The organism is Kitasatospora sp. NPDC017646 (assembly GCF_044329365.1).
Classification (GTDB): Bacteria; Actinomycetota; Actinomycetes; order Streptomycetales; family Streptomycetaceae; genus Kitasatospora.
On record NZ_JBIRJC010000003.1, the window covers coordinates 283,948 to 381,754 of the forward strand.

Genomic DNA, 97,807 nt, shown 5'->3' on the forward strand with positions numbered 1-97,807 from the left:
CCAGGTCGTCCACCTCCCGCCCGGCCTCGGTCAGCCGTTCCTCGGTGCGCAGCGGGCGGATCTCGCTGACGGCGCCGACCAGCGTCGTCTTGCCGACCCCGAAGCCACCCGCCACCAGGATCTTGAGCGCGAGCACGGAATCGGCCGGATCCACCGGTTCGGAGGGCCAGCGGTCGGACGGGTTGTCAGAGTGCGCGGAGCCCATGGATGACCTCCTGGAGGATGCGCTCGTCGGGGAGCAGGGCGGGCGGGACGGGGCGGCTGACCCGGATGAGCCCGGCCGCCAGCAGGTCGCCGAGCAGCACCCGCACAACCCCCACCGGAAGGTCGAGGTCGGCGGCCAACTCGGCCACGGACAGCGGCGTGCCCCGGCACAGGCCGAGGATGCGCGCCTGCTCAGGGCCGACCGGCGGCTCGGGCGCGTCCGGGTCGAGCGCCGGGTCGGGCAGGTCGGACACCACCACGGCGATCAGGTCGAACTGCTGCTCACCGGCGCCGGTCCGGCCGCCGGTCACGGCGTACGGGCGGACCAGCGGCCCGGCCTCGTCGTCGTACCAGCGGGCCCGGTGAGCGGCGGCGAGCGGGTTCCGGGGTGGCTGACCGGGGTCGGCCCGCGGATGCTCCGGATGTCGCTGGTGGTACGGATGGAACGCGGGCTCCGACCGGTACGGGCGGTCCGGATGGGACACCGTCCTCACCCGCCGTGCACCGCGCGGGGCGGGGCACTCAGGTGCTCGCCGACCCGGCGGACCAGTCTGGCCATCTCGTAGGCGATCAGCCCCAGATCGGCCCGGGCGGTGGCGAACACGGCCAGGCATGTGCCCTCCCCGGCCGCCGCGACCAGCAGGTAGCCGCCCTCCAACTCGACCAGGGTCTGGCGGACTTCTCCCGCGCCGAAGTGCCGTCCGGCGCCCTTGGCGAGGCTGTGGAAGCCGGAGGCGACGGCAGCCAGGTGCTCGCCGTCCTCGCGTTCCAGACCGGTCGAGGTACCCATGGCCAGGCCGTCGGCGGAGAGCATCACGGCGAAGCGGACCTCGGGGGCTCGCTGGGCCAACTCGTCGAGGAGCCAGTTCAGTTCCCCCGTGCGGTGGGTGGTGCCGATCACGGCCGGTCTCCTTCGGGTCGGTAGTCGATTCGGTTGTCGGGTCGCTCTGAGAGCCGGTCGTCGGGTCGCTCATCGAGCCGCCGGTCGGGCCGCAGGCCGAGGGCCCACCCGTTCTGGAAGGCGGACATCGCCGCCCGCGCCGCCTCCGGACTGCGCGCCGCCGGCCCCGCGCCGACCCCGGCCGCCGCGGCACGTCGGCCGCGCGGGGCGGCGCCGACCGGGGCCTCCCGCAGCTGCGGAACGAGGCTCGCCTGACGCACCCGGCGCGGCAACTCATCGTTTCCGCACGCAGGTTGCCGTTCTGCCGATTGCCGTTGCGTCGATTGCCGTTGCGCTGGCGGCGGCACGGGCGCCGTGCGGTACGGCGGCGGCGAACCCGGCCGCGGACGGGAGGCGGCACCCGGGCCCCCGTCCGCAGCCGGTCCGGTCGTCCGGGCACCGGAGGCCCGGGCGGGGGTGCGGCGCGCCGGCCCGGGGTCGCCGCCCCGGACGCCGAAGGGCAGCAGCGCCCCGCCCTCCGGCGACGGCCCACCCGCCGCCGGAAGCTCGATCTCCGTCATCCCGTCGCCGGGGAAGGCCTGCGTCGGACCGGGCTGAGGCCACACCGCGGGACCCGGAGCTGAAGTCGGTGCCGGAGCTGGAGCCGGGACGGGCGCCGGAGCCGGGATCGGCGCCGTGGCCCCGGCCGGCCCGTCCGGCCCATATTCGGCGTCCGACTCCGGCGCGATCTCGAAGCCTTGCCCCTGCTCATCCCGTCCGTCGGCCAGCAGCCCGGTCGGCAGCAGCACCACGGCGGTGGTGCCGCCGTACGCTGAGGTCACCAGCGAGACCCGTACGTCGTGCCGCCGGGCGAGCCGGCTGACCACGAACAGGCCGAGCCGGTCACTGTCGAACAGGTCGGTCTGCTCGGCGGCGGCGATCCGTCGGTTGGCGGCGGCCAGCGCGGCCGGGCCCATCCCGAGGCCACGGTCCTCGATCTCCAACGCGTAGCCGTTGCCCACCTGTTCGCCGCGGATGTGGACCCGGGTGTGCGGTGGGGAGAAGCCGGTGGCGTTCTCGACCAGTTCGGCCACCAGGTGGGTCAGGTCGGCGACGGCGTGGCCGACGACGGCGGCACGCGGCAGCGGGTGCACCTCGACCCGGGCGTACTCCTCGACCTCCGAGACGGCCGCCCGCACCACGTCCATCAACGGCACGGGCCGCCGCCACGCCCGGCCGGGGGCGGCGCCGGAAAGGATGATCAGGCCCTCGGCGTGACGGCGCATGCGGGTGGTGAGATGGTCCAGCCGGAACAGGTCGGCCAGCTCGGACGGGTCCTCGGTGCGCCGCTCCATCGCGTCCAGGAGGGTGAGTTGGCGGTGCACCAGGACCTGGCTGCGGCGCGCGAGGTTGACGAACACCCCGGACACCCCGGACAGCACCTCGGCCCGTTCCACCGCCGCCGTGACGGCCGCCCGCTGCACGGTGCCGAGCGCCTGGTGCACCTGGCCGATCTCGTCGTCGCGCCCCACCGGGCGAGGCGCCTCGGTCTCGATGTCCACCTCCTCCCCGGCGCGCAACTTCCGTATCGTGGCAGGGAGTTTGCGTCCTGCCAGGTCAAGTGCCGAGTTACGCAGGCCGGTCAGCTCGGTGACCAGGCCTCGACCGATCTGCACCGAGATCACCAGCGAGGCGACCACCCCGAGCAGACCGAGCAGCACGGCCGTCCCGGCCGGAGTGAACAGGCCCAGCGCGTAGGGGTTCTGGCGTTCGGCGGCGAGTCGTCCGGCGCGGTCCTCGATGCCGCGCAGCCCGTCGGTGACGTTCCCGGCCACCGTCGCCCACCGGTCCGCCGGCACCGCGGCGACGGCTTCCCGGCCGTCAGCGACGGTGCGGACCTTCTCCTCGTAGCCGACCAGCTCGCGGTGGTCCGGGCCGGCGGTCAGGGCGAGCAGTGCGTCCCGGTCGGCGGAGCCCAGATCGGCGGCCGCGCCCTGCTCGAACGCGCGCCGGGCGAAGGCCACCCCGGAGAACTCGCGCAGCTGGTCGTCGCCGAGCCCGCCGGAGAGCTGGGCGGAGCGCAGCAACGCGTCCTCACGGGCGAGGAGTTCACGGGACCGGGCCAGGTCCAGCAGCACCCGGGTGTCAGCGCCGGCCCGGCCGTCCTGCAACGGCGCCACGGCACCGGACACGGCCAGCGCCCGGTCCACCGCCTCGCCGTACGCGGCGTACGCCTCGGGCCAGCCGACGCTCCGGACCAGCACCTTGGCGCGCAGCGCGGGCAGGGCGGCGAGGGAGTCACCGAGGGCGTCCAGCCGGGCGGCGGCGTCGGCACCCAGGCCCTGGGCGTCGGCACGGTTGTAGCCCTCGCCGGGGTGGTGCGGGTCGGGGAACAGTGGGGCGAGCGCCCGGTCGGTGGCGGCGGCGGCCTCGCGCAGGGCGCTCTCCCGGCTGGCGGCGGGCACGGTTCCCGGGACGAGACCCGGTCCGGCCAGGAGCTGGCCGGCGGCCGCGCGCTCGGCCTGCAGACCGGCGACCGTGTCCGCGACGGGGGTGAGCAGGGTGCGCTGGGCGTCGCGCAGGCGCAGCAGGTCCCAGACGCCCTGGGCACTGGTGACGGTGGCGAAGCCCCAGAGGGCGATGACGGAGACGACCGGCACCATCAGCAGGGCGATGATCCGGGCGCGGACGGTCCGGGGGCGCAGCCCGCGCAGCCAGGGACCGGGGCGCGGCGGACGGGCGGGCGGCCCGGCGTGGGCACCCCGGCGGGTGCCGGGGGCGGTACCGCGGTCTTCTCGCATGGGTGTGGGGCCTTTCGGGCAGGGACGTGGCGGAACGGGGCTCGGGCTGGGCTCGGCCCAGGTGCAGGACGGCGCGCGGCCCAGGCGCAGGACGGCTAGGGCTGGGCGCGGCTCAGGCCGCGCGGTCGTGGCCGTACGGGTCGTGTCTGTACGGGTCGACGCCGTACGGGTCGGCAGGCATGTCGTCCGCGGGGGCGGCGGCCGGGACGGGGAACTCCCCGACGCCCGGCTCCCCCGCCGCCAGGTCGCCGGCCCGTTCCTGCGCGGTCGGGGAGAGAGCGACGAAGGCGGAGGCGAGGAACAGGAAGGAGCCGAGACCGACGGCGAGCGGGAAGACGAACTCCATCGGGCTGACCCCTCCGAGACCGGTCCGGGCGGGGTCCAGCTGGACGTGGACGGCGGCCATGCCGATGTAGTGCATGCAGCTGACGGCGAGCCCCATGCCCAACGAGGCGACGGCGGCCGCGTACACGTTGCGGACGGTGACGGCGGCCCAGAGCGCGGCGGTGGCGGCGCCGACCGCGACCAGAACGGAGAGCGCGACCGTCCCGGCGTCGTAGCGCAGCCCGCCGTGCATCCGGACGGCGGCCATCCCGAGGTAGTGCATCGCGGCGACGCCGACGCCGGTGGTGACGCCGCCGCCCAGCAGGGAGAGGCCACGGTGCCGGCCGTAGCAGACCACGGTCAGGCCGAGGCCGGTGACCAGCACCGCGACCAGCAGGCTCAGTACGGTCAGCGGCACGTTGTAGCGCAGCTCCGTACCGTCGACGGCGAAGCCGAACATGGCGACGAAGTGCATGGTCCAGATCCCGGAGCCGATCGCGGCGGCGGCGGTGAGCAGCCAGTTCCGGCGGGTGGCGCCGGTGGCGGCCAGGCCGCGCAGGGTGCAGCGCAGACCGAGGGCGGCGCCGACGCAGGCCATCGCGTACGAGAGGACGGGGGTCAGCCAGCCGAAGCTGAAGTGGTTGAGGGTGCCCATGGGACCTCCGGTCGACCGGTCGGGCCCGGGGCGGTCAGCTGTGCGCCCGGGCACCCCCGGTCGGGCGGACTGCACGCGATCGGCATATGCCGATCGCATGTGCGCTTCCGACCTGGGGTGCGTGGGACGCTATCGAGCCGCCGGAATCGGTCAGGCGAAGATCTGAAAAGCTGCACACGCCACCGGGGCGATGTGTTCGAATGAACCGGTCGTGTACCCAGCGGGCCGACCGTCTGGAGGCGAACAACGAACAGATACCAGATAACAGATTTCGTCATCTGTTATCTGGTATCTGTTCGCTGAAAGTTGAACGCCCGGCACTCAACGCCGAACGCCCAACGCCGGAACCCTCCAGCCGCCGCCCGTCATCCCACCGCCGTCACCCGCACCCGCATCGCGCTCGCCGCCCGGAGGGTGATGCCCTGCGCGAGCGCCACCCGCCGGTCCACCACCTCCACATCGAAGTCCCGCAGCAGGACCCCGAGGGTCAGCACCGACTCCAGCATCGAGAAGTGCTGCCCGATGCACGCCCGCGGCCCGCCGCCGAACGGGAACCAGGCGTACCGGTGGCGCGCCTTCTCCTCCTCCGGCAGGAACCGGTCCGGATCGAAGCGCTCCGGCTCCACCCAGTGGTCCGGATGCCGCTGGGTGACGAGCGGCGCGACGACGACCTGCGCCCCCGCCGGGATGACATGCCCGTCGATGACCGTCTCCTCGACCGCCCGCCGCCCCACCAGCGCCGCCGCCGGGAAGAGCCGCATCGCCTCCTTGAGCACCCGGGTGAGGTAGGGCAGCCGTTCCAGGTCCGCTGCCGTCGGCGCCCGCCGGGCCAGGACGGTCCGCGCCTCCTCCTGGGCGAGCTTGCGATGCTCCGGGTGCTTGGCCAGCAGGTGCAGCGCGAAGGCCAGCGAGGTGGCCGTGGTCTCGTGCCCGGCGAGCAGGAACACCAGCACCTGGTCCCGGAGTTCGGCCGGATCCAGCCGCTCGCCGTCGTCGCCGCGTGCCCGTCCGAGCAGGGTCAGCAGGTCGTCCGCGTCCTCGTCGCCGCCCCCGCGCGCGGCGCGCTCGGCGATGATCCGGTCGCACACCTCGTACAGCGCCCGCTGCGCCGCCAGGCCGCGCCGGTTGCCCGGAGTCGGCCACGAGCGCGGGAGGCGGACCGGTGCGAACCCGCGCTCCTTGACGTACTCGCCGAGCGCCGGGAAGCTGCGGTTCACCACCTCCACCGCCTCCTCCACGTCGGCGCCGAAGAGGATCCGCGCGACCGCGCGCAGCGCGAACCGCGACATCTCCTCCGCCGCGTCCACCACGCCGTCCGGCACCGCTCGCCAGCGCTCCGCGAGCGCCTGCGCCTCCTGCGCGAGCGCGTCCGCGTAGCCGTCCACCCGGCGCCGGGTGAACAGCGGCTGGACGAGCCGGCGCTGCCGCTGGTAGACCTCGTCCTGGCTGGTCAGCAGCCCGTTGCCGACACTGGTCCGCAGTTCGTCGTAGAAGTTGCTCTCCTTGCGGAAGTTCGCCGCCTCGCTGCCCAGGACCTGGTGGACGCCCTCCGGCGAGAACACCCCGTAGAACTCGACGCGCAGCCCGGGCGGCCCGGCCAGGAAGCGCACCACGTCGCCGTGGTCGCGCCGGGCGGCGAGGTAGGTGCGCAGCGGGCGGCGGGTGAGGTCGAAGAGCGAACCGACCAGGGGGTTCCCGGCCGGTCCGGGTGGGGCGGCTGAGGTGGCCATCGGCACTCCTTCTGGACTTCCCCGGCGCTGGCTGCGCTTGGCGACCCTTCAACTTTACTGACGAGTATTCAGCCGAGGAAGCCGCTCACTCGTACTCGGTGCCGCCCTTGCGGGTCAGGTACGCGTCGCTGACCACCTTGGCGATCGCCCGCCCGCCCAGCAGTGGGCTCCAGCGCTCGACGACCGGCCGGATCACCACGCCCTCGCGCAGGTGAAGTTCGCGCCCGGAGTGGGTCTCCTTGCCCTGCGCGTACGCCAGCACCACGTCGGTGTCGAAGGGCCCGCGATACAGCTCGGGTACCAACGGCAGTTCGCCGCGGAGCAGTTCGGCGGCCGACAGCCAGTTCAGCTGTCCGTCGACCACGGCCGACACGTCGAACGCGGCGTACCCGGGGCGTTCGGTGCGCGCGGAGGCCCCGTACGTCAGGTCCTGCACGCCCTCGCCGAAGACCTCGCCGAAGATGCCGACCCGCTCGGCGCCCAGCCGTTCGGCCAACCGGGCCGCCACCGCCGGGAGGTCGTACGCCCGCACCGCCCGCCAGTACAGGTTGCGCTCGTCCTCGGCCAGGGCCAGGCCCTGGGCACCGATCCCCTTGGAGGAGACCTGCACCTCGCCGGTGGCGGCGGTGTAGGTGACCAGGCAGCAGCTGCCGTGCAGCTTCTCGGTCAGCACCACGGGCTCGCCGGGCTCGAAGACGTCCGGATGCCGCTTGAGGTTCTCGATGTCCACCCAGGGCAGCAGGTCCGGCGCGCTGACCACCTCACCGCTCATCGAGGTCGGAACCGGCGGCTGCCACTTGACGATCCCGAGCAGCTCTGCGAAGTCCTCGCCCCGCTCGGCGGCCCCGGCCAGGTCGGCGCCGGACACCGCGGCGGGCCGGCAGACGATGCCCTGCGACAGCTCTCCGCGCAGGCGTACCGCCTTCACCCGGTTCGCCGCGCCGCCCGCCAGCTTTCCGGTCAGGCCGATCTCGTCGATCAACTCGTCCGGCAGGATCGCCTGTTCGGGGATGTAGACGGCGTGGTCACCGGTCCGGTACACGCCCTTCGCGACCACCGCCCGGTAGAGGCCGACCTGAGCCAGCTCCAGGGCATCGGCGTTCGGGTGCTCCAGAATGACCAGTTTCTCGGCGGTGACTCGCAGCGTGGACATGGACGGACTCCTCCCCGTGGATCCGTGTGGATCGACCGTTGGGCCCGGGCGGCCGACGCTCGGCCGCACCTGCGGGCTGCGACCACTCTGTCGTCTCCTCCGGCCCGAATGCGACGGATTTTCCACCGGACCCGACCGCGCGCCCCTGCACGGCCCCCGGCGTCCGCACCGGAACCGTCCGTGCACGTTTGAGCCTTCGCACAGCGGCCCGGAGGCCCTCGCGCCGTCGCGCCTGTGCGAAGCGACAGGGGATTTATCACTCGCATCTGCGGCACTATGATCGCCGTAATGGCCGCACCTGCGGTCACACCTCCGCGCCCCTTCCGGCGCGAACCCTGGAGGGGAAGCACCGATGAGCACCCGCACCACCGCCACCCGCAGAGTCGCCGTGGCCGCCGCGGCGGCCCTCGCCCTCAGCCTCGGGGCCACCGCCTGCGGGAGCGACGGCGGCAAGGCCTCCGGCTCCGCCTCCTCCGCGGCGGGCGCCGCCGCCACGGCGAGCGGCGACGGCGGCACCGGCAACGCCCCGAAGGCCAAGGGCGCCGTCACCGTGTTCGCCGCCGCCTCGCTCAAGGAGACCTTCACCGAGCTCGGCAAGAAGTTCGAGGCCGCCAACCCCGGCACCAAGGTCACCTTCAACTTCGGCGGCAGCTCCGCACTCGCGACCAGCATCAACTCCGGTGCCCCGGCGGACGTGTTCGCCGCCGCCAGCCCGGCCACCATGAAGACCGTCACGGACGCGGGCGGCGCGAGCGGCGCGCCGAAGACCTTCGTCAAGAACACCCTCACCATCGCCGTGCCCAAGGGCGACCCCAAGCACATCGCCGGACTGAAGGACCTCACCGGCTCCGGCGTGAAGGTCGCGCTCTGCGCGAAGGAGGTGCCCTGCGGCGCCGCCGCCCTCACCGCGCTGAAGGCCGCGGGCCTCAACCTCACCCCGGTCACCCTGGAGCAGGACGTCAAGGGCGCGCTCACCAAGGTCGAGCTCGGCGAGGTCGACGCCGCGCTGGTGTACAAGACCGATGTGCAGGCCGATGCTGCGAAGATCGACGGCGTGGACTTCCCCGAGGCCGACAAGGCCGTGAACGACTACCCGATCGCCGCCCTCGCCAAGGCGCCGAACAAGGACGGCGCGGCCGCCTTCGTCGCCTACATCCAGTCGCCCGAGGCGAAGCAGGTGCTGACCGCGGCGGGCTTCCAGGCGCCGTGAAGGACCGCACCACCGCACGCGGCCGGGACGGCGGCGACGAACCCGGCCGGAGCCACACCACAAGGCCCGGCCGGGACAGCGTCGCCGGGCCCCGCCGGGACGACATCACCGCGGCGCCGGCCGGACCCGCGAGGGCCCTGCCGAGCCGCCGCGGCACGCACCTCCATTCGCGGTCGCAGCGCGTCCCGGTCACGCTGCTGCTCCCGGCACTGCTCGGCCTGGCGTTCCTGGCCCTCCCGCTGATCGGGCTCCTGGTCCGGGCGCCGTGGAGCGGCCTGTCCGAGCAGCTCACCAGCAGCGCCGTCTGGGACGCGCTGCGCCTTTCGCTGATCTGCGCGACGGCCGCCACGGCGGTCTCGCTGGTCCTCGGCGTCCCGCTCGCCTGGCTGCTCGCCCGGACCGAACTGCCCGGCCGTCGGCTGGTCCGGGCGCTGGTCACCCTGCCGCTGGTGCTGCCGCCGGTGGTGGGCGGCGTGGCGCTGCTGCTGGTGCTCGGGCGGCGCGGGATCGTCGGCTCCTGGCTGGACTCGGCCTTCGGCATCACCCTGCCCTTCACCACCACCGGGGTGGTGATCGCCGAGACCTTCGTGGCGATGCCCTTCCTGGTGATCAGCGTCGAGGGCGCGCTGCGGGCGGCCGACCCCCACTACGAGGAGGCCGCGGCGACCTTGGGTGCCTCCCGGCTGACCGCGTTCCGCCGGGTCACCCTGCCGATGATCGCCCCCGGGATCGCGGCCGGGGCCGTGCTGGCCTGGGCCCGGGCGCTCGGCGAGTTCGGCGCGACGATCACCTTCGCGGGCAACTTCCCGGGCCGCACCCAGACCATGCCGCTGGCCGTCTACCTGGCCATGGAGTCCGACCCGGAGGCCGCGATAGCACTGTCGCTGGTCCTGCTGGTGGTCTCCGTCGCCGTCCTCGTCGGCCTGCGCGACCGCTGGATGTCGACCCCGTGACCCAGGATGCCGAGCCGATGAGCCCCCCGCACCGTACGAGCACCGCGAACCCGGGCGACACGCCCCCCGAGGCCGCCACCGGCGCCGCCCTCGACGCCCGCCTCCGGGTCGACCGCGCCGCCTTCACCCTCGACCTCGCCCTCACCGCCGCCCCCGGCGAGGTGATCGCGCTGCTCGGCCCGAACGGCGCCGGCAAGTCCACCGCCCTGCGCGCCCTGGCCGGCCTGCTCCCGCTCACCGGCGGCCACCTGCGGCTGGACGACCACGTCCTGGAGGACCCGGCCCGGCGCCTGCACACCCCCGCCGAACAGCGCCCGGTGGGCGTGGTGTTCCAGGACTACCTGCTCTTCCCGCACCTCAGCGCGCTGGACAACGTCGCCTTCGGCCCGCGCTGCCAGGGCCGCTCCAAGCGCGAGGCCAGGGCCGAGGCGGCGGCCTGGCTGGAGCGGATGGGCCTGGCCGAGCACACCTCGGTGCGCCCCGGACGGCTCTCCGGCGGCCAGGCCCAACGGGTGGCGCTCGCCCGGGCCCTGGCCGTCCGCCCCCGGCTGCTCCTGCTGGACGAGCCGCTGGCCGCCCTGGACGCCCGCACCCGGCTCGACGTACGGGCTCAACTACGGCGCCACCTCGCAGAGTTCGAGGCCGTGGCGGTTCTGGTGACGCACGACCCGCTGGACGCGATGGTGCTGGCCGACCGGCTGGTGGTGATCGAGGACGGCCATGAGGTGCAGTCCGGCAGCCCGGCGGAGGTCGCCCGCCGGCCGCGCACCGACTACATCGCCCGCCTGGTCGGCCTCAACCTGTACCGGGGCCGGGCCGAGGGCACCCGGGTCACCCTCCCGGACGGGACGGTCCTGACCACCGCCGAGGAACTGTCCGGGCCGGCGTTCGTGGCCTTTCCGCCCTCCGCCGTCACGCTGTACCGGGAGCGCCCGCAGTCCAGCGCCCGCAACCTGTGGCAGGCCGAGGTCACCGGCCTGGACCTGCACGGGGACCGGGTGCGCGCCGAACTGTCCGGCACCCTGCCGATGGCCGCCGACCTCACCCCGGCCGCCGTCGCCGAACTGGGCCTCGCCCCGGGCGCGTCGGTCTGGGCCTCGGTCAAGGCCACCCAGACCCACGCCTACCCGGCCTGACGCGGCCTCCCCGGCCCCCCGGTCTCCCCGGACGGCCCGGCTGCCCGGCTGTCCGGCTGCCCGGCTGCCCGGCTGCCCGCCTACTCCGACGGCTCGACGAACCCCGACTCGTACGCCGCGATCACCGCCTGGGTGCGGTCCCGCGCGCCGAGCTTCGCCAGCACGCTGCTGACGTGCGTCTTCACCGTCTGCACGCCGAGCACCAGTTGCTCGGCGATCTCCCCGTTGCTGAGTCCGCGCGCCATCAGCCGCAGCACCTCGGCCTCCCGACCGGTCAGGGCCGCGCGGTCCAGGGCCGCACGGGCGGCGGGGTTGCCGTGCCCCGCGGCCAGGCGGCGGATCGCGGCCGGGAACAGCAGCGACTCGCCGGCCGCCGCCAGCCGTACGGCGTGGGCGATCTCGGCCGGGCGGGAGCGCTTGAGCAGGAAGCCGTCGGCGCCCGCGCGCAACGCCTGGTAGACGTAGTCGTCGTTCTCGAACGTGGTGACGACGAGGATCCGCGGCGGCCGCTCCCCCGGCGCACCCGGGCGCAGCAGTTCGCGCGTGGCGGCCAGACCGTCCAGGACGGGCATCCGGACGTCCATCAGCACCACGTGCGGGCGCAGCGCGCGGGCCAGGGACACCGCCTCCGCGCCGTCGGCCGCCTCGCCGACCACCCGCAGATCGCCCTGGGCCTCCAGTACGGCCCGCATCCCGGCCCGGACCAGTTCCTCGTCATCGGCGAGCAGGATGTCGGTCATCCCCGCGTCGCCCGCCGTCCGGCCGTCCTCTGCAAGATCATTCGTCACGAGCCCAAGCGTAGGGGCAGCCGGACGTCGAGCACCCACTCCCCGATCCCCTCGGCGGGTGACCCGGTGGTCGGACCGGCGGGGCCGGCCGGTCCGGCCGAGGCCGCGCCGCCGAGCAGCACGGCGCGCTCGCGAATGCCACGCAGCCCCTTGCCGCCCTTGCGCGAGCCACCGCCCCAGTCCGGGGCCGTCGCCAGGCGGTTGGCGCAGCGCAGCTCCAACTGCCCGTCCCGGACGGCGACCTGGACGTCCACCGGCTGGCCGGGCGCGTACTTGAGCGCGTTGGTGACGCCCTCCTGGACGATCCGGTAGGACTCGCGCGACAGCACCCCGGGCAGTGCCCCGGCCGACACCTCGATGCTCGCCTCGACCGGGCTGCCGGCCGCGCGGGCGGTGTCGAACAGCGCGGGCAGCTGGTCGATGCCGGGCTGTTCGGTGGCCGCCCCGTTCCGTGCGGCGCCGCCCGCGGGGGTCTCGCGCAGCAGGACCAGGGTGCGTTCGAGGTCCTCCATCGCCTGCCGCCCGGTCTCCTCGATCACCTCCAGGGCCTTCGCGGCGAAGGCCGGATCCCCGACCTCGCGCGCCGCTCCGGCCTGAAGGACCGTCACCGTCAGTGCGTGGCCGATGGAGTCGTGCAGCTCGCGGGCCAACCGGTTGCGTTCCAGCAGCCGTTCGGCCCGCAGCTCCGCCTCCGCGAGCCGCTCTGCGGGGGACGGCCCCAGCAGGCTTACGGCCATGGCGAGTTGGAGGCGTCCTGCCCAGACCACCAGCCAGCCATAGGCGAGCGCCAGCACCGGGGCGAGCGGGAGGTAGCGGAGGGCGCGCGGACCGGTCAGCAGGTCGAAGACCGGGGTGAGACCGAAGACCGTGGCGAAGCCGATCGCCGAACCGATCACCACCCGACCGATCAACCAGCCCGCCGTACGGCGCCGGTCGGTCCAGGTCTCGGAGGGCTCGACGCCGATGTCCTCCTCGCGGTCGGGCACCAGCAGCAGCCGCGCCTGGACTCCCTCGGCCCGGCGCGCCGCCGGGACGAGGGCGACCAGCACGAGCACGACGACGTCCAACGAGACGGCCGCCACCAGGATCGAGCTCAGGCTCCTCTGGTACGTCCCCGGGTAGATCATCAGGACGACGCCCGCGAAGATCCACCCGACCAGCAGGTGCAGCAGCCGGGCATAGGTGGCGCCGGCCACCAGCGGCGCGAGGAGCGCGGTCACTCGGTTCCGGATCCGGTACGCGGTCATTCTTGGCACCGCCCCATCCTGCCAGCTCAGCAGGCGGCCCCGGCTCCCCCGCCGGGTCGTCGCCGCCTCCCTCCCAGGTGGGAGACCGGTCCCCGCTGTGGCGGGATCCGCCCGCCCGGGCCGTTCCGGTCGAATGGAACCACCGCCCGGGGCACGGACGGTGACCAGCTACGAGGAGGGGAAGGCGACCGTGATCGAGATCCAGGGCCTGACCAAGGAGTACGACGGCCGCCGGGTCGTCGACGACCTGTCGTTCGAGGTCCGGCCCGGCGTGGTGACCGGCTTCCTGGGGCCGAACGGCGCCGGGAAGAGCACCACCATGCGGCTGGTCCTCGGCCTGGACCGCCCCACCGCCGGGCACGCCCTGGTCGCCGGCCGCCCGTACACCGAACTCGCCGAGCCGCTGAGGCAGGTGGGCGCACTGCTGGACGCCCAGGCCCTGCACGGAGGGCGGACGGCGCAGGGCCATCTGCGCTGGCTCGCGGCGAGCAACGGCCTGCCGGCACGACGGGTCGGCGAGGTGCTCGCCCAGGTCGGGCTGTCGGAGGCCGCCGGGCGGCGGATCCGGGGCTTCTCTCTCGGAATGCGCCAGCGCCTCGGGGTGGCCGCCGCACTGCTCGGCGACCCGCCGGTGCTGCTGTTGGACGAGCCGGTCAACGGCCTGGACCCGGAAGGCATCCGCTGGATCCGCACCCTGCTGCGCGAACTGGCCGCCGAGGGGAGGGCGGTGCTGGTCTCCTCCCACCTGATGACCGAAATGGCCCTCACCGCGGACCATTTGGTGGTGATCGGCCGCGGTCGGCTGCTCGCGGACGCCGCCACCTCCGAATTCATCGACCGCCACGGCCGCACCAGGGTACGGGTCCGGGCGGTGGACGCCGCCAGGTTGGCTGCGCTGTTCGGCGGACCCGGCCACGACCTCACCGCCGTCGAAGTCGACGGCGGCGCCTGGGAGGTGGCCGGCGCCGAACCCGAGCGGATCGCCGCGCTGGCCGCCGCCAACGGCGTGGTGCTGTACGAGATCGCGGTCCAACAGGACTCGCTGGCGGAGGCGTTCATGCGGATGACCGCGGACAGCGTCGAGTACCGCGCGGAGGCCGCCGCATGAGCACCCTGCCGTACACCGCCAACGCCTTCCGCGCCGAGCGGGTCAAGCTCACCACCCTCCGCTCGCTCTGGGTCCCGCCGCTGCTCTCCCTGCTGCTCACCGCCGGTGTCACCACGGCCGTCGGCGCGATACTCGGCGACAAGGACCACAACATCACCGACGACCCGGGCGTCGGCATCTTCTACGGCCTCAACTTCGGCCAGGCGGCCCTGGTCGCCTTCGGTGTCCTGCTGATCGGCCAGGAGTTCAACACCCGCATGATCGACGTCTCCCTCGCCGCCGTCCCGTGGCGCGGCCGACTGTACGGCGCCAAGCTGGCGTTGGGTGCCCTCATCGGCCTCGGCGTGGGCGCACTCGGCACGGCGGGCGCCTACGCCGGGTACGCGAGCAGCGTGCCCGCCGACTGGCACGGCCCCCCCTTCGCCCGCGCGGCCACGGCCGGCGTGCTGTACCCGGCGCTGCTGGTGGTGTTCAGCCTCGGGGTGACCGCGCTGTTCGGCAACCTCACCGCCGCCATGGGCCTGCTGACCCCGACCGTCTTCCTGCTCTCGCCGCTGCTCGGCGGTGTGCCCGGAGTGCGCCGGGTGGCCCAGTTCCTCCCCGACCGGGCCGGCCAGTACGCGCTGCACTACGCCGACGACCCGCAGCTGGTGTACGGGCACTGGACCGGGCTGGCGATCATGGCGTTCTGGACGGCGCTGGCCGCGTACGGCGGGCTGCGGGCGATGCGGGAGCGGTCCAAGTGACCCTGAGCGGAGGAGAGATGAGGAGGAGCCTCGGCAACGCGCTGCGCGCCGAACGGATCAAGTTCAGCACGCTGTGCTCACAGTGGGCGGCACCGCTGACCGCCGTGGCGCTGACCGTCGGTGTCACCGCGGCCGTGAGCGCCGCCGAGGGGGCGCCGGCGTCGGACTCCGGCAAGGACCCGGCCAACATGATCTACTACGGCCTGTTGTTCGGCCACGTCGCCGTGGCCTGCCTCGGGATCCTGCTGATCGGGCAGGAGTTCAACACCCGGATGATCGGCACCTCGCTCACCGCCGTCCCCCGACGCGGTCGGCTCTACGGGGCCAAGGTCGCACTCGGCGCCGGACTGGGCCTGCTGGTGGGACTGGCCTCGACGGCGGGCTGCTTCCTCACCGTGAATGCCACCGTCGGCCTGGACTTCTCCACTCCCGGCCTGACCCGCAGCTTCCTGGCCGGTGTGCTCTACCACCCGATGATGGTGCTGATCTGCCTCGGACTGACCGCGATGCTGGGCAACTTCAGCGCGGCGCTCGGTCTGCTCACCCCGATGGTGTTCCTGGGTACCACCTGGCTGGCCGCGATCCCCGGCGTGCGCGAGGCCGGCCAGTTCCTGCCCGACCGGGCCGGCCTCTACGCGATGCGCACCCAGACGGAGTCCGGGATCCACTACGGCCACTGGACGGGCCTGCTGATCATGGCGCTCTGGACGGCTACGGCGGTGTTGGGGGGCTTCCGGGCGATGCGGCGCTATCAGGCCTCGGGCGAGTAGCGGGCGAGCCGGGGGCGGGGCGGGGCGGGAAGTCAACGGACGCGGACAGATAACAGATTTCGTAATCTGTCATCTGTCTGCTGTCATCTGTTATCCGTCAGCTGTTCGCTGTTCCCTGTTCGCCGTCAGCAGCCCGGCCGTCACCGCAGCGCCGGGTGCTCCGCGATCACCGTGCAGCTGCCGGGTGCGATCTCCGTGAAGCCCGCGTCCTGGACCACCGGCAGCCCGCTGCGGACCAGCTCCTCCCACGCCTCCGGCGCAGCCGTGCGGACCGCGAGCGCGAAGTCCGACTCCGCCCACTCCTTGCGCTGCGCCGCGTCCAGCCGCCACCAGGCGAGCTGCGCCGCATGCCCGGTCTGGGCCATCGTCTTACCCGCGCTCATCTCCAGTTCCGGGTTGAGCCACAGCACCGGCACCCCCGGCCCGGGCGCGCCGACCTCGGCGGTCTCCTCCAGGTCCGTCCCGGAGACCTGAAGCTTGGCCAGGTCCTTCGGCCAGCCGTCCAGCGGGATCGGCGGGAACACCCGCACCTCCGCCTCCCGCCCCCGCACCGTGATGCCCGGCAGCTCCCCGGCCCGACGCCACTCCCCGCCGCGAGCCCGTCGGACCACCTTGCGGATCCGGGCGTCCTCCCAGGCCGCGACCCGCTCCGCCCACTCGCCGTCCACCTCGGTCACCCGGGGATCGGCGAGCAGCGTCAGCACCGCCCGCGCCGAGGTCTCCAGCCCGTCCGTCCGTCCGGGCGGCGCGACCCGCTCCAGGCGGACGACCAGCGGCAGCACGTACTGGGGCAGCGCGTCGCGGTCCGCGGGGTCGGGAACGCCATCGGGGGCGGAAGCGGCTGCCGGGGCATCGAACGGAGAAGTCACCCGTCCAGCATGCCAGCCCCGCCCCCACCGGCCCGGTCCACCCCCGGCCCACCGCCCGTTAACCCCGGGTCCGCTCCGCTCAGTCCGCTCTCCACACCGCCTGCCCCCCGCCGACGGCCGGGCTCAGCGCAGCCGCTGCCGCAGCTCGTCCACCGCCGACCGGATCCCCGCGCCGTACGCGTCCTCCGGCAGGGCATCCAGGCTGCGCACCGCCCGTTCGAGCTGCTCGCGCGCGAGGTCGGGCTCACCGAGCTTGAGGTGGTCGGAGGCCAGGTTGAGGTGCAGCGAGGGGTAGAACGCCCGCACCTGGAGGGCCGACTCGTACGTCGCGGCGCGCTCGGCGGTCAGCGAGTCGGCCGCCGCGAGGGCCCGCCGGTCCCATTCCAACTCGGCCCGGGGGTCGTCCTGCAAGTCGGCCAGATAGTGCGCCAGGACGCAGCGGTGGAAGACGTCCCGTTCCCCCAGCTCCTCCCACAGGGCCTCGAAACTGGCCCGCGCCTCGGCGGTCCGCCCGCGCTGCGCCGCCCGCACACCGTCCAGCCCGAGCTCGATCCGCCCGAGCGCCAGCTCCTCCGGACCCGGCTCCCCCGGCTCCCCCGGCTCCCCCGGCTCCGCCGACCTCCCCAGCTCTCCCCGGGGCATACCTCTCACACCAGACACATCGGACATGCCCGCAGCCTAGCCGCCCACCCGCCACCCCGCCCGGACAGCGAGCCGCCGCATGAGCCGACGCCCGCTCAGCGCCGGTACCCGCGCTGCGGATCCCGCTCCTCCGCGTCCTCGTACATCAGGAACCACCCCTCGGGATGCGTGGCCGCCAGCAACAGCTCCGTCCGCTGCTCCGCACCGAGTTCCGGGTCCCCGTCGTCCGGCCCGTACACGCCGAACAGCTCGTCGTGGCAGCCGTCCCAGTCGTAGTCGTACAGGTCGGCCGGCAGGTCGCCCATCATGTCGGCCACCGACTCCGGCTGGGAGCCGAGCAGTGTCCGGGCGTCCACCAGCGCCATCCGCAGCGCGATCTCCTCCGCCAGGCAGCGTGGCAGCGGCCACTCGCCGAGGGCGAGGTCGTCGGCCAGGTCGTCGAAGGCGCGGGCCATCGCACGCCGCCAGCCCCGGTGGAGCCGCCAGGTGCGCTGGGGCAGCCGGGCGAAGACCGTCCAGTCCACGTCCTCGCCGTCGACCACGGGTTCGTCCCCGTGTTCGTCGAGGTCGTCGTAGGCGGCGTCGGCCAGGCCGAGCAGCTGGGCGTGCAGCAGGCAGGCGGTGCGCGGGGTGAGCGTCCAGTCCGCGCCCGCGCCACCGTCCTCGTCCTCGCCGTCCAGCGGGAACAGTTCGGCGAAGTCCGGCGTGAAGTCCTCGGTGACGCTGATCTCCAGGGTGCCGCCGATCGCCTCGACCCCGGGGACCGCGGCGACCAGCCGGTCGGGGTGCAGCAGCGCTCCGAGCGCCGCATTGGCGTCCTCGGCGACCTCGCGCAGCAGTTCACGGCGCTGGCCCGCCGGGTCGATGCCCTCGAAGTCCAGTTCCTCGACGGCCCTGATCGCGGCCGCGCGCAGCGCCGGCCAGTCGGTGATCCGCAGGCCCAGCACCACGGTCGCCTCGATCTCCGGCGCGCCGGAGTACTCCGCCGCGCCCGGCCCCTGCGGATGATCGCTTCGCTCGCCCATGGGGCTACGGTACGGCTTTTCCGCCGCCCGATCACCGGTCCGGACCAGCTTGCGGAGACCTTCTCGGCCACCTCCCCGCCGTGCCTCTGTCACTCGGACGCACCACCCCGGCAGGATGAGCCCCATGGCTGACATCAACGAGCACGGCGGCGGGCAGGGCCCGAACGCCGACGTCCTGGTCGTGACTACCAACGACATCCCCGGTTTCCGGGTCGACCACGTGATCGGTGAGGTCTTCGGACTGACCGTCCGCAGCCGGCACATCGGCAGCCAGATCGGCGCCGGGCTGAAGTCCCTGATCGGCGGTGAACTGCGCGGTCTGACGAAGACCCTGGTCGAGAGCCGCAACGAGGCGATGCAGCGGCTGATCGAGCAGACCAGGGCGCGCGGCGGCAACGCCGTCCTGATGATGCGCTTCGACGTCACCGACGCTGCCGACGTCGGCACCGAGGTGTGCGCGTACGGCACCGCCGCGGTGATCTCCCCGATCGGCTGAGGCCTCCGCGCCTCCCGCCTCCCGCCTCCCGCCTCCCGCCCGTTTTTCCTCGCGCCGGAGCCCGGCCCGTCACGGGAACAGCCGTCCGTCCCGCCATGTTTCATGAGCGTGACTGTTTACGGTGCAACCAACGACGGACAACGCCGCGTGGACGTCCTGGTGGTCGGCGCCGGGCAAGCGGGCCTCTCCGCCGCCTACCACCTCCGCCGCCGCGGCTTCGCCCCCTACCGGGAGGGAGTCGACGGCGGCTTCGTCGTGCTCGACGCCGACGCCACCCCCGGCGGCGCGTGGGCGCACCGCTCACCGTCACTGCGGATGGCCACCGTCCACGGCTTCCACAACCTCCCGGACGCCGAGCTCCCGACGCCCGACCCCGAGGCCCGCGCGCGCGAGGTGGTGCCGGGGTACTTCACGGCGTACGAGGTCCGGCACGCGCTCCCGGTCGTACGCCCGGTCACAGTCCGCGCCGTACGCGCCGAGTCCGAGTGGCCCGATTCCCGGCTGCTGGTCGAGACCGACCACGGCACGTGGTCCGCCCGCGCGCTGATCAACGCCACCGGTACCTGGACCCGCCCGTTCCTCCCGCACTACCCGGGTCACTTCGCGGGCCGTCAGCTGCACTACGCCGAGTACCGCGGCCCCGAGGAGTTCACCGGGAAGCGCGTCCTGGTGGTGGGCGGCGGCGCCTCGGCGATCCAGGTGCTGTCGGAGGTGGCGGCGGTCGGCGAGACGCTCTGGGTCACCCGCTCGGAACCCGTCCACCACGAGGGCCCGTTCACCCCCGAATACGGTCGCGCGGTGGTCGCCAAGGTCGAGGAACGGGTCCGTCAGGGACTACCGGTGCGCAGCGTGGTGAGCGTGACCGGCCTCGGCCCCTCCGTCGCCTACCGCCGTGCCCAGGAGCTGGGTGCGCTGCACCGCCAGCCGATGTTCGACCGGCTCACCGAGCACGGGGTGGCCTGGGGCGACGAGGAGTCGGCGGTGGACGCGATCGTCTGGGCGACCGGCTTCCGCCCCGAGGTGGGCCACCTCGCCCCGCTCGGCCTGCGCTCCCCCGGCGGGGGCATCGCGCTCACCGGCACCCGCGCCACCGCCGACCCGCGCGTCCACCTGGTCGGCTACGGCCCGTCCGCCAGCACCATCGGTGCCAACCGGGCCGGCCGCGCCGCCGTCAACGACCTGGTCAAGCTGCTCGGGGACCCGGCGAAGGGAACTGCGGCGGGAACCGCGGCGGGAACGGCGAAGGCGACAGCGAAGGGGACCGCGAACGAGCCCGCCGAGGAGCACGCCCAGGTCCCCGCCGCCGTCTGAACCCCGGGGCTCAGCGGTCGTAGTCGACCGTGACCCGGTCGGTGAGCGGGCGGGCCTGGCAGGTGAGGACGTAGCCGGCCGCCAGTTCCTTCTCCTCCAGCGCGAAGTTGCGGCGCATCTCCACCTCGCCCTCGGTGACCTGGGCCCGGCAGGTGCCACAGACCCCGCCCTTGCAGGCGAACGGCAGATCGGGGCGGGAGCGCTGGGCGCCGTCCAGGATGGAGCGGTCGCGCGGGAGGGTCAGGGTGCTGCCGCGCCCGTCGAGGACGACGGTGACCTCGCTGCGCTCGCCGGGTGCGCCTTCGGAGTCGCCGTCCGCGCGGTCCCAGTCCTCGTCGCGCTCGACGAGCGGCTCGTCCTCGGCGTGGAACAGCTCCTGGTGCACCCGCTCGGCCGGCACCTCCAGTTCGGCGAGCAGGTCCTTCGCCCCGGCAACCATGCCGAACGGGCCGCACAGCCACCAGTGCCCGACCCCGCCGACGTCCACCAGGGCGGTCAGCAGGGCACGGACCCGTTCGGGGTCGAGCCGTCCGCTGAGCAGTTCGGCATCCCTGGTCTCCCGGGAGAGCACGTGCACCAGCTGGAACCGGCCGAGGTAGCGGTCCTTGAGGTCGGCCAGCTCGTCCGCGAACATCACGGTGTCGCTGCGCCGGTTGCCGTAGAGCAGGGTGACGGTGGAGCGGCGGTCGGCGGCCAGCACCGAGGCGGCGATCGACAGCATCGGGGTGATGCCGGATCCGGCCGCGAGCAGCACGTGGTCGGCGGGGACGCCGAGTTCGGGGGTGAACAGGCCGGACGGGGTCAGCACCTCGACCTCCTCGCCGGGCCGGGCCTCGCGCACCAGCCAGCGCGAGAACAGCCCGCCGGGCACCTCGCGGACGGCGATCCGCAGCGGCCCGCCGACGGGGGCGCAGATCGAGTACGAGCGGCGCTCGTCGACGCCGTCCACCACCTTGCGCAGGGTCAGGGTCTGCCCGGGCCGGAACGCGTACGCGGCCGCCAGGCCGTCCGGCACCGCGAAGGTCACCGCCACCGCGTCCTCGCACAGCCGCTCCACCCGGTCGATCCGCAACGAGTGGAAGGTCGGGCGGCGGGCCGGGCGGACGGCATCCGCGGACGACGCGGGACCGGTGGCCGCGGGATCGGTGGAAGCCGCGGAAGCGGCCGACGAGGCGGCGGAGGCGGGCGAGGCGGCAGCGGGCGAAGCGGCGGGCATTCTCAGATCTCCTTGACGCGTTCGAACGGCTCGCGGCAGGCGCGGCAGCGCCAGAGCGCCTTGCAGGCGGTGGAGCCGAAGCGGGACAGCTCCTCGGTGTCGGTGCCGCCGCAGTGCGGGCAGGGCACGGGGGCCACGGCTCCCGTGCGGGTGGGGCCGAGGGTGAGCGGGACCGGCCCGAGGGCCGACGCGACGGCCGAGGTCGGACGCGGCGGGGCGATGCCCGCCTCGGCGAGCTTGCGGCGGCCCTCGGCGGTGATCAGGTCGGTGGACCACGGCGGGTCCAGCCGTAGCCGCACCCGGACGTCCGGGTACCCGGCGGCACGCAGCCGGCGGTCGACGTCGGCGGCCATCTCGGCGACGGCCGGGCAGCCCGAGTAGGTCGGGGTCAGCCAGGCGGTGACCGTGCCGCTGCCGCCGTCCACCTCGACCTCGGCCAGTACGCCCAGGTCAGCCAGGGTGAGCATGGGCAGCTCGGGGTCCGGGACGGCCGCGGCGACCGACCAGGCCAGGTCTCGGACGGTGCCGACGGTGCCGACGGCCCCCGTGGTGCCGGTCACCACGTCGCCCCCGGGTGGGCCCGGGCCACCACCTGCAGTTCGGCGAGCAGCGGGCCGAGCGCCTCGGTGTGCACGCCGTCCCGGCCGGCCCGGCCCAGCACGGTGGCCAGCGGCGGGACGTCCGGCACGGTCAGCCCGGCCTCGGCGATCACGGCGGCCAGCTCGCGCAGCACCGGTTCGCGCAGCTGCGCCGGGTCGACGCCGGCCCGCAGCTCCACGGGGTGCGCGGTGAACAGTTCCTCCAGCAGCGGCCAGACCGCGTCCAGGCCGGCCTGCATCCGCTCCGCCGAGTACGACGTGCCGTCGCCGAGCCGCAGCGTCCAGGCGGTGGCGTACTCGCGGTGGTACGCCAGCTCCTTGACGCCCCGGGCGGCGACCGCCGCCAGCACCGGGTCGGGGTGCGCGGCCAGCGCCTCGTACAGCGCGCCGCGGGCGGTCGAGAACAGCAGCAGGCGGGCGACCGAGTACGCGAAGTCGCCGTTCGGTGTCTCCACCATGCGGACGTTGCGGAACTCGTGTTCCTCCCGCCAGTACGCCAGGTCGTCCTCGGTGCGGCCGGAACCGTCCGCCTGACCGGCCCGGGTGAGCAGCAGCCGGGCCTGGCCGAGCAGGTCGAGGCCGAGGTTGGCGAGCGCGACCTCCTCCTCCAGCTCGGGCGCCCGGGTGCACCACTCGATCAGCCGCTGGGCCAGCACGAGGGCGTCGTCGCCGAGCATCTGGCAGTAGGCGGCGAGGTCGTCGCCGGCCAGGCCGGCGGGCAGAGCGGTGTCCACGCCGAGCAGCGGGTCGGCGAAGCCCGTCCCGTACGCCCAGCGGCCCTCGCCCTCGGGGCCGGGGGTGGCTCCGGCGAGGCTCAGGTAGACGTGGTCGTCCTCGGTGGTGGACGTGGTGTGGTCGTGCACGGTGGCTCCCCCGTCAGATGTGCGGGACATCCTCGGGGATGTCGTAGAAGGTCGGGTGGCGGTAGACCTTGTCACCGCTGGGCTCGAAGAACGGGTCGCGCTCGTCCGGGGTGGAGGCGGTGATGGCGTCGGAGCGGACCACCCAGAGGCTGACGCCCTCGTTGCGGCGGGTGTACAGGTCACGGGCGGCGAGCAGGGCCATCCGGTCGTCGGAGGCGTGCAGCGAGCCGACGTGGACGTGGTTCAGGCCGCGCCGGGGGCGGACGAACACCTCGTACAGCGGCCAGCCGGCCTTGGACTCGGTCACGTTCAGTTCTCCTGTTCGGGGGTGTGCCGCCCGGCGGGCGCGGCTTGTTCGGCGGCGCGCTTGGCGGCGTAGGCGACGGCCGCCTCGCGCACCCAGGCGCCGTCCTCGTGGGCGGCCCGGCGGCGGTCCACCCGCTGGGCGTTGCACGGGCCCTGGCCGTGGATGACCCTGGTCAGCTCGGACCAGTCCGGCTCGCCGAAGTCCCAGCCGCCGCGCTCCTCGTTCCAGCGCAGCTCGGGGTCGGGGAGGGTGACGCCCAGGTGCTCGGCCTGCGGGACGGTCATGTCGACGAAGCGCTGGCGGAGCTCGTCGTTGGTGTGGCGCTTGATCCGCCAGGCCATCGAGCGGGCGGTGTTCGGCGAGTCGGCGTCCGAGGGGCCGAACATCATCAGCGACGGCCACCACCAGCGGTCGACCGCGTCCTGGACCATCCGGCGCTGGGCCTCGGTGCCGCGCATCAGGGTCATCAGGAGTTCGTAGCCCTGCCGCTGGTGGAAGGACTCCTCCTTGCAGATCCGCACCATCGCGCGGGCGTACGGGCCGTAGCTGCAGCGGCAGAGCGGGACCTGGTTGCAGATCGCGGCGCCGTCCACCAGCCAGCCGATCACGCCGACGTCGGCGAAGGTGAGGGTGGGGTAGTTGAAGATCGAGGAGTACTTCTGGCGGCCGCTGATCAGCTTCTCGGTGAGCTCCGCGCGGTCGACGCCGAGGGTCTCGGCGGCCGCGTAGAGGTAGAGGCCGTGGCCCGCCTCGTCCTGGGCCTTGGCCAGCAGGATGGCCTTGCGCCGCAGCGAGGGGGCCCGGGTGAGCCAGTTACCCTCGGGCTGCATGCCGATGATCTCGGAGTGGGCGTGCTGGGCGATCTGGCGGATCAGGGTGGCCCGGTAGGCATCGGGCATCCAGTCCCTGGGCTCGATCCGCTGCTCTGCGGCGATCACCGCGTCGAACCGGTCCTCCGGCGTCTGCGCCGGGACCGCCTCGGCCACCTCTGCTGTCACCACGGTCCCCTCTCGTGTTCCTGCTGGATCTGCCCGCGCTGGCGCCGGGGCACCAACCGACTGACCGTTCGGTCGGTACCATTCTGCGCGGCGGGGCGGAGGGATGGCAAGGGAGTGGGGAAAACGGATAACAGCTGACAGAAACTGAAATCTGTCAGCTGTTATCCGTTGGCTGTTATCTGTCTTCTGTTATCTGTCAGCCGTCAGCCGTCAGCCACCTTCCGTCAGCCTCCGACCCGCCGGCCGCCTCGGCTCATCCCTCCCCGCGGTCCCGAAGCCGGGGCAGTGGAACGGCCAGCAGTGCCGCCAGCAGGGCGATCCGCGGAGCGAGCTGGTCCAGCCGGATGTACTCGTGCCGGGCGTGCGCACCGGCACCCACCGCGCCGAAGCCGTCCAGCGTCGGCAGGCCGCGCGACCCGGGCAGGTTGGTGTCCCCGGCCCCGCCCGCCGGGGCGCCGTCCAGTTGCTGCCCGAGCACCGCGGCGAGCGAACGCACGTGCCGCAGCAGCGGATTGCCCGTCCGCTCGGGCCAGGCCGGTCGACTGGACAGCACCTCCGTACGCACCCGCGCACCCGGCCGCAGCGCGGTCAGTCGGGCGAGGTTGTCCAACGTGCGGCGCTGCGCCTCGACGGTGGAGAATCGCAGGCCGAGTTCGGCCTCGGCCCGCCCGGCGATCACGTTGGCCCGCGAACCACCGCTGATCCGACCGGCGTTGAGCTCTGTGCCGGGCTGTCCCGCGAGGCCGCGGACGAGCACCAGCTGGTCGACCAGCTCGTCCACCGCCGACACCCCGTCGTGGGCGTCGTTGCCCGCGTGAGCCTCCCGCCCGGTGACGGTGAGGCGCACCCGGGTGCTGCCGCGCCGCGCGGTCTTCAGCCGCCCGTCCGGATGCGGCGGCTCCAGCCCCAGGACCGCTGCCGCACCGCGCAGTTGGCGCTCGACCAGGCGGCGCCCGTCCGGACTGCCGACCTCCTCATCGGACACCACGACCAGCCGCACGGTGCGGTGCGGCCGCTGCCCCAAGTCCGCGAGCAGCGCCAACGCGCCCTCCAGGACGGCGAGTCCGCCCTTCATGTCGACCACTCCGGGCCCGGTGAGCCGCCCGTCCTGCTCGGCCACCGGCCAGTCCGCCAGGGTACCGACCGGCCAGACGGTGTCGTGGTGGCCGACGACCAGCAGGTGTGGCAGGGACTCGTCCCGGCCCTGCCACTCGATCACCAGGTGGTCACCGGCCGGCCCTGGTTCGCGGCGGGCGGTGGCCCCGGTGGCACGGAAACCGGCGGCCAACTCCTCGGCGAGAGCGTCGAGTCGGGGTGCGTCGCCGCTCGGCGACTCGATCCGGGCCAGGTCCGCGCAGCGCCGCCGGACGGCACCCGCGAGGGTACGGGCCCGCGCGCTCAGCGCCTGCGGCAGCCCGGGCAGCGCGGCGGTGGTACCGGAGGTGACGGCGCCCGCGGCAGCGGTGGTAACGGAGTTGGCAGGACCGGCAGCATGACTGGCAGCGGGGCCGGCCGTGGCAACCAGGGCTTCACCGTCGGCGGCGGCCGCAACCGCGACGGGTGCGCGGTCGGGTTCCGCGGCGGCACCCGGCGTGGCCGGCGACCCGACGATATGGGGACTCAACGCTCGCCTCCGCGGCCGCAGCCGGTATTCAGCGGCCGGACCGGCCGACCGATCCCGCCCGGGTACCAGGCCCGACCGGACCGCACCCGTCGGCCCGGAGGCCGGACGGCCCGTCGGAACGGCCCGTCTGGCCCAAGTGCGGTGGAACGGCTGGGCGGCGTGCTTGGCATTGCGTCCTCCTCGCTCGATCCGGTGCCCCGGTCCGCCCGGAGCCCCGTGCACGGCGGCTTCCTCGCGGCGGGCGCAGTGCCGGACCGCCGCAGGGAAGCCGAGATGTGAGCCTAGAAGAACCGTTCGGTTCCCTGCGAGGTGGCCCTGTTCCCAGCGTGCCGGTACGGGCCCCGGCCTCGGTCGCCCGTCGGAGGAAGCGGCGGGCGCTCGGCGCGCGGGCCAGGATCGGCGCGCGGGCGCGGTCGCCGGATCACGCCCATCTCCACCATGGACCCGCGGCCCGGGTTCGGCAGCGCAAACCGGCAAGGCACGGCATTTCCACGCCGGATGGGTGACAACGGCCTCAACGGGCAGTACCAACCGGAGGCACGCGACGGCTCAGGGAAGCCCGCGGCGCGGCCCGAACCGACCTCCGGGAAACATCCGCGTGAACGCCGTCCCACGCTGCGCCCCGCCCTGCCCTCGCGAGCGCCCGTCGTCAGGCGCCGTCCCCGACCAGCCCCGCATCGCGCGCGAGCAGCGCGGCCTGGACCCGGTTGGCCACCTCGAGCGCCGACGAGTTCGCGCAAGCACGTCGCTCTCGCGCGGGGTGAGCCCGGCGATCCGGCGCCGGGCGGCCACCGCCCGGGGCGCGCCGACCCGGTGGTACCGGTCGATCAGCCGCCGCGCGGCCGAGGGGTGCAGCATCCCCTGCCCGGAGGCGACCACGTGCACGGCCCGGGCGGTCTCGGCGGGCGGAGTGTCCTTGAGCAGGAAGCCGTCGGCCCCGGCGGCGAGCGCCTGGTACACGTACTCGTCCAGGTCGAAGGTGGTGAGCGCGATCACCCGCGGGCCGTCGGGGAGTTTGCGCAGGCGCCGGGTGGCTGCGATTCCGTCGAGCCCGGGCATCCGGATGTCCATCAGCACGACGTCGATCCGGCGGCCGCGGGCGAGCTCGACGGCCTGCAGACCGTCGGCGGCCTCGGCCACCACGGTCAGCGCCGGGTCCTGGGCGAGGAGGTCGACCAGCCCGAGGCGCACCAGCGCATCGTCGTCGACCACCATCGTGCGGATCATGCGGCGTCCTCCGGGTGCGGGGGCTCCGGGTGCGGGGGCAGTGGAGGCGGGGGCTCCGGGTGCGGGGACGGTTGAGGCGGGGGCTGCGGGCGGGCCGGCGCGGGCCGCCGGGCGGAGAGTCGGAAGCCACCGGCGCCGTCCGGGCCCGCGTCCAGGTGTCCTCCGAGCGCACCGACCCGTTCGCCGAGCCCCACCAGCCCGTATCCGCCGCCCGCGCCCGGCCCGTTGGGCGGGACCTCACCGGGGCCGTTGCGGACCTCGACGGTGGTCGCCGGCGTGCCGTAGCCGACCCGGACGGTGACGCGCGCGGTGTGCACGTGCTTGCGGGCGTTGGTCAGCGCCTCCTGCACGACCCGGTGGACGGCGAGCCGGTGGGTGGTGGGTACGGCCTCCGGGTCGCCGGTGAGGGCGAGTTCCACCTGCTGCCCGGCCTGGTTCGCCTCGCCGACCAGGTCGGTGAGGTCGCGCAGGGCGGGGCGCCGGAACGCGTGCCGGACGGGCGGCGACGGGTCCGGCGAGCACGTGACCGGCGGCCATGGAACCGGCGGCCATGGAACCGGCGGGAACGGGCGGTTCAGCCTCGACGACGGACCGCTCCGGCGGATCGGCCCGCAGGGCGCCCAGGACGTCGCGCAGGTCGTCGAGCGACCGCGCGGCGGTGGTGCGCAGCAGTTCGAGCCGATGGGTGAGCCGATCCTGGTCGGCAAGGACCGTACCTGCCCGGGCCTGGTCGCGCAGCACTCCGGCGTGCAGCACCAGCAGGCTCAGCCGGTGGGCCAGCACGTCGTGCATCTCCCGGGCGATCCGGGCACGTTCGGCGGACCACGCCTGCTCCGCCCGCAACTCTCGTTCCCGGCGCGGGGTCTCGACCTGCTCGGACAGCGCGCGGATCAGCATCCGGCGGCCGTTCAGCCACAGGCCGAAGGACAACACGGCCGTTTGAAGCAGGAGTTGGGAGCCGACGGTGCCCGCCCAGGGCCAAGGAATCGGCCCGGGCCGCGCTGACCAGCACGATGACCGCGCCTGCGGTCACCGCCGGACCGGTCCGACCCAGGGAGGCGAGGTGGGCGGCGCCGAACAGGCCGGGAAAGGCCCGGTTGAACAGACTGCTCGTGAGCACCGGCAGGACGGCCGAGGTGGCCGGGTAACGACGGGCGAACAGCAGCGAGAGCGCGGCGAGCCCGGCCACCACGGTCCGGTACGGGCGCAGCGGGCCATCGGCGTGCAGCCACTGGAAGGCACCCTCCTCGATGGTGAGCAGGAGGATGCCGAGCAGCAGCAGACTATCGAGCCAGGACCGACCGTCCGGGCCGTACCAGCCGAGCAGGCCTGTGCGCATCCAGCTTCTCCCGTCCGCTCCACCCTGCCCGCTGGCGCCAGTTCGCGTCCATGCGTGCCAGTTCGCGTCCGTGCCCGCCCCTTCACGTCCGTTCGCTCGATGCTACGGGCGGGCACCGGCCCGCTGCCCCCTCCTACCGGGTAGCCACACCCTCGACTTTCGTCGGGGGTCGGCGCTGCTCACCGGCCGATTCAGGCGCGCCGCGGCCTCCCTAGCGTCGATGACATGACAGCCGAACAGCTCCACTCCGCAGCCGACTCCCCTCCACGGCACCACAGTTCGCACGTTCCGCCGAACGGCGGGGACCGCCTGCTGTTCCTGGCCGAGGCGCTGCGCGCCTTCCACGACACCGGCGCCCTGGCGCCGAGCGGGCCCGATCTGGTGAACGCGCTGGTGGTACCGGCCACCAGTCGCCCGAACCGGCCGATCTCCGTGCTGGAGGTCGGCACCGGGACGGGCGTGGTGACCCGCCGGCTGGCCCGGGTGCTGCGCCCTGGCGACCGGCTGCACGTGGTCGAGGCGAACCCGCGGTTCACCGACCGGCTGCGCGAGGATCCGGTCCTCGCCGCACGCCACCCGGGAATCGGACTGCGACTGTCGGCGTGCCGGGTGGAGGAGTTGCCGGAGGCCGTCGAAGGCGTGGACCAGGACGGTGAGCGCGGCGGCGGGCGGTACGACGTGATCGTGACCGGGCTGCCGTTCACCAACTTCGAGCCGGCCCTGGTCCGGAACGTCCTTGACCTCCACCTGCGGCTGCCGACCCCCCGGGGGGCGAGCTGACCTACTTCGGCTACCTCGGCACCACGACGGCTCGCACGCTCACCTCGGGGCCCCGCCGGGGCGCCCGCCACCGGGCATTGGTGCGACTGCTGCACCACTTCGAGGCGGCGTACGGGCTGGACGAGCGCACGGTGTGGCGCAACCTGCCGCCCGCCCGCGCCCATCTGCTGCGCTCACCGGAGCCGTCCGCCTGACGGAAGCCACTCCCAGTCGCAGCAGCCGCCCCCGGTGGCAGCAACCACAACTGACCCGGAACGGCCCCGGCGAAGGAAGCCGCCCCGCCAAGGATCCGGTGCGAACAAATGACAAAAGACAGCGAACAGATTTTGAAATCTGTTCGCTGTCGTGCCATAGTGAGACCCGGGTCACACCGCCCCCGCCACCCCGGCGCCGCACCCGCCCCTGGAGCTCCCATGGCCTCGACCACCCGCCCCGTCCAGCGCCGCCTCGGCGCCTCCGGACCGGTTACCTCCGCCCTCGGCCTCGGCTGCATGGGCATGTCCGACCTCTACGGCCCTGCCGACGAGGCCGAGAGCATCGCCACCATCCACGCCGCGCTCGACGCCGGAGTCACCCTCCTCGACACCGGCGACTTCTACGGCATGGGCCACAACGAACTGCTGATCCACGAGGCCCTGCGCGGCCGCGACCGCGAGAACGTGCAGATCAGCGTGAAGTTCGGCGCCCAGCGCGGCCCGGACGGCCAGTGGCTCGGCTACGACACCAGCCCGGCCGCCACCAAGAGCGCGCTCACCTACACCCTTCGCCGGCTGCGCACCGACCACGTCGACGTCTACCGGCCGGCCCGCCTCGACCCGAAGGTCCCGATCGAGGAGACCGTCGGCGCCATCGCGGACCTGGTGAAGGCCGGTTACGTCCGCCACATCGGGCTGTCCGAGGTCGGTGCCGACACGCTGCGCCGCGCCGCCGCCGTCCACCCGATCAGCGACCTGCAGATCGAGTACTCGCTGCTCACCCGCTCGATCGAGGCGGCCATCCTGCCCACCGCCCGCGAACTCGGCATCGGCATCACCGCGTACGGCGTGCTCTCGCGCGGCCTGCTCAGCGGCCACTGGGACCCGGACCGCCCGCTCGCCGGCACCGACTTCCGCGGCGACAGCCCCCGCTTCCAGGGCGACAACCTGGCCCACAACCTCGCACTGGTCGAGGCGCTGCGCGCGGTCGCCGACGCGAAGGGGGCCAGCGTCGCCCAGGTCGCCATCGCCTGGGTGTCCTCGCGCGGCGAGGACATCGTCCCGCTGGTCGGCGCCCGCCGCCGGAACCGGCTGGCCGAGGCCCTCGGCTCGCTGGACGTCACCCTGACCCCGGCCGACCTCACCGCCATCGAGGCCGCCGTCCCCGCCGGCGCCGCAGCAGGCGACCGGTACGCTGCCGCGCAGATGGCGCGCCTGGACAGCGAACGCTGACCGAGCCCACGCTGACCAGCGGAAACCCTCCGCGCCACCCGACCGCACGACCCTAAGGACGGCCCCCGTGACCACGGACACCGCACTCACCGCCGAGCAGATCCTGATCGCGGCGGAGGAAGTCCTCCGGCGGTTCGGCCCGGCCAAGGCCACCGTCGTGGACGTCGCCCGGGAACTCGGCGTCAGCCACAGCAGCGTCTACCGCCACTTCCCCAGCAAGGCGGCCCTGCGCGAGGCGGTCACCCAGCGCTGGCTCGACCAGGCGCACTTCGAGCTGAAGGCCGTCATGAACAACGCCGGCAGCGCCACCGAGCGCCTCGAACGCTGGCTGACCACGCTGTTCGCGGCCAAGCGGAAGAAGGCGCTGGACGACCCGGAGCTGTTCGCCACCTACATGGTGCTCGTCGAGGAGAACAGCAGTACCGTCGACGCGCACATCGACACGCTGGTCAGGCAGATCGCCGAGATCTTCCAGGACGGCGTGGACGCCAAGGAGTTCAAGCTCGCCCACATCCTCACCACCGCCCGCGCGGTCTTCGACGCCACCGCCCCCTTCCACGATCCCGCCTACGCGTCCACCTGGTCCGAGCCGACCGCGGACGAGCGCTTCAAGGCCGTCTGGAAGCTGGTTCTCGGCGGCCTGAAGGCCAAGTGAGCGGCAGCTGTCGCGGCGGGGCGCCGACGGCCGGAGAGCGTAATCCGGTGGCCGGCGCCCCGGCGTCCCGGGCAGACTGCGCCCACGGTTGATCTCACTTGGAGGATGACATGCGTGCGGCCGGCCCGGTTCTGGACAGCCTGCGGGGGCTCGCGCTCGGCGACGCCTTCGGCGACCGGTGGTTCTCCCTCCCGGTCGACGAGGCGCCCGCCGCCATGGCCGCACGCCTGGTCCGCCCGGCACCCTGGCACTGGACGGACGACACCGCGATGGCCCTGGTCCTCGTCCACCACCTCACCGTCCACGGCGAGGTCCGGCAGGACGCGCTGGCCGGGGAGTTCGCGTCCGAGTACGCCCGCGAGTACCAGCGCAACTACGGTCCGTCGATGCACCGGGTGCTGCGCGGGATCGGCGCCGGCGGGGACTGGCGCGCCATCACCTCGGTCCAGTTCGAAGGCCAGGGCTCGTACGGGAACGGCGCCGCGATGCGGGTCGCCCCGCTGGGCGCCTGGTTCGCCGAGGACTTGGACGAGGTCGCCCGGCAAGCCGAACTCCAGACGCTCACCACCCACTTCCACCCGGAGGCGGTGGCCGGTGCGGTGGCGGTCGCGCTCGCCGCGGCGCTCGCCGTCCGGAGCCGGGCCGGGCGTCCGCCCGGCCGGGCCGAACTACTCACCGAGGTGGCCGACCGGCTGCCGGACAGTGACGTCCGCTCCGGCCTGCGGATCGCCGCCCGGCTGCCGGCGCACACCAGCATCCGGCACGCCGCCACCGTGCTCGGCTCGGGGCTGATGATCTCCGCCCCGGACACCGTCCCGTTCGCCCTCTGGTCCGCCGCCGGGCACCTGGACTCGCTGCCCGAGGCGATCTGGCACACCCTGGACGGCTGGGGCGACATGGACACCACCTGCGCCATCGCCGCCGGCGTGGTCGCCGCCCGCACCGGGCTCACGGACGTCCCGGCCCCCTGGCTCGCCGCCTGCGAGGACCTGCCCGGCTGGGTCGCCGACGTGTAGACGACTCGATGGACCGGAGTACGCCGACGGCCGGCCCCCTCACCCGGGAGACCGGCCCGTCGAACCGTTCAGACGATCCTGTCAGCGGCGCGAGTTGCCGAACAGCAGCCGGTAGACGACCAACAGCACCAGCGCGCCGCCGATCGCGGACACCCAGGTCGGCCCGTCGAAGAAGCGCGCCGTGATCGACCGGTGCATGAAGTGCGACGCGATCCAGCCGCCGACGAAGGAGCCGGCGATCCCGATCCGTAACGAGGCGGCGAAGGTGGTGAAGCGCGCCGCGTCGCCCCGGGGCCGGCGGTGCCGATCAGGATGCGCACGGCCGCAGCATTTCGGCGGGTACCTCCGGTCGGAAGGATGCCGCGCGCGGAGCGGTCGGCTCCGGGTGGCCGGATCGCGCCGCCGGGCCGGGCCGGTCGGAACCGGGCGGGCGGGGGCTGCGTCCTTCGGGGCAGGGCGCGCGCGGGACGGGGCCGCCGTGCCACGGACGGGAGGGATGGGTCGGATGAGCATCATCGCGTGGATCGTGCTGGGTCTGGTGGCCGGAGCCCTGGCCAAGCTGCTGCTGCCCGGGCGGGACCCGGGCGGACTGATCGTGACGACCCGGCCGCCAGGCTGGAGTTCCGCCCACTACCGGTCCACCCCGCTACCGCACCCGTGCCCAGTCCGCCGCCGACCTCGTCACCGAGGACGGCGCGGTCAAGGTCCGGGCTGCGGTGGAGGCCGCGAACAGATGAGGGCGAACGGATGACAGATTTCAACTTCTGTCATCCGTTCGCCCTCATCTGTTGTCCGTTCGCCGTCATCCGTTACCCGTCACCTGTCACCTGTTCGCCGCGCTCCGCCGCCCGAGCCGCAACCCGCTGAGTGCCAGATACACCACCGAGGCCGAGGCGAAGCCGACCGCCCAGCCGTAGTCGGCAAGGGGCTTGAGGAAGGGGATCACGCCGTCCACCGGGAAGGGCCCCTGCTTCGCGCCGTGGTCGTCGACGCCGGAGTACGAGCCTCCGACCGCCAACAAGCCGCCGGCCAGCAGCGCGGTGACCGCCCGCCAGTTCCAGCCTGCCGCGTACCAGTAAGCGCCGAACGGCTGGTAGAGATCGGCCAGTCGCAGCCGGGTGCGGCGCAGCACCCAGTAGTCGGCGATCAGCACCCCGGCGACCGTTCCGAGCAGGCCACCGACCACGCCCAGCCAGACGTAGATGTAGACGTGCGGGTCTGCGGTCAGCTTCCAGGGGAAGATCGCGATCCCGACCACGCCCGTGATCAGTGCCCCGGTGCGGAAGTTGACGAAGCGGGGCACCAGGTTGGTCAGGTCGTAGGCCGGTGAGACCACGTTGGCGGCGATGTTCACCGATAGCGTCGCGACCAGGACGGTCACCAGGGCGAACAGGATGGCCACCGGGCTCTCCATCTTCGCGGCGAGCCTGATCGGGTCCCACACCGGCTCGCCGTACACCGCCTCCGAACCCGAGGTGACCAGCACGGACAGCAGTGCGAAGAGCGTCATCGTCGTCGGCAGGCCGAGCGCCTGGCCGCGGATCTGGGCTCGCTGGCTGCCGCCGAAGCGGGTGAAGTCGGGGATGTTGAGCGCCAGCGTGGACCAGAACCCGATCATCCCCATCAGTGACGGGAAGAAGACCTGCCAGAACCCGCCGCCCCAGCCCAGTTGGGACGGCTGGTCGAGCAACGGCCCCAGCCCGCCCGCCTTGACCCCGATCCACACCAGCAGGGCGAGCGCTCCGACGATGACGAACGGCGCCGCCCAGTTCTCGAAGCGCCGCAGCGCCTCCATCCCCCGGGCGATGATGACCATCTCGACCAGCCAGAACAGCAGGAAGGAGGCCCACTGCGTCCACGGGTAGCCGCCGAACTCCGTCGCCGTGAGCCAGGATCCTCCGAGCAGCTTGCCCGCCAGCAGGAAGATCCCCTCGCCGCCGATCCAGGTCTGGATGCCGAACCAGGCGCAGGCCACGGCCGCCCGTATGAGCGCGGGCAGGTTGGCGCCGCGCAGTCCGAACGAGGCCCGGGCGAACACCGGGAACGGGACGCCGTACTTGGTGCCCGCGTGCCCGGTGAGGAGCATCGGCGCGAGCACGATCAGATTGGCGAGCGCGATGGTCAGCACCGCCTGCTTCCAGTCCATGCCGATCGCGACCAGGCCCGAAGCCAGCGTCCAGGACGGGATGTTGTGGGCCATGCCGACCCAGAGCGCGAGGAAGTTGTAGGTGGTCCACGTGCGCCGCCGCACCGGGACCGGCCGGAGGTCGTCACTGGTGAAACCGTTGGACGGCAACGCCCCCTCGGCCGGGTCGAGTTCGACCCGGCCGTCGGGGTGCTGTCGCTGTCTTCCGCCGCCGGTCGCGGTGTCGGACATGGGCAACTCCCTTCTGCCGCAGTGCGGATCAGAGGTGGGGGATGACGTCCGTTCCGTATGCGTCGATGGTGGCCTCGACCGCGTCGTGCATGGCGTAGACGGCGAACTGGTCCACGCCGAGCGAACGGAGGTCGGCGAGCCGGGCACGCTGGGCCTCCACCGGCCCGATCAGGCAGAAGCGGTCGACGATCTCGTCCGGGACGAAGGCCGTGTCGGGGTTCCCGGCCCGGCCGTGGTGGCTGTAGTCGTAGCCCTGGCGGTCCTTGATGTAGTCGGTGAGCGCCTCGGGCACCAGGTCGGAGTGCTCACCGTAGTGGCTGACCAGGTCGGCGACGTGGTTGCCGACCATCCCGCCGAACCAGCGACACTGCTCGCGGGCGTGGGCGAGCGCGGCGGGCGAGTCGTCCGCGGTGACGTACGCGGGTGCGGCCACGCAGATGGTGACCGAGGCCGGGTCCCGACCCGCCTCGACGGCCGCCCTCCGGACCGCCTTGACCATGTACTCGGTGAGGTACGGGTCGGCCAACTGCAGGATGAAACCGTCCGCCTGACGTCCGGTCAGTGCCAGCGCCTTGGGCCCGTACGCGCCCATCCAGATCGGCAGTGAGGCGCCGGGGCCGACCCACGGCAGGTGCATCTCGGTGCCGTCCACCTCGACGGTGCGTCCTTCGGCCAACTCCTTGACGGCGTGCATGGCTTGGGAGAGCCGGTCGAGGGTGGCGGGGCGGCGTCCGGCGACCCGCATCGCGGAGTCGCCGCGGCCGATCCCGCAGACCGTGCGGTTGCCGTACATGTCGTTGAGCGTGGCGAACAGGGAGGCGGTGACCTCCCAGGTGCGGGTGGACGGGTTGGTGACCATCGGGCCGACGGTCAGTCGCTCGGTCTCGGCGAGGATGCGGCTGTAGATGACGAAGGGCTCCTGCCACAGCACGCAGGAGTCGAAGGTCCAGCCGTGGCTGAACCCGGCCCGCTCGGCGTGGATCATCCGGTCGATGAGCAGGCGGGCGGGCGGGTCGGTCTGCAGGACGAGGCCGATGTCCATGGGTGGCTCCGGGGAGAGGGGTGGGAGGGCAGGCCCGGGGCCGGCACGCACACCGCGTGCCGCGGCCCCGGGTCCGGGTCCGGGAAAGGGGGATCCGACGTGGGAAGCGGATCCGACGCGGGAAAGGGATCCGACGCGGGAGAGGGATCAGGTCAGGTCAGGTACTGGCAGGTGTCGCGGCGCAGGAAGGTGCCGTGCCCGGCCCGGCCGAGCCAGCGGCCGTCGTCCAGCACCACGGTGCCGCGCGAGAGCACCGTCCGCGCCCGGCCGGTGAGTCGGCGGCCCTCGTAGGCCGAGTAGTCCACGTTCATGTGGTGGGTGGCGGCGGAGACGGTCTGCACGGCGGTGGGGTCGTAGACGACGAGGTCGGCGTCCGCGCCCGGCGCGATGGTGCCCTTGCGCGGGTGCAGCCCGAACATCCGGGCCGGGGTGGTGCAGGCGATCTCGACCCAGCGGCGCCGGCTGATGTGCCCGTCCACCACGGCCTGGTGCAGCAGGTCCATCCGGTTCTCCACGCCCGGGAGGCCGTTGGGGATCTTCGAGAAGTCGCCGCGGCCGAGTTCCTTCTGCCCGACGTAGCAGAACGGGCAGTGGTCGGTGGAGACCACCTGGAGGTCGTTGGTGCGCAGACCCCGCCAGAGCGCCTCCTGGTGCTCGCGCGGCCGAAGTGGCGTGCTGCACACGTACTTGGCACCCTCGAAGCCGTCCGCGCCCTGCTCGGCGAGGTTGTCGGTGGAGAGGAAGAGGTACTGCGGACAGGTCTCGCCGAAGACGTTGAGCCCGGTGTCGCGGGCCCGGGCGAGTTCGTCGAGCGCGGAGGCGGCGGAGACGTGAACGACGTAGAGCGGGCTGCCTGCCACCTGGGCGAGCTTGATCGCCCGGTGGGTGGCCTCGGCCTCCAGCAGTTCGCGCCGGACCTCGCCGTGGAAGCGCGGGGCGGTGCGGCCGGCGGCGAGGGCCTGTTCGACCAGGACGTCGATGGCGATGCCGTTCTCGGCGTGCATCATGATCAGCCCGCCGTTGGCCGCCCCGCGCTGCATGGCGCGCAGGATGCGGCCGTCGTCGCTGTAGAAGACGCCGGGGTAGGCCATGAAGAGCTTGAAGGAGGTGGATTCGCCGGAGTCGACCAGCGCGTCCATCTCCTTGAGGACGGCGTCGTTGACGTCCGAGACGATGGTGTGGAAGGCGTAGTCGATCGCGCAGTTGCCCTCGGACTTGGCGTGCCAGGTGTCCAGGCCCTCGCGCAGGGCACCCCCGACGGGCTGGACGGCGAAGTCGACGATGGTGGTGGTGCCGCCCCAGGCGGCGGCGCGGGTGCCGGTCTCGAAGGTGTCGGAGGCCGCGGTGCCGCCGAACGGCAGCTCCATGTGGGTGTGGGCGTCGACGCCGCCCGGGATGACGTAGTGGCCGGTGGCGTCGATGACGGTGTCGGCGGTCCAGGCCTCGGCGGCGGTGCTGCCGGTGGCGGCCAGGGCGGCCACGCGCTCGCCCTCGATCAGGACGTCGGCGTGGAGTTCGTCGGTGGCGGTGATGACGAGGCCGCCGCGGACGACGGTGCGCTGCTGCGGGTCGCGGGTGGTCATCGCGGCGCTCCTCAGGCCTCGGCGAGCGGCCCGTAGGCGTCGGGCCGGCGGTCGCGGTAGAACGCCCACTGCTGGCGGACCTGTTCGATCAGGCCGAGGTCGAGGTCGCGGATGACGAGTTCGTCCTCCTTGTCGGAGGCGACGTCGCCGACGAACTGGCCGCGCGGGTCGACGAAGTAGGAGGTGCCGTAGAAGTCGTTGTCGCCGTACTCCTCGGTGCCGACCCGGTTGATGGCGGCGACGAAGTACTCGTTGGCGACGGCGGCGGCGGGCTGTTCGAGCTGCCACAGGTAGGCGGACAGGCCGCGACTGGTGGCCGAGGGGTTGTAGACGATCTGCGCACCGGCCAGGCCCAGGGCGCGCCACCCCTCGGGGAAGTGCCGGTCGTAGCAGATGTAGACGCCGACCTTGCCGACGGCGGTGTCGAAGACGGGCCAACCGAGGTTGCCGGGCTTGAAGTAGTACTTCTCCCAGAAGCCCTTGACCTGCGGGATGTGGTGCTTGCGGTACTTGCCGAGGTAGCTGCCGTCCGCGTCGATCACCGCGGCGGTGTTGTAGTACACCCCGGTCTGCTCCTCCTCGTAGACCGGCACGACGATCACCAGGCCGAGCTCCCGGGCGAGGTCCTGCATCCGGCGCACGGTCGGGCCGTCCGGGACGGCCTCGGCCCAGCGGTAGTGCTCGGGCTCCTGGACCTGGCAGAAGTACGGGGAGTTGAAGACCTCCTGGAAGCCGATGATCTTCGCGCCCTGGCCGGCGGCCTCGCGGGCGTACCGCTCGTGGAGCGCGATCATGCTCTCCTGGTCGCCGGTCCAGCGGGTCTGGACGAGCGCGGCACGGACGATCTGCGACATGGGTACCTCCGCAACTCCGCGTCCCGGCGCTGAAGCCGGGCCCGCGGTCTGAGGGTTGACGGGGCAGGTCTCACCCTGAGGGTCCGCTCGGGGAACCGCAGGGGTCTACATGATGGGTCTACGTGCGTAGAAAGCGATCTGTAGACGGTAGGCCCGGCCTCGGTGGCCTGACAATACGTTGGCGGAAACGCGTCTCGGGCGATCTCGTCGAGCAGACACGCGGACGGTCCTGGGTGGGATGAAACGCTCATCTACCCCGGAAGTGACCTCCTTACTCATTCGAGTGAAAGCAGTCACCGGGGGTGCGGAACCGGCCAGGGCAGGGTAAGACGCGCGTGGAAGCTTCGACGAGGCGTCATCTCCTGCTGGAGCGGAGAGACTTCGGGGATCAGGCACGAGGGTCGGCGGTCGACACGAAGGCCGAACGGGGGTGGTACGGATGGCAGCGGTCGAGGGGCACGAGGAGCGTACGGCGGACACCACGGCACCGACGGGCGCGTCGGCGCCGGTCGGAACGACGGACGCGAGCGGAACGACCGACGCGAGCGGAACGACGGACGCGAGCGGAACGACCGCAACGACCGGGGGCGACGGCCCGGCGGGGCGGCCGCCCGCCCTGCCCGCCTGGGCGGGCCTGCTGCTCGCCCTCGGCGCCCTGCTGCCGCTCGCCCTCGGCCTCCTGCTGAGCCGGGCACCGGCATCGCGGACCGGACTGACCGCCCTGCAACTGGCCGGTTCCCGGGCGGCCGCCGAGGCGGTCGTCGGTGGCCGCTCCGCGGCGTACCGGACCGCCCTGCGCGCCGAGCCCTGGCTGATCGGCGGCTACGGGCTGACGCTGGTGGCCGCCGCGCTGCTGGGCGGGTACGTGCTCGGGCGGCGGCTCCGGCTCGGCCCGGCACTCGCGGTCGGAGCCGCCGGGCTGCTCGCCGCGGCCTGCGACCTCGGGGCGAACGTCCTGCTGCGCCTCGGGCTCGACCACGGCGGATCCGACACCCCCTTCGCGGTGGCGGCGGCGCTGGCCACCGTCGCCTGGCTGCTGCTCCTGCCCGCCGCAGTGGCCGCCGCGGGCCTGCTGTCGGTGACGGCCGCCCGGGCGGTGCGCGGCCTGCGGCCCCCGGCCGCGAAGCCCGCCGACGACGCCGACCCCCAGCGCCCGGCGCTCATCCCACCGTGGCCGGTGGCCCCGCGGCACGGCCGGCCGCCGCGCGGAGCGCGGCACCAGGAACCGCCGGTGGCCGACGCCCCCGGCGCCCACACCCACTGGCGGGACGCCGGCCGGGTGCCGCCCGGCCGCGAGCCCGCCGAGCTGGGCTTCTGCGCCTCCGGCGGCGGGATCCGCTCGGCCTGCGTCACGCTCGGCGCGCTCCAGGCCCTGCGCCCGTGGCTGAAACGCGCGCGCTACCTGGTCTCCGTCTCGGGCGGCGGCTACACCGTGGGCGCGCTGCAGCTCGCGCTCAGTGACTCCGCGCCCGGCAGCCCTGTGCGCGCCGTCTCGGGCCTGACGGCCGACACCGTGATGGAGCCCGGCTCCCCGGAGGAGGACCACCTCCGCCGCCACAGCAAGTACATCGCCGACGGCGCCGGGGAGTGGCTGGTCGCCCTCGGCACGCTCCTGCGCGGCGTGCTGTCCGCGCTCACCCTGCTGCTGGCCGCCGTCCTGGTGCTCGGCCTCGGCCTCAGCCGCTTCTACCACGCCGTCCCGCTCACCGACCTGGACGCCCTGGCGTCCGCCGGCCTGCGCCACCCCGGCGCCGTACCGGGCTCCCTGGCGTTCCGGACGCCCGCGCTGGCCGCCCTCGGCACGCTGCTGGCGGCCGCTGCCGGGTGCTGGCTGCTGTGGCTGCTGGCCTTCCCGCCACTCGGCTGGCACGCACTGCTGCCACGCGCGCTGCGCCGGCTCAACTACGCCGCGCTCGCCCTGGCCGGGCTGCTGGCCGCCGGGGTGCTGGCAGTGCCGGGCCTGGCCTGGGGCGCGGTCCGGCTCCAGCAGGCGCTGGCGGCCGGCCCGCAGCTGACCGGCGCCGGGCTCAGCCTGACCGTGGTGCTCAGCTACCTCGCCCTGCTGCTCGGCATACTGTGGCGCGACCGCCGGGCGATCGGCCGGGGCGTGAACTCCCTCGGCGGGGCGCTGCGTGGCGCGGGCCGCTTCGGCGGCGGACTGACCACCAACCTCCCCCAGTACCTCGTGGTGTGGGCCGCCCTCACCACACTGACGACCGGCGCACTGCTGGCGCTCGGCTGGGCGGTCGCGACCGGGTACGCCTGGCCTACGGCCGTCCAGGTGCTGCTGCCGCTGGTGCTCGGCGCGGTCGGGCTCAACCTCGACCAGACCTGGATGAGCCTGCACCCGTTCTACCGGCTGCGCCTGGCCTCGGCGTTCGCGGTGCGCCGGGCCACCGAGGGCGGCCGCACCCTCGCCCGCCGGTACGACTTCCACCGGGAGCAGACCTGGCTGAGCCACTACGCCGCCCGGCACCCGGACTTCCCGCAGGTGATCTTCTCGGCCGCGGCCAACCTGTCCGGCAACTCCCGTACGCCGCCCGGCCGTCGGGCGGTGTCCTTCTCGCTCTCCCACGACTACGTGGGCGGTCCGGACGTCGGGTACGCGCGCACCGACCTGCTGGAGCGGCGCACCCGCCGGCACATCGCCCGGGACCTCACCGTGCAGTCGGCGATGGCCGTTTCCGGCGCCGCCTTCTCCGCCGCGATGGGCCGCCAGTCCCGGGTCTACCAGGGGCTGTTCGCGGTGACCAACGCCCGGCTCGGCACATGGCTGCCCAACCCTGCGCAGCTCGGCCCGGCCTGGTCCGGCACACCGGACTGGCGCCGCCCCGGGCAGCCCGCCGTCCGCCGGCTCCCGTACCAACTGCGGGAGCTGACCGGCCGGTTCCCGGTGGACGACCGCTTCCTGCTCACCACCGACGGCGGGCACTACGAGAACCTCGGTCTGGTCGAGCTGCTGCGGCACCGGGTGCGGACAGCGGTGAGCATCGACGCCAGCGGGGACTCCGGCTACGCCGGCAACCTGGCCGCCGCGATCACCCTGGCCCGGGAGGAGCTGGGCATCGTCATCACCCTGCACCAACCGGAGCTGCTGATCCCCGGCAGCTGCGCCGCCGAGCGGGGCGCGGTCGCCACGCCCCTGCGGGGTCTGGCGGCCCAGCTCGCCGACCGGCTCTCGGCCCGGGGCGTGATCACCGGGGACATCCACTACCCGGCCGTCGACGGCGACCCGGACTCCGAACGCCACGGCACCCTGGTCGTCCTCCAGGCGGTGCTGACCGCCGACATGCCGTACGAGCTGCACTCCTACGCCGTGGCCAACGGAGCCTTCCCGAACGACGGCACCAGCGACCAGTGGTTCAACCACCAGCAGTTCGACGCCTACCAGACGCTCGGCCGCTACCTGGGCGAGCAGGCCGGGCCGCTGATCGAGCAGGCCCTCGCGGCCGACGTGGACGGCTCCGCCGCGCCCTTCCCCGCGCAGCCTCCGGGTGGCTCGCCCTCGACGCCGTCCGACCACTCCACGACGGCTCCACCGGTGCCGCGCCGTCCCGAGGGCCGGTGAGCGGGAGTGAGGCGGGGTGAGGGAGTTTCGCGCCGGAGCCGCGCCGGGGAGTGAGCCGACGGTCGAGCCGGGAGTCCGGGGAGGCAGGGGAGTTAACAGGGCGCAACAGACGGGCGCCCCGGCTTGACTTCGTCCGACCGGCTCGGAAAGGATCCGGTGCATGGACTCCGGCACCACTCTGGTTTGCCGCCTGCACGTCGATCTGCGACGCCAGGCGAGTTCCATCTGTGCCTGTTGACCTGGCCGCACTCCGCCGGTCCCGCCCTGTGACCCCTGCCAGGGCCCGTACCGCGCACCCGCACCCGCAGTTCTGAGCCCCGCCCGCCCGACGGCGTCCGTGCGTGCCGTGACCGGCCGCCCCGCAGCCACGCCACCGGTCCCGGGCACATCCCTGCCGACGTTCCCGCCGCACCCGAGGACGCCTCATGAGCCTGGACCTCGTCTCCGAGACCCCGCCGCACACCTCGAACGCCCGACTCACCCCTCACGCCCCGCCCACCCCTCACGCCCCGCCCACCCCTAACGCCCCGCTCACCCCGAAGGCCCTGCGAACCGTCGTCCGCGAGCTGGCCGAGCAGCCCGACCAGTGGATCCACCTGGTCCGGCTCTCCACCGACGAACGCTGGTACCAGCGGCTGGTGGCCGAGGAGGACCACGAGGTCTGGCTGATCAGCTGGCTGCCCGGCCAGTCGACCGGCTTCCACGACCACGGCGGCTCGCGCGGCGCGTTCACCGTCGCCCTCGGCGAGTTGGAGGAGCTGTCCCTCGGCGGCCCGGACCAGGGCCTGCTGATCCGCCGAGTCCCGGCCGGAACCGCCCGCGCCTTCGGCCCGGAGTACGTGCACGACGTGCGCAACACCGCCTCCGGGCCGGCCGTCACCCTGCACGCCTACTCGCCCCCGCTCAGCTCGATGACGCACTACGACCTGCGGGCCGGCGGGCTCGTCCGCACCTCGGAGGAAGGACCGGAGCAGTGGTGACCACGATCGAAGACCTGGTGGAGCGGGCCCGCGAGGGCGTCCACCGGCCGCGCGCCCGGGAGGCGTACCAGGCCCAGCTGGACGGCGCGCTGCTGGTGGACATCCGTCCGGCGGCTCAGCGGGCGGCCGAGGGCGAGATCCCCGGCTCGCTGATCATCGAACGCAACGTCCTGGAGTGGCGGCTCGACCCGACGGGCAGTCACCGCGTCGCCGAGGCCACGGGCTACGACATCGAGGTGATCGTGCTCTGCTCCGAGGGCTACGCCTCCAGCCTGGCCGCAGCGTCGCTGCGCGAACTGGGACTGCACCGGGCGACCGACCTGGACGGCGGATTCGTCGGCTGGGCGGCGGCGGGTCTGCCGACCCGCTAGCGTCCCTCCGATGGCTGAGTTGGAGTCACACCGCGTGCCGGGCCGTAAATCAGGGACAGGAGATGATGCAGGTCATAGTCTGATCAGAGTTTCCGCCGGTCCGAAGCTGGGCAGCCACGCGGGCGGAAGAACGCCCGGGCGGTGCAACCGCCGTCAACCGACACGAGCGACACGAGCGACACGAGCCGACCAGCCGAACGAGCCGAACGACCGACAGACACAGGCGCCGCCTCGCCGGGGCGCCCTGACGAGGAAACACTCCGTGATCAGATTCGAGGGCGCCGGCAAGCGCCACCCCGACGGCACCGTCGCGGTCGAGGGCCTGGACCTGGAGGTCCCGACCGGTCGGATAACCGTCCTGGTAGGGCCGTCCGGCTGCGGCAAGACCACCCTGCTGCGCATGGTCAACCGGATGGTCGAGCCGACCTCGGGCCGAGTACTCCTGGACGACACCGACGTCGCGAAGCTGGAGCCCGCCAAGCTCCGCCGCGGCATCGGGTACGTGATCCAGCAGGCCGGGCTCTTCCCGCACCGCAAGGTGATCGACAACATCGCCACTGTCCCGTACCTGCTCGGCTGGGACCGCAAGAAGGCCCGTGCCCGGGCCGCCGAACTGCTCGAACTGGTCGGGCTCGCGCCCGGGACCGCCAAGCGCTACCCGTTCCAGTTGTCCGGCGGCCAGCAGCAGCGGGTCGGCGTGGCCCGGGCGCTGGCCGCCGACCCGCCAGTGCTGCTGATGGACGAACCCTTCAGCGCCGTCGACCCGGTGGTGCGGGCCGGGCTCCAGGAGGAACTGCTACGGCTCCAGTCCGAACTGCACAAGACGGTGCTGTTCGTCACCCACGACATCGAGGAGGCCGTCCGACTCGGAGACCAGGTCGTGGTGCTGCGCGAGCACGGCCGGATCGCCCAGCTGGCCGACCCGCACACCCTGCTGACCTCCCCCGCCGACGACGGCGTGGCCGCCTTCCTCGGCCGCGACCGGGGCCTGCGCGGCCTGGGCCTGCGGCCCGCGACGGCCATCGAGCTGCGCCCGATCGGCGACGGCCTCCACAGCGGCCACTGGGAATTGGCCCTGGACGACGAGCGCCACCCGATCGGCTGGATCGACCGCAGCGCCGGCACCGCCGCACTCCAGCCGTCGGCCGGATACCGCCCGGACACGGACACCCTGCGCGCAGCCCTGGACGCCGTTGTGCTCTCCCCCTCCGGTATCGCGGTCGCGCTGGACGCCGACGGCCGGGCGATCGGCACCGCGAGCCGCGAAGCCGTCCTCGCCGCGCTCACACCGGTGGACGGCGGGCCCGTCGGCGCGGACACGACCGTCGGCGCGGACACGACCGTCGGCGTGGACAAGGCTGTCCGCGCAGACGAGGCCGTCCGCGTGGACGAGCCCGTCAGTATCGACGAGCCGGGTCCAGTAGAGGCAGTAGAGGCAGTAGAGGCAGCGGACGCGGCGGACGGAGCCGACGGTGGACGATGAACCGATCGTCCGCTGGTACTGGATCGGCGACCATCTCGGTTACCTCGGCAACCTGCTCGCCGACCACGCCGTGATCGCCCTGGTCCCGGTGCTCATCGGCCTGCTGCTGGCCGTCCCGCTCGGCCTGGCCTGCGCCCGCTTCCCCCGGCTGTACCAGCCGCTGTCCGCCGTCTTCAACATCGTCTACGCGCTGCCCTCGCTGGCCGTCTTCGTGGTGCTGATCCCGTACACCGGGCTCGCCACCCAGGCGACGGTGATGATCCCGCTCACCTTCTACGCCCTGGCCGTCCTGCTGCCGACCACCGTGGACGGGCTGCGCGCCGTCCCGGACTCCGTCCGGCAGGCCGCCACCGCGATGGGTTACGGGCCGTGGCACCGGCTGACCGCCGTCGAACTGCCCGCCGCCGTGCCGTACCTGATCGCCGGGCTGCGGGTCGCCGCGGTGTCCAGCATCTCGCTGGCCAGCGTCGGCGCGCTGGTCGGGCGCGGCGGGCTCGGCTACCTGTTCGTCGACGGCTTCCAGCGCACCTTCCCGACCCCGATCGTGGCCGGGATCGCACTGATCGCCGTCCTGGCGCTGGCCGTCGACCTGCTGCTGGTGACCGCGCGTCGGCTGCTCGCGCCGTGGGCGGTCCGGGAGCAGGGAGCGGGCTCGTGAACTGGCTGAACTGGCTGAGCGACTTCTTCTCCGCCCCGGACCGCCGCAGCGGCCCGGACTCGATCCTGAACCGGGTCTCCGAGCACCTGATGCTCTCCGGCGAGGCCCTGTTCTACGCGGCGCTGCTCGCCGTCCCGCTCGGGCTGCTGATCGGCTACACCGGGCGCGGCGTCACCGTGGTCACCGCGCTCGCCGGCGCCGCCCGCGCCCTGCCGACCCTCGGCCTGGTGACCCTCGCGGTGCTGCTCGCCGGGGTGGGCGACACCGCCGTGCTGTTCCCACTGGTCGCGCTGGCGGCGCCGCCGCTGCTGGTGGCGGCCGTCGAGGGGGTGCGCGGGACCGACCCGGACGTCCGGGACGCGGCGCGCGGGACCGGGCTGACCCACCCGCAGGTGCTCCTCCAGGTCTGCCTGCCCTCCGCCGCGCCGACCCTGCTGGCGGGCTTCCGCACCGCGACCGTCCAGGTGATCGCGACCGCCACGGTGGCGGCGTACGTCGGGCTGGGCGGCCTCGGCCGCTACGTCATCGACGGGCTGGCCACCCGGCAGTACGCGGTGACCGTGGGCGGTGCGCTGCTGGTGGTGCTGCTCGCGGTCGGCGCCCAGCTGTTCTTCGCCCTGCTCGCCCGGTTCGCGCTCCCGGCCGGGGTGCGCGCCCAGCGCCGGGCCCGCTGAGGCCCCTCCTCTCCCATCCGCTCCGGAAGGACAACTGTCACCATGTCGACAATCAAGAGAAGCAGGCGCGCCGTCCTCCTCGGCACCCTCGCCGCGCTCGCCCTGGGCGCCACCGCCTGCAGCTCGTCCGCGAGCAGCAGCGACCCGCTCGGCGGCGGATCGAGCGCCGCGGCCTCCGGGGCCGGTTCCGCCGCCACCGGAGGCGGCTCCGGCGGGACGGTGGTCGTCGGCTCGGCGAACTTCCCGGAGAACGTCCTACTCGGCTCGATCTACTCGCAGGCGCTCAGGGCCAAGGGCGTGAAGGTCGAGGAGAAGTTCAACATCGGCAGCCGCGAGGTGCTGTACGGGCAGCTGCAGAGCGGCAACCTGACCGTCCTGCCCGAGTACAACGGTGCGCTGCTCGCCTACCTGGACGCCAAGAACACCGCCGTCACCACCCAGGACGTGAACGCGGCGCTGACCAAGGCGCTGCCCTCCTCGCTGGCGCTCCTCGACTCCTCCCCCGCCGAGGACAAGGACTCGCTCAGCGTCACCCAGGAGACCGCCGACAAGTACAACCTCAAGAGCATCTCCGATCTGGCCGCCAAGGCCGGCGAGTTCACCATCGGCGGGCCGCCGGAGTTCAAGAGCCGCCGTGAGCAGCAGTTCAAGGACGTCTACGGGCTGACCTTCAAGGAGTGGAAGCCCACCGCCGACACCACCGCGAACGCGCTCAAGGACGGCGGCGTCCAGGTCGGCAACGTGTTCACCACGGACCCCAAGATCGTCCAGTACAAGCTCGTCCCGCTGACCGACCCGAGGAACGTCTTCGGCGCCCAGAACATCACCCCGTTGATCAACAAGGCGGGCGTGGACGCCACCGCCACGGCGGCGCTCAACGCGGTGTCGGCCAAGCTCGACACGGCCGGGCTGACGGGGCTGATGAAGCGCGTCTCGGTCGACAAGGAGGACCCGTCGACGGTGGCCAAGGACTGGCTGAAGGCCAACGGGCTCGCCTGACGGCCGACCAGGCTACGGAGGCAGCGGACGGCGGCGCGGGGGGATTCCTCCGCGGCCGCCGTTCGCACGTCCGCGGTACCTCCGCGGTACCTCCGACGTACGTCCGAGGTGCGCCGAGATGCGTCCGAGGCTCGCCCGGGGCGTCGCGCCCGCCGGAGGAGACCTTCCCTTCTGCGCCGCGAACATGACAGGGTGGCGCCATGCGCACTCGTCTCCTCGCCGCCTCCCTCACGGCACTCGCCGCGGTGAGCCTCGCTGCCTGCTCCAGCTCCGGTTCGGGCTCAGGCCCGGACAAGGCCACCGCCGCGGCCGGCTCCGCCACCGTCGCCGCCGCCACGCCGGCCGGCACCGCCACGGCCGGCTCGACCGCTTCGGCACCCACCGCACCCGCCACGGCCGCGCCGACCGACCCCTCAGCCCCCGGCGCGGACGGGTCGGCCCCGGCCAAGCCCGCGCCGCCCGCCGACGCCGGACTGCCAGCCAAGCCGGACGCCGACCTGACCGGCAAGGTGGTGGCCGCACTGAACGCGATCGACCCGGCGATCGTCGGCGGCAAGCCCGACCAGGCGGTGGAGCAAGCCCGCAAGCAGTGCCAGGCGATGTACCAGTTCCCCAAGGACAAGGCGAAGCTGGTCGAACTCGCCGATCAGCACTTCACCTCACCCGACCACCCCCAGGGCTTCGGTCCGGACACCTCCGCGAAGATCAACGACGCGCTTCGCGCCACCCTCTGCCCGCCGCAGCGCTGACACCCTGCGCCAGCCCCCGAACCGCCCGGCGTCCTGAGCTCCGGGCAGCCGTGGCCGCGCCCCGTCCGCCGGGTGCGCGGCCATCGGCGTCTGCCGCGACGGGTCACCGAACTCCCGTACGAGCGACGGCGGGAATCGGCGAGACCGCCCGGCGACCCGAGCTGCCGCCCCGCCTGACGCCCCGCTGCGCCACAGCTCCGCACGGCGCCCGCACGACGCCCACACAGCTTCCCCACCGCGCGCGGATCCCGCCGCGCCCCGCCATCGATCACTTCCCTTCGGCGACCGGGGCCGCATGCTGACGAACAGTTAGGTCTCTTGACAGACCAGTGGTCTAGTCCAAACATAAGCATGTCGATCCGACCGGGATGCACTGTGGGGGTGTGACCACCGGCGGCTGAGGCACCGCCCTGCCCTGCTCCGCACCACCCCCGCTCCGTACGGCGTGCGCACGTTCGCACCGTCGCCCGCCTCCACGCGAGTCGGTGGGTTCCGCACGCCCCTGCGTCCGCACCGAACACTCCGGACCAGGGCCCGCGGCCGACCCCACACGGCCGCCGGCGCCCCGGACCGCCCCGCACCTCCCCAACGTCCTGCCCCACCGAGTCTGTTGGAGAATCCATGCGTCTTCGCAGAACCCTCCAGGCCGCGTTGACGGCCTGCGCCACGCTGGCCGCCTCGGCCGGTCTGGTCGCCGCCGGGACGGGCCCCGCCCAAGCCGCCACCCCGCTCCCCACCCGGGTCTTCGCGCCCTACTTCGAGTCCTGGACCGGCCAGAGCCCCGCCACCCTGGCCGCCCAGTCCGGCGCCAAGTACCTGACGATGGCCTTCCTCCAGGCCGCCACCAAGGGGTCCTGCACCCCGTACTGGAACGGCGACACCTCCAAGCCGGTCGCCTCCTCGACATTCGGCGCCGACATCGCCGCCATCCGCACCAACGGGGGGGACGTGATTCCCTCCTTCGGTGGCTACACCGCCGACAACACCGGCACCGAACTGGCGGACAGCTGCACCGACGTCAACCAGATCGCCGCCGCCTACGAGAACCTGATCACCACCTACGACATCAGCCGGATCGACCTGGACATCGAGGACAACTCGCTGACCAACACGGCCGGCATCGACCGCCGCAACAAGGCGATCAAGGCCGTGCAGGACTGGGCCGCCGCCAACGGGCGCACCGTCCAGTTCTCCTACACGCTGCCGACCACCACCAGCGGACTGGCCGACAGCGGCCTCGCGGTGCTGCGCAACGCGGTCAGCAACAACGCGCGGATCGACGTCGTCAACATGATGACCTTCGACTACTACGACAACGCCGCCCACGACATGGCGGCCGACACCCAGACCTCTGCGCAGGGCCTGTACAACCAGCTGGCCAGGCTCTACCCGTCCAAGACCCCGACCCAGCTGTGGGGCTCGATCGGGATCACCGAGATGCTCGGTATCGACGACTTCGGCGCGGCCGAGACCTTCACCGTGGCCAATGCCGGCACCGTGTACAAGTGGGCGGTCTCGAAGGGCATCAACACGCTGTCCTTCTGGGCACTCCAGCGCGACAACGGCAACTGCGCGGGCAAGGGCGGGGACGACTCCTGCTCCGGCATCAACCAGAACACCTGGGACTTCACCCACATCTTCGCGCCGTTCACCAGCGGCTCGACGGTGACCAACGACTTCTCGGTCGCAGTGAATCCGAACTCCGGTACGGTGGAAGCCGGTTCGTCGGCATCTGCGGCGATCGCGACAGCGGTCACGGCGGGTTCGGCGCAGAGCGTCAGCCTCTCGGTCAGCGGCGCCCCGGCCGGGGTCACCGCCACCGTCACCCCCGGCAGCGTCACCGCCGGCGGCAGCGCCACCCTGAACGTGGCCACCACCTCGGCCGCCGCGGCGGGGACCTACCCGCTGACGGTGACGGCCACCGCGCCCTCCGGCACCCACACCGCGACCTACTCGCTGACCGTCACCGGCACCGCCCCGTCGACCGGCCTGGTCAACGGCGGCCTGGAGACCGGCAGCCTGGCCCCGTGGACCTGCCAGAGCGGCGGCAGCGCGGTGTCCACGCCGGTCCACTCCGGCTCGTACGCGCTGCAGGCCGCGGCCTCCGCGAGCCAGACCGGCGAGTGCAGCCAGACCGTCACGCTGAAGCCCAACACCAGCTACACGCTGAGCGGTTGGGTGCAGGGCAACTACGCCTACCTGGGCGTCAGCGGCGGCGCCACCGCCAGCACCTGGACCAACTCCTCGGGCTGGGCCCGACTGTCCGTGCCCTTCACCACCGGCGCCTCGGGCACCGTCACGGTGTACCTGCACGGATGGTACGGGCAGGGCAGCGTGTACGGGGACGACTTCTCGATCGCCTGACGGCGGTGACGGGCGAGGGCTGACAGCGAACAGATGACAGCTGACAGATTTCAACTTCTGTCAGCTGTCATCCGTTTGTCGTCAGGTGCCAGGTGCCAGGTGCCAGGTGCCAGGCTTGCCGGCTATCAGGCGTCCGGTACCCGGTATCCGGTGACGGGTGTCGGCTGGCAGGCGTCAGCCGCCGCCTCCCAGGAGCCGCCCCGGTCGGCACAGCGCCACGTACGCCGTCAGCGCCAGCACCCCGCAGCCCAGCACCACCTCCGCCAGCAGCACCGCCGACGGCCGTCCACCCAGGCTGCTCAGCGGCGCCACCACCGCGCCGCACAGGAAGTTGCCCGTCCCCAGCAGCGCCGAGGCCGTCCCGGCCGTCTGCGGCTCCACCAGGCTCAGCGCCTGCGCCGCCGTGTTGGGCAGCACCACACCGAGGCTGCCCATCAGCACGAACAGCGGCGGGCAGAACCCGGCCAGCCCGAAGTCCCACACCGTCGTCAGCAGCACCAGCGCCACCCCGGCCGCGACCGCCACCCCGAGCCCGGCCAGCATCAGCGACCGCGCCGCGAAGCGCGGTGCCAGCAACCGCCCGTTCAGCTGGGTCATCACCACGATGGACACCGAGTTCAGCCCGAACAGCAGGCTGTAGGTCTGCGGCGAGACCTGGTACACGTGCTGCAGCACCGTCGACGACCCGCTGATGTACCCGAACAGCGCGCCGAACGCCAGCGAACTGGTCAACGCCAGTCCCAGGAAGGGCAGGTGGCGCAGCAGCCGCCCGATCGTGCGCAGCGCAGCGCCCACCCCGCCGCCGTTCCGGGCCTGCGGCGGCAGCGTCTCGCGCAGCGCTCCGAACGCGGCCAGCGCAAGCAGCAGTCCGAGCGCCGTGAGCGCCCCGAAAGTGCCGCGCCAGGAGGTGAACCGCAGCAGCTGCGCCCCGATGACCGGGGCGAGGATCGGCGCCAGGCCGGATATCAGCGCGATCGAGGCGAGGAAGCGCAGCATCGCGACGCCCTGGAAGCGGTCCCGGGCGACGGCGCGTCCGATGACCAGTCCCGCCGACCCGGCGGCGCCCTGGACGAACCGGGCCGCGATCAGCACCGGGAGGTTCGGCGCGAGCACGCACACCAGGCTGGACAGGGTGTAGACGGCCAGTCCCGCGAGCAGCGGCGGGCGGCGCCCGAAGCGGTCGCTGAGCGGCCCGAAGAGCAGTTGCCCGGCCGCGACCCCGAACATCGAGAAGGTCAGGGTGAGCTGGACGGCCGCCGGTTGGGCGCCCAGGTCGTCGGCGATCGCAGGCAGGCCGGGAAGGTAGAGGTCCGTGGTGAGCGGGCCGAGCGCGGTGAGGCCGCCGAGGACCGCGATCGTGGCCCGTCCGGGGCCGGTCGGGCCGGCGGCCGCTGCCAGGACGGTACTCGGATCGGTGGTCGGGGCAGAGGCGGTCGGGGCAGAGACGGTCGGCGTGTCGTCGGCGGGGCCGACGGTCGGACCGGGCATGGGACTCCTCACGGACGCGGTGACGTGGTGTTCGTTCGCGATCCCTCCTATCGCAGCCCGGTGGGGGCGGACGACGGCAGGGGCTCACCGGGACGGATCCGCCCACCGGCCGATCCACAGCACGCGCACGACGAAGGCCCGCCCGCACCTTCCGGTGCCAGGCGGGCCGCTCGTTCCCTGGTCAGGACGGCTGATCGGCGGTCAGCGCCCGAAACAGCACCCTCAGTGCTTGGCGACGTGCTCGGCCCGCAGGGCCGCCTGCAGCGCCGCGCCGTCCTGCCACGCGTAGAGCTGGTTGCCGGTGAGCGTCACATTGTAGTGCCCGCAGGTGCCGGTGGCCTTGGCCGCGATGCCTTCCGGGAACCAGCCGGCCTTGAGCGAGACCGGCACCGGGTGCGGGCCCCGGCCCGGCAGTCCGGTGCTGCAGCCGGCGGGCAGCCGCCCCTCGGGAAGCGTGGCCCGCAGCAGCCGGTCGTCGCCCGTGGTGGACATCAGGTACTTCACCGAGGAGGCGTCGTCGGGCAACCAGGTCGGCATCGAGCGGCGCCCGGCCTTGGCCTGCGAGCCGCTGTCGTACGAGGCCTGCTCCTGGTGGCGCCCGTCGTACCACTCGGACACCCGCGGGCCGATTGCCACGGCTGCCACGGCGACGGCCATGCCGGTACCCGCGACTCCCAGCGCGACCTTGCTCACGATGCCCTTCATGCCTGGCTGCCCTCTCCGTGTCCGTTGCCGATGCGTCCGTCGATGCGTCCGTTGCCGGTCCCTCCGCGGCCTTCCGCGGCCCGCCCGGGCGGAGCGCTCCCCCGGCCGGGTGTAACCATCCTGGCCCGGGCCGCCCTGCCGCAGCGTCACCGCGAGGTCCCGATCTCGCATCCGACCCACGGGGTACCGTCTCCACCTTCAGGCGTACGTCCGCGAACCCGGTCCCCGAAGTAAGTGCCGTTCCGGCGCCCGGGCTGACACGCCGTTGTCGAGTCCGCTCCGAGCCCCGATCGAGCCTGACCCAACCGGGGCTCCGCCGCAGCCCGGCCTGCTGCACCCGGGGCATCGGCGGGGCGGCGGGAGCGACCGGGCGTGTGTCAGACGGCCGCGGGCACCGGACGGGCGACCGGGAAGGGGCGGCCGTCGAGGGTCCAGTGCGGGTCGATCGGGCGCAGCAGCGAGGCGTACACCTGGGCGGCGACGTCGGGGTGGCGGATCTCGCCGGTGGGCGGGCCGGCCGGGATGTCGTGGCCGGCGCAGGCGACCCAGGCGGTCCGCTCCTCGACCGTGCGGCCGCCGTGGCCGCCGGCGTCGACGTGCCCGTGGTCGGTGACCACGATGACGGTCCACTGCTCCTCGCCGTGGGTCGCCCGGCCGCGGACCGCGTCGAGCAGTCGGCCGAGGCGCTCGTCGGCGGTGCGCATGGCGGCGCGGTACTCCTCTCCGCAGCCGAGGAAGTGGGCGGTCTCGTCCACGGCACCGAGGTAGACGAAGGAGGCCTCCGGGTCGGCGGTGCCGAGGACGTGGACGGCCTCCCGGGTGATCTCCTCGTCGACGGTCTCCCAGGCCTCCGGGGTGTCCTCGGCCGGGGCCACGTAGGAGAGCCGGCCGGGAGCGCGGAAGAGCGGCCCGCCGGACTCGTTGATCATCAGCGGGTCCCAGCCGGCCGCGACGAAGGTGCGGCGGCGGTCGCCGCGGTTGAGGCGGGTGGCGAAGTCGGGGAAGACGTCCAGCCGGTTGCCGCCCAGGTGGTTGCCCCAGACACCGTGCTTGGCGGGCTCGACGCCGGTCACGATGGTGGCCCAGCAGGGCCCGGACATGGTGGGCGTGGTGTCCGCGACGGTGACCGGCACCAGGAACCCGGCCTCGGCGACCTCCTGGAGGCGCGGCATCGGCACCTGCGCCAGGTAGTCGTGGCGCACTCCGTCGATCCCGACGACGAGGACGCGGGGGCGGGGCCACTGGGCTGCGGACATGGTGGGGCTTCCTTTCGATCGTGCACACCCGGCCGCGCCCGCCGAGGGCGCCGCCGACCGCGCCATGCTTCACGGCCCGCCGTACCGTTCGGCGTCCGGCCGTCGAACGGCGGGTGTCCGTGAGGTGTCGGGAGGCGGACCGGTCGCGGGTACCCGCCCGTCGTCAGCCGATCGTACGGACCGTCCGGACGAAGCGCCGGTCGGGCCCGGCGAGTTGGGCGGCCGGGCCGGCAGCGCACAGCACCACGTCCAGGACCCGGTCCGGGTCGGCGGCGTAGCAGTGCGCGAACCAGGGCAGGTTGGCCTCGACCACGGCCCAGTGCTCGGCCGGGTCATACGGGTCGGCGACCGGTCCGACGTCCAGGGCGACGGCGCTGGGCAGGGTGTCCCCGACGGCGTCGAGCAGGCGGCGGGCGAAGGCGGTGGCGGCCGGTGTCAGCGGCGCCGGGTCGAGCCGGCCGAAGCGGGCGTAGCGGCTGCCGGTGAGCACCTCGCCGTCGCGCAGGAACAGCCGGTACTCGGCGGCGAAGGTCACCGGCTCGCTGACCAGGACGGGGGTGTCCGGGCCGATCCGCTCGCCGGTGCGGGGCAGCCGGGAGCCGTCCGGGTAGACCGCCGGCGGGACCGACTTGTCCGCGGGCGGCTTGACGAAGGCCGGGTGGCGCAGCGTCCAGGCCTCGGCGAGGGTGGTGAGTTCGATCCGGCGGCGGGTGAACTCCTGGGGCAGACGGGCGAGCCAGTCGTCTTCTGGTTCGAGCAGGGCGAGGCCGAGCGGCGCGGCGATCCGGGCGGCGGCGAGCGGCCCGCCGTACCAGTGGACGGGCCGCCCGGCGAGTTCCTCGACCGTGTCCGGGCCGGTCAGCACGGCGGTGGCCAGGCCGCGGCGGGCGGCTGCCGCCGTGAGCAGGACGGTGGTGCTGGTCGACTGGGCAGAGGTGAGCAGTACGGGTGCGTCCACGGCGCTCACCGCTCCGGCCGGAACGCGTGGACGACCTCGATGCGGCCGACGATGTGCCGGTTGAACTCGGCCAACTCCTCGGCCGGAACCCAGAGTTCGAGGATCATCCGGCCGCCCGACCGCTGCACGGGGTAGCGGGCGAGGAACTCCGTCTCCACCTCGAAGCGGGTGACGTAGCCGACGCCGGAGGCGGGCACGTTCCAGTCGCGGGCGATCCGGATCGCGTAGTCCTCGTTGAGGACGGGATAGAAGATCGGCTGCTCGGGCAGCCGGGGCGGCCAGGCGCGCCAGTCGGCGGCCTCGACCAGGGCCAGCTCCTGCGGGCCGGTGGGGCGCCAGAGGGTGGTGCTCGGGGGCGGTGGCTGGACGGACTGGCTGGTCATGGCAGGGACGGTAGCCGGGCCGCGACGGGCCCGGCCACCGGTTTTGACCGGGCCGGTCCCGGTCCGGCGCCACGCCCGGCGCCGGGACGGTACCGGGCGGTGCCGGGCCCGCACCGGGCGGTCCCGGGCCGGGACCAGGCCGATCCCTCAGCGGTAGGCCGACTCGCCGGTGATGGCCTCGCCGAGGACGAGGGTGTGGATCTCGCTGGTGCCCTCGTAGGTGAGCACCGACTCCAGGTTGTTGGCGTGCCGCAGCACCGGGTACTCGGTGGTGATGCCGTTGGCCCCGAGCACGGTCCGGGCGCTGCGGGCGATCTCCAGCGCGGCGCGGACGTTGTTGAGCTTGCCGAAGCTGATGTGTGGTGCGCGGGCCTCACCCTGCTCCTTGAGCCGGCCGATCCGCAGCGCCACCAGGTAGGCCTTCTCGACCTCCAGCATCATCTCGACCAGCTTCTGCTGGGTGAGCTGGAAGCCTGCGATCGGGCGGTCGAACTGGATCCGGGTCCTGGCGTAGTCGAGGGCGGCGGTGTAGCAGTCGCGGGCGGCGCCGACGGTGCCCCAGAGGATGCCGTAGCGCGCCTCGTTGAGGGAGGAGAGCGGGCCGCGCAGACCGGTGACGCCGGGCAGTACGGCGTCGGCGGGCAGCACCACCTCGTCGAAGGCCAACTCACTGGTGACGGAGGCGCGCAGGGAGAGCTTGCCGTGCACGTCGGTCGCGGTCAGTCCGCGGGTGCCGCGCTCGACCAGGAAGCCGCGCACGCCCTCCTCGGTCTGCGCCCAGACCACGGCGACGTCGGAGATGCTGCCGTTGGTGATCCACATCTTGCTGCCGGACAGCACCCAGTCGCCGCCCTTGCCGCCCTTCTGGACCGCCCGGGTGCGCATGTTCGCCGGGTCCGAGCCGAAGTCGGGCTCGGTCAGGCCGAAGCAGCCGATCAGCTCGCCGGCCGCCATGCCGGGCAGCCAGCGCTGCTTCTGCTCCTCCGAGCCGAAGGCGTGGATCGAGCGCATCGCGAGCGAACCCTGGACGGAGACGAAGCTGCGCAGCCCGGAGTCGGCCGCCTCCAGCTCCATGCAGGCCACCCCGTAGGCCACGGCGCCGGCGCCCGCGCAGCCGTAGCCGTCGAGGTGCATGCCGAGCACGCCGAGGGCGCCGAGTTCGGGGGCGAGCTCGCGGGCAGGGAAGACGCCGCGCTCGAACCAGTCGCCGATGTGCGGACGGATCCGCTCCTCGGTGAACCGGCGGACGGTGTCGCGGATCAGCCGCTCCTCGTCGGAGAGGAGGTCGCCGACCGCGAGCAGGTCGGACGGGTCGATCCGGGTCGGCTTCGACATTGAAGCTCCTTGTAGTCTCGGCGGGACACCGGCGAGTATTCCGCAACCCGCCTGGCCTCGGGCCGACGGGAGCGAGTGAGGAAGGCGACATGTCCAGCACGGCCTCCCTGGTCGAGGACGCGGCCTACGTGGTCGAGGAGCTGACGGCCGAGGAGCTGGACGCTTCCGTGGCGGAGTTCGCCGTCCTGCTGGCGGAAACCGTCAACGGCGGCGCCTCGGTCGGATTCCTGGCCCCGCTGGCGCCGGAGGAGTCCTCGGCGTGGTGGCGGGCCCTCGTCCCGGAGGTCGCGGCCAGGCGGCTGGTGGTGTGGACGGCCCGGGCGGCGGGCGGCGGGCGACGGGCGGCTCGCCGGAACGGTGCAGCTGCGGCCGGCGGCGACGGCGAACGGTCGGCACCGGGGAGAGGTGGCCAAGCTGATGGTGCACCCGGCGGACCGCGGGCACCGGCTGGCCGGGCGGCTGCTGGCGGCGCTGGAGGAACGGGCGGTGGCGTCGGGGATCCGGCTGCTGGTGCTGGACACCGAGACGGGCAGCCCTGCCGAGCGGATGTACGAGGCAGCGGGCTGGAGCCGGGCCGGTACGGTGCCGGACTACGCGGCCGACTCGACGGGCACCTTGCAGTCGACCACCATCTTCTTCAAACCCCTGGTGGCGTAGGAGTATGCGGTAGTGCCACGCGGGAGCACGACGCGGTGGCGGAACAACCGGAACGGAAACGGGGAGGCGGGGCATGGCACGTTGGGCCTTGGTCGTCGAGGAGACGGTGGGCATCGGCAAGGACCGGACCTGGGGCAGCAAGGTGCTGGGAGAGGTCGAGGGCACCCGCGAGGAAGCCGTCGCGGAGCTGCGCAAGATCGTCCCGACCTACACGCCGGACCATCCGATGAGCAGCCGGCGGCAGACGCTCCTCCGGGACGGGGACAGCTACCTGCTGATCTCGCAGGGCAGCATGCGCGACTACCACTGCGTGTTCAAGGTGTGGGAAATGCTGTGGGACAGCAAGCGGCCCGAGGTGCAGGCGGAGCGGCTGGCCGAGAACGGGTGACGGCGGACAGATGACGGACGACGGATGACAGATTTCAGAATCTGTCATCCGTTATCTGTTATCCGTTATCTGCCATCTGTCCGCTGACACTTGCCCGCCGTTCGCCTCCCGGCGGGTCGTCCGTCCGCCGCCACTCACCCCACTCCACACAGCCTCAGCACCGCCGCGGTCGCCGCACCGGCGATGACCACTGCCGGGAACGGCGCCCGACGCCAGGCGAGCACCCCCGCGACCAGGACGCCCGCCGGGCGGGCCCACCCGGCGAAGCCGTGCCCCTGGGTCAGCGCGCCGGTGGCCACCAGCGCGACCAGCAGCACGGCCGCCGCGACGGCCAGCAGATGCCGCAACCGTTCCGAGAGCGCGAGCCGGTGGCCGAGCAGCGGCCCGGCCACACGGTAGGCGTACGTCCCGGCGGCCAGCAGCAGTACGGCATACAGCGGCATCATCGGACCTCCTCCTTCACAGCCGTGACGGCCTCCGGCTCGGCCGGCTTCCCCGCTTCCTCTTCCGGCGACGACGCTCCCGGTCGTCCGGCGAACAGCAGCCCGGCCAGAGCGAACAGCACGGGCAGCCCGGCCGGGACGAACGGCGTGACTGCGACGGCCACCGCCGCACCCGCGAGCGCCGCCGTACGGGTCCCGCGATCCCTGAGCGAGGGCAGCACGAGGGCGAGCAGCACCGCCGGGAAGGCCGCGTCCAGGCCGAGCACGTCGGTGTCACCGATCAGCCCGCCCGCGAGGCCCCCGAGCAGCACCGCGATGTTCCAGACCACGAACAGCGAGACCCCGCAGATCCAGAACGCCGCCCGGCGCCGCCGGGGTTCGTGCTGCCGCAGTACGAAGGCCGCACTCTCGTCCGTGAGCAGCTGCGCCCCCAACAGCCGCCGCCACCATGGACCTTGGAGCACGTCGGCGACCGCGAACCCGAAGGGCAGCAACCGGGCATTGAGCACCAACCCGGTGGCGACGGCCGCGAGCGCGCCTCCGCCGGACAGCACCACGCCGACAGCCGCGAACTGCGAGCCGCCCGCGAACACCAGGAGGGAGAGGGTGATCGGCACCCACAGCGGCAGGCCGCCGGACACGCCGATCGCACCGAAGGAGGCGCCGACCAGCGCATCGGCGAGGCAGACCAGGGCGATGTCGCGAAGGGTGGCGTGTTCCAGTGTTCGAAGTAGCGAACGCATGTCCACCAGAGTGAACCCGAGGGCATAGTTCATCAAGTCGAACAGAGGGACCGACACAGCGAACGATGTTCGCACTGCCGCCGTGCGAGCCCCGCCGTGGCAGCATGAACGGCACCAGCAGTGGAAAGGCCGACCGAAGGAGCCTGGGGAAAGAGTGAGTGGCGAGCATGAGTGACCGGACCGCCCGGCCCGAGGGCGCCAACGGCTCCGGCGCGGAGCTGATCGGCCAGATCGCCGCGTCCATCCGGCGCGAACGCGAACGCGGTGGACTGTCGATGACCGAGCTGGCCCGACGCGCCGGCATCGCCAAGTCGACGCTCTCACAGCTGGAGTCGGGCGCCGGCAACCCCAGTGTGGAGACGCTCTGGGCGCTCGGGGTGGCGCTGAACGTGCCGTTCAGCCGGCTGGTCGATCCGCCGCGCCCGACCGTCAAGGTGCTGCGGGCCGGGGAGGGCCCGGTGACCCACTCCGAGCAGGCCAACTACGCGGCCACGGTGCTCTCCTCCTGCCCGCCGAACGCCCGGCGCGACATCTACCGGATCGAGGCCCAGCCGGGCGAGACCCGGGCCTCCGACCCGCACATGCCCGGCACCGTCGAGCACGTGATGATCGGCTCGGGCCGAGCCCTGGTCGGCCCGAGCGACGCACCGGTCGAGCTCGGCCCGGGCGACTACATCAGCTACCCGGGCGACGCCCCGCACGTCTTCCGCGCGCTGGCGTCGGACACCCTGGCCGTGATCGTGATGGAGCACATCTGACGGGCGCCGGCGGCCGGCCAGCGAGCAGCGAACAGATGGCAGCGAACAGATTTCATCATCTGTTCGCTGCCATCTGTTCGCCGCCGTCACCCGTCCCGAGGCGGGCTACTTCAGCAGCACGTCCAGGAACGCGTTCCCGAACACCCGGTGCGGATCGTAGCGGTCAAGGACAGCGATCGCCTCGTCCCAGCCGGGCCCGCCGCCGGCGCGCAGGCTGTCGGGAATGACCCGGCCGATCAGGTCCTGGTCGGACCAGGCCGCGTCGGCGGTGTAGGCCCAGCCCTTGGACCACTCGACCCGCGTGCCGGCCCGGGTGCCGTCGAAGGTACGCAGCAGCCACTGCTCCAAGTCCCGGGCGAAGCGCTCCAGTCCGGGCGTGCCGGGGAAGGCCAGGACGTCGAGCCAGACCGCGGTGTCCCACTCCGGGCGGTCCGCCCGCGGTCGCAGAGCGGACAGCAGCGGGGACCGGGCGCCCGGGACGCCGGGGTAGGACGGGTCATCCAGGCCGGTGACCCGGATCTCCACCGCGCCGTTCACCGGGAACTCACCCCGGGCCTGGTAGTCGGCGAGCAACTGCCGGTAGTAGGTCGCGAATTCGCTCACCACCCACTGCAGGTCGGCGCGCTTGGTCAGGACCGCGTACCCGTTGGCGGTGACCCGCAGCGTGGTGGGCCGCACGTACTGCAGCAGGGTGCGCGAAGGGCCCCAGAGATCGGAGCGCAGGCCGCCGGCGAGCAGGTGGGTGATCAGGTCACCGGAGAGCAGTTCGCGAAGCAGTCCGCCGGAGAGCAGGACGTCGGTGAGATCGCCGGTGAGCGCCACCTTCGCGACGAGGTACTGGAGTTGGCCGAACACGGGGGCCGATCCCCAGGCACCGGAGACGATTTGGCCGGCCAGCCGGGCGACCGGTTCCGGAACGCTGTCCGAGAAGGGGTAGTTGTAGGGCTGGTCGACGGCCCGGGAAGCGAGCGGTTTGGTCGGGCTGACGGTCCAGGTCTTGAGCCACGGGTAGTCGGTGTAGGCGAACCAGATCGCCTCGACCCGGCCGTCGCGCTCGACGAAGTCGGCGAGGGTGCGCGGGCCGTCGCCGCCGCCGAACAGTCCACCGAGCAGCCCGCCGCCGCCCGTGGCGGTCCCGGGGCGGGCGAACAGGTCGCTCGCCGGGATGTCCAGTCGGCTGACACAGCGCAGCGGCCGGTCGGCCCCGACGCGCAGCACGACCTCGGTGAGGAAGGCGCGGCCCAGGTGCACCAGGAAGGCGGCGCTGTCGGCCTCGGCGCGGTCGAAGGTGCGCAACGCGTAGCGGCCGGTGGCCGGGTCGAGCACGACGGCGGTGAGCCGCACGACCTGGTTGCTGACCGAGCCGTAGCCGTGCCCGTCCGGGCGCAGTTCGCCGTGCGCCGGAGCGGCGGTGCCGTGGCCCCCGATGGCGAGCACGCCGCCGACGGTGAGGTCGCCGGGCGCCGGGCAGGCCGTCAGGCCGAGGCCGCGGTCGGCCAGGTGGGTGAGCAGCGCCTCCATACCGGCGCCGGTCTGCGCCCGGACGGTGGTGGGCGAGTCGGCGGCGACGGCGGTGAGGTACCGGCTGGTGTCCACGATCAGGACGCGGGCGCTGGCCGGGGTCCCGTTGGCGACGGTGAGCGGCGCCCAGGTGTGCCGGTGGCCGGAGGCGCGCAGCCGCCAGCCGTTGGCGTGCGCCCAGTCGGCGAGTGCCGGCACCTCCTCGGGGGTGCGCGGCGCGCAGGTCCACAGCTGGTCGGTGCGGACCTCGCCGGACCAGTTCTCGAAGACCCGCTGGTAGAGCTCGGTGCCGGCGGGCAGGCCGGGCGGTACCGGCGTGACGGCCTCCGCGCTGTCCGGGCCGATCGTGCCGCGCAGCAGCCAGGCCGCACCGCCGAGCGCCGCGGAGGCGCCGAGCAGTTGCCGCCTGGTCAGGCCGCGTCCGGCGTCGCGGCCGCTCCCCCGGCCGTCCGGCGCGCCGACCGCGCCGTCCATGTCGTTCGCGCCGTCCGCGCCGTCCGCGCCGTCCGCGCCGTCCGCGCCGTCCGTGCCAGTCGCGCCGTTCGTACGGCTGTCGTCGTGTCCTGTGGTCATCCGGTCCGCCCCCCTGCGTCGGTTCCCCGGGCCGGGCCGCGGCGCCAGGGCGGCCGGTGTCCACCCGACCCGGTCAGGAGCGTACGAAGTGCCGTACGACCGTTTGGAGCGATCCGGCCGATATCTCACTCGTTCGAGTGATCACGGGTCGAACGGCCGAGATCCGTCCACTCCGTCCGTACCGCCCGGCGGGGGCGGTCGGCCGGCGGGGCCGCACCGGGTCCCCGACGCTTGCCGGGCTCCTCGGCGGCCGCATAGGTTGATCTTGACCACCGACTCCCACCCGACCGGAGGCCCCGCCGTGCCCTCGTCCGCGCCGCTGACCGTCACCGTCGCCCAGCCCCTCTGTGCCGACCGCGGCCGCCCGGACACCCTGGCCGTCAACGTCGAGCGGCACGCCGAGGCCGTCCTGGCGGCGGGGACCCGCCTGGTGGTGTTCCCCGAGCTGTCGCTGACCGGCTACGACCTGGCCGCGCCCGCCGTCGATCCGGCCGATCCGCGGCTCGCACCGCTGGTCGAGGCCTGCGCCGCCACCGGCACCCTGGCGCTGGTCGGCGCGCCGGTCGCGGAGGTCGGCGGGCGGGAGTCCATCGCCACCCTGGCGGTCACCGGCGGGGGCGCCGACGTCGTCTACCGGAAGATGCGCCTGCACGGCGAGGGTGAGCCCGACCGCTTCACCGCGGGCGAGAAGCCCGTCGTGCTGGAGCTGGACGGCCTGCGACTCGGCCTCGCGGTCTGCGCCGACGTCGCCGACCCCGCGCACGCCGAGGAGACCGCCCCGCTCGGCATCGACGCCTACGTCGCCTCCACCCTGTACGGCCCGGGTGCCGCGCAGGCCGAGCGCCGGGACGGCCACTGCCGGGACCGTGCCACCGCGCACGGGGTCTGGGTGGTGCTGTCCACCTCCGCGGGACCCACCGGCGTGTTCCCGGACAGCTCGGGCGGATCCGGGATCTGGGCGCCCGACGGGTCCTCGGTCGCCCAGGCCGGCACCGAGCCGGGTGAGCTGGTCCGCGCCGAGATCCCCCGGCCGTAAACCGCACCGGACCTGGCCGTCCACCGGATCGGAGATCGCCGGCCTCGAGTGGAAATACCCCGGGCCCGTGTGCGGCTGTGGTGATCGGAAGACCCGTGACCGGGCCGAGCGGGCCCGTACAGGAGGTGCAGCGCACGATGGATGACGAGCGGGAGAAGCCGCAGGAGTACCGGATCGAGCACGACTCGATGGGTGAGGTCCGGGTGCCGGCCGCCGCGAAGTGGCAGGCGCAGACGCAGCGGGCGGTGGAGAACTTCCCGGTGTCGGGCCAGCGGCTGGAGCGCGCGCACATCGCCGCGCTGGCCCGGATCAAGGCTGCCGCGGCGCGGGTGAACGCCCGCCTCGGGGTCCTGGACGAGGAGACGGCCGGTGCGATCGCGGCGGCGGCCGAGGAGGTCGCGGAGGGCCGCTGGGACGACCAGTTCCCGGTGGACGTCTTCCAGACCGGCTCGGGCACCTCGTCCAACATGAACGCCAACGAGGTGATCGCCACCCTGGCCGCCGAGCGACTGGGACGGACGGTCCACCCGAACGACCAGGTGAACGCGAGCCAGTCGTCCAACGACGTGTTCCCGTCCTCGATCCACATCGCCGCCACCGCCGCCGTCACCCACGACCTGATCCCGGCCCTGGAGCACCTGGCGGAGTCGCTGGAGCGCAAGTCCGTCGAGTTCGCGCAGGTGGTCAAGTCGGGCCGCACCCACCTGATGGACGCCACGCCCGTCACCCTCGGCCAGGAGTTCGGCGGCTACGCGGCGCAGGTGCGGCACGGGCGGGAGCGGCTGCTGGCCACGCTCCCGCGGGTCGCCGAACTGCCGCTCGGCGGAACGGCGGTGGGCACCGGCATCAACACCCCGCCCGGCTTCCCGGCGGCCGTCATCGAGGAGGTGGCCCGCGCCACCGGGCTGCCGCTGACCGAGGCCCGCGACCACTTCGAGGCGCAGGGCGCACGGGACGCACTGGTCGAGCTGAGCGGCCAACTGCGCACGGTGGCGGTCGGCTTCACGAAGATCGCGAACGACCTGCGGTGGATGGGCTCCGGCCCGCGCACCGGGCTGGGCGAGATCAACCTGCCGGACCTGCAGCCCGGTTCGTCCATCATGCCGGGCAAGGTGAACCCGGTGCTGCCCGAGGTGGTGCTGATGGTCGCCGCCCAGGTGGTGGGCAACGACGCGACGGTGACCCTGGCCGGCGCGAGCGGCAACTTCGAGCTGAACGTGATGCTCCCGGTGATCGCCCGCAACGTGCTGGAGTCGGTGCGACTGCTGGCGAACAGCGCCCGCCTGCTGGCGGACCGGACGGTGGACGGCATCACCGCGAACGTCGAACGGGCCCGCGAGTACGCGGAGTCCTCGCCGTCGGTGGTGACGCCGCTGAACCGGTACATCGGGTACGAGGAGGCGGCGAAGGTCGCCAAGCAGTCGCTGGCGGAGCGGAAGACGATCCGTCAGGTCGTGCTGGAGCGCGGGTACGTCGAGCGGGGGGACCTCACCGAGGAGCAGCTGGACCGGGCGCTGGACGTGCTGCGGATGACGCACCCGTAACCTGCGACCCGCCGGAACGAGTTCTCGGACGCGCGCCGGGGCGCGGCGGGCAAAGGTGCCCTCCGCGCCCCGGACACGGGCTGCGGGGAAGATCAGCCCTTGGCGCGGCCGACCCGGCCGCGGCGCATCGACGCTCCGTTCGCAGTGATCGTCGCCATCGAGATCGCCGCGAGGCCGAGCAGGAACATCACCGCACCGACGATGACGCAGGTGACGATGTTCTTGCCGTGCGCGACGGAGCCCGACACGACCCAGGGAGAGATGATCGTCCAGACACCGAGCGCGGCGGCGGCCCAAGCCCTCGCGTGGGTGCGCTCGTAGGCCGGCCCGTAGCCGGCCATCAGGGCCGTGTAGGCCAGACCCACGATCAGGCAGGTCACGGTCAGTGTGCTGAACGCGGTGAAGCCGACGATCCAAGGCGATGCCGCCAGGAAGAGGCCGGCCAGTACGGCCAGGGCTTCGATGCCCTGGGCGCGGGGGGTCGATGTGACCCGCTCGTAGTGTTCCCGGAGTTCGACGATGTCCGGGTGGTGCTCCATGCCCGTCGGCAAGTGGGTTGCCACCGGTACCACCTCCTGTGGTTCGGACCATGGAAAAGGGCGCGCCCCGTACCTATTCTGCCCTTCACAAAGGTTTTACACCTGATTGTCCGAATTGGCAGATAACCATCCGATCACAGCGGTGACCTGCGTCTCAACACGCTGAGGGAACGTTGCCTATGCAACTCGTTGCATAGCAGGATGCGGGCATGGCACTGGAGCACGCGATCCTCGTCTCGCTGCTGGAGCAGCCCGGCTCCGGGTACGAACTGGCCCGACGCTTCGACCGCTCCATCGGACGCTTCTGGACCGCCACCCACCAGCAGATCTACCGGGTGCTGCGGCGGATGGAGGCGGACGGCTGGGTCGCCGCCGAGGAGATCGCACAGGACGGCCGCCCCGACAAGAAGGTGTACTCGGCGGCCGGACCCGGACGGGCCGCGCTGGCCGACTGGCTGCGCGAACCGGTCGAGCCGGAGACCGTACGGCACGAGCTGGCGGTCAAGATCCGGGCCGCCGCCTTCGACGAGCCGGCCGCGCTGGTCGCGCTGATCTCCGAGGTCGAGCGGCACCGGGAGAGCCATGCGGCGCTGCTCGCCCGGTACCTGCACGGCGAGCAGCGCGACTTCCCCGCCCTCGCCGCGCTCGACATCCAGCAGGAGTTGCAGCACGTGGTGCTGCGCGGCGGCATCGAGTTCGAGCGGATGAATGTCGCGTGGCTGGACGACGTGCTCGCCACGCTGCGCCGACTCGCGGGCGGCGGGGAGCGGAAGACAGATGACGAACTCTGAAATCTGTCATCTGAAATCTGTTAGCTGAACTCTGTTTCCTGTTCGCCGAACTCCGTCATCTGTTCCCCACCCTCGATCCCAGGGAGCCCCTGATGCTCTTCAACCCGCGCACCTACGACCCCGCCCAGTTCGACGAGCCGACCCGCCGGCTGCTGCGCGCCACCGTCGACTGGTTCGAGTCCCGCGGCAAGAAGGCGCTCATCGACACCTACATCGACCGCACCTGGTACGCCGACTTCCTCGAATTCGCAGCCCGGGAAGGGCTGTTCGCGGAGTTCCTGACCCCCTCCGCCGCCGACCCGGACAAGCGCTGGGACACCGCGCGGATCGCCGAGCTGAACGAGATCCTCGGCTTCTACGGCCTCGGCTACTGGTACACCTGGCAGGTCACCATCCTGGGCCTGGGCCCGGTGTGGCAGAGCGAGAACGAGGCCGTCCGGGCTCGCGCCGCCAAGCTCCTCGCCGAGGGCCACGTGATGGCCTTCGGCCTGTCCGAGCGCACGCACGGCGCCGACATCTACTCCACCGACATGATCCTCACCCCGGACGGTGAGGGCGGCTTCACCGCGAACGGCCCCAAGTACTACATCGGCAACGGCAACGTGGCCGGCCTGGTCTCGGTCTTCGGCCGCCGCTCGGACGTCGAGGGCCCCGAGGGCTACGTCTTCTTCGCCGCCGACAGCCGCCACGAGGCGTACCACCTGGTCAAGAACGTGGTGAACGCCCAGATGTACGTCAGCGAGTTCCGCCTGGAGGACTACCCGGTCCGGGCCGAGGACGTGCTGCACACCGGCCAGGCGGCCTTCGACGCCGCGCTGAACACCGTCAACGTCGGCAAGTTCAACCTCTGCACCGCCTCGGTCGGCATATGCGAGCACGCGATGTACGAGGCCGTCACCCACGCCCACAACCGGGTGCTGTACGGCCGCAAGGTCACCGACTTCCCGCACGTGCGGCGGGAGTTGACCGACGCGTACGCCCGCCTGGTGGCGATGAAGCTGTTCAGCGCGCGGGCCGTGGACTACTTCCGCACCGCCTCCTCCGAGGACCGCCGCTACCTGCTCTTCAACCCGATGACCAAGATGAAGGTCACCACCGAGGGCGAGAAGGTCATCGACCTGATGTGGGACGTCATCGCGGCCAAGGGCTTCGAGGCGGACACCTACTTCGACAAGGCCGCCAAGGACATCCGCGGCCTGCCGAAGCTGGAGGGCACCGTCCACGTCAACCTGGCGCTGATCCTCAAGTTCATGGGCAACTACCTGTTCGCGCCCGCCGATTACGCGCCGGTGCCGACCAGGCTGGACGCCACCGACGACGCCTTCCTGTTCCGCCAGGGACCGGCCCGCGGCCTCGGTGCGATCCGCTTCCACGACTGGCGCGCGGCCTACGACCGGCACGCACAGCTGCCGAACGTCGCCCGCTTCCGCGAACAGGCCGACGGCTTCTGCGAGTTGCTGCTCAAGCACGCCCCGAGCAAGGAGCAGCAGGCGGACCTGGACTTCCTGCTGGAGATCGGCCAGCTGTTCGCGCTGATCGTCTACGGCCAGCTGGTGCTGGAGCAGGCCGAACTGACCGGTCTGGACGCGGACGTGCTGGACCAGATCTTCGACGCGCTGGTCCGCGACTTCTCCGCGCACGCGACCGAGCTGCACGGCAAGGCCTCCACCACCGAGGAACAGGCCGCGTGGGCGCTGGCGAACGTGCGCCGCCCGGTGGCGGACGCCGAGCGCGCCGCGAAGGTGTGGGCCCGGGTCGAGGCCCTCTCGGACTCGTACGAGATGCAGCCGTAGGTCCGACAGGGCCAGCAAGACCCCGGGGGTGCCGGTCGGCGGACCGGCTCCCCCGGACCACGCCCCCGAGCCACGTCCCCCGGACCGGGTGCGGCAGCCGCCAAGGCGGCTCAGCCGTCGCCGAGACCCATGTCGCGGGCCCGGGCGACCGCCTCGGCGCGGGTCGCCACGTGCAGCTTCTCGAAGATGTGGGTGACGTGGTTGCGGACGGTCTTCTCCGCGACCACCAGTTCCCGGGCGATCCGCCGGTTGTCGTAGCCGCGCGCGACCAGGTCCAGTACCTCGGCCTCACGGGCGGTGAGGTCCGGGAACAGCTGCCCCGCCTCGCGCATCTTCGCCCCGGCCAGCAGGGCGGCGATCCGCCCGGCCACCTCTCCGCCGAACACCGCGCCGCCCGCGGCGACCGTACGCACCGCGTGCAGCACCTCCTCCCGGCCCGCGCCCTTGACCAGGTAGCCGCGGGCGCCCGCCTGGAGGGCGGCTAGCAGGTTGCCGTCGTCGTCCGACATCGTCAGCATCAGCACCGGCGGCGGCTGCTCCCGGGCGCAGAGCCGACGGACCGCCTCCAGTCCGGAGCCGTCGGGCAGCGAGAGGTCCATGATCACCACGTTGGGGCGGTGCCGGATCACGTGACTCTCCGTGACATGCCCAGGGGTCGTCCGCACGGCGGGTCCGTGAGCGTGGCCGTGAGCGTGGCCCGTGACTACGGCTGCAAGCGGGCCGCCTCCGGGGCCGCCGGGAAGGCCCGCCGAGGGTCCCGCACGGGATTCATGGCCGCTGCCCCAGGCGTCCGGGACGCCGGGCCGCCCACACTGGGACCGAACAGGAACACCGGGGGACAGGGCGCCGGCGGACCGCATCGCGACCGGCGGAACACCCGCTGCCCAGATCGAGGTGGTGCCATGATCACGGTGACCTCTCCTCCGCCCCGTACGTGGGCTGAGCGCCAGCTGACCGCCGCCACGATCGCCACCGCGGTCTGCTTCGTCGCCGCGACAGTCTGGATCTGCTACGTCCTCGTCCACCTGGGGGAACCCGGCGCTTCCCACCCTCGCGACCAACTCGCCATCCTGGTCTACGCCTTGCCGACCGCAGCCGCGGGCATGCTGCTGCACGCGCACCGCCCGGGCAGCCCGCTCGGCTGGGTGATGCTCCTCTACGCGCTCCCCGACGTCCTCCCCAGCGCGGTGGAGGCACCGATCTGGGTCGAGGTGAGCGATCCGGGCATCGTCGGCGCCGCGCTGGTCCTCGACGTGCTGCTGAGTGCGGTCAACGTGACGCTCATCTACGTACTGCCGCTCTGATTGCCGCACAGGCGGCTGACGACCCGTCGCTGGTGGTGGTACATCGGGGCCGTGTCGCTGTGGGTGACGGCCGAGGTGGCGCAGGAACTCGCCGACCCGACGGCCTTCGGACGGCCCGATCCGCTGGCCTCCAGTCCGCCCGCGTTCTTCTCCCGAACCGTCGTCGACGGCCTGGGCGGCCACGACCTGCTGATCAGCGAGTGCCTGCTCGGGTTCGTCGCGCTGGTTCTGCTGTCGCGCCTGCTGCGGCCGACCGATCGGGCCGGCGGTGCGAGCGTCGGCGCGGACGGCGGCGCGAGCGTCGGCGCGGACGGCGGCGGGAGCGAGAACCGCCGGCACCGGCTGCGGGTGGCGGCGATGCTCGGCGCGTACCTGCTCTGGGTCGGGCTGCAGGACCTCTGCATGCGCAACCGCGCCGAACACTACTGGCTCAGCTACTGGCCGTTCGCCGCGGCGGGCGTGGTCTGGGCGGTCGCGATCGCCGTCCTGGTCATCCGGGACCACGGCTGGCGGCTCGACCGGGCCGCCCGCAGCGTCCTGATCGGGCTGCTGCTGGGCACTGGGGTCACCGGGCTGTTCGTGGTGGCCACCGCCGTGCTGTCCGCCTGGCTGCTGCCGGGGCGCGGCGGAGCGGCCCTGGTGCTGATCGCCCTGGTGTACGCGCTCGGCGCCACCCTGCCGCGGGGCGCCCGACGGGTCGTCGCCCTGGTGGACCGGCTGTACTACGGCGAGCGGGTGCAGCCGTACCAGGTGCTGCGGACCCTCGCGGAGCGGGTGCGGCAGGTCGTCGACCCGGAGCAGTTGCCGGCGGCGCTGTGCGCGACGGTCCCCGAGGAGCTCAGACTGCCCGGGGGCACCCTGGCCGTCACCACCCGGGCCGGACGCCGCACACTGGCCACCGCCGGACGGCTGGACGGCCGCGCCCAGGGCTTCGCGCTGGTCCACAACGGTTTGCCGATCGGCGAGTTGACCGTCGGGCTGCGGGCGGGCGAGGAGCGACTGGCGGCCACCAGCGTCGACATCCTGCGTTCGCTCGCCGACCAGGCGGACGGGACGGACGGTGAGCACGGCGGTCGGCGCGCCGCGCAGGGCGGTGAGCCGGTGGCTACTGCCGGGCGGGTGGTGCAGCGTCTCCCCCGGGGAGAGGATCCGGCCGCCCGAGGACAGCCGGCCGGCGAGCACCACGGTGGCCGATTCGACGGCCTCGCAGGGAAGTTGGTCGACCCTGCGCCGGGCGGCAGGGTCTCGACGGTCAGCCCGGCGCGGACCGACGGCCGCTGCTCGGGGTCGATCAGTCGCTGGTAGGCGGGGGCGGTGCTCGGGACGACGACGGGTACGAGGATCACGGGTGACTCCTGGGGGCTTCGACGAGGGCGAGGGTGACGGGGGCGTTGGCGCGGAGGGCGTCGGCGGGGAGGGGGTCGGCGGGTCGGGTGCTGGGGACGGCGGGGGCGCTCACGGCCGGTCGCAGCGTTCGGCTCGGCGCCGGACGAGGGCGGCCCTGGTTCCGGCGCGGTGGCGGGGCGCGGCCGGGGTGAGACAGAGCAGTTCCACGCCGAGCAGACCGGCCTCCAGGTGTAGGGTACGAACCCGGCGGGCCAGCAGGAGGTCGCCGTCCGAGGCCAAGTGGTCGGCTTATCCCGGCAGTTGGCCGATGACGGCGGCGCCGCGCAGCACGTACAGGACGGTCTCGACGTCGGGCCGGCCGGGCAGGATGTGATGGGCGCCCGGGCTCAGCCGCAGCTGGTCGAAGGCCTCGCAGGCACTGGTGATCATGGTGCGGCGGGCCAGCGAGCGGATCCGCACCCGCGCGCCGTCGCGGCCGAGCAGGACCATGGCGCAGCCGGTACCGGTGCTGACGACCAGCTGGGCGGGTTCGGCTTCTCCGGCGCCTTCCGGGGAGGAATCGACGGCGGTGACGGCCAGGACGGCGTGGAAGTACTCCAGCCCCGCCGTGCCGGCGGTCAGGACGGTCCGCGAGCCGAGCGGCAGCACCACCGCGGTGCCCTCGATCAGCGGCAGACCGGCATCGGCCCGTTCGGGGTGGTCCGGTTGCACGACGGCCTCGGGCAGCGCGGCGAGGCCGGAGCCGGCGGTGACGCACAGGGCGTGCTCGGCGCCCTCGGCGGTCACCTCGGCGCTGTGCCCCGGTTCGAGCCACTGGAGGCCGACGGCACGCAGCGGGCCTGCGAGCAGGCGGCTGGGGTCGACGGCGCCGCGGCGGCGCAGGTCGGTGATGACGGTGCCCGTCATGTCGGGCGCTCCTTCGGTGGTGGGCGGGTTCGGAGGACTGCCCCTGCGACTCACCGTTCGCCGCCCGCCGTCCCGGCCGCACGAGGGTGTGGTCCCGTCCCGCTCCCGGCCCCGGGCCAGGCCCGTCCCGGCCGCACGAGGGTGTGGTCCCGTCCCGCTCCCGGCCCCGGGCCAGGCCCGTCCCGGCCGCACGCCCACTCCGTCCCGGCGCGGGCCAGGGGGCCTGGGAGCACGCCCGGGACGTGCCCGTCGAGCTGCCCGGGACCCGCCCGGCAGGTGCCCGGGACGCACCCGGCACGCACCCGGGACGTGCCCGGCACCGACCTGCCACGACCGGCGTACGGTGGAACTCGGAGGCCGTGTCATGCACGTCACCGGAACCAACTTCACCGACCGCACCGACGCGGGCCGCCAGCTGGCCGCCCGCCTCGCCCATCTCGCCGGCCGCGACACCGTGGTGGTCGCCCTGCCCCGCGGCGGGGTGCCGGTGGCCGCCGAGGTGGCGACGGCGCTCGGCGCGCCGCTGGACATCTGCGTGATCCGCAAGCTCGGTGTGCCCTACCAGCCCGAGCTGGCCATGGGGGCGATCGGCGAGGGCGGCGTCCGGGTGCTGAACGAGCAGGTCCTGCGGCTCGCCCGGGTCGGAGACGACCAGCTGGCGGAGGTGGAGCGGCGCGAGCGCACCGAGCTGGCGCGCCGGGCCCGCCGCTACCGGGGCGACCGCCCGGCCGCCGACCTGCGCGGGCGCACGGTGGTCGTGGTGGACGACGGCATCGCCACCGGATCCACCGCCAAGGCGGCCTGCCGGATCGTCCGGGCGCGTGGCGCGGCCCGGGTGGTGCTCGCCGTCCCGGTGGCACCCCGGGACTGGACGGACCGGCTGGCCGAGGTCGCCGACGAGCTGGTCTGCGTCGACACGCCGTCCCCGTTCTTCGCGATCGGCGAGTTCTACACGGACTTCTCGCAGACCGGCGACGACGAGGTGCTGCGGCTGCTGGCCGAGGCCAGGGGCGAGGACGGACGGTCCGGTGATCCGGACGGCGTCGACCGCGAGCTGCTGCTGCCCGTCGCCGGGGTCCGCCTGGCGGGCCGGCTGACCGTGCCGGCCGGCGCGTGCGGGATCGTGGTGTTCGCGCACGGCAGCGGCAGCGGCCGGCACAGCCCGCGCAACCGGCACGTCGCCCGGTACCTCAACGGGGTCGGGCTGGCCACCGTGCTGTTCGACCTGCTCACCGAGGCCGAGGAACCGGACCGGCGCAAGGTGTTCGACGTCGGCCTGCTCAGCTCCCGGCTGACCGCCGTCGCGCGGGAACTGGAGCACACCGACGGGGCCCGCGGCCTGCCGCTCGGTCTGTTCGGTGCCAGCACCGGCGCGGCCGCCGCGCTGCACACCGCCGCCGAGCTGGGCCCGGCGGTGCGCGCCGTGGTCTCCCGGGGCGGGCGCCCGGACCTCGCCGGGCCGGACGTCCTCAGCCGGGTGGAGGCCCCGACGCTGCTCGTGGTCGGCGCCCTGGACACCACCGTGCTGGACCTCAACCGGCAGGCGCGGGCCCGGCTGCGGGGCGGGAGCGAGCTGGCGGTGGTGCCCCACGCGAGCCACCTGTTCGAGGAGCCGGGCACCCTCGACCAGGCCGCTGAGCTGGCCGGGGACTGGTTCCTGCGACACCTCCCGTCCGCCGACGGGCCACGTGCCGAGGGCCGGTAGTCGCCGGTTGCGCAGATTTCGTGCGAGCACCGCCCGGAGGCAGCACATTTTGTGCAGCCAGGGGCGGGAATTCCTGATCAGCTTGTACACATTGAGCAGTGAAAAATCGACCTGTTGCCCAACCCTCACGACAGGAGCAAGCTCAGCGCAACCGCACCGCCCACCCGTTCGCCGTGCGGCAGCGATCCACGCGATCCGACCGGATGCCCCAAAGCCCCGGAAACCCCCGGAAGCCTCAACGCCGAGGCCCTGAGTGGAGGAACGAGCGATGACCCCGCAGACCCACGCCCTTGAGCTGACCCCCGAGGAGCGCGAGGCCGGCCTGGACGCCGACCAGCTGCGCCGCCTCGTCGGTCTCGTCGAGCACGACCAGGCCTCCGACCCGTTCCCGGTCACCGCGCAGGACGCGGTCGTCTTCGTGGTCGGCAACGCCACCCAGACGGCCCAGTTCTACCAGGTCGTGTTCGGCATGGAGCTGGTCGCCTACTCCGGCCCGGAGACCGGGCGCCGCGACCGCAAGTCCTACGTGCTGCGCTCCGGCTCCTGCCGCTTCGTGATCAAGGGCGGCGTCCAGCCGGACAGCCCGCTGCTGGACCACCACCGCCGCCACGGCGACGGCGTGGTCGACCTCGCCCTGGAGGTCCCGGACGTCGACAAGTGCATCGAGCACGCCCGCGCCAGCGGCGCCACCGTCCTGGAGGAGCCGAACGACGTCTCGGACGAGAACGGCACCGTGCGCCGCGCGGCCATCGCCACCTACGGCGAGACCCGCCACACCCTGATCGACCGCTCCCGCTACAACGGCCCGTACCTGCCGGGCTACGTCGTCGCCAAGAGCACCGTCACCCACCCGGAGGGCTCGCCCAAGCGCCTGTTCCAGGCCCTGGACCACGCCGTGGGCAACGTCGAGCTGGGCCGGATGGACGAGTGGGTCCAGTTCTACAACCGGGTCATGGGCTTCGTGAACATGGCCGAGTTCGTCGGCGACGACATCGCCACCGAGTACTCCGCCCTGATGTCCAAGGTCGTGGCCAGCGGCAACCACCGGGTGAAGTTCCCGCTCAACGAGCCGGCCATCGCCAAGAAGAAGTCCCAGATCGACGAGTACCTGGAGTTCTACACCGGCCCCGGCTGCCAGCACATGGCGCTCGCCACCAACGACATCCTCACCACCGTGGACGTGCTGCGCTCGCGCGGCGTGGAGTTCCTCAACACCCCGGACGCCTACTACGACGACCCGGAGCTCCGCGAGCGCATCGGCAAGGTGCGGGTGCCGATCGAGGAGCTGAAGAAGCGCGGCATCCTGGTCGACCGCGACGAGGACGGCTACCTGCTGCAGATCTTCACCAAGCCGATCGGCGACCGCCCGACCGTCTTCTACGAGTTCATCGAGCGGCACGGTTCGCTGGGCTTCGGCAAGGGCAACTTCAAGGCGCTGTTCGAGTCCATCGAGCGCGAGCAGGACCGCCGCGGCAACCTGTAGCGTCGGGACACCCTGACGGGGGTCGACGCACGGGCGGTCCACGCACGGGCAGTCGACTCACGGGCAGTCGACTCACGGACGGTCGGCCCACGGACGGTCGAGGAGGAGCACGGAGATGGCGTACTACCGGCAGCTGGGCAACATCCCGCCCAAGCGGCACACCCAGCACCGCACACCCGAAGGCGGGCTGTACTACGAGGAGTTGATGGGCGAGGAAGGGTTCTCCTCCGACTCGTCGCTGCTCTACCACCGGGGCATCCCCTCGGCGGTGGTCAACGCGGCACCCTGGGAACTGCCCGACCAGTCCACGGTGCCCAACCACCCCCTGCTCCCCCGCCACCTCAAGCTGCACGAGCTGTTCGCGGACCAGGAGTGGAAGTCCGCGGACGTCGTGAGCAGCCGTCGTCTGGTCCTCGGCAACGGCGACGTGCGGATCTCGTACGTCGCCGCCGGGGCCCCCAGCGAGCTGTACCGCAATGGGCTCGGCGACGAGTGCGTGTACGTGGAATCGGGTTCGGGCACCGTCGAGACGGTCTTCGGCTCGATCGAGGTCGGCCAGGGCGACTACGTGATCATCCCGCGCGCCACCACCCACCGCTGGGTGCCGTCCGGGGACGAGCCGCTGCGCGCCTACTGCATCGAGGCGAACAGCCACATCACCCCGGTCAAGCGCTACCTGTCCAAGTACGGGCAGCTCCTGGAGCACGCGCCCTACTGCGAGCGGGACTTCCGCGGACCGGTCGGGCCGCTCGTGGTCGACACCCCCGGGGACGTCGACGTACTGGTCAAGCACCGTGGCCCGCAGGGTGTTTCGGGCACCCGCTACACCGTGCCGCACCACCCCTTCGACGTGGTCGGCTGGGACGGCTGCCTCTACCCGTACGCCTTCAACATCCGGGACTTCGAGCCGATCACCGGCCGGATCCACCAGCCGCCGCCGGCCCACCAGGTGTTCGAGGGCAACGGCTTCGTCATTTGCAACTTCGTTCCCCGCAAAGTGGACTACCACCCGCTGTCGATCCCGGTGCCGTACTACCACGCCAACGTGGACAGCGACGAGGTCATGTTCTACTGCGGCGGCGACTACGCGGCCCGCAAGGGTTCGGGCATCGGCCAGGGCTCGATCTCGCTGCACCCGGGCGGGCACACCCACGGGCCGCAGCCCGGCGCGTACGAGCGCAGCATCGGCGTGGACTTCTTCGACGAGCTGGCGGTCATGGTGGACACCTTCCGCCCGCTGGAGCTCGGCGAGGGCGGACGGGCCTCTGAGGACTCCAACTACGCGTGGACATGGGCGGGTCGGGGGCCGGGGCGATGAGCTCCGACACCCCCGCTTTCCCCTCCGCGGGCCCGTTCGCCATCCCGGAGCTGTTCCGCGGACTCTTCGACGACGCGGCGGTGTTCCCGCCGGGGAACCTGCCGGTCGTCGACGCGGTGCCCGCGCACCGCGCCCACCGCACGGCCTGGTACGCCGACGCCGTCGGCCCGCTCCTCTGCGGGGCGGGCCGGTTGGGCGAACTGGCCGCGGCGGTGGAGGGCGCCGGGCCGCTCAGGGTCGGGCTCGTGCTGCCGGGGGGCAGCCCCGAGCTCGGGCCGGCGCTCGCCGCCGCCGCACCCTTCGAGCTCGCCGGGGTCGAACTGGCCACCCGGGACGCCGCCGAGGCGGTCGCCGAGCTGGACCGACTGCTGCCTCCGGACGTGCCCGCCGCCGTCGAGCTGCCGCGCGAACTCCTGCGCGGGGACGGGCTGGACGAGACGCTGGACGTCCTCGTCGACAGCGCATACCGGGCGAAGTTCCGCACCGGCGGGGTCGTCGCGCAGGCGTTCCCGGACGAGGACGAGCTGGCCGCCTTCCTCACCGGCTGCGCCCGGCGCGGCCTGCCGTACAAGTGCACGGCCGGGCTGCACAACGCCGTCCGGCACACCGATCCGGATACCGGCTTCGAGCACCACGGCTTCCTCAACGTGCTGCTGGCCGCGCAGGAGACGGACCACGCCGCGGCCGCCGAGGTGCTGGCCGAGCGCGACGGCGAGGTGCTGGCCAAGGCCGTCCGCGCCCTGAGCGGACACCAGGTTACGGTGATCCGCAACTCGTTCACCGCGTTCGGCACCTGCAGCATCGCCGAACCCCTGGACGACCTGGCCGCGCTCGGCCTGCTGTCGCCCAGTCCACTTGTCCAGGAGGACCGTTGAGCACCCCCAGCAGCTGGCTCGCCAGCGCCCAGGACTCGCCGTTCGGCGTGCACAACCTGCCGTACGGCGTCTTCACCGAGGCCGACCAGCCGGGGCGGCGCCGGATCGGTGTGCGCGTCGGGGACTTCGTGCTGGACGCCGGGGCGGCCGCCCGCGCGGTCGGCACGCCGTCGGTACTGCTGGACGCGGACTCGCTCAACCCGCTGATGGCGTCCGGGCGTTCGGTGTGGACCCAGGTGCGGGCGGACCTCACCACCTGGCTTACGGACGAGTCCTTCCGCGAGGCGCTGTCGTCGGCCCTGCTGCCGGCGGGCGATGTCGAGCTGCACCTGCCGTTCGAGGTCGCGGACTACGTCGACTTCTACGCCTCCGAGCACCACGCCACCAACCTCGGCCGGATCTTCCGACCGGGCTCGGATCCGCTCACCCCCAACTGGAAGCACCTGCCGATCGGTTACCACGGCCGGGCGGGCACGGTGGTGGTGTCCGGCACGCCGGTGGTGCGCCCGCACGGCCAGCGCAAGGCGCCCGCCGACGCCGCGCCGAGCTTCGGGCCGTCCCGGCGGCTGGACATCGAGGCCGAGGTCGGCTTCGTCGTCGGCACGCCGTCCGAGCTGGGCCGGCCGGTCGCGCTGGACGACTTCCGCGAGCACGTGTTCGGCGTCTGCCTGCTCAACGACTGGTCGGCGCGCGACATCCAGGCCTGGGAGTACGTGCCGCTCGGGCCCTTCCTCGGCAAGTCCTTCGCGACCTCGGTCTCGCCGTGGATCGTGCCGCTGGACGCCCTGGAGCACGCCCGGGTCACCCCGCCGCAGCGCGACGTCGAGCCGCTGGCGTACCTGGACGACCGCGGCGGCGAGCCGTGGGGCCTGGACCTGGCGATGGAGGTCCGGCTGAACGGGCACCTCGTCTCGCGCCCGCCGTTCGCCGGCATGTACTGGACGGCGCAGCAGCAGCTGACCCACATGACCGTCAACGGCGCCTCGCTGCGCACCGGCGACCTGTTCGCCTCGGGCACGGTCAGCGGGCCGGAGCCGGACACCCGCGGCGCGCTGATCGAGCTGACCTGGAACGGCGAGGAACCGCTCAAGCTGCCGGACGGGACGACCCGGACCTTCCTGGAGGACGGCGACGAGGTCGTCATCACGGCGACGGCCCCGGGGCCGGACGGCACGGTGGTCGGGTTCGGTGAGGTCTCGGGGCGGGTGCGCGGCTGACGGGGCGCGTGCCCCGTGGGTCGTGGTTCACGGTTCACGGCTCACGGCTCACGGCTCACGGCTCACGGCTCACGGCTCACGGCTCACGGCTCACGTTAACAGGTAACAACCGACAGATGACGAATGACAGCTGACAGGTTTCAACTACTGAAATGTGTCAGCTGTCATCCGTTTTCCCACCGTCCCCGCCTACAGCCCCGCGCCGCCCGTGGCATCGGACGACCCGCCCGGTGACCCAGCGCGCGTCGTCCGAGGCGAGGAACGCCACGATGTCCGCGATGTCCTCCGGCTGTCCGACCCGGCCGAGCGCGGCGAGAGAGGCGGCGCACGCCTCCGCCTCCGGATTGTCGTGCAGCCGGCCCGCGTTGACGTCGGTGTCCACCACGCCGGGCACGGCCGAGTTGACCGTGATGCCGCGCGACCTGAGCTGCTTGGCCAGGTTGAGCGTGAAGGTGTCCAGCGCGCCCTTGGTGGCGCCGTAGGCGGTGATCTCCGGCATCGCGAGCCGGGCGGCCCCGCTCGAGATGTTGATGATCCGGCCGCCGTCCCGCAGCCACGACCGCGCCGCGCCGCTCATACGGCCGACCCCGACCGGACGGCCCGCCCCGACCGTGCCGCCCGGCCACGGGACCGCGATCACGGGACCGCGATCACACCGGCCTCGTGATCACAACCGCCCACCCGCCCCGGTACGGTGGACAGCGGAAGACGAGATCACCGAGGGGACGGGAGCGGTTCCGATGAGCGCAGCGGCGGCGGAGGTCCAGGCGGTCCTGGACGGCGACGGCGGTCTCGGACGGATCGTGCTGAACCGCCCGCGGGCGCTCAACTCGCTCACCCACGGCATGATCACCACCATCCGCGCGACGCTGGACGACTGGATCGCCGACGACCGGGTGCGCGCCGTGCTCCTGACCGGCGCCGGCGAGCGCGGCCTCTGCGCGGGCGCGGACCTGCGCGCGATGCACGACGAGGTCAAGGCCGGCGGGGCCGGCACCCGCGCCTTCTTTCGCGACGAGTACCGGCTGAACGCCCTGATCGCCCGCTACCCGAAGCCCTTCGTCGCGCTGATGGACGGCATCACCATGGGCGGCGGCATCGGCCTGTCCGCCCACAGCGCGGTGCGGATCGTCACCGAGCGCTCTACGATCGCGATGCCCGAGACCCGGATCGGCCTCGTCCCGGACGTCGGCGGCAGCCGCCTGCTCGCCCGCGCCCCCGGCGAGTTGGGCACCCACCTCGGCCTCACGTCCGCCTCGATGGGCCCCGGCGACGCCCTGCTGTGCGGCTTCGCGGACCACTTCGTCCCGTCCGCACGCATCCCCGAACTGCTCGGCGCGCTCGCCCGCGGCGCCGATCCGGCCGCGAGCGTCGCCGCCCACGCCGAACCCGCCCCGCCCGCCGGACTCGCCGGACAGCGCGACTGGATCGACGCCTGCTACGCGGCCGACACCGTCGAGGAGATCGTCGAACGACTGCTCAACTCCGGTGTGCCTGAGGCGAAGGAGTCCGCCGAGCTGGTACTCGGGAACTCTCCCACCGCCGTCAAGGTCACCCTGGCCGCACTGCGCCGGGCCCGTACGCTGACCTCGCTGGAAGCCGTGCTCGACCAGGAGTACCGGATCTCCTGCGCCGCGCTGGACGGCCACGACCTGGTCGAGGGCATCCGCGCCCAGGTGATCGACAAGGATCGCAACCCGCAGTGGTCGCCGCGTGCGCTGGCCCGGGTGACGGAGGCCGAGGTCGCGCGCTTCCTCGCCCCGCGCGAGGGTGACGAGCTGGGCCTGGCCTGACCGGGCCCCGGCCGACCCCGCTGCCCCTTCCCGGACAGCCTGGAGCAGGCCATGACCCACCCGACGCCTCCACCGATGCCGACGCCGAAGCCGCCCCAGCCCCGGTTCTGGCCTTTCCGCTGCTCCGGCGGCTGGTCTTCCGGCGACCGGCTGGTGACCGACTGGTGACCGGCGTCTCGCATGCCAAGACTGGCGCGAGGCGGGGCGCGTCGTAGATCGTTGGGTGGTCAGGGCGCACCCCGGCGCCGAGCAGTGGAATGGCCGAGCAGCGGATTGGAAGTAACGGCGATGACCGAGACCGAGACCTACGAGACGATCCTGGTCGAGCGCAAGGGCCGGGTCGGGCTGATCACGCTCAACCGGCCCAAGGCGCTCAACGCGCTGAACACCCAACTGATGAACGAGGTCGTGGCGGCCGCCACCGTCTTCGACCGGGACCCGGAGATCGGGTGTCTGGTGGTCACCGGCTCGGAGAAGGCCTTCGCGGCCGGCGCCGACATCAAGGAGATGCAGGGCAACCGGTTCCCGGACGTCTACCTGGACGACTGGCTGGGCCCCTGGGACCGCTTCGGCGCGCTGCGCAAGCCGGTGATCGCGGCGGTGGCCGGGTTCGCGCTGGGTGGCGGCTGCGAGCTCGCGATGATGTGCGACATCCTGCTGGCCGCCGACACCGCGAAGTTCGGGCAGCCGGAGATCAAGCTCGGCGTGCTCCCGGGCATCGGCGGCTCGCAGCGGCTGACCCGGGCGATCGGCAAGGCGAAGGCGATGGACCTGTGCCTGACCGGCCGGATGATGGGCGCCGAGGAGGCCGAGCGGGCCGGCCTGGTCGCCCGGATCGTCCCGGCCGACCAGCTGCTGACGGAGGCACTGGCCACCGCCGAGACCGTCGCCGCGATGTCCACCCCGGCGGCGATCATGCTCAAGGAGAGCGTCAACCGCTCCTTCGAGACCACGCTGGCCGAGGGCGTCCGCTTCGAACGCCGGCTGTTCCACTCGGTGTTCGCCACGGCGGACCAGAAGGAGGGCATGTCGGCCTTCGCCGAGAAGCGGTCGCCGAAGTTCGAGAACCGCTGACGGGGATGGCCGGACGGCGGGTGACAGCTGACAGATTTCAGATGTTGATAGCTGTCAGCTGTCACCCGTTCACTGTCATCTGTCAGTTGTCAGTTGTCAGTCGTCACTCGTCCGCTGCCGCTGCCGCTGCCGCGCCAGCTGCGCCCCGCCCCCGTCAGCCCTCCTCCACCAACGCCGTGTTGAGCCGCGCCAGTCCGCTGCGCGTGGCGGCGACCACGATGCGGTCGCCCGGGGCCAGGCGCCGGGTGCGGTCCGCGAAGCCCCAGTGCAGCTGGTTGCTGCGGGCGAAACGGGCGGCGATCACCCGGACGCCGCCCGGGTCCTCCAGGTCGTGCCGGTTCAGGCCGATCAACCCGCTGCCGTCCTCCACCGTGAGCTCGGCGATCAACAGCACGTGCCGGAACACCGACAGCGTCCCGCGCACCTCGCTGCCCATCAGGGCGGCGGCGAAGGCGGGTGCGGCCAGGTAGGAGACAGAGCGGGAGGCCGCGTTGTCCAGCGTCTTGTAGAAGTGGCCGGCGAAGTCGTCGTCGAACAGCCGGACCACCACCCGGACCTCGGGATTGCCGTGGCGCGCCTCCAATGCCGCCTCCAGGTTGGTGGCGTCGTCCCCGCTGAGCGCGATCACAGCCCGGCTGTGCTTCAACCGGGCCCGCTTCAGCTGTTCCTCGAACGGCCCGTCGCCCAGCACGACCGGGATGCCGAGTGCCCGGACGGCGGCGATGCCGCGGGCCTGCGGGTCGCGCTCCATGCAGACCACCGGCACCCCCATCTCGTGCAGCTGCGTGGCGACCCGGGTGCCGGCGTTGCCGAGCCCGACGACGATCACGTGGTCCCGGGTGCCCGCGCTCGGGTGCCGGGGCAGCCCGCGCCGCCCGGACCCCAGCACCTCGACCGCGATGGCCGTGGCGACCGGCGCGAAGGTGATCCCGCAGATGGTGATCACCACCTGGGCGACCCGTTGCCAGATCCCGCCCGTCCCGGTTCCGGCGGCGATGTCGGCCTGCTGGTCGGGCTGGGCGGCGCCGGCCAGGTCGAGCAACGAGATGTAGACGGTCCAGCCGAAGTCCCGGTTGAGGTACCAGAGCACGGCGAAGGCCATCAGCACCGCGGCGAGCGCGATGAGCAGCACCACTCGCAGCCGGGCGCTGGTGAGGAAGCGCATGGTGTCGAGGACCCGCCAGCGCAGTCGCCGTGCCCAGCTGATCGGTTCCCGGGGCTCCATCCGCAGCGCCTGCAACGCGGCGATCCCGCCCGGCGGCTGTTCGGTGCCGGGTCCGGTCACGGGCTCGGTCTCGGTCTCGGCCTCGGCCAGGGGCTCGGTCTGGGTCACGGTCTCGGTCACGGGCTCCGGCTCTGGCTCCGGCTCACGCCCAGGTACGCGCCGGAGCCCGGGCTCCGGCGCCGGATCGTGGCGCACCCCGCCCGGACGGACCGGTCCGTCGTCGCCGAACTCGCGCGCGAGCCGGACGAACTCGGCCGAGTCGCCCTCCTGCTCCGGCAGCAGGCGGATCTTGCTGAGGTCCTGCCGGTCGATGTGGTCGGCGACCACGCAGATCCGGTCCGGGGTGATGGCGTCGTCGAACGCGATGTGCAGGTAACGCCCGTCGATCTCGACCGAGTTGGGCCGGCCGAGCGCGGCGGCGGCGAAGGCCGGGGCGGCGGTGGCCGAGCCGGAGAGCGCGGCGCCGTTCCTGAGCAGCCGTTCGATGTTCTCGCCGAGGCGCTGGTTGAACATCCGGAACACGATCCGGATGTCCGGGTTGTGGCCCTGGGCGCTGAGCGCGGCGTGGATGTTGTCCTGGTCGCTGCCCTCGACCAGGGCGAGGCCCCGGGCCGTGTCGATGGACACCGCCCGCAGCGCCTCCCCGGTGAGGTTCGGGTACTCGACCACGGCCGCGACGCCCGCGATCTGCTCGATCTGCGGCGCGTGGTCGCGAGTGCGGTCGGCGACCAGAACCACGACCGGGACCTCGTAGTGCTCGACGAGCTCCAGGACCAGCCGGTGGGCCAGTGCGTTGCCCCCGCAGACGATGTAGTGCTGGCTGATCGGCTCGACCGGAGGGGTCCCCCACCCTTCAGAAGTCATACCGACGGATGGTATCGGCGACAGATGGCCGGAGGATGTCGTTCCGGCAGCCGGGATGACTCGAACGGACGCACCCACCATGCGGCCCGATGACGGCACGAAGAGGCTGGGGTTCGTTCTCTGCCCCCGACTCCGAGGAGTTCGCCGCCGTGTCCCCTCCGACCATCACCCCTGAAGGAACCCCGATCCAGGGCCCGCTCGGCCAGCTCGCCAAGGCCGCCTGGCAGGTCCTGCTGGCCGCCGGCGTGGTCTCGCTCGGCCTCGGGATCGTCGTCTTCGTGTGGCCGCACGAAACACTGCTCGTGGTGGGCGTGCTGTTCGGCCTCTACCTGCTGGTCATCGGCATCGTGCAGCTGGTCGCCGCGTTCGGCACCCACGCCACCACCGCGCTGCGGGTGCTGGCCTTCATCAGCGGCGCGATCTGCGTGCTGCTCGGGCTGCTCTGTTTCCGCAGCGCGGTGCAGTCGTTGGTGCTGCTCGCCATCTGGATCGGGATCGGCTGGCTGTTCCGCGGCATCACCCAGCTCGCCGCCGCGATCTCCGACCCGCTGATGCCCGCTCGCGGCTGGCAGGCCTTCGCGGGCGTGGCCAACACCGTGGCCGGCGTGCTGTTGATGGTCTGGCCGGTCGGCTCGATCACCGCGCTCACCGTACTGGCCGGGTGCTGGCTGGTGATCCTGGGCCTGGTCGAGATCGTGACCGCCGTCCAGGTGCGCGGCCGGGCCAAGCGGATTCCGGCCGGAGTCTGACGCGCCGCCACCACCGCGAAGGCCGTCGCCGGCACCGCCGCCTCCCGCGGCCCTCGCGCGACACCGCCCCGGCGCGCAGCGCACTACGGCCGGGGCGCGTAGCCGAGTCGGAAGGTGGCGCCCTCCAGCCGTTCCGGTCCGAACCGGACGTCGGTCAGCCGCTCGGCGAGCGCGAACGCCGCCTCGGTGTGCAGCGCGTAGCGCTCACCGTCCAACGGGAAGCCACAGGCCTTCAGCAGCTCGACCGTGCCGGGGGCCTCGGCGTCCGAACCGTGCCGCTGGTCGGCGAAGAGCGGCTCGAACTGCAGCCGGCAGGAGCCGTGCTCCCACCAGTTGAAGTGGTCCACCGCGTTGGCGTTCCGGAAGTGCGAGACCAGCCGGGTGCCCTCGGCGAGCCGGGGTATGACGCCGTGCAGGCTGCCGAGGTAGCCGTACGGCTCGACCGCGAGGGCCCAGCCGTCGAGCTCGGTGACGGCGACGAGCAGCCGGTCCTCGTCCAGGTCGAACAGCGCTTCGGCCTGCTCGTCCTCCCCGTCGTCGAAGGTCTCCCACGCCGCGATCACCGCGTCCAGGCCGGTGACCTCCCGGCCGGTCAGGGTGTCGAAGCGGCGCAGCAGCTCGTCGGCGCCGATCCCCTGGACCTGGGTGAGGCAGTAGGCCTCGCCCAGGACGGGGTAGCGCTGTTCGAACCAGGTGTAGTCGGTGGCGTGTGCGGCGGTCATACGCAGGATGTTGTCAGACCCCACTGACACCGCGACCGCCCACCCTTCCCTCGTCGCTCAGAGCCAGACCGGCGCGTCCGTCCCCCAACGCCCGGGCGGGCGCGCCCAGTCGGTGGGCGCGCCGTCGTAGCCGATCGGCGGCAGGGCGTACCGCAGCCGCCCGTACGCCGAGTCGGTCTCGGCGAGCCAGCGCGCCGCGTCGTACGGTTCGGTGCCCGGGTGCGGCCCGTCCGCCGGCTCGGACGGGATGCCGTGCAGCAGCCAGGAGGCGGTGCCGGCGAAGGAGAAACGCAGGTGGCGGCCGCCGGGGCGGTGGGTGCGCTGCTCGGTGAGGGCGCGCAGGACGGCGGCGGCGAGGAGGTAGCCGGTGCCGTGGTCGAGGGCCTGGGCGGGCATGGCGCCGGGCCGGCCGTCGGGGGAAGCCTCGTGGGCGGCGATGCCGGTGCCGGCCTGGACCAGGCTGTCGAAGCCGCGGCGGCCCGCCCACGGACCGGTCCAGCCCCAGGCGCAGATCTGGGCCAGGATCAGGTCAGGGCGGCGGGCGAACAGCGCTTCCGGAGCGAGGCCGTGGGCGTCGAGCGCACCGGGCCGATAGGCGTTGACGACGACGTCGGCCGTGTCGAGCAGGCCCTCGAAGGTGGCCCGGTCGGCCGGGTCGGCGAGGTCCAGGCGGGTGGAGCGCTTGCCGAAACCGGTGTCGGTGTGGGCGTCGTCAGCCTCGGGCAGCCGCGGCGAGTCGATCCGCAGCACGTCGGCACCGAGCAGGGCGAGGGTGCGGGTGGCCACCGGTCCGGAGATCACCCGGCTCAGGTCGAGGACCCGGATACCGGCGGCGGGCCGGTCCACCGGGGCCGCGGGGAGCGGACGGACGGGCGCGGCGCCGACTTCCCGGCACTCCACCAGGGGGTGCACGGCCTTACTCACCGGCGCGACAGCCACGGCGAGAGCCCCCGCCTCGTACGCGCGCTCCTGCACCTGCTCGGCCGGCAGCTTGCCCAGCGCCTCGGCGAGCTGCTCGGGCCCGGCGTCGGGGGCGAGGTCCAGGACGGCGAGCAGCCGGTCGCGGTGGTGCGGGTAGTTGGCGTGGGTGCGGATCCAACCGTCGGCGGTGCGCCAGAAGCCGGAGAGCGGGGCGAAGCCGACGGGCTTGCGGCCGTCGATCTCCAGGTGCCGCTCGCTGACGAAGGAGGTGGCGACCGCCCCTTCGTCCACCCGGACGGCGGGGACCGGCCCGCCGCTGCGGTGCGCGGCGAGTTCGGCGGCGGCCAGCGAGCAGGCGGCCACGGTGGCCCTGGCCAGTCGGCGCACCGGCAGGCCGGACGGCAGGCCGCCCTGCGGGCCGTGGAAGTTCACCCGGTCCAGCAGCTCGGCCGGTCCGCCGAGGGCGGCCCAGACGTCGGTGGTGGGACGGTCGGCGAGCCCGGTCTCGGGCTCGGGCGCGGTCTCGGGCTCGGGCGCGGTCTCGGGCTCGGGCGCGGTCTCGGGCTCGGGCGCGGTCTCGGGCTCGGGCGCGGTCTCGGGCTCGGGGGATGTCGGACGATCGGTCATGCGGGGCATTGTGCTCCGCATCGGATCCGCTCGCCGTGACGCACACCACCGCCTGTCCGGCCCCGTTCCCCGGCAGCACGCCGACCGCGGCCGACGCTCCTCGGTCGGCCGGGATTCCGCAGGACCGCACCGGGCATGACGCTGAGTCAGCCGCAACCCGCCGGGTCCTTCCGACCGACGGGTAGGGTACGGAGCAGCGACCAGCGCCCACAGCCCAGCGCGCGGCCGGTGAGCCGGCGGCCGTCCACGACGCGCTGCGGAACAGGGCGTGGGAGCCGCCGGCCGGTGGCGCGGTCGCCGAGGTAGGCCGCGCCGGGGCGGCGGCACGGCTCCATGTGAAACGGTGCTACAAGCGGTTGATCGGTCGACCCGACGGGTCGGGCATGGTCTCACGGGCCGGAACCGGCCATGACCGGAGGGTGCGGTACGGCCGGGGCGCGGCGGGTGCGACGATGAGTGCCATCGTGATGACCGACCGGATCCGCCTGCTGCGCGCCGCGGTCTTCGCCGCGCTGTGCGTGGCGATGGCCGCCACGGCGCACGTCGCCATGGCCGGGGCCGGGGTCTCGCCGCAGGTGCTGCTCGGCGCGTTCGGAGCGGTCCTCGGGCTGACCTGGCTGCTGGCCGGGAAGCGGCGCGGAATCGGTGTGATCAGCATCTGGATGGTCGTGGCGCAGAGCGCGCTGCACCTGTTGTTCCAACAGGCCGGGACGGTCGGCCGCGGGGGCGCCGGTCTCGGCCGGCTCGCCACCACGGACTGGGCCGCCCTGCTGCTCTGCAACCCGGACCGGGCCGTCGGCGGGCTCTCGCCCGTCGAGCTGGCACGGATGGCAGGCATCGACCCGGACGTCCCTCCGGCCATCGGCAGCCTGCGGCCGATCGCCGGGATGCACCACGGGGCGGCGGGGTCGTTCGACGGGACGGCCATGGACATGGGCCTGTCGGGGGCGACGGGCATGCCGGGGATGACCGGGATGCCGGGAACGCCGGGCACGTCCTCGGGGATGACGCACCAGATGGCCGCCGAAATGTCCGGTCAGATGTCCGGCGGGATGACCCACGGCATGTCGACGGGGATGGCCATCGCCCACGTGCTGGCGGCGCTCGCCTGTGCGCTGCTGCTCTGGCGCGGTGACGCCGCGCTGGTCCGGGTCTTCGAACTGCTCGCCGCGCTCGGGGCGGTGGTCGCGGGGGCGCTGCTGCTCCCGCTGCTGGCGCTGTTCGCCCGCCCTCTCGGCTACCGGCCACCGCCCGCGCCCCGGCCCGCTGACCGGCCGGCCCGGCTGCTCCGGTCGGTGCTGCTCACGCATGCCGTCGTCCGGCGTGGGCCGCCGGCGTTCGCGCTCGCCTGCTGACGCGCCCGCCGCGCCCCTCCCCCTTCCGGCCGGACTCCGGCCGCCTCCGGGACCGTCGCGTCGGGCAGGTCGCCCTGCCGCGCCGCCGTGCTCCACGCCGTCACGTCGAGTGCCGTCGTACCTCGCGTCGCCGTGCCGTCAGGGCTCGGGCCCGCGTCCGCGTCCGCTGACCTCCCTGCGGGAGGCGCGGCGCGCCGCGCCGGCCCCCGGACGCCTGCGGTGCCGCCGTGCGCGGTGCCGCTCCCAGCCTTCCCCTCGGGACCTTCCCATGCCTCACTTCGACGGCGCACCGGTTCGCACCGGCGCCACCGTCCTACCGCTCCGCGGTCTGCGGCCCCTCCGGCGCCCGACCGACCGGACTGTCCACGCCCAGCCGGGCCAGCAGCTCGGCCGCCCACGCCTCCGACGGACCGTCGAGAGCAACCGCCGACACCTGAGCGCGCAGCCGCTCGCCCCGTTCCAGCCAGTCCCGACAGCCGGTGCAGCGCGCCAGGTGCTTGTCCAGCCGGGTGCCGGCCAGGCCAGTCGGTTCGCCGTCGAGCCGGGCGGACAGAGCGGTACGGAGCTGCGCGCATCTCATACCACCATCGTCCCGCACGGCTGTCGGGCCAGGACCGGACGGGTCGCGCCCGGCGAGACCGGCGGGATCCGCGGGGCCGGGACCGGCACCGTCGGAACCGGCCAGCTCGGAACCGGCAAGGTCGGCAAGGTCGGAGGCCGCCGTGGATGACGACCAGCTGACCGCGCTCGCGCTGAGCGCCCGCTCTGGCGGGGCCTCCGACGTCGAGGCCTTCGTCCGGGCCACCCAGCGGGACGTGTGGCGCTTCGTCGCCCACCTGACCGACGTGCAGTCCGCCGACGACCTCGCCCAGGAAACCTTCCTGCGGGCACTGCGTGGCCTCCCGGCCTTCGCCGGGCGTTCCTCGGCCCGCACCTGGCTGCTGTCGATCGCCCGGCGGACGGTGATCGACCGCTACCGGATGGCCGCCGCCCGGCCGCGCTGCGCGGCGCTGTCGGACTGGCAGGAGGCCGCGGAACGGCAGGACAGCACCCCCGCGGCCGGATTCGAGGACGGGATCGCCCTCGGGGACCTGCTCGAACGGGTGCCCGTACAGCGGCGGGAGGCCTTCGTGCTGACCCAGGTGGTCGGCCTCACCTACGCCGAGGCGGCCGAGGTCGCCGGTTGCCCGGTCGGCACCGTTCGCTCCCGGGTCGCCCGGGCGCGTGAGGAGTTGGTAGCGCGACTGCGGGCGGCCGAGGCCGGGGAGCTTGCGGCGGCCTGCTGAACGGCGCGCTCGGCTGGGCGACCCGGGCGCGGACCGGGCGCGGACCGGGCGCATACCGGGAACGGACGACTGGTCGCGGATGACAGATGACAGACGACAGATAACAGCAAACAGATGACAGATTTCGAAATCTGTCATCTGTCATCTGTCATTCGTCAGCTGAAAGTTGTCCGCCCCGGAAAATTCCGCCAAGTGTTCGGAACCATCACCCCCGCGCCCCCGACTGCTGTACCGGACGCCGCCGCCGAGGCGGTGCCCGGTACGGCAACGGGGGAACGGAGGATCTCCATGCGAGCGCAGAACCCCATACCCACCGACGATCTGACGCTCAATCAGCCCATTCCGGCGGACCGGTGGAGCCTGGTCGTGGCCGCCGGGCTGCTCTCGTTCGTCGCGATGCTCGACATGAACGTGGTCAACCTGGCGCTCACCGACATTTCCGCCGGCCTGCACGTCTCCGCCGGGATCGCCCAGTGGGCCGTCCTCGGCTACCAACTCCCCCTGGTGGCGCTGCTGTTGCCCGCCGGTCGATGGCTGGACCAGGTCGGCACCCGATCAGCGCTGCTGCTCGCGGTCAGCTGCTTCGCGACCTGCAGCGCGCTGGCCGCCCTTGCCCCGTGGGCGAGTTGGCTGATCGCGGCTCGTCTGCTGCAAGGCGCCTTCGGGGCCGTGCTGTTCGTCCTGATGCCGGTGCTGGCCGCGACGTCCGTCCGGCCCGAGCTGCGCGGGCGGGCGATGAGCGTGCCCGCGACGCTGGGACCGCTCGGCGCCGTCACCGGCCCGGTGGTCGGCGGCCTGCTGCTGGACCACCTCGGCTGGCGGGCGATCTTCCTCGTCAAACTGCCGGTCTGTCTGGCCGCCGTCCTGCTCGTGCGGCGGAACGCCCCGCGACGCGGCGGGCTGCGCCCGCCCGACCGGGGTTCGCTCGAAGACGCCGCGCTGATCGGTGCGGCGGTGGCCGCCGTCCTGCTCGGGCTCACCCTGGCGCCGAAGGCCCCGCAGTGGCTGCTGCTCGCACTGCCCGCCGCGCCGCTGGTGCTGCTGTGGCTGCGCCGCCCGGGCGGTCGGCCGGTCGCCGAGCTGCTGCGGGCCGCCGGAACCGCCGGGGTGAACGCCTCGGTGCTCGCGCTCGCCGCCGGCTTCGCGGCCTGCCAGTACCTGCTCGTCCAGTACCTGCGCGGCCCGCACGGCGAGAGCGCCACCGCCACCGCGCTGACCATGCTGGCCTTTCCGCTCGGCATGGTGCTGGCGGGACGGGTCGGCGGCCGGCTGGCCGACCGCTGGGGCGCCCGGCCGACCGCGCTCACCGGTGCCGTCGTCACCACCTGCGGCCTGGCCCTGCTCATCCCCGTGGACTCCGGCTGGTCCACCCTCGACATCGCCGCGCGGCTCGCCCTGGCAGGTGCAGGGATGGGCCTCAACGGCGGCCCCACCCAGGCGCTGGTGATGACCGCCTCCCCGCCCGGGAAACTCGCCACCGCCGGCTCCGCCGTCCAGCTCTCCCGCAGCCTCGGCTTCGCCCTCGGCCCGGCCCTGGCCACCGCCGCCGCGCTGGCGGGCGACCGGCCCGGCACCGGGACGCACGCGGGCATCACCCTGGCCGCCCTGGTCGCGGCCACCGCCGTCGTCCTGCTCACCCTCTACCGCCGCCCGCAGGCCTGACACCCGCCTGCAAGCCGTCCTCGCCCCACCCCTCCGGAGGAAGCACAGCCATGCCCGACACCGTCCGCACCCCGCCCCCGGCCGAAGCCGCGACCGGCGCCGGAGCCCCGCGCTGCCCGCACGCCCACGATCCGCTCCCCAGCCCCGTCCCGCTGCACGGCCCGGACTACAAGTCCGACCCGTACCCCCTCTACCGCCGGATGCGCGAGGCCGGGCCGGTGCACCGGGTGGAGTTCCCGAGCGGCATCCACGCCTGGCTGGTCACCGGCTACCAGGCCGCCCACGAGACCCTCAACGACCCCCGGCTCGGCAAGAACCACGCCCTCGGCAACGACAACTGGCGCCGGCTCGCCTCGATCATGCCGGAGCCACAGCACTCCCAGCTCCAGGTCCACCTGCTGCACCAGGACCCGCCCAAGCACACCGTGATGCGCCGCCTGGTGCTGGACGCCTTCGCCCCGCGCCGGGTGGAGTCGCTGCGGCCGAGGCTGCAGGAGCTGGCCGACGCCCTGGTGGACGAGCTCCCGGCAGTCGGCGGGGCCGATCTGGTGGCGGGCTTCGCGGCCCACTACCCCTTCCGGGTACTGGCCGAAGTCATCGGCCTGCCCTTCGAGTTGGCCGCCCGGTTCGACCGCGACTGGGGCAAGGTGGTCCAACCGGTCGGTCCCCAGGACCCCGGGCGTCCGGTGTACGAGGCGCGGCTGCGCGGCCTGCAGACGTACATCGCCGAGGTGGTCGCCCGCAAGCGCGCCGACCACCGTGCCCCCGGCCGGGACGAGCGCGAGGACCTGCTCGGCCGGCTCGTCGCCGCCCACGACACGGGCGAGTTGAGCCGCGAGGAGCTCGATTCGATCGTGTTCCAGCTGCTGGTCGCCGGGCAGGAGCCGGTCACCAACCAGATCACCACCATGCTGATCACCCTGCTGCGCCACCCCGAACAGCTCGCCGAACTGCGCACGAACCTCGACGAGCCCGGCCGCCTGGGCCGGGCGGTGGAGGAACTGCTGCGCCACGACGCCGCGTTCGAGCTCACCACCTGGCGCTTCTTCGCCGAGGACAGCGACCTGTTCGGCACCACCGTCCCGGCCGGCGACTCAGTGATCGTCTCGCTCTGCGCCGCCAACCGCGACGACGAACAGTTCCCCGAGGCCGACCGCCTCGACCTCGACCGCACGCCGAACGCCCATCTCGCCTTCGGCCACGGCATCCACTACTGCCCGGGCGCCGCCCTGGCCCGGGCCGAACTCCAGATCGCCGTCGGCACCCTGCTCACCCGGCTGCCCGGGCTGCGTCCGGCCGCAGCGCCCGGGGACGGCCTGGACGAACTCGCCTGGATCCCCGCCGTCCTGGCCCGGGGCGTCAACCGGCTGCCGGTCGTCTACGACCGGCGCGACTGAGCATCGCCCGCCGGCCCTGCGCCCACCCCGCGCCTGCCCGCCCACGGCTCCGCCTGCCCGAAGCCGTACGCCCGCCCATCCGTGGAGGAGACCCACCATGCCGCCCGTCGGCACCGCCACCCCCTTCGTCACCAGCGTCACCAGCCTCACCAGCACCCCGGAACAGCGGTCTACGGAACGGATCGCCGCCCGCATCCTCGGCCTGCTGCTCCCGCACCGCCGCGCCGCCGACCCGGAGTTCGACGCCCGACCCGAGCACTTCCCCTTCCAGCTGGCGCAGTTGGCGGACTTCATCGACGCCGGGGAGCCGATCGTCTTCACCCTGCCCGGCTTCCCGTGCAAGTCGCCGAACCCGGCGAAGGTGCTCGGTCACCTGCCCGACGAGGGCGAGCGGCTGTCGCTGACCTTCCTCGACGAGCTCTGCGCCCGGATAGGCCGGATCCACCCGCCCGGCGCACGGATCCTGATCTGCTCGGACGGTCACATCTTCGGCGACCTGATCAACGTCCCCGACGACCGCATCGACGCGTACTCGGACGAGCTGACCGCGATGATCGACCGCGAGGGCCTGAGCCACCTCGGCACCTTCGACCTGCGGGCGGTGCTCGGCGACCTGCCGTACGACGACAAGCGCGCCCGGGTGCACGAGCGGTACGCGCCGAGCGTCGAGGAATTGCGCGAGCAGGTGCTGACGGAACAGGAGACCCTGCGGCTCTACCGCGGCATCACCCGCTTCCTCACCGAGGACTCCGTGGGCTTCCCCGGCACCAGATCCGCCCTGCAGCGCGAGTGCCGCCGCCGCGCCTACGGAGTGATCCAACGCAGCCGGGCCTGGGGAGAGTTGATCGCCGAGCAGCATCCGCGGTCGGTGCGGCTGTCCATCCACCCGCAGCCGGCCGGTGCGCCGAAGTTCGGTGTCCGGCTGCTGGCGGCGGCCGATGCCTGGATGACCCCCTGGCACTCGGCGGTGCTCCACCGGAGCGACGGCAGCTGGGAGTTGCTCCGCAACGAGGAGGCCGCAAGGCTCGGCCGACTGGTGGAGCGGGACGGCCGGCCGAGCCACTACGAGAGCCACGCCGAGAGCCCTACCGAGAGCCCTGCCGAGAGCCCTACGGAGAGCCCTACCGAGAGCCGCTGAGACCGAGTCACCCACAGCGATCCACCGACGCCGAGCCACTGAGGCCGAGCCGCCCCGGACTACCGGAGCGGCTCGGCGGCGCGCGCCGGGGAACGGTGGTCGTAGGCGATCAACGGGTCCCCGGTGAGCGGGTGTTCGACCACCGCAGCGCGTACGCCGAAGACCTCGGCCAGCAGGTCGGCGGTGAGCACCTCGCGCGGCGTCCCGGAGGCGACCAGGGCGCCACGGTGCAGCACGTGCAGCCGGTCGCAGACCGAGGCCGCGGCGTTGAGGTCGTGCAGCGCGACCAGCGTGGTGCGGCGCTGTTCCCGCAGCAGGGCCAGGAGTTCGACCTGGTGCCGGACGTCCAGGTGGTTGGTCGGCTCGTCCAGCACCAGGACGTCCGGCTGCTGGGCGAGCGCCCGGGCGAGCAGCACCCGCTGTCGTTCGCCGCCGGACAGTTGGGCGAACCGGCGGTCGGCGGCATCCGCCATGCCGACCCGGAGGAGCGCCCGGGCGGTGATCCGGTGGTCCTCGGGGTCGTCGGCCGCGAAGGCCCGCTTGTACGGGGTGCGGCCCATCGCCACCACCTCGCGCACGCTCAGCTCGAAGTCACCGCCGCGCTCCTGGGGCAGCGCGCCGATGTGCCGGGCGGACTGCGCGGGCCGCAGTGCCGCCAGGTCCCGTCCGGCCAGCAGCACCCTCCCGGCGCTCGGCCGCAGGTGCCGGTAGACGGTGCGCAGCAGGGTGGACTTGCCGCTGCCGTTGGGCCCGACCAGCCCGGCGATCTCCCCCTCCTCGGCGACGAGGTGGACCCCGGCCACCACCGTGCGACCGGCCAGGGCGACGCTCAGGTCCTCGACGGCGATCCTCAACTGCGCTCCAGTCGTCGGTCCAGCAGGTAGAGCAGGGTGGGGGCGCCGAGCACGGCGGTGACCACGCCGATCGGCAGTTCCTGGCCGTCCAGGGCGGTGCGGGCCACGGTGTCGACCACGACCAGGAGCACCGCCCCGGTGAGGGCGGACAGCGGCAGCAACCGCCGGTGGTCGCCGCCGACGAGCAGCCGGCAGACGTGCGGCACCATCAGCCCGACGAAGCCGATCGCCCCGGAGACGGCCACCAGCACGCCGGTGAGCACGCTGGTGACGACGAAGACCTCGCGGCGCAGCCGGGTGACGTCCACACCGAGCCCGGCGGCCGTCTCGTCGCCCATCAGCATCGCGTTGAGCCCGCGGGCGCGGGCCTGGAGCAGGGCCAGTCCGAGTGCCACGGCGACTGTGGGCACGGCTAGTTGGGCCCAGACGGCGCCACCGAGGCTGCCCATCAGCCAGAACAGCACGCCTCGGGTCTGCTGCTCGTCGCTGGTCTGCAGGACGAGGTAGCTGGTGATGCCGCCGAGGAACTGGGCGATGCCGATGCCGGCCAGCACCAGGCGCAGCGGGGAGAAGCCGCCGCCGCGCCGGGCCATCAGCCAGACCAGGGAGAACGCGGCGAGCGCACCGGCGAAGGCCGCCAGGGAGACGGTCAGGCCGAGCGCGCTACCGAAGGAGAGTTCGAGGCCGAAGGCGGTGCCCAGGACGATGGTGGCGACCGCCCCGAGGGAAGCGCCGGAGGAGATGCCCAGCAGGTACGGGTCGGCGAGCGGATTGCGCACCAGGGCCTGGACGGCGGTGCCGACCAGGCCGAGTCCGGCGCCCACCACGGCCGCCAACAGGGCGCGTGGGACGCGCAGTTGCCAGACGATGAGGTCGCGGGTGCCGGGCTGGGGCGCGCGGCCGGTGAGGTGGTGGGCGACCACCGACCAGACCTCGCCGGGCGGGAGCTCCACCGAGCCGAGCGAGACGGCGGCGGTCAGCGCGAGCACCAGGGCGACGGCGAGCGCGGCGGCCAGCGGCCCGGCCCGCAGGGTGCGGGCCGGGCAGTGGGCTTCCCGGGCTCCCCGGCCGTCACGGGTTCCCCGGCCGTATCGGTCGTGCCGGGCACCCCGGTCGTCATGGTTGTCACGGTCGTCACGGGCTTCCCGGTCGTCCCGGTCACCCTCGGCACGAAGGGCCGAAGCCACGGCCTACTGCCCGTTCTTGACGAGATCGGGGTGGACGGTAGCGGCGATCTGCCGCACGGCGTCGGCGTTGCGAACCCCCGCGATGGTGGTCACCTCGGAGCCGAGCCGCACGAAGTGCCCCTCCTGGACGGCCTTCAGGCCCTGGGTCGCCGGGAAGCTCCGCAGGAACGTCTCGGCGTCGTCGTAGGCCTTGCGGGTGGCCTCCTCACTACCCCGGTTGCGCACGGCCAGTTGGATCCAGTCCGGGTCCTTGGCCACGACGTCCTCCCAGGAGCCGGGCTTGAAGTCGGCGTCGCAGTCGGCGAACACGTTGCGGGCCCCGGCCTGGGTGATGACGGCGTTGGCCACCTGCCGACCGCAGACCGCGACCGGCTGCTTGGTCCCGGCGTCGAAGTCGAAGACGAAGTAGCTCGGCCGCTTGTCCTCCGGGACCCCGGCGAGCGCGGTGCGGACCTCGCCGATCCGCTTCTCCATCCCGGTGACGAGTTCCTCGGCGCGGGCGGCGGTGCCGGTGACGGCACCGAGACGGCGGATGTCGTCCTCGATCCCGGCGAGGTCGGTGCGCGGCGCCTTGGCGGCCTTCGGGGTACCGGCGCAGGCGGTGGAGAGCAGGTAGACGTGCTGGATGCCGGCCGCCGCGAACTCCGCCTCGGTGGGCCCGGTGGCGCCGCCACCCATCATCGGCATCGCGCCGAAGGTGTCGACGTAGAGGTCAGCGCCGGAGCCGAGCAGCTTCTCCTTGGGAACGGCCTTGTCGCCGAGCACCGGCACCTTGGCGCCCTGCTCGACCAGCGCCGGCGGCAGGGTGCCCTTGCCGGGCGGGAAGCCGGTGCCGATCACCCGGTCGCCCGCGCCGAGTTGGAGCAGCATCTCCAGGCTCGCCGCGTTGCTGGTGACGATCCTGGTCGGGGCCTTGGCCACGGTCGTCTCCTTGCCCGCGCAGTCGGCGACGGTGACGGGGTAGCCCCCGGCCGGAACGGCCCGGGCGGTGATGGAGGCGCTGCCCCCGCCGCCGCTTCCGCAGGCCGTGGCGAACAGGGCGACGGCGGCCGCGATGCCGCAGACGACGCGAGGGCGCATGAGAACTCTCCTGGTCGGTGGTCGTGCCGGGGCCTGTCTTCGAACTCCCGAAAGCGGAGTTCGAAGACAGGCCGGGACCCGCGCTGCGGACCCGGACCAGGTAGTCGGCCCGGGGCCGCGACGGGTTCCCGGGGATCGCCCGGCGATTTACGGCCCTTCCCGACCGCCCGCGCGCAGCCGAGCGGAGCCGAGCGCAGCCGGGCGGACATAGGGTGGCCGGATGGCCGACCCCACCGACCCGCGCGACCCCTCCGAAGCGCGCGACGACCTCGACCTGCCCGTACCGCTCGGTCCGCGCCCGCCGCGCCGGGTGGTCTCGCTGGTGCCCTCGCTGACCGAGGCCGTCGCCGCCACCGCGCCGGGGCTCCTGGTCGGCGCCACCAACTGGTGCAGCCACCCCGCCGACCTGACCGTGGCCCGGATCGGCGGCACCAAGAACCCTGACCTGGCGGGCGTCCTCGCGCTCGCCCCCGACCTGGTGATCGCCAACGACGAGGAGAACCGCCGCCCCGACCTGGACGCGCTGCGGGCCGCCGGAGCGCCGGTCTGGGTCACCGGCATCCGCACCCTGGACGACGCTTTCCGCTCGCTGGACCGACTGCTCACCGTCGCCTGCCGACTGCCGCGCCCGGCCTGGCTGGACCAGGCGGAGGCGGCCTGGCGCGACGTCCGGCCGACGGCATCCCCACGGGGCGGACGGCCGACGGCGGACGGCCCGCGGGCGATCGTGCCGATCTGGCGCCGCCCGTGGATGGTGCTCGGCCGCGACACCTTCGCCGGGGACCTGCTGCGCCGCCTCGGCCTGCGGCTCGTCCACGCCGAGCACGCCGAGCGCTACCCGGCCGTGCCTCTGACCGAACTGCTGTCGGGGCGACCGGAGTTGGTGGTGCTGCCGGACGAGCCATACAGCTTCACCGCCGAGGACGGCCCCGAGGCGTTCCCCGGCATCCCGGTCGCGCTGGTCAGCGGACGGCACCTGACCTGGTACGGGCCCTCCCTGGTGACCGCTCCGACCGTCCTCCGGCGAGCGATCGACCACCCGTTCATCCAGGGTGAGGAAACCACATCGTAGGATGACCGCCACTCGCCGGAACCATCAGGTCGCCGGGGACAAGTGGGGGGATCACCGATGAAGTTGAGCACCACCCGGCGGACGACCGTTCTGGTCTCCGCCGTCGCCGTCTCGACCGCCGTCCTGGCGGGCTGCGGCACCGAGAGCGCCGACAAGCACCCGAACGCGGCGTCGAGCACCACGCTCACGGCCGCCAGCGCCGCGCCCAGCGAGACGGCCGGCGCCAGCCCGTCCGCGAGCGCCACCCCGACGCCCAGCGACTCCGCCTCCACCTCCGCCAGCGCCTCGCACAGCCCGAGCGCGAGCCCGGGCAAGTCGGCGAAGGCCACGCCCGGCGCCCCGGCGGGCAACGCCAAGAGCGGCGGCGGCAACGCGGCCGGCGCACCCGCCACCCAGCCGCCGGTCGAGAAGCCCGCCATCCCGGCGCCGGTCCCCACGGCCAAGCCCGGCGCCGTCGCCCTCCCTCCGCCGCCCGCGCCGCCCGTCCCGCACGTGCCGCCGCTGCAGAGCGGCTGCCAGCCGAGCAAGCCCCAGCCCGACGAGCCCACTACGGCCGTCGGCGCGGCCCTCACGGCGGCGGCCGGGCAGTCCCGGGTCCTCACCCTCAGCGCGGGCGGCACCGACAAGCTCCCGCCGCTGCCCGTCAACCTGGTCAAGGCCATCGCCTGGCAGGAGAGCGGCTGGCAGTCCGGCATCCTCGCCTGCGACGGCGGCATCGGCACCATGCAGATCATGCAGAACACCGTGAGCTGGATGAACGGCAAGTACGGCACCAGCTCAGACCCCAAGACGCTCAACGGGAACGTCCAGCTCGGCACCCAGCTGCTCGACTGGCTGGTCGCCTACTACGGCGACTCCTCCTTCGGCGGCAAGTACGACCTCTCCCCCGACCCTGCCACCGGCAAGACGCCGCTGCTCGACCTGGTCATCTCGGCGTACAACGCGGGCGCGGGAAACGTGCACTACAACACCGTCACCGACCCGACCACGGGCGAGATCGTCGGCAGTCTGGACATCCCCAACCCGAAGTACATCTCCAACGTGAAGGCGCTGATGGCCAGCCAGCCGTGGAACAAGGCAGGCTGACCCCTCTTCTGTGGTCCGGCCGCCCCGGCCGCATGACGCAGGGCCCGGGACGCGAGTGCGTCCCGGGCCCTGTGCCGTACGGCCGTCGGCCGGGCGTCAGCCGCGCGCGGCGGTGACTGCGGCGCCCAGCGCCTCCTTGATCCGGGGGCCGAGACGGGCGAAGCCCAACTCCTTCATGGCCGCGCGGAGCAGTTCCTCGTCGCTCCGCTCGCTGCCGTCGGCGTCGATCCAGCGGACTACGGCGAGCAACTCGTCGGCCGAGTAGGCGGTCACGGGGCGGCCGGGGGTGAAGTCCGGCTTCGCGGGACGGTCGGCGGGCTCCTCGGAGGCAGGGGTGTCGGCCGCGAGGGCCTCGACGACGGGCTCGGGCTCCGACTCGACGGCAGGGGCTTCGGCGACGGTCTCGGGCTCCGTGGCGGGCTCCTCGACCTCGACCTCTACGGCAGTCGTCGCTTCGACCTCGACGGCGAGCGCCTCCGCAGCGGCCTCAAGCTCCGTGGCGGGCTCCTCGACGTCGATGGCGACCTCAGCCTCGGCAGTCACCGCCTCGACCTGCTCCGCAACGTCGACTGCGGGCTCCTCCACGGCCTCCGCCTCGGTCACGGGCTCCCCCACCTCAAAGGCGATGGCCTCCGGCTCGCCCTCGACCTCGACCTCGGCAGTCACTGCCTCGGCACCGGCCACGGCCTCGACCCCAACGGCAGGCTCCTCGACCTCGACGGCTAGCGCCTCCGCAGCGGCCTCAAGCTCCGCGGCGGGCTCCTCGACGTCGATGGCGACCTCAGCCTCGGCAGTCACCGCCTCGACCTGCTCCGCAACGTCGACTGCGGGCTCCTCCACGGCCTCCG

Annotated in this window: 88 protein-coding genes and 7 pseudogenes (1 of these 95 cut by a window edge); 47 read left to right on the forward strand and 48 right to left on the reverse strand. The window is 73.3% G+C overall.

Features of this window, described 5'->3' with window-relative positions; translation table 11 throughout:
• The 7 genes from ACH4J0_RS06905 to ACH4J0_RS06935 form a co-directional block, all read right to left on the reverse strand.
• A protein-coding gene (locus ACH4J0_RS06905; RefSeq protein WP_396236988.1) for a GTP-binding protein crosses the window boundary here: on the reverse strand, positions 1-205 show its beginning. Its footprint begins 437 nt before the window's first position; the window shows 205 of its 642 coding nt (coding positions 1-205); the start codon lies at positions 203-205; the stop codon falls past the left edge of the window.
• Positions 186-533, reverse strand: a complete 348-nt coding sequence (locus ACH4J0_RS06910; RefSeq protein WP_396237477.1) for a DUF742 domain-containing protein — start codon at positions 531-533, stop codon at positions 186-188. Before ACH4J0_RS06910 ends, ACH4J0_RS06905 begins: the two co-directional genes overlap by 20 nt.
• A gap of 161 nt (positions 534-694) precedes the next feature.
• Entirely contained in the window at positions 695-1,105 is a 411-nt protein-coding gene (locus tag ACH4J0_RS06915; protein WP_396236990.1) for a roadblock/LC7 domain-containing protein, read from the reverse strand.
• Positions 1,102-3,885, reverse strand: a complete 2,784-nt coding sequence (locus tag ACH4J0_RS06920) for a nitrate- and nitrite sensing domain-containing protein (RefSeq protein ID WP_396236992.1) — start codon at positions 3,883-3,885, stop codon at positions 1,102-1,104. The genes ACH4J0_RS06915 and ACH4J0_RS06920 overlap by 4 nt, the downstream gene beginning before the upstream one ends.
• Positions 3,886-3,997: 112 nt before the next feature.
• Entirely contained in the window at positions 3,998-4,864 is an 867-nt protein-coding gene (locus ACH4J0_RS06925) for an MHYT domain-containing protein (protein ID WP_396236994.1), read from the reverse strand.
• Between the two features lie 365 nt (positions 4,865-5,229).
• On the reverse strand, positions 5,230-6,594 hold the full coding sequence (locus ACH4J0_RS06930; protein ID WP_396236996.1) for a cytochrome P450: 1,365 nt from the start codon (positions 6,592-6,594) through the stop codon (positions 5,230-5,232).
• Positions 6,595-6,679: 85 nt separating this feature from the next.
• Positions 6,680-7,747: an RNA ligase (ATP) gene (locus ACH4J0_RS06935; RefSeq protein WP_396236998.1), complete on the reverse strand. Its 1,068-nt coding sequence runs from the start codon at positions 7,745-7,747 to the stop codon at positions 6,680-6,682.
• A 352-nt stretch (positions 7,748-8,099) separates the two neighbouring features.
• Here ACH4J0_RS06935 and modA point away from each other — a divergent pair, with 352 nt between their 5' ends.
• The 3 genes from modA (at position 8,100) to ACH4J0_RS06950 (ending at position 11,046) form a co-directional block, all read left to right on the forward strand.
• Positions 8,100-8,957, forward strand: a complete 858-nt coding sequence (gene modA, locus ACH4J0_RS06940) for a molybdate ABC transporter substrate-binding protein (RefSeq protein ID WP_396237000.1) — start codon at positions 8,100-8,102, stop codon at positions 8,955-8,957.
• A gap of 137 nt (positions 8,958-9,094) precedes the next feature.
• Positions 9,095-9,910, forward strand: a complete 816-nt coding sequence (locus ACH4J0_RS06945) for an ABC transporter permease (protein WP_396237479.1) — start codon at positions 9,095-9,097, stop codon at positions 9,908-9,910.
• Between the two features lie 17 nt (positions 9,911-9,927).
• Positions 9,928-11,046: an ABC transporter ATP-binding protein gene (locus ACH4J0_RS06950; RefSeq protein WP_396237002.1), complete on the forward strand. Its 1,119-nt coding sequence runs from the start codon at positions 9,928-9,930 to the stop codon at positions 11,044-11,046.
• Between the two features lie 80 nt (positions 11,047-11,126).
• Here ACH4J0_RS06950 and ACH4J0_RS06955 read toward each other — a convergent pair whose 3' ends face one another.
• Positions 11,127-11,786 (reverse strand): response regulator, encoded by a 660-nt coding sequence (locus ACH4J0_RS06955; RefSeq protein ID WP_396237481.1) that lies wholly within the window; start codon positions 11,784-11,786, stop codon positions 11,127-11,129.
• A 44-nt stretch (positions 11,787-11,830) separates the two neighbouring features.
• Positions 11,831-13,081 carry a sensor histidine kinase gene (locus ACH4J0_RS06960; protein ID WP_396237483.1) on the reverse strand — a complete coding sequence of 417 codons (1,251 nt, stop codon included), beginning with the start codon at positions 13,079-13,081 and terminating at the stop codon, positions 11,831-11,833.
• Between the two features lie 160 nt (positions 13,082-13,241).
• Here ACH4J0_RS06960 and ACH4J0_RS06965 point away from each other — a divergent pair, with 160 nt between their 5' ends.
• From ACH4J0_RS06965 to ACH4J0_RS06975, 3 genes are read left to right on the forward strand one after another with little or no spacing between them, the layout of a single operon-like run.
• The gene (locus ACH4J0_RS06965; RefSeq protein WP_396237004.1) at positions 13,242-14,189 is read left to right on the forward strand and encodes an ABC transporter ATP-binding protein; all 948 of its coding nucleotides are present in this window, start codon (positions 13,242-13,244) and stop codon (positions 14,187-14,189) included.
• Entirely contained in the window at positions 14,186-14,935 is a 750-nt protein-coding gene (locus tag ACH4J0_RS06970) for a hypothetical protein (RefSeq protein WP_396237006.1), read from the forward strand. Before ACH4J0_RS06965 ends, ACH4J0_RS06970 begins: the two co-directional genes overlap by 4 nt.
• Before the next feature lie 17 nt (positions 14,936-14,952).
• Positions 14,953-15,705 carry a hypothetical protein gene (locus ACH4J0_RS06975; protein ID WP_396237008.1) on the forward strand — a complete coding sequence of 251 codons (753 nt, stop codon included), beginning with the start codon at positions 14,953-14,955 and terminating at the stop codon, positions 15,703-15,705.
• A 140-nt stretch (positions 15,706-15,845) separates the two neighbouring features.
• On the opposite strand, the gene ACH4J0_RS06980 is transcribed toward ACH4J0_RS06975, so the two are convergent.
• The 3 genes from ACH4J0_RS06980 to ACH4J0_RS06990 all read right to left on the reverse strand — a co-directional run bounded on the left by ACH4J0_RS06980 (position 15,846) and on the right by ACH4J0_RS06990 (position 18,241).
• Positions 15,846-16,574, reverse strand: a complete 729-nt coding sequence (locus ACH4J0_RS06980) for an aminoacyl-tRNA hydrolase (RefSeq protein ID WP_396237010.1) — start codon at positions 16,572-16,574, stop codon at positions 15,846-15,848.
• 123 nt (positions 16,575-16,697) lie between these two features.
• On the reverse strand, positions 16,698-17,243 hold the full coding sequence (locus ACH4J0_RS06985; protein ID WP_396237012.1) for a hypothetical protein: 546 nt from the start codon (positions 17,241-17,243) through the stop codon (positions 16,698-16,700).
• Positions 17,244-17,311: 68 nt separating this feature from the next.
• Positions 17,312-18,241 (reverse strand): hypothetical protein, encoded by a 930-nt coding sequence (locus tag ACH4J0_RS06990; RefSeq protein ID WP_396237014.1) that lies wholly within the window; start codon positions 18,239-18,241, stop codon positions 17,312-17,314.
• 124 nt (positions 18,242-18,365) lie between these two features.
• Here ACH4J0_RS06990 and ACH4J0_RS06995 point away from each other — a divergent pair, with 124 nt between their 5' ends.
• The gene (locus tag ACH4J0_RS06995) at positions 18,366-18,737 is read left to right on the forward strand and encodes a YbjQ family protein (RefSeq protein WP_396237016.1); all 372 of its coding nucleotides are present in this window, start codon (positions 18,366-18,368) and stop codon (positions 18,735-18,737) included.
• A 102-nt stretch (positions 18,738-18,839) separates the two neighbouring features.
• On the forward strand, positions 18,840-20,048 hold the full coding sequence (locus tag ACH4J0_RS07000) for an NAD(P)-binding domain-containing protein (RefSeq protein WP_396237018.1): 1,209 nt from the start codon (positions 18,840-18,842) through the stop codon (positions 20,046-20,048).
• Between the two features lie 10 nt (positions 20,049-20,058).
• Here the strand turns inward: ACH4J0_RS07000 and paaE are convergent, their stop codons facing one another.
• The 9 genes and pseudogenes from paaE to ACH4J0_RS07045 form a co-directional block, all read right to left on the reverse strand.
• Positions 20,059-21,264, reverse strand: a complete 1,206-nt coding sequence (gene paaE / locus ACH4J0_RS07005) for a 1,2-phenylacetyl-CoA epoxidase subunit PaaE (protein ID WP_396237020.1) — start codon at positions 21,262-21,264, stop codon at positions 20,059-20,061.
• A gap of 2 nt (positions 21,265-21,266) precedes the next feature.
• Positions 21,267-21,824, reverse strand: a complete 558-nt coding sequence (paaD, locus tag ACH4J0_RS07010; RefSeq protein WP_396237022.1) for a 1,2-phenylacetyl-CoA epoxidase subunit PaaD — start codon at positions 21,822-21,824, stop codon at positions 21,267-21,269.
• Positions 21,821-22,756, reverse strand: coding sequence for a 1,2-phenylacetyl-CoA epoxidase subunit PaaC (gene paaC / locus ACH4J0_RS07015; protein ID WP_396237024.1), 936 nt, complete (start codon positions 22,754-22,756; stop codon positions 21,821-21,823). Before paaC ends, paaD begins: the two co-directional genes overlap by 4 nt.
• Positions 22,740-23,033: a 1,2-phenylacetyl-CoA epoxidase subunit PaaB gene (gene paaB / locus ACH4J0_RS07020; protein WP_030234269.1), complete on the reverse strand. Its 294-nt coding sequence runs from the start codon at positions 23,031-23,033 to the stop codon at positions 22,740-22,742. Before paaB ends, paaC begins: the two co-directional genes overlap by 17 nt.
• A 2-nt stretch (positions 23,034-23,035) precedes the next feature.
• Positions 23,036-24,034, reverse strand: coding sequence for a 1,2-phenylacetyl-CoA epoxidase subunit PaaA (gene paaA / locus ACH4J0_RS07025; RefSeq protein WP_396237027.1), 999 nt, complete (start codon positions 24,032-24,034; stop codon positions 23,036-23,038).
• 250 nt (positions 24,035-24,284) lie between these two features.
• Positions 24,285-25,655: a M20 family metallopeptidase gene (locus ACH4J0_RS07030; RefSeq protein WP_396237029.1), complete on the reverse strand. Its 1,371-nt coding sequence runs from the start codon at positions 25,653-25,655 to the stop codon at positions 24,285-24,287.
• A gap of 649 nt (positions 25,656-26,304) precedes the next feature.
• Positions 26,305-26,882: pseudogene (locus ACH4J0_RS07035) on the reverse strand (response regulator transcription factor).
• The gene (locus tag ACH4J0_RS07040; RefSeq protein ID WP_396237504.1) at positions 26,879-27,301 is read right to left on the reverse strand and encodes a hypothetical protein; all 423 of its coding nucleotides are present in this window, start codon (positions 27,299-27,301) and stop codon (positions 26,879-26,881) included. Before ACH4J0_RS07040 ends, ACH4J0_RS07035 begins: the two are co-directional and overlap by 4 nt.
• A 247-nt stretch (positions 27,302-27,548) precedes the next feature.
• Positions 27,549-27,779: pseudogene (locus ACH4J0_RS07045) on the reverse strand (histidine kinase); the annotation flags it as partial.
• Between the two features lie 667 nt (positions 27,780-28,446).
• Here ACH4J0_RS07045 and ACH4J0_RS07050 point away from each other — a divergent pair.
• The 4 genes from ACH4J0_RS07050 (at position 28,447) to ACH4J0_RS07065 (ending at position 32,099) form a co-directional block, all read left to right on the forward strand.
• Positions 28,447-29,001, forward strand: a complete 555-nt coding sequence (locus ACH4J0_RS07050) for a hypothetical protein (RefSeq protein WP_396237031.1) — start codon at positions 28,447-28,449, stop codon at positions 28,999-29,001.
• Between the two features lie 413 nt (positions 29,002-29,414).
• Positions 29,415-30,428: an aldo/keto reductase gene (locus ACH4J0_RS07055; protein ID WP_396237033.1), complete on the forward strand. Its 1,014-nt coding sequence runs from the start codon at positions 29,415-29,417 to the stop codon at positions 30,426-30,428.
• Positions 30,429-30,495: 67 nt separating this feature from the next.
• The gene (locus tag ACH4J0_RS07060; RefSeq protein ID WP_396237035.1) at positions 30,496-31,083 is read left to right on the forward strand and encodes a TetR family transcriptional regulator; all 588 of its coding nucleotides are present in this window, start codon (positions 30,496-30,498) and stop codon (positions 31,081-31,083) included.
• Between the two features lie 110 nt (positions 31,084-31,193).
• Complete coding sequence (locus ACH4J0_RS07065; protein ID WP_396237037.1) at positions 31,194-32,099, forward strand: ADP-ribosylglycohydrolase family protein; 906 nt, start codon at positions 31,194-31,196, stop codon at positions 32,097-32,099.
• Positions 32,100-32,180: 81 nt separating this feature from the next.
• Here the strand turns inward: ACH4J0_RS07065 and ACH4J0_RS07070 are convergent.
• Positions 32,181-32,345, reverse strand: a pseudogene (locus ACH4J0_RS07070) (GlsB/YeaQ/YmgE family stress response membrane protein); the annotation flags it as partial.
• 259 nt (positions 32,346-32,604) lie between these two features.
• Here ACH4J0_RS07070 and ACH4J0_RS07075 point away from each other — a divergent pair.
• Positions 32,605-32,748: pseudogene (locus ACH4J0_RS07075) on the forward strand (GlsB/YeaQ/YmgE family stress response membrane protein); the annotation flags it as partial.
• 174 nt (positions 32,749-32,922) lie between these two features.
• On the opposite strand, the gene ACH4J0_RS07080 reads toward ACH4J0_RS07075, so the two are convergent.
• The 4 genes from ACH4J0_RS07080 to ACH4J0_RS07095 all read right to left on the reverse strand — a co-directional run bounded on the left by ACH4J0_RS07080 (position 32,923) and on the right by ACH4J0_RS07095 (position 37,955).
• The gene (locus ACH4J0_RS07080; RefSeq protein WP_396237039.1) at positions 32,923-34,476 is read right to left on the reverse strand and encodes an NCS1 family nucleobase:cation symporter-1; all 1,554 of its coding nucleotides are present in this window, start codon (positions 34,474-34,476) and stop codon (positions 32,923-32,925) included.
• A gap of 28 nt (positions 34,477-34,504) precedes the next feature.
• On the reverse strand, positions 34,505-35,518 hold the full coding sequence (locus tag ACH4J0_RS07085) for a TIGR03842 family LLM class F420-dependent oxidoreductase (RefSeq protein ID WP_396237041.1): 1,014 nt from the start codon (positions 35,516-35,518) through the stop codon (positions 34,505-34,507).
• Positions 35,519-35,670: 152 nt separating this feature from the next.
• The gene (gene hydA, locus ACH4J0_RS07090; protein ID WP_396237043.1) at positions 35,671-37,101 is read right to left on the reverse strand and encodes a dihydropyrimidinase; all 1,431 of its coding nucleotides are present in this window, start codon (positions 37,099-37,101) and stop codon (positions 35,671-35,673) included.
• Between the two features lie 11 nt (positions 37,102-37,112).
• Positions 37,113-37,955: a nitrilase-related carbon-nitrogen hydrolase gene (locus ACH4J0_RS07095; protein ID WP_396237045.1), complete on the reverse strand. Its 843-nt coding sequence runs from the start codon at positions 37,953-37,955 to the stop codon at positions 37,113-37,115.
• A 439-nt stretch (positions 37,956-38,394) separates the two neighbouring features.
• Between ACH4J0_RS07095 and ACH4J0_RS07100 the strand changes: the two genes are divergently transcribed.
• The 10 genes from ACH4J0_RS07100 (at position 38,395) to ACH4J0_RS07145 (ending at position 49,801) form a co-directional block, all read left to right on the forward strand.
• Entirely contained in the window at positions 38,395-41,523 is a 3,129-nt protein-coding gene (locus tag ACH4J0_RS07100; RefSeq protein WP_396237047.1) for a hypothetical protein, read from the forward strand.
• Between the two features lie 160 nt (positions 41,524-41,683).
• The gene (locus tag ACH4J0_RS07105) at positions 41,684-41,761 is read left to right on the forward strand and encodes a putative leader peptide (protein WP_101948289.1); all 78 of its coding nucleotides are present in this window, start codon (positions 41,684-41,686) and stop codon (positions 41,759-41,761) included.
• Between the two features lie 187 nt (positions 41,762-41,948).
• Positions 41,949-42,503, forward strand: coding sequence for a cysteine dioxygenase (locus ACH4J0_RS07110; RefSeq protein WP_396237049.1), 555 nt, complete (start codon positions 41,949-41,951; stop codon positions 42,501-42,503).
• The gene (locus ACH4J0_RS07115) at positions 42,497-42,874 is read left to right on the forward strand and encodes a rhodanese-like domain-containing protein (protein ID WP_396237051.1); all 378 of its coding nucleotides are present in this window, start codon (positions 42,497-42,499) and stop codon (positions 42,872-42,874) included. The genes ACH4J0_RS07110 and ACH4J0_RS07115 overlap by 7 nt, the downstream gene beginning before the upstream one ends.
• Positions 42,875-43,136: 262 nt before the next feature.
• Positions 43,137-44,357: an ABC transporter ATP-binding protein gene (locus ACH4J0_RS07120; protein ID WP_396237053.1), complete on the forward strand. Its 1,221-nt coding sequence runs from the start codon at positions 43,137-43,139 to the stop codon at positions 44,355-44,357.
• Positions 44,347-45,015 carry an ABC transporter permease gene (locus ACH4J0_RS07125; protein ID WP_396237055.1) on the forward strand — a complete coding sequence of 223 codons (669 nt, stop codon included), beginning with the start codon at positions 44,347-44,349 and terminating at the stop codon, positions 45,013-45,015. The genes ACH4J0_RS07120 and ACH4J0_RS07125 overlap by 11 nt, the downstream gene beginning before the upstream one ends.
• Positions 45,012-45,689, forward strand: coding sequence for an ABC transporter permease (locus ACH4J0_RS07130; protein WP_396237057.1), 678 nt, complete (start codon positions 45,012-45,014; stop codon positions 45,687-45,689). The genes ACH4J0_RS07125 and ACH4J0_RS07130 overlap by 4 nt, the downstream gene beginning before the upstream one ends.
• Before the next feature lie 42 nt (positions 45,690-45,731).
• Positions 45,732-46,688: an ABC transporter substrate-binding protein gene (locus tag ACH4J0_RS07135; RefSeq protein ID WP_396237059.1), complete on the forward strand. Its 957-nt coding sequence runs from the start codon at positions 45,732-45,734 to the stop codon at positions 46,686-46,688.
• A 200-nt stretch (positions 46,689-46,888) separates the two neighbouring features.
• Positions 46,889-47,437 carry a hypothetical protein gene (locus ACH4J0_RS07140; RefSeq protein WP_396237061.1) on the forward strand — a complete coding sequence of 183 codons (549 nt, stop codon included), beginning with the start codon at positions 46,889-46,891 and terminating at the stop codon, positions 47,435-47,437.
• 621 nt (positions 47,438-48,058) lie between these two features.
• Positions 48,059-49,801: a glycosyl hydrolase family 18 protein gene (locus tag ACH4J0_RS07145; RefSeq protein WP_396237063.1), complete on the forward strand. Its 1,743-nt coding sequence runs from the start codon at positions 48,059-48,061 to the stop codon at positions 49,799-49,801.
• Positions 49,802-49,975: 174 nt separating this feature from the next.
• Here ACH4J0_RS07145 and ACH4J0_RS07150 read toward each other — a convergent pair whose 3' ends face one another.
• From ACH4J0_RS07150 to ACH4J0_RS07175, 6 genes are all read right to left on the reverse strand, one after another.
• Positions 49,976-51,289, reverse strand: a complete 1,314-nt coding sequence (locus ACH4J0_RS07150; RefSeq protein ID WP_396237065.1) for a multidrug effflux MFS transporter — start codon at positions 51,287-51,289, stop codon at positions 49,976-49,978.
• Positions 51,290-51,511: 222 nt separating this feature from the next.
• Positions 51,512-51,994, reverse strand: coding sequence for a hypothetical protein (locus ACH4J0_RS07155; protein WP_396237067.1), 483 nt, complete (start codon positions 51,992-51,994; stop codon positions 51,512-51,514).
• A 377-nt stretch (positions 51,995-52,371) separates the two neighbouring features.
• Entirely contained in the window at positions 52,372-53,250 is an 879-nt protein-coding gene (locus tag ACH4J0_RS07160) for an alkaline phosphatase family protein (RefSeq protein WP_396237069.1), read from the reverse strand.
• A 163-nt stretch (positions 53,251-53,413) separates the two neighbouring features.
• Entirely contained in the window at positions 53,414-54,208 is a 795-nt protein-coding gene (locus ACH4J0_RS07165; RefSeq protein WP_396237071.1) for an ATP-grasp domain-containing protein, read from the reverse strand.
• A gap of 5 nt (positions 54,209-54,213) precedes the next feature.
• Positions 54,214-54,591 carry an ADP-ribosylation/crystallin J1 gene (locus ACH4J0_RS07170; protein WP_396237073.1) on the reverse strand — a complete coding sequence of 126 codons (378 nt, stop codon included), beginning with the start codon at positions 54,589-54,591 and terminating at the stop codon, positions 54,214-54,216.
• 147 nt (positions 54,592-54,738) lie between these two features.
• Entirely contained in the window at positions 54,739-55,926 is a 1,188-nt protein-coding gene (locus tag ACH4J0_RS07175) for an acyl-CoA dehydrogenase family protein (protein ID WP_396237075.1), read from the reverse strand.
• A gap of 348 nt (positions 55,927-56,274) precedes the next feature.
• Here ACH4J0_RS07175 and ACH4J0_RS07180 point away from each other — a divergent pair.
• A pseudogene (locus ACH4J0_RS07180) lies at positions 56,275-56,583 on the forward strand (GNAT family N-acetyltransferase); the annotation flags it as partial.
• 73 nt (positions 56,584-56,656) lie between these two features.
• On the forward strand, positions 56,657-56,971 hold the full coding sequence (locus tag ACH4J0_RS07185; RefSeq protein WP_396237077.1) for a hypothetical protein: 315 nt from the start codon (positions 56,657-56,659) through the stop codon (positions 56,969-56,971).
• Between the two features lie 134 nt (positions 56,972-57,105).
• Here ACH4J0_RS07185 and ACH4J0_RS07190 read toward each other — a convergent pair whose 3' ends face one another.
• Positions 57,106-57,414 (reverse strand): AzlD domain-containing protein, encoded by a 309-nt coding sequence (locus ACH4J0_RS07190; RefSeq protein WP_396237485.1) that lies wholly within the window; start codon positions 57,412-57,414, stop codon positions 57,106-57,108.
• Positions 57,414-58,157 carry an AzlC family ABC transporter permease gene (locus ACH4J0_RS07195; protein ID WP_396237079.1) on the reverse strand — a complete coding sequence of 248 codons (744 nt, stop codon included), beginning with the start codon at positions 58,155-58,157 and terminating at the stop codon, positions 57,414-57,416. The genes ACH4J0_RS07190 and ACH4J0_RS07195 overlap by 1 nt, the downstream gene beginning before the upstream one ends.
• A 167-nt stretch (positions 58,158-58,324) precedes the next feature.
• Here ACH4J0_RS07195 and ACH4J0_RS07200 point away from each other — a divergent pair, with 167 nt between their 5' ends.
• Positions 58,325-58,915 (forward strand): helix-turn-helix domain-containing protein, encoded by a 591-nt coding sequence (locus tag ACH4J0_RS07200; RefSeq protein WP_396237081.1) that lies wholly within the window; start codon positions 58,325-58,327, stop codon positions 58,913-58,915.
• Between the two features lie 105 nt (positions 58,916-59,020).
• On the opposite strand, the gene ACH4J0_RS07205 is transcribed toward ACH4J0_RS07200, so the two are convergent.
• A complete protein-coding gene (locus ACH4J0_RS07205; RefSeq protein ID WP_396237083.1) occupies positions 59,021-61,009 on the reverse strand; it encodes a cholesterol oxidase substrate-binding domain-containing protein in 1,989 nt (662 codons plus the stop codon).
• A gap of 265 nt (positions 61,010-61,274) precedes the next feature.
• Here ACH4J0_RS07205 and ACH4J0_RS07210 point away from each other — a divergent pair, with 265 nt between their 5' ends.
• Together ACH4J0_RS07210 and ACH4J0_RS07215 are read left to right on the forward strand one after the other, a co-directional pair.
• Positions 61,275-62,045 carry a carbon-nitrogen hydrolase family protein gene (locus tag ACH4J0_RS07210; RefSeq protein WP_396237087.1) on the forward strand — a complete coding sequence of 257 codons (771 nt, stop codon included), beginning with the start codon at positions 61,275-61,277 and terminating at the stop codon, positions 62,043-62,045.
• A 137-nt stretch (positions 62,046-62,182) separates the two neighbouring features.
• Complete coding sequence (locus ACH4J0_RS07215) at positions 62,183-63,589, forward strand: class II fumarate hydratase (RefSeq protein WP_396237089.1); 1,407 nt, start codon at positions 62,183-62,185, stop codon at positions 63,587-63,589.
• A 92-nt stretch (positions 63,590-63,681) separates the two neighbouring features.
• On the opposite strand, the gene ACH4J0_RS07220 is transcribed toward ACH4J0_RS07215, so the two are convergent.
• Positions 63,682-64,152 carry an SPW repeat protein gene (locus ACH4J0_RS07220; RefSeq protein WP_396237091.1) on the reverse strand — a complete coding sequence of 157 codons (471 nt, stop codon included), beginning with the start codon at positions 64,150-64,152 and terminating at the stop codon, positions 63,682-63,684.
• A 185-nt stretch (positions 64,153-64,337) separates the two neighbouring features.
• On the opposite strand from ACH4J0_RS07220, the gene ACH4J0_RS07225 reads away from it, so the two are divergent.
• The gene (locus ACH4J0_RS07225; protein WP_396237093.1) at positions 64,338-64,919 is read left to right on the forward strand and encodes a PadR family transcriptional regulator; all 582 of its coding nucleotides are present in this window, start codon (positions 64,338-64,340) and stop codon (positions 64,917-64,919) included.
• 92 nt (positions 64,920-65,011) lie between these two features.
• On the forward strand, positions 65,012-66,712 hold the full coding sequence (locus ACH4J0_RS07230; RefSeq protein WP_396237095.1) for an acyl-CoA dehydrogenase family protein: 1,701 nt from the start codon (positions 65,012-65,014) through the stop codon (positions 66,710-66,712).
• Between the two features lie 110 nt (positions 66,713-66,822).
• Here ACH4J0_RS07230 and ACH4J0_RS07235 read toward each other — a convergent pair whose 3' ends face one another.
• Positions 66,823-67,341 carry a LuxR C-terminal-related transcriptional regulator gene (locus ACH4J0_RS07235; protein WP_396237097.1) on the reverse strand — a complete coding sequence of 173 codons (519 nt, stop codon included), beginning with the start codon at positions 67,339-67,341 and terminating at the stop codon, positions 66,823-66,825.
• Between the two features lie 273 nt (positions 67,342-67,614).
• On the opposite strand from ACH4J0_RS07235, the gene ACH4J0_RS07240 reads away from it, so the two are divergent.
• The gene (locus ACH4J0_RS07240) at positions 67,615-68,016 is read left to right on the forward strand and encodes a hypothetical protein (protein WP_396237099.1); all 402 of its coding nucleotides are present in this window, start codon (positions 67,615-67,617) and stop codon (positions 68,014-68,016) included.
• A gap of 51 nt (positions 68,017-68,067) precedes the next feature.
• A complete protein-coding gene (locus tag ACH4J0_RS07245) occupies positions 68,068-69,321 on the forward strand; it encodes a hypothetical protein (RefSeq protein ID WP_396237101.1) in 1,254 nt (417 codons plus the stop codon).
• A 150-nt stretch (positions 69,322-69,471) separates the two neighbouring features.
• Here the strand turns inward: ACH4J0_RS07245 and ACH4J0_RS07250 are convergent, their stop codons facing one another.
• Both ACH4J0_RS07250 and ACH4J0_RS07255 read right to left on the reverse strand, forming a co-directional pair.
• A complete protein-coding gene (locus ACH4J0_RS07250; RefSeq protein WP_396237103.1) occupies positions 69,472-69,642 on the reverse strand; it encodes a hypothetical protein in 171 nt (56 codons plus the stop codon).
• A gap of 9 nt (positions 69,643-69,651) precedes the next feature.
• On the reverse strand, positions 69,652-70,269 hold the full coding sequence (locus ACH4J0_RS07255) for a hypothetical protein (RefSeq protein WP_396237105.1): 618 nt from the start codon (positions 70,267-70,269) through the stop codon (positions 69,652-69,654).
• A gap of 364 nt (positions 70,270-70,633) precedes the next feature.
• Here ACH4J0_RS07255 and ACH4J0_RS07260 point away from each other — a divergent pair, with 364 nt between their 5' ends.
• The 5 genes from ACH4J0_RS07260 to fahA all read left to right on the forward strand — a co-directional run bounded on the left by ACH4J0_RS07260 (position 70,634) and on the right by fahA (position 76,867).
• Positions 70,634-71,974, forward strand: a complete 1,341-nt coding sequence (locus tag ACH4J0_RS07260; protein WP_396237107.1) for a phosphoribosyltransferase family protein — start codon at positions 70,634-70,636, stop codon at positions 71,972-71,974.
• Positions 71,975-72,242: 268 nt separating this feature from the next.
• A complete protein-coding gene (gene hppD / locus ACH4J0_RS07265; RefSeq protein ID WP_396237109.1) occupies positions 72,243-73,457 on the forward strand; it encodes a 4-hydroxyphenylpyruvate dioxygenase in 1,215 nt (404 codons plus the stop codon).
• 115 nt (positions 73,458-73,572) lie between these two features.
• Positions 73,573-74,775 (forward strand): homogentisate 1,2-dioxygenase, encoded by a 1,203-nt coding sequence (locus ACH4J0_RS07270; RefSeq protein WP_396237111.1) that lies wholly within the window; start codon positions 73,573-73,575, stop codon positions 74,773-74,775.
• The gene (locus ACH4J0_RS07275) at positions 74,772-75,650 is read left to right on the forward strand and encodes a hypothetical protein (RefSeq protein WP_396237113.1); all 879 of its coding nucleotides are present in this window, start codon (positions 74,772-74,774) and stop codon (positions 75,648-75,650) included. The genes ACH4J0_RS07270 and ACH4J0_RS07275 overlap by 4 nt, the downstream gene beginning before the upstream one ends.
• On the forward strand, positions 75,647-76,867 hold the full coding sequence (gene fahA, locus ACH4J0_RS07280) for a fumarylacetoacetase (protein ID WP_396237115.1): 1,221 nt from the start codon (positions 75,647-75,649) through the stop codon (positions 76,865-76,867). Before ACH4J0_RS07275 ends, fahA begins: the two co-directional genes overlap by 4 nt.
• Positions 76,868-77,056: 189 nt before the next feature.
• On the opposite strand, the pseudogene ACH4J0_RS07285 reads toward fahA, so the two are convergent.
• Positions 77,057-77,420: pseudogene (locus ACH4J0_RS07285) on the reverse strand (SDR family oxidoreductase); the annotation flags it as partial.
• A 187-nt stretch (positions 77,421-77,607) separates the two neighbouring features.
• Between ACH4J0_RS07285 and ACH4J0_RS07290 the strand changes: the two are divergent.
• Positions 77,608-78,660 carry an enoyl-CoA hydratase/isomerase family protein gene (locus ACH4J0_RS07290; RefSeq protein WP_396237117.1) on the forward strand — a complete coding sequence of 351 codons (1,053 nt, stop codon included), beginning with the start codon at positions 77,608-77,610 and terminating at the stop codon, positions 78,658-78,660.
• Between the two features lie 288 nt (positions 78,661-78,948).
• A complete protein-coding gene (locus ACH4J0_RS07295) occupies positions 78,949-79,734 on the forward strand; it encodes an enoyl-CoA hydratase (protein ID WP_396237119.1) in 786 nt (261 codons plus the stop codon).
• Between the two features lie 154 nt (positions 79,735-79,888).
• On the opposite strand, the gene ACH4J0_RS07300 is transcribed toward ACH4J0_RS07295, so the two are convergent.
• Entirely contained in the window at positions 79,889-81,823 is a 1,935-nt protein-coding gene (locus ACH4J0_RS07300) for an NAD-binding protein (protein ID WP_396237121.1), read from the reverse strand.
• A gap of 89 nt (positions 81,824-81,912) precedes the next feature.
• On the opposite strand from ACH4J0_RS07300, the gene ACH4J0_RS07305 reads away from it, so the two are divergent.
• Positions 81,913-82,572 (forward strand): HdeD family acid-resistance protein, encoded by a 660-nt coding sequence (locus ACH4J0_RS07305; protein ID WP_396237123.1) that lies wholly within the window; start codon positions 81,913-81,915, stop codon positions 82,570-82,572.
• Positions 82,573-82,655: 83 nt separating this feature from the next.
• Here ACH4J0_RS07305 and ACH4J0_RS07310 read toward each other — a convergent pair whose 3' ends face one another.
• Together ACH4J0_RS07310 and ACH4J0_RS07315 are read right to left on the reverse strand one after the other, a co-directional pair.
• Entirely contained in the window at positions 82,656-83,294 is a 639-nt protein-coding gene (locus tag ACH4J0_RS07310; protein ID WP_396237125.1) for a DUF6461 domain-containing protein, read from the reverse strand.
• A 57-nt stretch (positions 83,295-83,351) separates the two neighbouring features.
• Entirely contained in the window at positions 83,352-84,842 is a 1,491-nt protein-coding gene (locus ACH4J0_RS07315) for a CoA transferase (protein WP_396237127.1), read from the reverse strand.
• Positions 84,843-85,294: 452 nt separating this feature from the next.
• On the opposite strand from ACH4J0_RS07315, the gene ACH4J0_RS07320 reads away from it, so the two are divergent.
• On the forward strand, positions 85,295-86,197 hold the full coding sequence (locus ACH4J0_RS07320; RefSeq protein ID WP_396237129.1) for a hypothetical protein: 903 nt from the start codon (positions 85,295-85,297) through the stop codon (positions 86,195-86,197).
• Positions 86,198-86,510: 313 nt separating this feature from the next.
• Here ACH4J0_RS07320 and ACH4J0_RS07325 read toward each other — a convergent pair whose 3' ends face one another.
• On the reverse strand, positions 86,511-86,777 hold the full coding sequence (locus ACH4J0_RS07325) for a zf-HC2 domain-containing protein (protein ID WP_396237131.1): 267 nt from the start codon (positions 86,775-86,777) through the stop codon (positions 86,511-86,513).
• Between the two features lie 142 nt (positions 86,778-86,919).
• Between ACH4J0_RS07325 and ACH4J0_RS07330 the strand changes: the two genes are divergently transcribed.
• The 4 genes from ACH4J0_RS07330 (at position 86,920) to ACH4J0_RS07345 (ending at position 91,680) form a co-directional block, all read left to right on the forward strand.
• Positions 86,920-87,483 carry a sigma-70 family RNA polymerase sigma factor gene (locus ACH4J0_RS07330; RefSeq protein WP_396237133.1) on the forward strand — a complete coding sequence of 188 codons (564 nt, stop codon included), beginning with the start codon at positions 86,920-86,922 and terminating at the stop codon, positions 87,481-87,483.
• 288 nt (positions 87,484-87,771) lie between these two features.
• Positions 87,772-89,145 (forward strand): MFS transporter, encoded by a 1,374-nt coding sequence (locus ACH4J0_RS07335; RefSeq protein ID WP_396237135.1) that lies wholly within the window; start codon positions 87,772-87,774, stop codon positions 89,143-89,145.
• A gap of 50 nt (positions 89,146-89,195) precedes the next feature.
• The gene (locus ACH4J0_RS07340) at positions 89,196-90,542 is read left to right on the forward strand and encodes a cytochrome P450 (RefSeq protein WP_396237137.1); all 1,347 of its coding nucleotides are present in this window, start codon (positions 89,196-89,198) and stop codon (positions 90,540-90,542) included.
• A gap of 97 nt (positions 90,543-90,639) precedes the next feature.
• Positions 90,640-91,680 carry an L-tyrosine/L-tryptophan isonitrile synthase family protein gene (locus ACH4J0_RS07345; RefSeq protein ID WP_396237139.1) on the forward strand — a complete coding sequence of 347 codons (1,041 nt, stop codon included), beginning with the start codon at positions 90,640-90,642 and terminating at the stop codon, positions 91,678-91,680.
• Between the two features lie 59 nt (positions 91,681-91,739).
• Here ACH4J0_RS07345 and ACH4J0_RS07350 read toward each other — a convergent pair whose 3' ends face one another.
• The 3 genes from ACH4J0_RS07350 to ACH4J0_RS07360 form a co-directional block, all read right to left on the reverse strand.
• Positions 91,740-92,534 carry an ABC transporter ATP-binding protein gene (locus tag ACH4J0_RS07350; protein WP_396237141.1) on the reverse strand — a complete coding sequence of 265 codons (795 nt, stop codon included), beginning with the start codon at positions 92,532-92,534 and terminating at the stop codon, positions 91,740-91,742.
• Positions 92,531-93,565, reverse strand: a complete 1,035-nt coding sequence (locus ACH4J0_RS07355) for a FecCD family ABC transporter permease (RefSeq protein ID WP_396237487.1) — start codon at positions 93,563-93,565, stop codon at positions 92,531-92,533. Before ACH4J0_RS07355 ends, ACH4J0_RS07350 begins: the two co-directional genes overlap by 4 nt.
• A gap of 159 nt (positions 93,566-93,724) precedes the next feature.
• Positions 93,725-94,801: an ABC transporter substrate-binding protein gene (locus ACH4J0_RS07360; protein WP_396237143.1), complete on the reverse strand. Its 1,077-nt coding sequence runs from the start codon at positions 94,799-94,801 to the stop codon at positions 93,725-93,727.
• Positions 94,802-95,021: 220 nt separating this feature from the next.
• Between ACH4J0_RS07360 and ACH4J0_RS07365 the strand changes: the two genes are divergently transcribed.
• A complete protein-coding gene (locus ACH4J0_RS07365) occupies positions 95,022-95,873 on the forward strand; it encodes a helical backbone metal receptor (protein WP_396237145.1) in 852 nt (283 codons plus the stop codon).
• A gap of 57 nt (positions 95,874-95,930) precedes the next feature.
• Positions 95,931-96,959: a transglycosylase SLT domain-containing protein gene (locus tag ACH4J0_RS07370; RefSeq protein WP_396237147.1), complete on the forward strand. Its 1,029-nt coding sequence runs from the start codon at positions 95,931-95,933 to the stop codon at positions 96,957-96,959.
• Between the two features lie 96 nt (positions 96,960-97,055).
• Here the strand turns inward: ACH4J0_RS07370 and ACH4J0_RS07375 are convergent.
• Positions 97,056-97,807: pseudogene (locus ACH4J0_RS07375) on the reverse strand (hypothetical protein); the annotation flags it as partial.

What these genes read in the sequence shown, in the direction of transcription:
- ACH4J0_RS06920 (WP_396236992.1), bottom strand. Translation starts at nt 3,885, where the DNA reads ATGCGAGAAGACCGCGGTACCGCCCCCGGCACCCGCCGGGGTGCCCAC.
- ACH4J0_RS06925 (WP_396236994.1), bottom strand. Translation starts at nt 4,864, where the DNA reads ATGGGCACCCTCAACCACTTCAGCTTCGGCTGGCTGACCCCCGTCCTC.
- ACH4J0_RS06930 (WP_396236996.1), bottom strand. Translation starts at nt 6,594, where the DNA reads ATGGCCACCTCAGCCGCCCCACCCGGACCGGCCGGGAACCCCCTGGTC.
- ACH4J0_RS06935 (WP_396236998.1), bottom strand. Translation starts at nt 7,747, where the DNA reads ATGTCCACGCTGCGAGTCACCGCCGAGAAACTGGTCATTCTGGAGCAC.
- modA (WP_396237000.1), top strand. Translation starts at nt 8,100, where the DNA reads ATGAGCACCCGCACCACCGCCACCCGCAGAGTCGCCGTGGCCGCCGCG.
- ACH4J0_RS06950 (WP_396237002.1), top strand. Translation starts at nt 9,928, where the DNA reads ATGAGCCCCCCGCACCGTACGAGCACCGCGAACCCGGGCGACACGCCC.
- ACH4J0_RS06955 (WP_396237481.1), bottom strand. Translation starts at nt 11,786, where the DNA reads ATGACCGACATCCTGCTCGCCGATGACGAGGAACTGGTCCGGGCCGGG.
- ACH4J0_RS06960 (WP_396237483.1), bottom strand. Translation starts at nt 13,081, where the DNA reads ATGACCGCGTACCGGATCCGGAACCGAGTGACCGCGCTCCTCGCGCCG.
- ACH4J0_RS06970 (WP_396237006.1), top strand. Translation starts at nt 14,186, where the DNA reads ATGAGCACCCTGCCGTACACCGCCAACGCCTTCCGCGCCGAGCGGGTC.
- ACH4J0_RS06975 (WP_396237008.1), top strand. Translation starts at nt 14,953, where the DNA reads ATGAGGAGGAGCCTCGGCAACGCGCTGCGCGCCGAACGGATCAAGTTC.
- ACH4J0_RS06985 (WP_396237012.1), bottom strand. Translation starts at nt 17,243, where the DNA reads ATGTCCGATGTGTCTGGTGTGAGAGGTATGCCCCGGGGAGAGCTGGGG.
- ACH4J0_RS06990 (WP_396237014.1), bottom strand. Translation starts at nt 18,241, where the DNA reads ATGGGCGAGCGAAGCGATCATCCGCAGGGGCCGGGCGCGGCGGAGTAC.
- ACH4J0_RS06995 (WP_396237016.1), top strand. Translation starts at nt 18,366, where the DNA reads ATGGCTGACATCAACGAGCACGGCGGCGGGCAGGGCCCGAACGCCGAC.
- ACH4J0_RS07000 (WP_396237018.1), top strand. Translation starts at nt 18,840, where the DNA reads ATGAGCGTGACTGTTTACGGTGCAACCAACGACGGACAACGCCGCGTG.
- paaE (WP_396237020.1), bottom strand. Translation starts at nt 21,264, where the DNA reads ATGCCCGCCGCTTCGCCCGCTGCCGCCTCGCCCGCCTCCGCCGCCTCG.
- paaC (WP_396237024.1), bottom strand. Translation starts at nt 22,756, where the DNA reads ATGTCCCGCACATCTGACGGGGGAGCCACCGTGCACGACCACACCACG.
- ACH4J0_RS07050 (WP_396237031.1), top strand. Translation starts at nt 28,447, where the DNA reads ATGACAGCCGAACAGCTCCACTCCGCAGCCGACTCCCCTCCACGGCAC.
- ACH4J0_RS07055 (WP_396237033.1), top strand. Translation starts at nt 29,415, where the DNA reads ATGGCCTCGACCACCCGCCCCGTCCAGCGCCGCCTCGGCGCCTCCGGA.
- ACH4J0_RS07065 (WP_396237037.1), top strand. Translation starts at nt 31,194, where the DNA reads ATGCGTGCGGCCGGCCCGGTTCTGGACAGCCTGCGGGGGCTCGCGCTC.
- ACH4J0_RS07080 (WP_396237039.1), bottom strand. Translation starts at nt 34,476, where the DNA reads ATGTCCGACACCGCGACCGGCGGCGGAAGACAGCGACAGCACCCCGAC.
- ACH4J0_RS07085 (WP_396237041.1), bottom strand. Translation starts at nt 35,518, where the DNA reads ATGGACATCGGCCTCGTCCTGCAGACCGACCCGCCCGCCCGCCTGCTC.
- hydA (WP_396237043.1), bottom strand. Translation starts at nt 37,101, where the DNA reads ATGACCACCCGCGACCCGCAGCAGCGCACCGTCGTCCGCGGCGGCCTC.
- ACH4J0_RS07095 (WP_396237045.1), bottom strand. Translation starts at nt 37,955, where the DNA reads ATGTCGCAGATCGTCCGTGCCGCGCTCGTCCAGACCCGCTGGACCGGC.
- ACH4J0_RS07100 (WP_396237047.1), top strand. Translation starts at nt 38,395, where the DNA reads ATGGCAGCGGTCGAGGGGCACGAGGAGCGTACGGCGGACACCACGGCA.
- ACH4J0_RS07105 (WP_101948289.1), top strand. Translation starts at nt 41,684, where the DNA reads ATGGACTCCGGCACCACTCTGGTTTGCCGCCTGCACGTCGATCTGCGA.
- ACH4J0_RS07110 (WP_396237049.1), top strand. Translation starts at nt 41,949, where the DNA reads ATGAGCCTGGACCTCGTCTCCGAGACCCCGCCGCACACCTCGAACGCC.
- ACH4J0_RS07135 (WP_396237059.1), top strand. Translation starts at nt 45,732, where the DNA reads ATGTCGACAATCAAGAGAAGCAGGCGCGCCGTCCTCCTCGGCACCCTC.
- ACH4J0_RS07140 (WP_396237061.1), top strand. Translation starts at nt 46,889, where the DNA reads ATGCGCACTCGTCTCCTCGCCGCCTCCCTCACGGCACTCGCCGCGGTG.
- ACH4J0_RS07145 (WP_396237063.1), top strand. Translation starts at nt 48,059, where the DNA reads ATGCGTCTTCGCAGAACCCTCCAGGCCGCGTTGACGGCCTGCGCCACG.
- ACH4J0_RS07150 (WP_396237065.1), bottom strand. Translation starts at nt 51,289, where the DNA reads ATGCCCGGTCCGACCGTCGGCCCCGCCGACGACACGCCGACCGTCTCT.
- ACH4J0_RS07155 (WP_396237067.1), bottom strand. Translation starts at nt 51,994, where the DNA reads ATGAAGGGCATCGTGAGCAAGGTCGCGCTGGGAGTCGCGGGTACCGGC.
- ACH4J0_RS07160 (WP_396237069.1), bottom strand. Translation starts at nt 53,250, where the DNA reads ATGTCCGCAGCCCAGTGGCCCCGCCCCCGCGTCCTCGTCGTCGGGATC.
- ACH4J0_RS07170 (WP_396237073.1), bottom strand. Translation starts at nt 54,591, where the DNA reads ATGACCAGCCAGTCCGTCCAGCCACCGCCCCCGAGCACCACCCTCTGG.
- ACH4J0_RS07175 (WP_396237075.1), bottom strand. Translation starts at nt 55,926, where the DNA reads ATGTCGAAGCCGACCCGGATCGACCCGTCCGACCTGCTCGCGGTCGGC.
- ACH4J0_RS07185 (WP_396237077.1), top strand. Translation starts at nt 56,657, where the DNA reads ATGGCACGTTGGGCCTTGGTCGTCGAGGAGACGGTGGGCATCGGCAAG.
- ACH4J0_RS07190 (WP_396237485.1), bottom strand. Translation starts at nt 57,414, where the DNA reads ATGCCGCTGTATGCCGTACTGCTGCTGGCCGCCGGGACGTACGCCTAC.
- ACH4J0_RS07195 (WP_396237079.1), bottom strand. Translation starts at nt 58,157, where the DNA reads ATGCGTTCGCTACTTCGAACACTGGAACACGCCACCCTTCGCGACATC.
- ACH4J0_RS07200 (WP_396237081.1), top strand. Translation starts at nt 58,325, where the DNA reads ATGAGTGACCGGACCGCCCGGCCCGAGGGCGCCAACGGCTCCGGCGCG.
- ACH4J0_RS07205 (WP_396237083.1), bottom strand. Translation starts at nt 61,009, where the DNA reads ATGACCACAGGACACGACGACAGCCGTACGAACGGCGCGACTGGCACG.
- ACH4J0_RS07215 (WP_396237089.1), top strand. Translation starts at nt 62,183, where the DNA reads ATGGATGACGAGCGGGAGAAGCCGCAGGAGTACCGGATCGAGCACGAC.
- ACH4J0_RS07225 (WP_396237093.1), top strand. Translation starts at nt 64,338, where the DNA reads ATGGCACTGGAGCACGCGATCCTCGTCTCGCTGCTGGAGCAGCCCGGC.
- ACH4J0_RS07230 (WP_396237095.1), top strand. Translation starts at nt 65,012, where the DNA reads ATGCTCTTCAACCCGCGCACCTACGACCCCGCCCAGTTCGACGAGCCG.
- ACH4J0_RS07240 (WP_396237099.1), top strand. Translation starts at nt 67,615, where the DNA reads ATGATCACGGTGACCTCTCCTCCGCCCCGTACGTGGGCTGAGCGCCAG.
- ACH4J0_RS07255 (WP_396237105.1), bottom strand. Translation starts at nt 70,269, where the DNA reads ATGACGGGCACCGTCATCACCGACCTGCGCCGCCGCGGCGCCGTCGAC.
- ACH4J0_RS07260 (WP_396237107.1), top strand. Translation starts at nt 70,634, where the DNA reads ATGCACGTCACCGGAACCAACTTCACCGACCGCACCGACGCGGGCCGC.
- hppD (WP_396237109.1), top strand. Translation starts at nt 72,243, where the DNA reads ATGACCCCGCAGACCCACGCCCTTGAGCTGACCCCCGAGGAGCGCGAG.
- ACH4J0_RS07270 (WP_396237111.1), top strand. Translation starts at nt 73,573, where the DNA reads ATGGCGTACTACCGGCAGCTGGGCAACATCCCGCCCAAGCGGCACACC.
- ACH4J0_RS07275 (WP_396237113.1), top strand. Translation starts at nt 74,772, where the DNA reads ATGAGCTCCGACACCCCCGCTTTCCCCTCCGCGGGCCCGTTCGCCATC.
- ACH4J0_RS07290 (WP_396237117.1), top strand. Translation starts at nt 77,608, where the DNA reads ATGAGCGCAGCGGCGGCGGAGGTCCAGGCGGTCCTGGACGGCGACGGC.
- ACH4J0_RS07295 (WP_396237119.1), top strand. Translation starts at nt 78,949, where the DNA reads ATGACCGAGACCGAGACCTACGAGACGATCCTGGTCGAGCGCAAGGGC.
- ACH4J0_RS07300 (WP_396237121.1), bottom strand. Translation starts at nt 81,823, where the DNA reads ATGACTTCTGAAGGGTGGGGGACCCCTCCGGTCGAGCCGATCAGCCAG.
- ACH4J0_RS07305 (WP_396237123.1), top strand. Translation starts at nt 81,913, where the DNA reads ATGACGGCACGAAGAGGCTGGGGTTCGTTCTCTGCCCCCGACTCCGAG.
- ACH4J0_RS07310 (WP_396237125.1), bottom strand. Translation starts at nt 83,294, where the DNA reads ATGACCGCCGCACACGCCACCGACTACACCTGGTTCGAACAGCGCTAC.
- ACH4J0_RS07315 (WP_396237127.1), bottom strand. Translation starts at nt 84,842, where the DNA reads ATGACCGATCGTCCGACATCCCCCGAGCCCGAGACCGCGCCCGAGCCC.
- ACH4J0_RS07320 (WP_396237129.1), top strand. Translation starts at nt 85,295, where the DNA reads ATGAGTGCCATCGTGATGACCGACCGGATCCGCCTGCTGCGCGCCGCG.
- ACH4J0_RS07325 (WP_396237131.1), bottom strand. Translation starts at nt 86,777, where the DNA reads ATGAGATGCGCGCAGCTCCGTACCGCTCTGTCCGCCCGGCTCGACGGC.
- ACH4J0_RS07335 (WP_396237135.1), top strand. Translation starts at nt 87,772, where the DNA reads ATGCGAGCGCAGAACCCCATACCCACCGACGATCTGACGCTCAATCAG.
- ACH4J0_RS07340 (WP_396237137.1), top strand. Translation starts at nt 89,196, where the DNA reads ATGCCCGACACCGTCCGCACCCCGCCCCCGGCCGAAGCCGCGACCGGC.
- ACH4J0_RS07345 (WP_396237139.1), top strand. Translation starts at nt 90,640, where the DNA reads ATGCCGCCCGTCGGCACCGCCACCCCCTTCGTCACCAGCGTCACCAGC.
- ACH4J0_RS07360 (WP_396237143.1), bottom strand. Translation starts at nt 94,801, where the DNA reads ATGCGCCCTCGCGTCGTCTGCGGCATCGCGGCCGCCGTCGCCCTGTTC.
- ACH4J0_RS07365 (WP_396237145.1), top strand. Translation starts at nt 95,022, where the DNA reads ATGGCCGACCCCACCGACCCGCGCGACCCCTCCGAAGCGCGCGACGAC.
- ACH4J0_RS07370 (WP_396237147.1), top strand. Translation starts at nt 95,931, where the DNA reads ATGAAGTTGAGCACCACCCGGCGGACGACCGTTCTGGTCTCCGCCGTC.